The sequence below is a fragment of the Helicobacter macacae MIT 99-5501 genome (assembly GCF_000507845.1).
Classification (GTDB): Bacteria; Campylobacterota; Campylobacteria; order Campylobacterales; family Helicobacteraceae; genus Helicobacter_B; species Helicobacter_B macacae.
On sequence record NZ_KI669454.1, the window covers coordinates 288,357 to 403,699 of the forward strand.

The 115,343-nt window shown below is 39.3% G+C and carries 94 protein-coding genes, 1 tRNA gene and 3 pseudogenes (2 of these 98 cut by a window edge); 43 read left to right on the forward strand and 55 right to left on the reverse strand.

The window, feature by feature from the left end; translation table 11 throughout:
- From HMPREF2086_RS01265 to HMPREF2086_RS01285, 5 genes and pseudogenes are all read right to left on the reverse strand, one after another.
- Positions 1 to 1,228, reverse strand: the 5' portion of a protein-coding gene (locus HMPREF2086_RS01265; protein WP_023926909.1) for a DUF5644 domain-containing protein. The gene continues 461 nt to the left of window position 1, outside the view; 1,228 of the gene's 1,689 nt are visible here — the first part of the coding sequence; it begins with the start codon at positions 1,226 to 1,228; the stop codon falls past the left edge of the window.
- 182 nt (positions 1,229 to 1,410) lie between these two features.
- Positions 1,411 to 2,628 (reverse strand): glycosyltransferase family 9 protein, encoded by a 1,218-nt coding sequence (locus tag HMPREF2086_RS01270; protein WP_023926910.1) that lies wholly within the window; start codon positions 2,626 to 2,628, stop codon positions 1,411 to 1,413.
- 49 nt (positions 2,629 to 2,677) lie between these two features.
- Positions 2,678 to 3,214 carry a hypothetical protein gene (locus tag HMPREF2086_RS10545; RefSeq protein ID WP_023926911.1) on the reverse strand — a complete coding sequence of 179 codons (537 nt, stop codon included), beginning with the start codon at positions 3,212 to 3,214 and terminating at the stop codon, positions 2,678 to 2,680.
- A 211-nt stretch (positions 3,215 to 3,425) separates the two neighbouring features.
- A pseudogene (locus HMPREF2086_RS01280) lies at positions 3,426 to 5,489 on the reverse strand (M3 family oligoendopeptidase); the annotation flags it as partial.
- A gap of 133 nt (positions 5,490 to 5,622) precedes the next feature.
- Positions 5,623 to 6,303 carry a phosphatase PAP2 family protein gene (locus tag HMPREF2086_RS01285; RefSeq protein WP_023926913.1) on the reverse strand — a complete coding sequence of 227 codons (681 nt, stop codon included), beginning with the start codon at positions 6,301 to 6,303 and terminating at the stop codon, positions 5,623 to 5,625.
- A 283-nt stretch (positions 6,304 to 6,586) separates the two neighbouring features.
- On the opposite strand from HMPREF2086_RS01285, the gene HMPREF2086_RS01290 reads away from it, so the two are divergent.
- Positions 6,587 to 7,246, forward strand: coding sequence for a hypothetical protein (locus HMPREF2086_RS01290; RefSeq protein ID WP_023926914.1), 660 nt, complete (start codon positions 6,587 to 6,589; stop codon positions 7,244 to 7,246).
- On the opposite strand, the gene HMPREF2086_RS01295 is transcribed toward HMPREF2086_RS01290, so the two are convergent.
- Positions 7,236 to 8,021 (reverse strand): LysE family translocator, encoded by a 786-nt coding sequence (locus HMPREF2086_RS01295; RefSeq protein ID WP_023926915.1) that lies wholly within the window; start codon positions 8,019 to 8,021, stop codon positions 7,236 to 7,238. The genes HMPREF2086_RS01290 and HMPREF2086_RS01295 overlap by 11 nt on opposite strands.
- Positions 8,022 to 8,278: 257 nt before the next feature.
- On the opposite strand from HMPREF2086_RS01295, the gene pflB reads away from it, so the two are divergent.
- The 4 genes from pflB to HMPREF2086_RS01315 all read left to right on the forward strand — a co-directional run bounded on the left by pflB (position 8,279) and on the right by HMPREF2086_RS01315 (position 13,797).
- The gene (gene pflB, locus HMPREF2086_RS01300) at positions 8,279 to 10,522 is read left to right on the forward strand and encodes a formate C-acetyltransferase (protein ID WP_023926916.1); all 2,244 of its coding nucleotides are present in this window, start codon (positions 8,279 to 8,281) and stop codon (positions 10,520 to 10,522) included.
- A 241-nt stretch (positions 10,523 to 10,763) separates the two neighbouring features.
- Positions 10,764 to 11,825: a DNA adenine methylase gene (locus tag HMPREF2086_RS01305; protein ID WP_023926917.1), complete on the forward strand. Its 1,062-nt coding sequence runs from the start codon at positions 10,764 to 10,766 to the stop codon at positions 11,823 to 11,825.
- 16 nt (positions 11,826 to 11,841) lie between these two features.
- Positions 11,842 to 12,942 carry a hypothetical protein gene (locus HMPREF2086_RS01310; protein WP_023926918.1) on the forward strand — a complete coding sequence of 367 codons (1,101 nt, stop codon included), beginning with the start codon at positions 11,842 to 11,844 and terminating at the stop codon, positions 12,940 to 12,942.
- Positions 12,943 to 13,044: 102 nt separating this feature from the next.
- Positions 13,045 to 13,797 (forward strand): phage Gp37/Gp68 family protein, encoded by a 753-nt coding sequence (locus HMPREF2086_RS01315; RefSeq protein ID WP_023926919.1) that lies wholly within the window; start codon positions 13,045 to 13,047, stop codon positions 13,795 to 13,797.
- A gap of 218 nt (positions 13,798 to 14,015) precedes the next feature.
- Here HMPREF2086_RS01315 and HMPREF2086_RS01320 read toward each other — a convergent pair whose 3' ends face one another.
- Genes HMPREF2086_RS01320 through HMPREF2086_RS01335 form a run of 4 tightly spaced genes read right to left on the reverse strand, consistent with a single transcriptional unit; the run spans position 14,016 to position 21,090 of the window.
- Positions 14,016 to 16,046 (reverse strand): AIPR family protein, encoded by a 2,031-nt coding sequence (locus tag HMPREF2086_RS01320; RefSeq protein ID WP_023926920.1) that lies wholly within the window; start codon positions 16,044 to 16,046, stop codon positions 14,016 to 14,018.
- Positions 16,043 to 16,999 (reverse strand): PD-(D/E)XK motif protein, encoded by a 957-nt coding sequence (locus HMPREF2086_RS01325; RefSeq protein ID WP_187367096.1) that lies wholly within the window; start codon positions 16,997 to 16,999, stop codon positions 16,043 to 16,045. The genes HMPREF2086_RS01320 and HMPREF2086_RS01325 overlap by 4 nt, the downstream gene beginning before the upstream one ends.
- A complete protein-coding gene (locus HMPREF2086_RS01330) occupies positions 16,971 to 19,679 on the reverse strand; it encodes a Z1 domain-containing protein (RefSeq protein WP_023926922.1) in 2,709 nt (902 codons plus the stop codon). Before HMPREF2086_RS01330 ends, HMPREF2086_RS01325 begins: the two co-directional genes overlap by 29 nt.
- Complete coding sequence (locus HMPREF2086_RS01335; RefSeq protein ID WP_023926923.1) at positions 19,672 to 21,090, reverse strand: ATP-binding protein; 1,419 nt, start codon at positions 21,088 to 21,090, stop codon at positions 19,672 to 19,674. The genes HMPREF2086_RS01330 and HMPREF2086_RS01335 overlap by 8 nt, the downstream gene beginning before the upstream one ends.
- Before the next feature lie 180 nt (positions 21,091 to 21,270).
- Between HMPREF2086_RS01335 and HMPREF2086_RS01340 the strand changes: the two genes are divergently transcribed.
- Positions 21,271 to 21,678: a DNA cytosine methyltransferase gene (locus HMPREF2086_RS01340; RefSeq protein ID WP_023926924.1), complete on the forward strand. Its 408-nt coding sequence runs from the start codon at positions 21,271 to 21,273 to the stop codon at positions 21,676 to 21,678.
- Here HMPREF2086_RS01340 and HMPREF2086_RS01345 read toward each other — a convergent pair.
- Entirely contained in the window at positions 21,641 to 22,405 is a 765-nt protein-coding gene (locus HMPREF2086_RS01345; protein WP_023926925.1) for a protein NO VEIN domain-containing protein, read from the reverse strand. The two genes, HMPREF2086_RS01340 and HMPREF2086_RS01345, sit on opposite strands and share 38 nt — an antisense overlap.
- Positions 22,406 to 22,422: 17 nt before the next feature.
- Between HMPREF2086_RS01345 and HMPREF2086_RS01350 the strand changes: the two genes are divergently transcribed.
- On the forward strand, positions 22,423 to 22,620 hold the full coding sequence (locus HMPREF2086_RS01350) for a hypothetical protein (protein WP_023926926.1): 198 nt from the start codon (positions 22,423 to 22,425) through the stop codon (positions 22,618 to 22,620).
- Positions 22,621 to 22,647: 27 nt separating this feature from the next.
- On the opposite strand, the gene HMPREF2086_RS01355 is transcribed toward HMPREF2086_RS01350, so the two are convergent.
- From HMPREF2086_RS01355 to HMPREF2086_RS01365, 3 genes are all read right to left on the reverse strand, one after another.
- Complete coding sequence (locus HMPREF2086_RS01355; RefSeq protein ID WP_023926927.1) at positions 22,648 to 22,872, reverse strand: hypothetical protein; 225 nt, start codon at positions 22,870 to 22,872, stop codon at positions 22,648 to 22,650.
- Positions 22,869 to 23,132, reverse strand: coding sequence for a hypothetical protein (locus tag HMPREF2086_RS01360; protein ID WP_023926928.1), 264 nt, complete (start codon positions 23,130 to 23,132; stop codon positions 22,869 to 22,871). Before HMPREF2086_RS01360 ends, HMPREF2086_RS01355 begins: the two co-directional genes overlap by 4 nt.
- 113 nt (positions 23,133 to 23,245) lie before the next feature.
- Positions 23,246 to 23,833 carry an NAD(P)H-dependent oxidoreductase gene (locus tag HMPREF2086_RS01365; protein WP_034560625.1) on the reverse strand — a complete coding sequence of 196 codons (588 nt, stop codon included), beginning with the start codon at positions 23,831 to 23,833 and terminating at the stop codon, positions 23,246 to 23,248.
- 211 nt (positions 23,834 to 24,044) lie between these two features.
- Between HMPREF2086_RS01365 and HMPREF2086_RS01370 the strand changes: the two genes are divergently transcribed.
- From HMPREF2086_RS01370 to ruvA, 4 genes are all read left to right on the forward strand, one after another.
- Positions 24,045 to 24,686, forward strand: coding sequence for a hypothetical protein (locus tag HMPREF2086_RS01370; RefSeq protein WP_023926930.1), 642 nt, complete (start codon positions 24,045 to 24,047; stop codon positions 24,684 to 24,686).
- 156 nt (positions 24,687 to 24,842) lie between these two features.
- The gene (locus HMPREF2086_RS01375; protein WP_023926931.1) at positions 24,843 to 26,543 is read left to right on the forward strand and encodes a UDP-N-acetylmuramoyl-L-alanyl-D-glutamate--2,6-diaminopimelate ligase; all 1,701 of its coding nucleotides are present in this window, start codon (positions 24,843 to 24,845) and stop codon (positions 26,541 to 26,543) included.
- A 5-nt stretch (positions 26,544 to 26,548) separates the two neighbouring features.
- Complete coding sequence (locus HMPREF2086_RS01380; RefSeq protein ID WP_023926932.1) at positions 26,549 to 28,684, forward strand: FapA family protein; 2,136 nt, start codon at positions 26,549 to 26,551, stop codon at positions 28,682 to 28,684.
- A 9-nt stretch (positions 28,685 to 28,693) separates the two neighbouring features.
- Positions 28,694 to 29,278: a Holliday junction branch migration protein RuvA gene (ruvA, locus tag HMPREF2086_RS01385; RefSeq protein ID WP_023926933.1), complete on the forward strand. Its 585-nt coding sequence runs from the start codon at positions 28,694 to 28,696 to the stop codon at positions 29,276 to 29,278.
- Positions 29,279 to 29,579: 301 nt separating this feature from the next.
- On the opposite strand, the gene HMPREF2086_RS10550 is transcribed toward ruvA, so the two are convergent.
- The 8 genes and pseudogenes from HMPREF2086_RS10550 to rffA all read right to left on the reverse strand — a co-directional run bounded on the left by HMPREF2086_RS10550 (position 29,580) and on the right by rffA (position 39,099).
- Complete coding sequence (locus HMPREF2086_RS10550) at positions 29,580 to 31,415, reverse strand: GDSL-type esterase/lipase family protein (protein ID WP_023926934.1); 1,836 nt, start codon at positions 31,413 to 31,415, stop codon at positions 29,580 to 29,582.
- Between the two features lies 1 nt (position 31,416).
- On the reverse strand, positions 31,417 to 32,994 hold the full coding sequence (locus tag HMPREF2086_RS01395) for an SGNH/GDSL hydrolase family protein (protein WP_023926935.1): 1,578 nt from the start codon (positions 32,992 to 32,994) through the stop codon (positions 31,417 to 31,419).
- Between the two features lie 609 nt (positions 32,995 to 33,603).
- Positions 33,604 to 34,743, reverse strand: a pseudogene (locus HMPREF2086_RS12445) (MBOAT family O-acyltransferase); the annotation flags it as partial.
- Positions 34,744 to 34,893: 150 nt separating this feature from the next.
- Complete coding sequence (gene accA, locus HMPREF2086_RS01405) at positions 34,894 to 35,826, reverse strand: acetyl-CoA carboxylase carboxyl transferase subunit alpha (RefSeq protein ID WP_023926937.1); 933 nt, start codon at positions 35,824 to 35,826, stop codon at positions 34,894 to 34,896.
- Between the two features lie 331 nt (positions 35,827 to 36,157).
- On the reverse strand, positions 36,158 to 37,429 hold the full coding sequence (locus HMPREF2086_RS01410) for an asparagine synthase-related protein (RefSeq protein WP_034560233.1): 1,272 nt from the start codon (positions 37,427 to 37,429) through the stop codon (positions 36,158 to 36,160).
- 33 nt (positions 37,430 to 37,462) lie between these two features.
- Positions 37,463 to 37,708 (reverse strand): annotated as a pseudogene (locus HMPREF2086_RS12495) (hypothetical protein); the annotation flags it as partial.
- Positions 37,672 to 37,896: a hypothetical protein gene (locus HMPREF2086_RS01415; RefSeq protein WP_023926939.1), complete on the reverse strand. Its 225-nt coding sequence runs from the start codon at positions 37,894 to 37,896 to the stop codon at positions 37,672 to 37,674. The pseudogene HMPREF2086_RS12495 and the gene HMPREF2086_RS01415, both read right to left, overlap by 37 nt.
- Before the next feature lie 63 nt (positions 37,897 to 37,959).
- Positions 37,960 to 39,099, reverse strand: a complete 1,140-nt coding sequence (rffA, locus tag HMPREF2086_RS01420; protein ID WP_023926940.1) for a dTDP-4-amino-4,6-dideoxygalactose transaminase — start codon at positions 39,097 to 39,099, stop codon at positions 37,960 to 37,962.
- A gap of 94 nt (positions 39,100 to 39,193) precedes the next feature.
- Between rffA and HMPREF2086_RS01425 the strand changes: the two genes are divergently transcribed.
- Entirely contained in the window at positions 39,194 to 41,728 is a 2,535-nt protein-coding gene (locus HMPREF2086_RS01425) for a P-loop NTPase (RefSeq protein ID WP_034560234.1), read from the forward strand.
- Positions 41,725 to 43,200 (forward strand): DUF2972 domain-containing protein, encoded by a 1,476-nt coding sequence (locus HMPREF2086_RS01430; RefSeq protein ID WP_023926942.1) that lies wholly within the window; start codon positions 41,725 to 41,727, stop codon positions 43,198 to 43,200. Before HMPREF2086_RS01425 ends, HMPREF2086_RS01430 begins: the two co-directional genes overlap by 4 nt.
- A 49-nt stretch (positions 43,201 to 43,249) precedes the next feature.
- On the opposite strand, the gene HMPREF2086_RS01435 is transcribed toward HMPREF2086_RS01430, so the two are convergent.
- From HMPREF2086_RS01435 to HMPREF2086_RS10560, 4 genes are read right to left on the reverse strand one after another with little or no spacing between them, the layout of a single operon-like run.
- Complete coding sequence (locus HMPREF2086_RS01435; protein WP_023926943.1) at positions 43,250 to 44,296, reverse strand: glycosyltransferase family 2 protein; 1,047 nt, start codon at positions 44,294 to 44,296, stop codon at positions 43,250 to 43,252.
- A 25-nt stretch (positions 44,297 to 44,321) separates the two neighbouring features.
- Positions 44,322 to 46,019, reverse strand: a complete 1,698-nt coding sequence (locus HMPREF2086_RS10555) for a TDP-N-acetylfucosamine:lipid II N-acetylfucosaminyltransferase family protein (protein WP_023926944.1) — start codon at positions 46,017 to 46,019, stop codon at positions 44,322 to 44,324.
- Between the two features lie 40 nt (positions 46,020 to 46,059).
- Complete coding sequence (locus HMPREF2086_RS12275) at positions 46,060 to 46,185, reverse strand: hypothetical protein (protein WP_023926945.1); 126 nt, start codon at positions 46,183 to 46,185, stop codon at positions 46,060 to 46,062.
- Positions 46,182 to 47,267, reverse strand: a complete 1,086-nt coding sequence (locus HMPREF2086_RS10560; RefSeq protein WP_148374454.1) for a glycosyltransferase family 2 protein — start codon at positions 47,265 to 47,267, stop codon at positions 46,182 to 46,184. The genes HMPREF2086_RS12275 and HMPREF2086_RS10560 overlap by 4 nt, the downstream gene beginning before the upstream one ends.
- A gap of 121 nt (positions 47,268 to 47,388) precedes the next feature.
- Here HMPREF2086_RS10560 and HMPREF2086_RS01450 point away from each other — a divergent pair, with 121 nt between their 5' ends.
- From HMPREF2086_RS01450 to HMPREF2086_RS01470, 5 genes are all read left to right on the forward strand, one after another.
- Positions 47,389 to 48,606 (forward strand): ATP-grasp fold amidoligase family protein, encoded by a 1,218-nt coding sequence (locus tag HMPREF2086_RS01450; RefSeq protein WP_023926947.1) that lies wholly within the window; start codon positions 47,389 to 47,391, stop codon positions 48,604 to 48,606.
- A complete protein-coding gene (locus HMPREF2086_RS01455; protein WP_023926948.1) occupies positions 48,606 to 49,784 on the forward strand; it encodes a pyridoxal phosphate-dependent aminotransferase in 1,179 nt (392 codons plus the stop codon). The genes HMPREF2086_RS01450 and HMPREF2086_RS01455 overlap by 1 nt, the downstream gene beginning before the upstream one ends.
- Before the next feature lie 59 nt (positions 49,785 to 49,843).
- Positions 49,844 to 50,062, forward strand: coding sequence for a hypothetical protein (locus HMPREF2086_RS01460; protein ID WP_023926949.1), 219 nt, complete (start codon positions 49,844 to 49,846; stop codon positions 50,060 to 50,062).
- Positions 50,053 to 50,253 (forward strand): hypothetical protein, encoded by a 201-nt coding sequence (locus HMPREF2086_RS01465; protein WP_023926950.1) that lies wholly within the window; start codon positions 50,053 to 50,055, stop codon positions 50,251 to 50,253. The genes HMPREF2086_RS01460 and HMPREF2086_RS01465 overlap by 10 nt, the downstream gene beginning before the upstream one ends.
- Before the next feature lie 197 nt (positions 50,254 to 50,450).
- Positions 50,451 to 51,146 (forward strand): HAD-IB family hydrolase, encoded by a 696-nt coding sequence (locus HMPREF2086_RS01470; RefSeq protein WP_023926951.1) that lies wholly within the window; start codon positions 50,451 to 50,453, stop codon positions 51,144 to 51,146.
- 497 nt (positions 51,147 to 51,643) lie between these two features.
- Here HMPREF2086_RS01470 and HMPREF2086_RS01480 read toward each other — a convergent pair whose 3' ends face one another.
- The 4 genes from HMPREF2086_RS01480 to HMPREF2086_RS10565 all read right to left on the reverse strand — a co-directional run bounded on the left by HMPREF2086_RS01480 (position 51,644) and on the right by HMPREF2086_RS10565 (position 56,010).
- Entirely contained in the window at positions 51,644 to 52,915 is a 1,272-nt protein-coding gene (locus tag HMPREF2086_RS01480; protein WP_023926952.1) for a beta-ketoacyl-ACP synthase II, read from the reverse strand.
- Positions 52,916 to 53,337: 422 nt separating this feature from the next.
- Positions 53,338 to 53,571, reverse strand: coding sequence for an acyl carrier protein (gene acpP, locus HMPREF2086_RS01485; RefSeq protein WP_023926953.1), 234 nt, complete (start codon positions 53,569 to 53,571; stop codon positions 53,338 to 53,340).
- Between the two features lie 73 nt (positions 53,572 to 53,644).
- Positions 53,645 to 54,388, reverse strand: coding sequence for a 3-oxoacyl-ACP reductase FabG (fabG, locus tag HMPREF2086_RS01490; protein ID WP_023926954.1), 744 nt, complete (start codon positions 54,386 to 54,388; stop codon positions 53,645 to 53,647).
- 224 nt (positions 54,389 to 54,612) lie between these two features.
- Positions 54,613 to 56,010 carry a hypothetical protein gene (locus HMPREF2086_RS10565; protein WP_023926955.1) on the reverse strand — a complete coding sequence of 466 codons (1,398 nt, stop codon included), beginning with the start codon at positions 56,008 to 56,010 and terminating at the stop codon, positions 54,613 to 54,615.
- Between the two features lie 70 nt (positions 56,011 to 56,080).
- Here HMPREF2086_RS10565 and glyS point away from each other — a divergent pair, with 70 nt between their 5' ends.
- From glyS to HMPREF2086_RS01525, 7 genes are all read left to right on the forward strand, one after another.
- Complete coding sequence (gene glyS, locus HMPREF2086_RS01500) at positions 56,081 to 58,207, forward strand: glycine--tRNA ligase subunit beta (RefSeq protein WP_023926956.1); 2,127 nt, start codon at positions 56,081 to 56,083, stop codon at positions 58,205 to 58,207.
- A gap of 137 nt (positions 58,208 to 58,344) precedes the next feature.
- Positions 58,345 to 60,222, forward strand: a complete 1,878-nt coding sequence (locus HMPREF2086_RS01505) for a hypothetical protein (RefSeq protein ID WP_023926957.1) — start codon at positions 58,345 to 58,347, stop codon at positions 60,220 to 60,222.
- Positions 60,223 to 60,415: 193 nt separating this feature from the next.
- Positions 60,416 to 60,541, forward strand: a complete 126-nt coding sequence (locus tag HMPREF2086_RS12280; RefSeq protein WP_267902062.1) for a hypothetical protein — start codon at positions 60,416 to 60,418, stop codon at positions 60,539 to 60,541.
- A 33-nt stretch (positions 60,542 to 60,574) separates the two neighbouring features.
- On the forward strand, positions 60,575 to 62,209 hold the full coding sequence (locus HMPREF2086_RS01510; protein WP_023926958.1) for a TolC family protein: 1,635 nt from the start codon (positions 60,575 to 60,577) through the stop codon (positions 62,207 to 62,209).
- Positions 62,210 to 62,253: 44 nt separating this feature from the next.
- Complete coding sequence (locus HMPREF2086_RS01515; protein ID WP_023926959.1) at positions 62,254 to 63,750, forward strand: efflux RND transporter periplasmic adaptor subunit; 1,497 nt, start codon at positions 62,254 to 62,256, stop codon at positions 63,748 to 63,750.
- Positions 63,750 to 66,806, forward strand: coding sequence for an efflux RND transporter permease subunit (locus HMPREF2086_RS01520; RefSeq protein ID WP_023926960.1), 3,057 nt, complete (start codon positions 63,750 to 63,752; stop codon positions 66,804 to 66,806). Before HMPREF2086_RS01515 ends, HMPREF2086_RS01520 begins: the two co-directional genes overlap by 1 nt.
- 22 nt (positions 66,807 to 66,828) lie before the next feature.
- Positions 66,829 to 67,116 (forward strand): DUF3240 family protein, encoded by a 288-nt coding sequence (locus tag HMPREF2086_RS01525; protein WP_023926961.1) that lies wholly within the window; start codon positions 66,829 to 66,831, stop codon positions 67,114 to 67,116.
- A 331-nt stretch (positions 67,117 to 67,447) separates the two neighbouring features.
- Here HMPREF2086_RS01525 and HMPREF2086_RS01530 read toward each other — a convergent pair whose 3' ends face one another.
- The gene (locus tag HMPREF2086_RS01530; protein ID WP_023926962.1) at positions 67,448 to 68,236 is read right to left on the reverse strand and encodes a carbonic anhydrase; all 789 of its coding nucleotides are present in this window, start codon (positions 68,234 to 68,236) and stop codon (positions 67,448 to 67,450) included.
- A 331-nt stretch (positions 68,237 to 68,567) separates the two neighbouring features.
- Here HMPREF2086_RS01530 and HMPREF2086_RS01535 point away from each other — a divergent pair, with 331 nt between their 5' ends.
- Together HMPREF2086_RS01535 and HMPREF2086_RS01540 are read left to right on the forward strand one after the other, a co-directional pair.
- Positions 68,568 to 69,479, forward strand: a complete 912-nt coding sequence (locus HMPREF2086_RS01535; protein WP_023926963.1) for a hypothetical protein — start codon at positions 68,568 to 68,570, stop codon at positions 69,477 to 69,479.
- A gap of 11 nt (positions 69,480 to 69,490) precedes the next feature.
- A complete protein-coding gene (locus tag HMPREF2086_RS01540) occupies positions 69,491 to 70,351 on the forward strand; it encodes a hypothetical protein (RefSeq protein ID WP_023926964.1) in 861 nt (286 codons plus the stop codon).
- A 440-nt stretch (positions 70,352 to 70,791) separates the two neighbouring features.
- On the opposite strand, the gene HMPREF2086_RS01550 is transcribed toward HMPREF2086_RS01540, so the two are convergent.
- Together HMPREF2086_RS01550 and rpsU are read right to left on the reverse strand one after the other, a co-directional pair.
- A complete protein-coding gene (locus HMPREF2086_RS01550; RefSeq protein ID WP_023926965.1) occupies positions 70,792 to 71,907 on the reverse strand; it encodes a DctP family TRAP transporter solute-binding subunit in 1,116 nt (371 codons plus the stop codon).
- A gap of 295 nt (positions 71,908 to 72,202) precedes the next feature.
- Positions 72,203 to 72,415, reverse strand: coding sequence for a 30S ribosomal protein S21 (rpsU, locus tag HMPREF2086_RS01555; RefSeq protein ID WP_023926966.1), 213 nt, complete (start codon positions 72,413 to 72,415; stop codon positions 72,203 to 72,205).
- 220 nt (positions 72,416 to 72,635) lie between these two features.
- Between rpsU and HMPREF2086_RS01560 the strand changes: the two genes are divergently transcribed.
- Positions 72,636 to 72,712, forward strand: a tRNA-Arg gene (locus tag HMPREF2086_RS01560).
- Positions 72,713 to 72,808: 96 nt separating this feature from the next.
- On the forward strand, positions 72,809 to 73,669 hold the full coding sequence (locus HMPREF2086_RS01565; RefSeq protein ID WP_023926967.1) for a prephenate dehydrogenase: 861 nt from the start codon (positions 72,809 to 72,811) through the stop codon (positions 73,667 to 73,669).
- Between the two features lie 155 nt (positions 73,670 to 73,824).
- On the opposite strand, the gene HMPREF2086_RS01570 is transcribed toward HMPREF2086_RS01565, so the two are convergent.
- The 6 genes from HMPREF2086_RS01570 to HMPREF2086_RS01595 form a co-directional block, all read right to left on the reverse strand.
- A complete protein-coding gene (locus HMPREF2086_RS01570) occupies positions 73,825 to 75,234 on the reverse strand; it encodes a glycosyltransferase family 2 protein (protein WP_023926968.1) in 1,410 nt (469 codons plus the stop codon).
- A gap of 325 nt (positions 75,235 to 75,559) precedes the next feature.
- Positions 75,560 to 76,873, reverse strand: coding sequence for an MFS transporter (locus HMPREF2086_RS01575; protein ID WP_023926969.1), 1,314 nt, complete (start codon positions 76,871 to 76,873; stop codon positions 75,560 to 75,562).
- Positions 76,874 to 76,977: 104 nt separating this feature from the next.
- On the reverse strand, positions 76,978 to 78,228 hold the full coding sequence (locus tag HMPREF2086_RS01580) for an MFS transporter (protein ID WP_023926970.1): 1,251 nt from the start codon (positions 78,226 to 78,228) through the stop codon (positions 76,978 to 76,980).
- A 75-nt stretch (positions 78,229 to 78,303) separates the two neighbouring features.
- Complete coding sequence (locus HMPREF2086_RS01585) at positions 78,304 to 79,329, reverse strand: LLM class flavin-dependent oxidoreductase (RefSeq protein WP_023926971.1); 1,026 nt, start codon at positions 79,327 to 79,329, stop codon at positions 78,304 to 78,306.
- Positions 79,330 to 79,381: 52 nt separating this feature from the next.
- Positions 79,382 to 80,419 (reverse strand): ATP-grasp domain-containing protein, encoded by a 1,038-nt coding sequence (locus tag HMPREF2086_RS01590; protein WP_023926972.1) that lies wholly within the window; start codon positions 80,417 to 80,419, stop codon positions 79,382 to 79,384.
- Positions 80,409 to 81,860, reverse strand: a complete 1,452-nt coding sequence (locus tag HMPREF2086_RS01595; RefSeq protein WP_023926973.1) for an LLM class flavin-dependent oxidoreductase — start codon at positions 81,858 to 81,860, stop codon at positions 80,409 to 80,411. The genes HMPREF2086_RS01590 and HMPREF2086_RS01595 overlap by 11 nt, the downstream gene beginning before the upstream one ends.
- Before the next feature lie 391 nt (positions 81,861 to 82,251).
- Here HMPREF2086_RS01595 and HMPREF2086_RS01600 point away from each other — a divergent pair, with 391 nt between their 5' ends.
- The 5 genes from HMPREF2086_RS01600 to HMPREF2086_RS10575 all read left to right on the forward strand — a co-directional run bounded on the left by HMPREF2086_RS01600 (position 82,252) and on the right by HMPREF2086_RS10575 (position 90,333).
- Complete coding sequence (locus HMPREF2086_RS01600; protein WP_034560656.1) at positions 82,252 to 83,268, forward strand: cytochrome-c peroxidase; 1,017 nt, start codon at positions 82,252 to 82,254, stop codon at positions 83,266 to 83,268.
- Between the two features lie 330 nt (positions 83,269 to 83,598).
- Positions 83,599 to 84,036, forward strand: a complete 438-nt coding sequence (locus HMPREF2086_RS01605; RefSeq protein WP_023926975.1) for a GatB/YqeY domain-containing protein — start codon at positions 83,599 to 83,601, stop codon at positions 84,034 to 84,036.
- Between the two features lie 53 nt (positions 84,037 to 84,089).
- Positions 84,090 to 85,190, forward strand: a complete 1,101-nt coding sequence (locus HMPREF2086_RS10570; protein WP_023926976.1) for a S1-like domain-containing RNA-binding protein — start codon at positions 84,090 to 84,092, stop codon at positions 85,188 to 85,190.
- Positions 85,191 to 85,487: 297 nt separating this feature from the next.
- Entirely contained in the window at positions 85,488 to 88,841 is a 3,354-nt protein-coding gene (locus tag HMPREF2086_RS01615) for an AAA domain-containing protein (protein WP_023926977.1), read from the forward strand.
- Positions 88,834 to 90,333: a phospholipase D-like domain-containing protein gene (locus HMPREF2086_RS10575; RefSeq protein ID WP_023926978.1), complete on the forward strand. Its 1,500-nt coding sequence runs from the start codon at positions 88,834 to 88,836 to the stop codon at positions 90,331 to 90,333. The genes HMPREF2086_RS01615 and HMPREF2086_RS10575 overlap by 8 nt, the downstream gene beginning before the upstream one ends.
- 300 nt (positions 90,334 to 90,633) lie before the next feature.
- Here the strand turns inward: HMPREF2086_RS10575 and HMPREF2086_RS01625 are convergent, their stop codons facing one another.
- The 14 genes from HMPREF2086_RS01625 to HMPREF2086_RS01690 all read right to left on the reverse strand — a co-directional run bounded on the left by HMPREF2086_RS01625 (position 90,634) and on the right by HMPREF2086_RS01690 (position 103,778).
- On the reverse strand, positions 90,634 to 92,451 hold the full coding sequence (locus tag HMPREF2086_RS01625) for a hypothetical protein (RefSeq protein ID WP_023926979.1): 1,818 nt from the start codon (positions 92,449 to 92,451) through the stop codon (positions 90,634 to 90,636).
- A gap of 190 nt (positions 92,452 to 92,641) precedes the next feature.
- Positions 92,642 to 93,244 carry a hypothetical protein gene (locus tag HMPREF2086_RS01630; RefSeq protein ID WP_023926980.1) on the reverse strand — a complete coding sequence of 201 codons (603 nt, stop codon included), beginning with the start codon at positions 93,242 to 93,244 and terminating at the stop codon, positions 92,642 to 92,644.
- Positions 93,244 to 93,864, reverse strand: a complete 621-nt coding sequence (locus tag HMPREF2086_RS01635) for a hypothetical protein (RefSeq protein WP_034560240.1) — start codon at positions 93,862 to 93,864, stop codon at positions 93,244 to 93,246. The genes HMPREF2086_RS01630 and HMPREF2086_RS01635 overlap by 1 nt, the downstream gene beginning before the upstream one ends.
- Positions 93,815 to 94,201, reverse strand: a complete 387-nt coding sequence (locus HMPREF2086_RS01640) for a type II secretion system protein (protein WP_023926982.1) — start codon at positions 94,199 to 94,201, stop codon at positions 93,815 to 93,817. The genes HMPREF2086_RS01635 and HMPREF2086_RS01640 overlap by 50 nt, the downstream gene beginning before the upstream one ends.
- Positions 94,202 to 94,208: 7 nt before the next feature.
- A complete protein-coding gene (locus tag HMPREF2086_RS01645) occupies positions 94,209 to 95,063 on the reverse strand; it encodes a hypothetical protein (RefSeq protein WP_023926983.1) in 855 nt (284 codons plus the stop codon).
- Positions 95,064 to 95,082: 19 nt separating this feature from the next.
- Complete coding sequence (locus tag HMPREF2086_RS01650; RefSeq protein WP_023926984.1) at positions 95,083 to 96,135, reverse strand: hypothetical protein; 1,053 nt, start codon at positions 96,133 to 96,135, stop codon at positions 95,083 to 95,085.
- 132 nt (positions 96,136 to 96,267) lie between these two features.
- Entirely contained in the window at positions 96,268 to 96,468 is a 201-nt protein-coding gene (locus tag HMPREF2086_RS01655; RefSeq protein WP_023926986.1) for a DUF4006 family protein, read from the reverse strand.
- Between the two features lie 9 nt (positions 96,469 to 96,477).
- A complete protein-coding gene (gene ccoP / locus HMPREF2086_RS01660; protein WP_023926987.1) occupies positions 96,478 to 97,353 on the reverse strand; it encodes a cytochrome-c oxidase, cbb3-type subunit III in 876 nt (291 codons plus the stop codon).
- 3 nt (positions 97,354 to 97,356) lie between these two features.
- Positions 97,357 to 97,566 carry a cytochrome c oxidase, cbb3-type, CcoQ subunit gene (locus tag HMPREF2086_RS01665; RefSeq protein ID WP_023926988.1) on the reverse strand — a complete coding sequence of 70 codons (210 nt, stop codon included), beginning with the start codon at positions 97,564 to 97,566 and terminating at the stop codon, positions 97,357 to 97,359.
- Between the two features lie 10 nt (positions 97,567 to 97,576).
- Positions 97,577 to 98,263, reverse strand: a complete 687-nt coding sequence (gene ccoO, locus HMPREF2086_RS01670; RefSeq protein ID WP_023926989.1) for a cytochrome-c oxidase, cbb3-type subunit II — start codon at positions 98,261 to 98,263, stop codon at positions 97,577 to 97,579.
- 13 nt (positions 98,264 to 98,276) lie between these two features.
- Positions 98,277 to 99,746, reverse strand: coding sequence for a cytochrome-c oxidase, cbb3-type subunit I (gene ccoN / locus HMPREF2086_RS01675; RefSeq protein ID WP_023926990.1), 1,470 nt, complete (start codon positions 99,744 to 99,746; stop codon positions 98,277 to 98,279).
- Positions 99,747 to 99,862: 116 nt separating this feature from the next.
- Positions 99,863 to 102,157 (reverse strand): replication restart helicase PriA, encoded by a 2,295-nt coding sequence (gene priA / locus HMPREF2086_RS01680; RefSeq protein WP_023926991.1) that lies wholly within the window; start codon positions 102,155 to 102,157, stop codon positions 99,863 to 99,865.
- A 1-nt stretch (position 102,158) separates the two neighbouring features.
- Positions 102,159 to 103,445: a hypothetical protein gene (locus tag HMPREF2086_RS01685; RefSeq protein ID WP_023926992.1), complete on the reverse strand. Its 1,287-nt coding sequence runs from the start codon at positions 103,443 to 103,445 to the stop codon at positions 102,159 to 102,161.
- Between the two features lie 75 nt (positions 103,446 to 103,520).
- The gene (locus tag HMPREF2086_RS01690; protein ID WP_023926993.1) at positions 103,521 to 103,778 is read right to left on the reverse strand and encodes a hypothetical protein; all 258 of its coding nucleotides are present in this window, start codon (positions 103,776 to 103,778) and stop codon (positions 103,521 to 103,523) included.
- Positions 103,779 to 103,923: 145 nt separating this feature from the next.
- Here HMPREF2086_RS01690 and HMPREF2086_RS12015 point away from each other — a divergent pair, with 145 nt between their 5' ends.
- The 4 genes from HMPREF2086_RS12015 to uvrB all read left to right on the forward strand — a co-directional run bounded on the left by HMPREF2086_RS12015 (position 103,924) and on the right by uvrB (position 110,592).
- Positions 103,924 to 107,397 carry a type ISP restriction/modification enzyme gene (locus tag HMPREF2086_RS12015; RefSeq protein WP_051397633.1) on the forward strand — a complete coding sequence of 1,158 codons (3,474 nt, stop codon included), beginning with the start codon at positions 103,924 to 103,926 and terminating at the stop codon, positions 107,395 to 107,397.
- Between the two features lie 114 nt (positions 107,398 to 107,511).
- Positions 107,512 to 107,844 (forward strand): hypothetical protein, encoded by a 333-nt coding sequence (locus HMPREF2086_RS01700; RefSeq protein ID WP_023926995.1) that lies wholly within the window; start codon positions 107,512 to 107,514, stop codon positions 107,842 to 107,844.
- Complete coding sequence (locus HMPREF2086_RS11110) at positions 107,807 to 108,478, forward strand: nucleotidyl transferase AbiEii/AbiGii toxin family protein (RefSeq protein WP_023926996.1); 672 nt, start codon at positions 107,807 to 107,809, stop codon at positions 108,476 to 108,478. Before HMPREF2086_RS01700 ends, HMPREF2086_RS11110 begins: the two co-directional genes overlap by 38 nt.
- On the forward strand, positions 108,478 to 110,592 hold the full coding sequence (uvrB, locus tag HMPREF2086_RS01710) for an excinuclease ABC subunit UvrB (protein WP_023926997.1): 2,115 nt from the start codon (positions 108,478 to 108,480) through the stop codon (positions 110,590 to 110,592). Before HMPREF2086_RS11110 ends, uvrB begins: the two co-directional genes overlap by 1 nt.
- Before the next feature lie 153 nt (positions 110,593 to 110,745).
- Here uvrB and HMPREF2086_RS01715 read toward each other — a convergent pair whose 3' ends face one another.
- Positions 110,746 to 111,306: an Rrf2 family transcriptional regulator gene (locus HMPREF2086_RS01715; protein ID WP_023926998.1), complete on the reverse strand. Its 561-nt coding sequence runs from the start codon at positions 111,304 to 111,306 to the stop codon at positions 110,746 to 110,748.
- 9 nt (positions 111,307 to 111,315) lie between these two features.
- On the reverse strand, positions 111,316 to 112,938 hold the full coding sequence (locus HMPREF2086_RS01720) for an MFS transporter (RefSeq protein ID WP_023926999.1): 1,623 nt from the start codon (positions 112,936 to 112,938) through the stop codon (positions 111,316 to 111,318).
- Between the two features lie 276 nt (positions 112,939 to 113,214).
- On the opposite strand from HMPREF2086_RS01720, the gene HMPREF2086_RS01725 reads away from it, so the two are divergent.
- From HMPREF2086_RS01725 to HMPREF2086_RS01740, 5 genes are all read left to right on the forward strand, one after another.
- Positions 113,215 to 113,394: a UvrB/UvrC motif-containing protein gene (locus HMPREF2086_RS01725; protein ID WP_034560245.1), complete on the forward strand. Its 180-nt coding sequence runs from the start codon at positions 113,215 to 113,217 to the stop codon at positions 113,392 to 113,394.
- A gap of 320 nt (positions 113,395 to 113,714) precedes the next feature.
- A complete protein-coding gene (locus HMPREF2086_RS01730; protein ID WP_023927000.1) occupies positions 113,715 to 113,957 on the forward strand; it encodes a hypothetical protein in 243 nt (80 codons plus the stop codon).
- A complete protein-coding gene (locus HMPREF2086_RS11330) occupies positions 113,929 to 114,084 on the forward strand; it encodes a hypothetical protein (protein WP_156921301.1) in 156 nt (51 codons plus the stop codon). Before HMPREF2086_RS01730 ends, HMPREF2086_RS11330 begins: the two co-directional genes overlap by 29 nt.
- 184 nt (positions 114,085 to 114,268) lie before the next feature.
- A complete protein-coding gene (locus tag HMPREF2086_RS01735) occupies positions 114,269 to 114,538 on the forward strand; it encodes a hypothetical protein (protein WP_034560247.1) in 270 nt (89 codons plus the stop codon).
- Positions 114,535 to 115,343, forward strand: the 5' portion of a protein-coding gene (locus tag HMPREF2086_RS01740; protein ID WP_023927001.1) for a type I restriction-modification system subunit M. The gene runs 697 nt beyond the window's last position; only the first 809 of its 1,506 coding nucleotides appear in the window; the start codon lies at positions 114,535 to 114,537; its stop codon lies off the right edge, out of view. The genes HMPREF2086_RS01735 and HMPREF2086_RS01740 overlap by 4 nt, the downstream gene beginning before the upstream one ends.

Consider the following 115,343-nt stretch of genomic DNA (forward strand, 5'->3'; position numbering starts at 1 on the left):
TTAGCAAATCCCCGATATAAGCGATAGGCTCTTTCATAGAATGTATTTTTTCTTTTGTATTTGCCATAAAATCTTTTATCTCATTTTTGGATTTTACTGCTAGCATTTGTAGTGCTAGCCTTGCTTCACAAAAGCTCGCATAGTCGCCAAACAAAAGTGTATAGCCACGCGCATTAGCTTGCAAAATGTTTTCTAAAGTGCATTTGATAAAAAAGTCAAAATCAGTTATGCGAGTGAAATGCCCGCCATTATAGGCAAAGGATATATTTGCTTGTGCGCTTTTGTTAGCAAGCGGGATTTCTAGCTTCTCACATAGTTTTTGGCACGAAGTGATAAGCTCGCTAGATTCTTTGCCACTACTGCTTTCATAGCCGTCAAATAGTATGTAAGTCGTGCCCTTTGTGGAATCCATAGTATTTGTAGAAGCGTTAGATTTTGCCAAATTGCTAGTATCATCAAAATCTTTTTTGGAGTTTTTGACTAGGGTTTGGCTGATTTCTTTTCTTTGTGCTAGAAGTGCGTTTATAAGCCACTCTATATCCCTATCGATTTGTGGATTTGGCTTATAAAGCAGGTTTTGGATACTTGAGTATGAGAGGACACCATTTTTGGTATCGCTTATAGATTCTAGCAAATCATCTAAATGCTCGCTATGCTTTTGTGCAAGCCACTTAACAAAGAGGAAAAATCCATCTCCTAAGTAGTCATCATCTCGCGTGCTGATGAGATTTAGCGGGAGATATTTGCTTAGGGATTTTCTTTCATCTTGCGTTATGAAATGATGTTTGTCAAAAAACTCCTCATACTTGGAGTGCATAGCCTGCAAATCTAGAGTCAAGTCTTTTTTGACATAGAGTGTGCTTAGTGGCTCTATGCGCCACTCATTGCCAAATCTCTCCAAAAGCGCGTCCAAAGTTTCTTTACTTGAAGTTTCTTTGCTTAAAATCTCTTTATGTTCTTTGCTTGCTTTGTAGCTTAGCTCATCGCTTATATTATCGCCTAGTAGGGCTATGCCATTGATTTTTAGCCCTACACTTGTATCCACGCATATATCTAGTGTGCTAGAGATACTTTCTAAGATTTCGCCCAAAGTTTGGCTTGTGCTGATTTGCTCACCACTAGGCTTAGCGTGCGTATAAGAAATCTTGTGTTTTTTGAAGTAAAACTCATAGTCTGCCCTAGGGTCAAAGCAAAAAATTTCTAAGTGTAAAAAGCCTATTTTAGTCATAGTATTGTTCCTTTGCTATGGATTGTGTGGATTTGCTGTGGATTTGTGTCGCGCTTGTATTTTGCGAGATTTTGCAAAGCGATATTTTACCAAAAAATCCTAACGACTTGTTTGCTATGAGCTACTCTAATTTATTTTGGATTTTATAGGATTTGTCGCTGTGATATTTCTACAAAGATTTTTTAAGATTCACTTTGTAGCACTTCTTTTAGTGATTCTACTACTTTATCAATGTAGTGCGCTTCTTCGCTAGGGTGTGCTATTAGATATGATATATTTTGCTCCAAAAGCACATATCGAGCTTTTGTGTAGCTGTGTGCTACTCCCCCCCCCCCTCCTAGAATCCACCTATTTATGTCTGGCTTTCCATAGAGAGCTACGGTAGGAGTCCCTACATTTGCTGCGATATGGGCTACTCCTGTGCTAGGTGTTATCACACAAGATACGCGCTTGCATAATTCTATGAGGTTAAATATATCATCATCATTTGGGAATATGAGTAGGTTTTTTAGCTTTTTTGGGTATTTATCGCAAAGGTGCACAAACTCACTATGCACTTTTGGGTAAGTAGCGATTATGCAGGTGCAATCGCTAAATTTTGCCTCTATGCGCTCTGCTATGTCTAAAAAGGCATTTTTGCTAAGGCTATATAATCCACTAACGCTAAATGGATTTAGTAGTATGAGGTGTTTGCCTAGCTTTTGTTTATGTAGAAATTCTGCTATGCGGGATTTGTGCGCTTGGGTGGTGGCAAGCGCGGTAGGGGCAAAATCTAAGCTAGAGATATTCTCATCATAGATTTTGGGGTTTATCATTCGCACAAAAAGGCACAAAATCTCTTCAAAGGACACTCTTTTGTAAGTATCTTTTTTGGCATAGATGGGCAGGGTTTTGCATTTGGGCGAAAAAAGGCTCGTTAGTTTGGTTGCACACAAGATTTTTTTGGCATTTGTGGATTTGGCTAGGGCGATATTGATAGAGCGAGGGGAGGATACTATGAGGTAGTCTAGGTGGTGGCTATCAAAGGTGTTTATGAGATTTTGGGTGGCGATTTTGTTTGCTTTTTTATCGATTTTTGCGCTATTTTCGCGTGGGGGTTTGGATAGGATTTTGGGCTTTTTTGCGCAGAGTTTTGCTGCGGTTAGTTCTTTGTTTTGGGCTAGGATTTGGGCTTGGTATTGATTTAGGATAAATCCTTGCCTATTGTATGGTAGCACTACTACTTCATCGATGAAGTCTAAGCCTGCACAAAGAGTGCGTGCTATTTTTTCGCCAAATAGCACGCATTTCGCCCCATAGAGTGTTTTGGCGATATAGAGTGCCTTTATGGAAATGATAGTATCGCCCACTCCATTTCCACAAGTGATAAGCCCTACTTTTATGTCCTTTATTTCTCTCATAGATAGCCTTTTAGAGAGTTTTAGTTGCTTTGTAGTTGTTTGGGGGAGTTTATTTTTTTAGTGCGGATTTTAGGCTTTTTAGGAGTTCTCTATTTTCATCGCTAGAGATGATAGCTTTTAGCGAGTCTAACTCATCGTTGTTTAGGTCTTTTATGTCTTCTAGCTGCTCTTCGCCCTTTAGTCTTTCTTTTGTAAAAATCTGCTTAGAATCAAGCCTCATAAACGCTACGATTTCCATATCTTGAGTGTTGTTTGTGCTGATTTGGTAGATTCCGCGAATCTCTACGGTTACTTTGCTTACGACATTATCGCTACCAAACCCCGCTGCGAAATGCACATATCCACCATTATTAAATGGGTGCAACCCGTCATTGAAAATCTCTAAGCTCTCAAATGTATCATAAGCGATAGCAAACTTCACGCCCGAGCCAAATCCCTTTAGGATTTCCTCACTCAAAGGTGGCTCAAAGCTTACGCGCTCTATGTCGCACACGATAGAAAAAAACTGCCTTTTTTGCTTGAAAAACTCAATGATATTGGCACAAAAGGCGTTGTAGATTCCGTCAAATTCTGCAGAAGAATTCATTTTTAGCCTTTAATCAATTTTGCTTTGCGCTAGATTTTGATTTGGTGGGTAGCTTTTTGGGCTTTTTGGTTTTGTTGGTAGGATTTTTTGAGGCTTTTTTAGTGGATTTTGGCTTTGTGCTTAGGGAGCTATTTTTTGGATTTATGGTTTTGGTGGATTTTTTGCGGATATTTACGAGGGAGTATTGCGCGTTTTTGGGGATTTTTATGCCTTGCTCTTTGCAGAGGGTGCAAAACTCCCAAAGCAGTTTTTGCACTTCGTTTATGCCGATATTCCAAAACGCGCTAGATTCTATATCAAAGCCAAATGCACCTACTAGCTCGCTTGGGGATTTGCTCCCGCCTGCTGATAAAAAGTCGGTGTAGATTGAGACGAAATCATCGCATTTGCCACTTTTGTATAGCCCAAATAGTGCAAGCACCAATAGCTGTCCATAGGAGTAAGCGTAGCAATAAAATGGCGAGTGGATAAAGTGGGGGATATAGCTCCACCACCTTGCGTAGTTTTGGGTAAGTTTTAGGCTTTTGCCAAACATTTTTTCGTTTTCATCTTGCCAGATTTTGTCAAAATCCTGCGCCTTTAGCTCGCCCTCTTTGGCGTGGATAGCCCTCTCAAAGTTTGTCATCACGACTTGACGAAATAGGGTGGAGAAAATATCTTCTAGCTTGCCTGCATAGATTTGTAGTAGCTCTTTTTGGGCGTTTTTGTTTTTTAGCTCTCTTTTTAGGTAGTCAAAAAACAGCATTTCGCCAAATACAGAAGCCGTCTCTGCGGTGGTAAGTGGCGTGTCGTGGTTTAGCGTGCCGACATTTTTGCTTAGCTCTTGGTGAATCATATGCCCAAACTCGTGTGCTATGGTAAAGGCATCTCGTCTATTTCCCGTCCAATTTAGTAGCACAAAGGGGTGGGCTTTTGGCGTGGCTCCGTGGCTAAATGCCCCACCTCGTTTGTTTGGCGTGGGGTGGGAGCTAACCCAGCCTTCTTTTATTGCCCTGCGCGTGATTTTGGCAAAGCTAGGAGAAAACTTCTCATAGCTTAAAATCACTTGGTTTAGGGCTTGGGCGTAGGATATTTTGGTGGATTCTTTTTGAGATTTTACTTGAGTGTCCTTTGTGGTTTTGCTTGGGCTAGATTCTGCAAATATAGGTGCGTATCTATCAAAATCTTTTAGATTTATCCCAAGTATGCTTCCCTTTAGCGCGTAGTAGCTGTGGACAAGGTGGAAGTTTGCATTTACGCATTTCATCATCGAATCCACGCTTTTTTGGCTGATTTGGTTGCTGATATGGCGGAAACTTTCTTTGTTTGGGTAGCTTCTTAGTCGCGTTTGTATGCTCAAATCTTTGCGCACCATATTTAGGATATAGCTAAGAAGTGGCGTGGATTCTTGCAGGCTTTTTGTAAAATCCTCTTGGGCTTGTTGCCTTATCTTACGCTTGGGGCTGTGGAGTAGGGATAGGACTTCTTCCTCGCCTTTTTTGTCTGCGCCGATTTTTAGGCTCGCTAGATGCTCATCAAAAAGCCTGCCAAATGCGCTAACTCCCACGCTTGAAGTGGCTATGAGGGCTTTTTCTGCACTTAGGTCTAGTTTGTGAGATTTTTTGACTAGGAGATTTTGTAAGTAGAAAGCGTATTTTTCGCATTGAGCGATAAATTTTGTGATTTTGGCAGAATCTATATCGCAAAACTCTAGCTCAAAAAACACAAGATGTTCGTATATTTCGCTAGATTCTAGCTCATACTTGGCATAAAAATCCCCCTTAGTCGTATCCTCTGCAAATACCAAAAACGCAAATGTCAGCACCCGCTCAATACGCTCGATAAGCCCCTCATATCTAGCAATCACATCACCAAAATCCTGCGGGGAAAGCTCGCTTAGCTTACCTTTGTATGTTGCCTCAAAATCTAGGGCAAGCCTTTTTGTTTGCTTACTAAAAGGAGCTAGCTCATCTTTGCTAGCAAAAAGCGCGGATAGATTCCATTTGTGCTTAATGTCTTTGTGTAGATTTAGCGTGGATTTTGGGAGGTTTTTGGACTTGGGGAGCTTGGGGATAGTGTAGGTTTGCCTTGTTTGTTTTGTCTGTTTTGTAGAGCTTTTGTTCGCAGAGGTTTTGGAAGCTAGGGTGGGTTTTGCAGAAGTCTTTGTGGATTTTACTTTTTTTGTTTTTTGTGCTTTTTGTGTGGAGAGATTTTGCGTAGAAATCTTTGCAGAAGTCTTTTTTGTAGAATCTTTGCGTGTTTTTGATTTGGTAGGGGGGTTGTGTGGTGTGCTCATAAGTGTAAGCCTTTGATTGCAAAAGTCAAAATCTAAAACTGCTATTGTAGCAAATAGCTAGCAAATACTTACTTAAGAAATGAGAGTTTTTCACTAGCCCCAAAATCACTAGCCAAAAGAAAAAGCTATCAAACTACCAAGTGTAAGCCACTTGCAAGCCATACACTCCTTTGCCTGCTATATCTGTGCTGATTTCGGGCGTGATTAGGAGTTTGCGCGGTTTGTATCGGGTAGTAAGCCCCCACGCAACTCCCCAGCCTATCGCACTTCCTACAAGCACTTGCCAAATAGAGTGCTTATGAGCATATACGCGCGAAGCGTCTGTCAAAATCCCAAGCCCGATAAGTGGCAGTGCAGGCTTCCACCCATAGCGATAAAAAACAAATCCAGCCGCGCTAAATGCTCCTCCTGCGTGTCCGCTTGGCATTCCTTTGTAGTCATCACAGCAAGGGCGTTTGGCAAAGGCTATGCTGTGTCCGTTTTTGTGAGCTAGCTCAAAACTTCTTTTGACTACTTCGATGATTCCTTGAGTAAGCAGAGAGCCAGCGGTAAGCTGCAATGCGCCCTCGTAGTCTTTTATCCCAACACTTACGATTAGCACGCCCACAGGGGCTAGCGTCAGCACATCTCCTAGTCGCTCAAAGTCGCTTTTGGCTTTGAGATTTAGCGGTAGGCAAAGTATGAGAAGTATGAGGAGTATCAAGGGAAGTTCGGTGGGATTTGCGCTTAGAATGTATTTTTTAGCTTTGAGAGTTTGTATGATTTTGCGCTTGCTTGGTAGTGGGGGCGTTATTTTGGTTGTCGAGGTTGTCATTGCCTGCCTTGTATTTGCCATTTTTTACTTTGCTTTTTTTGATATTTTGTCCCCCTCATTTTTGGTGTGGTTTTGGGAGTGGTAAAGTCGGGGGTAAAATCTCAAAAAGCCATAATTGTAGCGAAAACTCTAAAATGCTTTATAAAAAATCTTAGATAAAAATTTTTGACATAAAAATAGTCTTGCAATTCACACTTATTTCACAAGTTCGTTTTATAATACCCGCTTTTAAACCCCACAAGCTATCTTGCATAATCCAAGCATATCGCAAAAAGGAGCAATAGTGAAAAGAACCCTAAAAATCGTAAATGTGCGTTTTCTAAGGCGATTTATACGACTAAGAAGGCTGACAAAAAAAACAAAATCCCCCAAAATCCCCAAAAAATTTTGGATAAAGCTACACACTTATTTGAGTTTGTTTTTTCTCCCTCTCGCACTTATCTATGCGATAACGGGTGTAGGATATATCTATGATATTCGTCAAAACTCTGGCGCACAGATAGTAAAAATCCCACTAGAATCTATGCCAAAAAGGGGTAGCGAAAAAGAGCTAATCCTAAAACTCCTAGAGGAAAATAGCCTAGAAATCCCAAAAGATACGGACATAAAGATGTTTCGCGGGAATCCAAGTATGGGCAATGTCTACTATGGCGCGAGTATCATAAAGGAGCGCAATGGAGAAATCATACTGCAAGTAACTAAGCGAAATCTCTATGGCGTGCTTTTGCTTATGCACAAGTCAAATGGAAGTAAGTTTGAGGTAGGGGAGTTTAAGTTTCATTTTTTTGACTTTTTGGCTATGGGGTTTGGCGTATCGCTACTACTTTTTTATCTCTCTGGGCTTATTATGACTTCGTTTTGCAAAAAAGATAGGCTTGTGAGCTTTGGTGTGCTTGGAGTTGGGCTTGTGGCTACAATCTTGGCAGTGTATTTTAGTGTGTGATATTGGCATATACGCAAAAGGCGTGATAAAAAAGCGATAAGGCAAATCCCAAAAACAACACCGCGCTTAGCCTATCTATGTAGAAAAACACCTTGTAGGTAATGTGCTTTCTAAAGTAGCTAGATACCACTACTACGCAGACAAACGCACTTACAAGCGAGGTAAAAAGCACAGCAATGCTAAGGGCTAAATCTTTCCCGATAAATTGCGTAACCACCACGCCAAAAAATAAAATCGCTTTTGGGTTTGAGAGATTTACCACAAGTCCTCGCAAAAATGTATCAGGCTTAGAATCTGTTTGTTTGGAATCTAGGCTAGATTTTGTCGCATTGTCATTTGTCTTTGTGCTAAATGTCGCCAAAGCAGAATCCGCGCTAGACTCATCACGATTTTCATCATAGCGAGTGCGCAAAATATTGATAGCAATATAGCCTAGATACAAGCCTCCTAGCACTCCTAGTGCGATTTGAGAGTAGGCATTTGATAGTAGGTGTGTAAGCCCAAAGTAGATGATACCTAGATAAAAAATCCACCCAAATGCGATTCCGCCTAGCACGATTAGGGCGCGTTTCGCACCAAAGAGTATTGTATTTCTAGCTACAAGTAGCATATCTGGTCCGGGCGTTATCGCGCCGATGAAGCCAACAGCAAAAAGCATTATCATAGCAGCTGACATTTTGTTACCTTTAGATTCTAGGATTTTTGTGGCAAGCACTTTGAAGTGTATTGGTGTATTTTTGCTTGGCATTATAAGCAAAAATGCAAAACTAATCATCACAAAAAATTGTGCTAAATCTTTTTGTTTAGAATTTTGGCAATTCTATAAAAAATCTTAAAACCTGCCAAAAAGTGTGCAATTTTGTAAAAAAATGTCTAAAAATCGTGCATTTTATCTGCAAATAAGGTTTTTTAAAAGAGCGAAAGTGTATAATAAACCTATGCAAAAGATTTTGCATTGTTTATGCAAGATTTTGCGACAAAAAAGCAAAGAGGCACAATCTAAGCGCGAAAAAGTGCGAAAGGAGAGTAGCGATGAGTGAAATACGAGGAATCCAAATTCTTGGAGAATTTGAAGAAGGACTATGGCAAGATGAAATCAATGTGCGTGATTTTATCGTAAAAAATTACACACCTTATGATGGCGATGATAGCTTCCTTTGCGCCCCGACAAGCGCGACAAAGCAGCTTTGGGAGCTAGTGTGTGGGCTTATGAAGCTCGAGAGAGAGCGCAAGGGCGTGTATGATGTCAGCACGGACATTATCTCTACGATTACTTCGCACAAGGCAGGCTACATAGACAAAGACTTGGAAGTCATCGTGGGATTGCAAACTGATGAGCCTCTAAAGCGCGCGATAATGCCTTTTGGTGGGTATCGAATGGTGCTAAACTCGCTTAAGGCTTATGATAAGCAAGAGGACGCGCAGGTAGCAAATGTCTTTAAATATCGCAAGACGCACAATGACGGCGTGTTTGACGCGTATAGTGATGAGATGCTCTTAGCACGCAAGGTAGGAATCATCACAGGACTTCCAGATGCCTATGGGCGCGGGAGAATCATAGGCGATTATCGCAGAGTGGCACTCTATGGCGTAGATAGGCTCATAGAGGAGAAACTCAAAGCAAAGAAAAAGCTCACACCCGATGTGATGAATGAGGAGGTAATCCGCTTGCGCGAGGAGATAAGCGAGCAAATAAAAGCACTAAATGAGCTAAAGCAAATGGCACAAAGCTATGGGTTTGATATTTCTGCGCCTGCCAAAGACATAAAAGAGGCGATTCAGTGGCTTTACTTTGGCTACCTTGCCGCGATAAAGGAGCAAAATGGTGCGGCGATGAGCATAGGGAGAATCTCCACATTTTTGGATATTTTTGCCGAGCGCGATTTGAAGCTAGGCAAATACGATGAGAACCAAATCCAAGAGATGATAGACCATTTTGTGATGAAGCTAAGAATGGTAAGATTTTTGCGCACGCCAGAGTATGATGAGCTTTTCAGCGGGGACCCCACTTGGGTTACGGAGTGTATCGGGGGAATGTGTATGGATGGGCGACATTTGGTAACCAAAATGAGCTATCGCTTCCTCCACACGCTTTATAATCTAGGACCTGCGCCCGAGCCAAATATGACGGTGCTTTGGAATACGCGCTTGCCAAAGAATTTTAAGGAATTTTGCGCTAGGGTTAGTATCGATACTTCATCGATTCAGTATGAAAGCGATGAAATAATGCTAAAAGAATTTGGCGATGATTATGCAATCGCTTGCTGTGTAAGCCCTATGAAAATCGGCAAGCAAATGCAGTTTTTTGGTGCGCGGTGTAATCTCGCAAAGGCAATACTCTATGCGATAAATGGTGGCAAAGATGAGAAGCTAGGAATGCAAGTAGCACCGATGATAGCACCTATCACAAGCGAGTATTTGGACTATGATGAGGTGAAAGCGCGGCTTGATATTGTGCTTGATTGGCTTGCACGGCTCTATATCAACACGCTTAATGTCATTCACTATATGCACGATAAATACTGCTATGAGCGAATCGAAATGGCACTGCATAATGAGGAAGTCGTGCGCACTATGGCAGGAGGAATCGCGGGGCTTAGCGTGATAGCAGACTCGCTAAGTGCGATAAAATACGCACGCGTAAAGCCTGTGAGGAATGAAGCGGGCTTGGCGGTGGATTTTGAGATAGAGGGCGAGTATCCAAAGTATGGCAACGATGATGATAGGGTGGATACTATCGCGGTGGATTTGGTAAAGGGCTTTAGCCAAAAGCTCGCCTTGCACCCCACCTATCGAGAATCTACACCTACGATGAGTGTGCTAACGATTACCTCAAATGTCGTGTATGGCAAGAAAACAGGCTCTACACCTGATGGGCGAAAAGCTGGAGAGCCATTTGCCCCGGGTGCAAATCCTATGCACGGGCGCGATACAAGCGGGTGTGTGGCGAGCTTTTGCTCGGTAGCAAAACTGCCTTTTAAATACTCAAAAGATGGGATTTCAAATACATTCTCCATAATCCCTAGTGCGCTAGGAAGCGAGAGGGCGACACAAGAGCAAAATCTCGTATCCCTAATGGATGGGTATTTCGCCGATGAGGGCTATCATCTCAATGTCAATGTGCTGCAAAAAGAAATGCTAAAAGACGCGATGGAGCACCCTGAAAAATATCCGCAGCTCACAATCCGCGTGAGTGGGTATGCGGTGAATTTCATAAAGCTTACAAAAGAGCAGCAGCTTGATGTCATCTCAAGGACATTCCACGAGAAAATGTAGGGGGATTTGGGGGGTTTAGTCGCCCTTTTAGTCGCCCCCTTAATTGCAAAAAAATAGTCGCGAAAAGAAGTAGTTTCGGAATCTAGATTCTGAAAGTGTTTTGAAAAAACTTTGTATCTTGGCAAGATTTAGCAAGACTTGGTGTAAGGGGTAATATGGTAGGTAATCTATATCCAAAAACGCACACAATAAGATGATAATATTGCTATAATTGCGCAAAATATAACAATTAGGAATCCTAATGTCTGCTAGTTTATTTGGCGATTTTTATCACTTTGCCTTTCCACAACCGCAGTATCTTGGCTCTAAATATAAGCATTTGGATTTTATTAGAGAATGTTTGCCTACTCATATCAAAAGTGTAGCAGATGCCTTTGCTGGCTCTCAATCGGTAGCTTATTTTTTTAAGCAAAATGGCTATCAGGTTTATACCAATGATTTTTTATCTTTTAGCCATAAAATAGGCCAATCGCTGGTAGAAAATAAGCGTTTTAAACTTAGTAGTGATGACATAGAGATATTACTAAGAGAAAATCAAAACCCAAATGATTTTAATTTGATGAGAGAACTATTTACAGATGTTTTTTTCAAAGAGGAGGAATCAGCGTTTTTAGATTCTTTTAGGAGCAACATAGAATCACTCTCCAAAGAAAAGCAACCATTAGCCTTTAGCATTATCAACCGAAGCATAACGCGAAAGGTAACAATGGGACATTTTGCTCATACAAGTGCGCTAAATTATGCAAAGAATGAGGATAGAATCAAGCGAAATCCAAACCTTATCCGCCCAATAAAAGATATATTTTTAAATCTCATACAACCATACAATAATAGTATTTTTGATAATTTGCAGGACAACAAAAGCCACAATTTAGATGCGATTGAGTTTGTGGATTTGATAAAAGATAAGGTAGATTTAATTTATTTTGACCCGCCTTATTGTGGAAGCCACGCTGATTATCAAGCCTTTTATCATCTGCTTGAGACATATACGCAATATTGGAAAGACAAAGAATTTATCAATGGCACTAAGCGTTATTCACCCAAAAAATATAGTGGTTTTGACACAAAAGCGGATATATTGCCCTCATTTGAAAAATTATTTGACACTGCTTTGCAAATACCATATTGGATTATTAGCTACAATGATAGAAGTTTCCCAAGTATTGATATGATGAAAGAGTTGGCAGGAAAATATAAGAATGTAGAGATTAAAGAAAAGTCATATCAAAATAGCGTAGGTGGAAAGGGTAGTGTAAAGGGTAGTAAGGAAATATTACTTGTTTGTAGTCCAAAGAGCTAAATTAAGGAATGCAAAAATGAAAGATTACGAGGAGTGGAGTAAGATTTTTGCTTCACAAGATTTGTATCAATTCAATCTTTGTGAAAGCGGTGTTTTGTGGCTTAAAATCAAATCTTTGATTAGAAATGAGATTTTGGATTTTATGCAGCAAAGATTAGAATTTAAACTGACTTCAAAAACTCAAGCGCAAAAATTCAAAGAAATTTATAATCTTGTCTTAAGCGACAAAATAACACAACAGCAAATAGATTTTGTGTTATCACAATATAGCAAAGATGAAATTAAGGCATTAGAAAAAGATTTCGGGTTTATAGAATCAGAGCTTTATAAAATGGATTATTTTGCTTGGGGCGGAGATTCTAATAATTCGCTAGATAAACAAATCGTTTCCTTTGTAAAAGAGATTTGCAAATATGATGATATTTTGTGCAAACTTGATAATGATATAGCACAAAATGTAAAAAACTACACACTAAGTAGTTGGTATAATAATTGGACAACAATACTTACCGAGCATATTTTTAAGTCCCACCCTAAGGTAATATCAGCAGTTGGCAAAATAAAAAGTGTGGATTTTTTCATTCAAAATATTCCTATTGATTTAAAAATCACTTATTTTCCAAAGGAGTTTTTGAAAACACAAAGAAAGATGAGAGGATTGCAAAATGAACTCACTTTGCTAAAAAATATTGCAAAAATACATTCTTTTGCTTTTGATAAAGAATGCAAAGAGGATATTATTAAATATCAAATCACGCAACAAATTTTTGACTCTAATGATGACTTGGTGATTTCAAAGTTTGATGAACTAAAAAGGCAAAACACAGAAATCATACAAGCAACAATGGCAAATAAACACACGCTAATCAAGTGGCTTTATGAAAATCAAGGCGAGATGAGGTTTGGCTCGGAAAATAGGATTTTTATCGTGTTGATTGATTTAGATGATTTTACACAGGCGTGGAAACTAAAAAGAAATTTTAAGTTAATTAAACCAAAGATTTTAGATTATTTGGATAGTTTTGATAGGACAAAATTTTTGAACAATATTGTTGAGTTTGAATTTAATCAAAAGCAATACAAAACGCTAGCTGACATTATTTTTGTGATTAAGTAGAGGGATTTATAAGAATTGTTGGACTAAAATAAATAGGGCGCACAAAGCATTAAGTTAAATTTATCAATGAGGTATTAGGCAATAAAAAGGTTTAAATTTTAAATGAAACCCACGAAAATCGAATGGACACAAGCAAGCTGGAATCCCACCATAGGCTGCGACAAAGTAAGCAGTGGCTGCAAAAACTGCTATGCCCAAGCTATGGCAAAGCGTTTGCAAGCTATTGGCAATCCCGACTATAAAGATGGCTTTGCATTTAAAATGCTCCCTCAAAGGCTAGATGAGCCCAAGCGCAACAAAAAGCCCACGCTGTATTTTGTAAATTCGATGAGTGATTTGTTTCATCAAAAAATGGATTTTGGCTTTTTGGAGCGTATAATGCAAGTGATAGCCGACACTCCACACCACCAATACCAAATCCTAACCAAGCGTCCGCACACGATGAAAGAGTATTTTTCTAAGCGTGAGATTCCGTCAAATGTCTGGCTAGGCACTACGGTAGAATCTAGCAATGTAAAACCGCGCATAGATTTGATACGCGATTTGAGCGCAAGCGTGAAGTGGCTCTCTTGCGAACCGCTCATAAGCGATTTGGGCGAGATTGATTTGCGCGGTATTGATTGGGTTATCGCAGGGGGTGAGAGCGGGGCTAATGCAAGGGCTATGAAAGAGGAGTGGGTGCTAAATATCAAAAGGCAGTGCGAAGCGCAAAATGTCGCGTTTTTCTTCAAGCAGTGGGGTGCGTGGGGGAGTGATGGAGTGAAGCGAAGCAAAAAAGAAAATGGCGCACTGCTAGGTGGCAAAATCTATCAAGCCTATCCAAAAATCGTGCAAAAAATCCCAAGCCTTTTTTAAGCAAATTTGGCGTTTATTGCCAAAAATATATGCGCAAAAAATTCTAAGACAAAGCAAAATCTCACAAAATTTTTGTCCCCAAAAGTTATTACATTAAATCATTACATTTGCAGAAATGCTTTAATTAGTGTTCGTGCCACAACAAAGACTAGGCTAATATTTAAAATGGCTAATGGATTTTTGAAGTTTGTATAAATTTTATAAATCGCTACAAAATCTCATAGTATTATGTTTTCATCTATGGCTTTGGTGTGCATATCATACAAAACTTTGCATTGCTTTGGGGATGGCAAAGGCAGCATTCCATTGACAAATTTTTCTAAAATATCCACTTGCATTTGCGATAAATCTAAAAAATCATTCTTTTTATAATGCTCTAACAAATTAAGCCATTTTTCTTTTTCTAGCCTAATCACAAATGATTCTATCTCTATACTAGAATCTAGTCGCTTTTCTTTTTTAGAATCGCGCAAAATTTTTCTTTTATCATCATTATCCATAAGCAAATCATCGCTTATATGTAAGATAAAATCCTTGTCCTTTATACTTTTCCAGCAAAGTTCTTTTTTACACCATTGAGTGATATTTGTGTCATCATCAGGTGGATTCATAATGTTTTCATATACATTTTGCGCGATTGTATCTAGTGCTTCTAAAAATTTTTTATCAACACATTGATTTTCCCATATTAAAAGGAAGTTTAAATACTGATTGTTTTTGTTGAGATGATAAGACATGTATGAGAGGGTATAAGCAACGATTTGTGCTCTATATCCTCCGTCATACCATTTGGCGTTTGAAACTAATTTTTCAAGTGCTTTAAAAATAATAATTTTTGCCACAGCTTCTTTGAAATACATTTCTGTTATATGCAGAGCATCTTTTTCAAGTTGGTTTGTTATCTCTTTTGCAAATTCACTAAAACTATCTTGCGCCCCTTTTGATACGATATGTGGCTTTTGTAGCCACACCATTTCACTTTTGGCTAAAAATGTTTTTTCAATAACTTGACTTTTAGGATTTTCAAGCTGAAATTTCTTTTTTTCTGCTTGAGTGAGGTAGGCTTGCTCGTTTAGATACTCTCCCCTTACTCGCTCATAAAACCAATGTGTGCGTCTTTGCACGCCACCGATAGCAGGAGCATACACTCTTTTGGAATAGTCTTTAAATTCTTTGTGGAAAGGACTATTTGAGAAAAAGTCAGATTTATTGACTTTGTTTTGCGTATTTGCATATTCTACGATTTTTGTAACGAAGTTGTCTTGACTTTTGTCATTAAGGACGATAGAAAGTTTCATTTGGACATACACACTAGAAATATCGCTTTTAGCATTTTTATATGCTGCATAGATAGCTGAAGAAGTTTGTCCGCCATTTACGATTTGAAAATTTTGGATTTTTATGATATTGCCTTGTGAATCAATCTCTACACCACTAGCAACCGCTGTAATGCCATTATTATAAGCAAAAAATTTATGCGGTTCGTATTCTATGGTATTTTTTAGTCCTCTATTTACATTGCCACGAAATTGTAAAAATGTCCTAATGTTTCTCTCTAGCAATCTTTGTCCATATTTATCATAAATTTCTACCAAAGTTTTTGCATCCATTACCGCCAAATACGATTCATAATCATCAAAAGAATCCACCTTTAGTGCAGGGATTTTAAGCTCTACTTCAAAGTCTGAAGAGGCATTTTGTGAAGTATAGGTTTTATATAAATATTCTATGTCAATCACTAGATGCTCTATCTCTATATCTTTAAAATGTTCATTTGGAATTTCTTTTAAATTTCTTGTAGCTTTGCCATCGCTTATGAGTAGTAGCCTTATCTTTTTGATTTTATCTTGCTCTAAATAGTGATAAATTTGATATGCCATAGAATAATGCTCAAATCCCTCCTCCATTTCTTTATAAATCTCTTGGCTACATTTATCCAAAAATGTTTTTAGCTGTCTAAACTTTGTGCTAATCTCATCTAAATTTAGCGTTTGCAATGCTTCTTCTTGGAAAAATATTTGCGTAATGAGCGTCAAAACCTCTCTTTCCTCATCATAATCATATCCATATATTTCCATTCCTCTTTTAGTGTATTGGGCTTGTGTATAATTACGCGTAAGTTCTGCGATTTCTACCAAACTCTCACAAATGTTTTCAAAAAAGCTTTTTGAGTGTGTAAGTCCTCTGCTTTGCGTATCTGTGAGAATGCTTTGTAGTAAATTTTGATGAAACTCTTCTAGACTTATCATAGATTCTCCTTTTGTAAGTTGATTTCCTCGATTCTAAACTCTTCACATTGCAAAAGATTAAGCGAATATTTTACTTTTTGTATGGCACTAGCTATATTTAGAGGCGTTATCTTGGGGAATTTTTCATTGATAGAAAAAATCATCACATTATCAACAACAAAACTATATTTTTCATTTTCTGTGCTGTTGATATAGCCATATTCCAATAATTTTTTGTGAAATAGTCTTTTTATCTCGGGCAAATGCTGTAATTGTCTATCTATGTATAAAATCATATCCTCGCAAGTTTGTCCATTGCTTGATATGCTTAATCCATAAGCTATAAGGTAAAATTTACTTTTTTCGCTATAAAGTTGCTCTACTGATGAGATTTCAACGATTGCTCCTTTTGAGCTTGTATAAGATTTTACCTCTAATGCCTCATCATCAAATATAAAATCTTGTTTATGAAAATCCGCACCTACCCAATGTGAGATGGCATTTTCATATCCTATTTGTTTGGCGATTATTTCTTTTAGACAAAGCAACTCGCTAAAAAGCCCCATTTGTTTATTGAGAGAAAATTCCACATTTTTGTAAGCCAAAAGAAACTCCCTCCAATCCTCAAGGCGATTTTGTATAACCTCAAGCAGATTTTCTTGCGTGCATTGCTCATTGTTCGCAGTTTCTACCAAATCATCGCAAAGCCTAGCAAATATACTCCACTCGTCATTATTTTTTAGAGCGATATACAAATCCGTGCCTAAGTGGCTATTTTGATTTTGGACTACCATACCTTTTAGTCGCAATGTCTTTGGATTTTTATACGCAAAATCTGTGTGGATATGAAAGGCATATTTTCCTTGCAAATCCACCATATAAAACATATCATACGCTACATTAGCCACTCTTCTATGCGTGTTGTTTTGCATTTTAGCCCAATGATTATTCATCAGCATCTCCAAAAGATTCATTATCCTCATCATAATGATTTTCTTCTAGTATTTCTTTTTGTTTTACCGAATTTACTACATAATTTATACTTTGGGTTTGATATGAATTGCTATATGGAAAGCACACACCAAACGCTACTATATTATCATAGCATCCCTCTATCTGCCCTCTTAACTCGATAATATGTAGCATTAGCACAGGTTTTGCAAGCTTTTGATGAATCAACCTTTTTTCACGCCCCTTTTGGTAGTCATCGTTTGCTTTTTCACGCCTAATGATTTCTTCCACTTCTTGTAATTCTTCCTCTTTTAGCGCACACCTCTCATCTTGTTCAAATGCTGTATTCCTTGCTTTGCTTATGATAAAATATTTGTCGCTCTCCCCTTGTATCGTCCTTACCGCTCTTTTTATGCTGATTCCACCTACATTGATTTGCGCTCCACCACCTTCAAACATTATGATGTCCCAAGCTGTGTCTTTTTGCTCTATATAGCTTTTTATCAACTCTATTGGCATCTTTGGTGTGTATTTATCTGCTATGTGAAAATCTTTTAAAAAATTTAATATTTCTTCTTTGTCAATATCTCTTGCTATATAGTTGGATTGTTCTTTGACAAATTTTGTAGATAAGCTCTTCACAAAATTATCTAGCAACTTAAAGTTATCTCCTAAAATATCTGTATCTTTATAAATTTTATATACGAATTTTACTAATCCACTGAAATTTATCATACATTGAAATTTTTGGGTATGTCGCATTTTATTTCTAGCAGTGATTTGCAAAAGACTATCTGGGCAATACTTCACTTCTAAGCCAAAATCTTTTGGCGTTTGTTTGATTCTAGCCATTTCTCTAAACTTATCCATAAGCTCATTTGTTGCCTCAATAATTTGTGTAAAATTATCACTCACTTCACTAGGCATATATATTTTGCATAAATCATCATAATTATCTCTATATCCAAACCACCGCCCCATTTGCATTAAAGTATCATAAAAAATCGTATTTCTTATAAAATAGCTCACACTTAGTCCCTCCAAAGTAAAGCCTCTAGATAATGCCATTCCACCCACAGCTATGACATTTGCAGCTATATCACTTCGATATTCCAAGCGATTTTTACTTGCGGAGTGCTCTTCCTTGACATTTATGGTGTCAATTATTTCAGTGATTTTGCAAATAATCTCTCGCACTGAAAAATCCTCTATAAATTTATTTTCAATTAAATGACAAAAATCTCTAATGATTTGACTTTGACTTGCCAAATCATCGAGCTTACCATAAGCCTTAAAATCATCTTTGATTTTTTGGAGATATTCATCGATTTTAAAATAAATCTTATGGTTAGTGGCTACAAAGCGACTTATATGCACAAGCATACTATTATGTCCCATCTGCCCTCTCAAATGCCTTATTGCACAATTTATGCAAAATACATTTATTGCTTCACAGAGGCTTTTTGGTAATTTATCTATGATGAGATATTGTGTATGTTTTAGGGGGATTTTATCTGCATAGTCATCAATTTCTACAATGTATTTTTCTTTATTGTCTATAAAAATCTTTTCCGCACCAAAATAATTGCTTGGAGCATCAAGCGCGTAAATAAAATCGCTTGGGAATAAATCCTTTGATAGTTCATCGTGCCCCAAATACTCATCGTTTATAAATATATTGGCAAACGGTGTAGCTGTATAAGCTACATAAGAGCTTTTTTCAAAGAGATTTAGAAGTGTTCTTATAAGTTTGTTGATTTTAGTTGGGTCGTTTTCATCTTTGGTGTTGATAGAAGCATAGTCTGCCTCATCATCAATGACAAGCATAGGGTTGGCTATTGAATTATTATATTGATTTTTGAGCCACTCAATGACATTTTCCAAAGTCCTGTAATTCTTTTTGATGACTAAAATTATTGGAGTTACAACATTGTCAAAATTGATACCTTGTGAATTTTTCTCTGCATCTTTTTTGTTAAAATCGCTATTTTCAGTTGTGAGAGATATAGGCATTTTGGCTCTATCATTTTTATCACTAATGCCTACTCCTACTACACTATTTCCAACTGCATCTTTGCCAATAAAGTATTCATTGATTCTCTTTTGTGTTTGGTTTCTTAGGTTGTTTTTATCGCCAGCTATCACAACGATAAATTTATATCCTGCATCAGCTGCTTTGCAAATCAGAGAGGAATAATTCATTGTTTTGCCTGATTGCACATGCCCAACTACCATACCAAAAATCTCGAATCTATTATCGTTTGGATTGCCTATATTATTCATTACAGAATCTGTATCATCATCTAGTGTTTTTATAACTTCTGGCGGTAATTTTCTACTGATAAATTCTCTAAATCTTGTCGCATAGTAATTCTTATCCTCTTGTTGTAGTTTTATTTTGATTTTATCCCTCCACCAAGTTGTGTCTCTAGCTTGTTGCTCATCGCCTTGTATGATTACACCTTTATCCATTTTGACATTAAACATAGTCTCAAATTCACTAACCATACGACTATAATCATTATCTGTGAGATTTCCTCTCAATCCATATATTTTGGTAAATGCTTCATTATTAGAAATTAAATTCTGCGTTTCAGAGACTTTTTCGACAATATCTCCTTTTTCTAGGACATTGCCGTTGTTTTTATATTGATTTTCCAAAACACCTCTAATAAAATCCTTAACAATCCCATAATCACTCATCTATCAACCCCTTTCTGTTTTTAAATATTTCAGTTTTAAGCAATCTCTCTATTTCCTCTTGTGGCAATCCTAGTTGTTTAAGTTTGTAGGCTAGCTCTTCAATCTCTGTTGCAGAAAAACTCATTTCTTGTTTGATATTGTGTGGATTGTGCTGTAACTGTGCTTGTATAGCTGATATGGGCAAATATGCTTGCAGTCCTTTTATGTATGAGTCAAATAAAAATTTACACTCATCATCTAATGATTCGCTCAAACGCTCATAAAGTGGGTGTGCTTTATTGATTCCAAAATAAAAGTCTTTGTCATTTGGGATAATATCCCAAAATTTAATGGTATTTTTGTCATTGATTTTTCTACCACGAGTTGTAAATGGCTTAAAACCATCCTTTAGCACATTTTCTAATATGCGCTTTAAATCTTGCTTTAGTGCTGGCAAGGGATTAGCCATTGACTTTTTCACATCAATCCCCCAAAGTTCGTCTTGGTCATTTGATATGTCAATGCGAATCCGAACCAATTTAGAAGCATCACTAGCTTTATAAAGTCCCCACCAAGTCCCATAAATAAGCAGTCTATTTGCCCTATACAAATAAAAACCTTGAGATTTTGTGTATCCCTCATCTGTGGCATATCTTTCCCAATCCTCTTTGGATATTTTTGAGTGGTGTGGCAAAATATATGGAGTGATTTTTATAGAATGTCCAAAAATGGTTATCTTTTCTTGTGCTATTTGGTGGGTAGCACTATGTGTTTCATTAAACGGATTAAATGGAATGAGTTTATCGTTGTTAAGGATAATGTTGATTTTGTCAAATTTACTCTCTAAAAAATGGTGAAATACTAGGCAAAGGTGAGAGCGTAACCTCCCAAGCAATGTAGAAAATGTCTCTTTTTGGTATCTATCAATCTCTTCCCATAGCACCAAAGTGCCACAATCTTGCTTGTTTAGTTTAGCAAACAAAGGATTAGCGCAGTATTGACTTAGACTTGGTGTGCGCAAATACCAATCATCTTTTTGCTCTATATAGTCCAAGTCCCATTGTCTAACATAGATTTTAGAATCTTGCTTCGATATGAGTGTAAGTTTTTTGCATTGCGAAAAAGAAGCTGTTTTAAGCCCTAATCCAAATTTGCCCAAATCTTGCTTATCTCGTTTGTCGTTAGGATTTTTTGTCCCAAGCCTCATAGCTTCTATGAGCTCTTCCTCACTCATTCCATAGCCATTATCTAGGATACAAAAAATCATTTTTGGCTCAACAACGCTATAAATTTCGATTGTCGTTGCCTTTGCTGTAATGCTATTATCAACAATATCTGCCACAGCAACTTCAAAGGTATAGCCAATGTCTCTTAGAGAATGTATAAAATTCTTTAGATTTGGCTTTAGGATGTTTCCCTCATTTTCTCGCATCGCAAACCTTAAATTTCAAATATCTAAGCAAGTATGCCAAAAAAAAAAAAAACGCAATGTAAGGCGCAAGTTTTTTTCTAAAATCTGCTTACACTATTTGCACAAATGCTGCCATTTCAAGCTAGTATTTGTGCTTTGAGAAGGCTTAATAAAGACTAGGATAACACTAGAGGTGGCTTAATGGATTTTGTGGATTTGTTTGCTGGGGTAGGGGGATTTCATCTCGCGCTACGCCGTGCTATGTCGCAATATGTGGTAAAATCTCTGCACGCAAGTGCTGATACTGCCACACTTCCCTTGCACCTGCGGGGGGGGGGGGGGGAACTATCTGCCAAATCCACAAACCACGCCAAAAATGCCAAAATTAGCAAACTTCACGCACGGTGCGTATTTGCTAGCGAAATCGATACAAACGCTAAAGCAACCTATACGCTAAATTTCCCTAGCACTCGACTTTTTGGCGACATTACGCAAGAATCCACACAAAAAGCAATTCCAAGTGATTTTGATATTTTGTGCGCTGGATTCCCCTGCCAAGCATTTAGTGTGGCTATACCGCCAAATTCTCTACCAAATGATATTCTTTGATTTCTTTTTGATATAAAATCTTTTCTGTGAAGCGCAGTGATTCAAGCGGATTTAGAATGCTTTTAAATTTTGGGCTATTTTGCAAATCCATAACCGCCACAAGCAAGTAAGTCTCGCTAAATTCTCGCGCTTTTTCAAATTCATTTTGCGTTAGTCGCAGAGTGCCACTAGATTCGCGGATTCCTTTGATTTCGCACAAAAATTCATTTTGCGTGGTTTCTACAAAGAAATCATAGCCATCGCCATAAAGCCTAGCGTCCGTGATTTTACCATTTTGCAAAATCTCAATCTCATTATAATTATGTAAAAAATATAATTCTGCTTCAAGCCCCGTGCTTTGCATTTTTTTAAACTTAGATTCAAGCAAGGGGCTTACTTTGTGGGCTAATTCAATTTTATACTCTTTTTCTAGCATAAGTTTTACGATATTTGCAAACTCTGCGACATTTTCATCACCAAAAAGTGAATCAATCAAGTGCTTTCTATGGATATACGCATTGCCCTTTTGCCACCAGCCTTTGCGTGGATTATCAGGGAAAAAGTAGTCAAACAAATCCATACGATTTTTTACCACACTTGCAGTTTTGACAATGCTTTTATCTACAAAAAAGTTAAAAAAATCTGTCTTTGTTTTGTAGCCAAACTCTTTGATAAAATCATTATCAAACTTTGCTAATCCATAGCCAAGCAAGTTTAGCAACTCATAATTTTCGTGCTTTTGGCTCATAGCTTAACCCTTGATTTATGAAAAATAATTTTGTGATTTTATCAAAATTAAAATATTTGCGAAATATTTTAAGACTAAAAGAGGGCGAGATTGCTACGCTAGAGAAGCTAGAAAATTTGGGCTTTGATAGCGTGATAGTAGAAAAAGAGAGTGAGGGAATCTACCGCATTGACATAATGCCTCTGCGCTCTTATGAGGATTTTATCCAAGTGTAGTTTGGTCTAGATTCTAGATTTCATTTGCTAGATTCCATTTAGTGGATAAGGACAATACCTGCCCATATCTATACTCTCGTGCCTATCTTTTGGTGGATTATAATACGCCGTTATCACTTCATTTTGCGTTAGCGAGATGACTATGCAGAGATTTTGCCCTCCTTTATCTGTTTGCATCACTTTATCATCTCGCAAGACTAGCCTTTCATCATAGCCTTTCTCTTTGTGAGTGTTATTATACTCCACAATCATATTTGTAATCTTTGCCCCCCCCCCCCTAAACTCGTCCTATAAAGCAAATCATAAATATCTTGCTTTTTGAAGCTGACATTTCTTTGCCTGCATTTCTTGGATAAATGCTTGTCATCAATCGTTGTTTTTGATATATCTAGCTTGCTAAATTTGCTAATCAAAATTTTTAGCCCCCTCTCACTCATCTGGCTTATATGTCGCTTGATTTGAGTGCGCTTGGCTTTTCTTACATTGCCTATATCATTTTCTGCTTTTAGCAAGATTTTCTCCTTTTTTAGATTTTACCCTAGTCATTTTTCCCCTCACTTTTTTGGCTTGATTTTGTAGTATTTTTGTTTATTTATTTGGCTTATCTTGTGGATTATTTGGATAATTACCCAAAATTTTCCACTATATGCGATTTCAAATCCCTCTCCCATTTGGGAAAATTTGGATTTTTATGCACATCATTTGCCATAAAGCTTGGCAAAAACCGCGTGAATCCCAAAAACGCAAAAATCTTATAAATATGCGCAAACACTTCATCTACCCCGCGCCCATCAAAAAACTCTCCCACCTCATTAAACGCATACAAAGGCGCGTTCCAAGTCGTGCTTAGCATCATCGCCTTGCCCGCGCACAGCCCGCCACTACCGTAGCGTTTGTTTATATCACCCCTGCTGCGCCCATCGCTTGCAAAAAGCACCCCTTGCGCATCAGGTCCTATGGCTTCATCGAAGTATTTTTTGACTATCCAAGGCTCGCCCATCCACCAGCCCGGGAACTGCAAAATCACGCAATCAGCCCATTTCCACTTCTCTACCTCTGCTTTTGTGTCATAGCCCTGCGCGATATGGGTTAGCTGCACTTTTTTGCCGAGATTTTCTAGCTCTTTTTGCATTATCTCGCAAAACGCAAGGTTTAGCTTGCCCTTGCTTTCGCCATACTCCATACCGCCATTTAGGATAAGCACATTTTGGATTTTTTGATTAAAGTCGTGTTTCATTTGATTGCTCCTTAAGTAGATTTTTGGCATTTTTTGCAGATTTGCAAAAAGAGCGCATTATAATCTATATGTGCAAAATGTGTAGAAAATTTTGCTAGAATTACGCCAAAATGATTTATTTAGCAGGTGCGTGGCATAAAGGCATAAAGAGTGAGTATGCTAGCACGATGCAACTTAGGGAGAAAATATGCTAGAGTCTATCCCCTCATACACCCCGCAAAAACGCAAACTCATCAAAAAGGGGTTTGACGCGCTAAGTGAAAGACGATATTTGGGTGCTATGAAGTTTTTTAGCGAGGCTTTGAGCCTAGATAGTGGCGATTTGGAAGCCAAAATCGGCGTGCTTATCGCTGATATAGCCACAGATTTTCCAAAAAAAGCAGAAGTGTTTAATGAGCTTTATCATATTTTGCTATCCACCACACCTCGTGCGGGCAGGGTGGATTTGCAAAGGCAAATGCTTGATTTGCTATCCTCCTTTGATGAGGGGCTAAGTGAAATCTCACAAACAATTCAAAAAGAGGAGAACCTTGAGTCTGAAGTCCTAGATGGCGTGGCGTATAAGGACTTTCAAAAAATGTGTGAAACAAAGGGCTTCAAAGAAGTGTTTGAAAATCTTATTTTTAGCACCAAAGTGATTTTTACTTCTAGGGAGGATTTTTATACTTTTCTAAAAGACTTGATTGAAAATGGGTTTGAAAATATCGCGCTATCTTATATCGAGGATATGCCCCAAATCGTGCGCAACAAAGAGATTTTACGCATTATCCAAAACAAAAATGAGCTAGCCCAAAAAATAGCCCACAATCCCAAGAAGCTAAAAAATTAAAAAAAAGCTAAAAAACTAGCAAAAAACTAAGAAGCTAAAAAAACTATGGTGAGCTAAAAATTAGCAAAGCTAGATTCTGCCCACAAAGAAAAAGCCAAAATCTTATATAAACCCAAACTAGCAAATCCACAAAAACAACCACCAAAAGCAAGCCAAATGAAAATCAAAATCCCTGCAAATCTAGCCATTTTATCTAGGCAAAATCCAAAATACGCTAACAAAAAATACATTACCGATGATACAAGAGAGCTAGATAAAGACTCGTTGCTTGTCTGCACTAGGGGCAATGAGGGCTTTATCGACAAACTTTTGGAGGATTCTTGTAGCAATGCTTTGGATAGCTCTTTTTGTGATTCTTTGGCAAAAAGTCCTCTTAGAGATTTGCGAGATTTTATCATCACGCCCAAAGATTTAGCCACTATGTTTGCCCCACTGCCTAGCCTCGTGGCTATCACAGGGACAAATGGCAAAACCACCACCGCAGCGATTATTTATTCGATTTTGCTTGATTTGGGCTATACTTGTGGGCTGCTTGGCACGCGTGGAGCGTATAAAAACGACAAAAAAATCCGCCCAAAAGGACTTACCACACCAAGCCTTTTGGAGCTGTATGAGATTTTGCTAGAATGTAGGGATTGTGATTTTGTGATTATGGAGGTTAGCTCTCACGCCATAGTCCAAGAGCGCGTAGCGGGGCTAGAGTTTGCCTCAAAGGTGCTTACTAATATCACAAGCGACCATTTGGACTACCACAAGACTTTGGAGGAGTATATCCGCGTGAAAAATAGCTTTTTGCTTGATTGTGGCAATCTATCTTGTGGGGGGAGTGTCATCATCAATGCTGATGAGTCAAATGCGTGGCTAAATGAAAATTTTGGGGTGTTAAGCAAAGGCACAGAAAAAGACGCCGTCAAAAATACTCTCAAAAACTCCGTATTGTATTATGCTATTGAGCAGGGTAGGCTAGCAAAAGTAAACCTAAAAGCAGATGCTTATAGCCTAGATAATGGCATAAGTGCGCATATCAGCTTTGAGTGTAAAAGTGTGGGTAGCAAAGGTGGTAGCAGTGAGTGTGGTGGCAAAAGTGGCGAAGACAAAGATAATGACGATAAGAAAGGGCAAAAAAACTTTGAGCAAACACTCATAAATGCACATCTCTATGGCAAACATAATCTATATAATATCCTAGCTGCGATTTTGTGCGTGAAAAGCCTAAAAGAATCAAAAAAATCCGCTTCGCAAATCTCTTTGGAATCTATCAGCGTGGCACTGCAAAATTTTGGCGGTGTAGAGGGGCGTATGGAGGTTGTAAGCCACTCTCCGCTTATCATTGTGGATTTTGCCCATACTCACGATGGTATGGAGCAGATTTTTGAGAGCTTTAGAGGGAGGGAAATCGCAGTTGTCTTTGGCGCGGGCGGGGATAGAGATAGGACAAAGCGACCAAAAATGGGGCTTTGTGCTTATAAATATGCCAAAAAGCTATATATCACAAGCGATAATCCAAGAAGTGAAAATCCACAAAGTATCATAGATGATATTTTAAGCGGGATTCCCAAGCCAAATCACAAGCAAAATCATAGGCGCGTAGTTTGCCAGAGTGATAGGGCAGAGGCAATAGCACAAGCCATAGAGGAGCTAGAATCAAATGAGGTTTTGCTTATACTTGGCAAGGGCGATGAGACTTATCAGATTTTAGGGGAAAGAACTATCGACTTTGATGATAGAGAGGTGGTAAGAGAGGTATTGGCAAAGAAAAATCTGCCACAAAATCTAGCGCAAAATGCCACAAAATCTAGCGCAAAAAATACCACAAAAACACTGCAAGAAGCACCTCCACAAAAAGATAAAAGCTAAAAACGATGAAAGAATATATCGACACGACAAGCCTAGAGCAGCCTAAGCAACACACACTGCAAAGCCAAAGCATACAAAATTCGGGCTTTGAGCTAATCAAGGCTTGCGCAAATGTGTCTAAAGCATTGGCTGAATTTTGTGCCAAAAATCAGCACTACACACTGCAAAATATCGATTTTCGCCTCCAAAACCTACGCTTTTTTTTGAGTGAGGAAAATCCAGCTAGCGAGACTAAACCACTCTTAAGCAACGCGCTAAAGCCAATCCCAAAATTTGCAGATATTTTAGCCCTGCTAGAATCTAGTGATAAAGACTTCGCTTCAAGTGAGGGCACTACCAAAATAGAGCTAAGCCAAGCCCAGCTAGACGCGCTTATATCTTCGCCACTATATGATAGTGCGTATTTTAGCATTAGCCAAGTGTGTGATATGAGGGTGTTTCCTCGCGTGCTAGAGCCACTTTTTGCTTTAGAGATAGATTCTTTCAAGGTGGATATTTGCTTTGATGAAGCGTTTTGCATAGTCGAGGACAAGGGTTTTATCGAGGATTTTTATGAGCAAGTCAAAAGCGCACTTGCGCTTGGTGGTGTGATGCTTACTTGCAAAAATGAAGTAGAGCAAAATCTAGGGCTAATCCTAGAATCTATCGCTAAAAATCCTGCCAAAAAAAAGGAGATATTTTGCTTACTAAAGGCTAAAAAATATGTGCCAAGCAAGCAAGCAAGGTTTAGATTTGTCCCGCAAGAGACTTGGGAAGCTAGCAATGGCAAAGCTCCACAAAATGCGGTATTTGGCGTGAGAGAGGGAGAGCAAATTGCATTTCTTTATAAGCCACTTTTGGGTAATGCTGGGCGAAATCTTTTTGGGGAGTATGAGACTCCAAAAAGTATAGATACACAAAAACTTATCACCACAAGGCAGGAATATATAGATTCTAGCGACACGGTCGAAGCGATTATCTACACTGCTAAAAAAGAGGGATTTATCCGCATAGAAAATGGAGAGTTTAAGTTTTTCCAAATCCCAAGTGGTGCACTAAATACTCGCAACACTCCGCCACTGCTTGGTGGGGGGCATATAGATTTAGAAATATCTTGCTATGACATTGCAGAAGATGCGATAGGTGCGGGCGTGTGGTGTGAGGTGGGAAGCCTAAAAACTCGTGGCTGTATCGCTGAAAACACACGGATAAAAGCCCACACTCTAATCGTGCAAGGCTCTACACACAAAAGTGCGCATATCAAAGCCTACGCAGCCCAAATCCGCACTCACAAGGGCAAGCTAGAGTGCACACACTGCGCAATAGAAAATCTAGATAATGGCGAAGTCATCGCACAAAATGCCAAAATCTTGCGAGCAAATGGCGCAAAAATCGCCACAGACACTGCTACAATCCACGAGCTAAAAAGCAATAATGTCGTGTTTTTTGCCAAGTCTTGCGCGATAGGACAAAACAAAGGCGGGCAAAATGAGATGATTTTTTGTGCCAATGCGGGAGGGGTGTTTGCCAAATGGAGCAAAAAAGCAAGTGCGTATTTTGCCACCCAAAAGGCTAGTATCTCAAAGCTAGCCAAACTTGCAGAAGTGTGGGAAAACAAGCAAGGAAGTGCGACACAATTTTTGCAAAAGATGAGTGGATTTACCGAGTATCAAAAGCAAATCGCACTAAAAGATGAGGCTTATGCCGCTAGATACAAAGAAGCACTTGCCCAAGCAAATGTAAGTCAAATCTTGCAAGGCAAAATCCAATCTTTGCAAAAGCAAGTCCTAGCCACGCGCAATCAAGCAATCACTAGCCTAAAAACTAGGCTAAAAGAGGCAAGCCTAGCCATAAAAGAAGTATGGGGGTATGATAACTATGTGTTTTTGGCAAAGCCAGATTTGAGTGCGCTAGAATCTAGCCAAGCTAGCAAAAAAAATATCCAAGATGGCAATCAAAATGATAGCCAAAATAATGCTCTAGATTCTAGCAAGGATTTAGATTTTGGTAGTGGGTTTTTTGGTAGCAGTGGGCTAGATAGAGATTTTGCAAAGGCATTTACAAAGGTAAATGCACAAAACGCGCTTGATAGCTTGGAGCTAAAAGAGGGGCAAAGCGGGGAAATAATCTTAGATGAGAACTTCAAACTAAAATCCAAATAAGGAGCAAAAATGATTTGTGGGCTAGTGGGAAATGTAGTCGAGCTAGGTGCGATGAGTGCGGAGATAGAGGCAAATGGCGTGGTGTATGAGGTGGCTTTGAGCGTGCAAACGAGTGCTAAGCTAAAGGCAGGGCAAGTCGCTAAGCTACGCACGACACATATCGTGCGTGAGGATGCACAGCTGCTTTTTGGATTTTTAGACAAAGTTGAGCAAAGCACATTTGAGCGATTGCTAAAGATAAATGGTGTGGGACCTAAGGTGGCTTTAGCGATTTTAAGCACATTTAGCCCGCAAAGTTTTGCTTCATTAGTCCAAAGCAAAGATATAAAGCTACTCCAAAAAGTGCCCGGTGTGGGCGCAAAATCTGCAGGCAAAATCTTGCTTGACTTGGCTGGATTTTGCTCTCAAATACTCCAAGAAAGCGCACTAGATTCTAGTGATAAAGCAATGCCTGCAAATGAGACTCAAAAAGCTGAAGCAATCGCTGCTCTTGAGAGTTTAGGCTACAAGCTAAGCGAAATCAAAAAAGTCCTCCCACAAATCAGTGCTAGCGATACCCAAAATATCATCAAAGAGGCATTGCGACTACTTTAGGTGGGCTTCGTTGGGAAGTGGGATTATGTTTGTGCGAGAGGATTCTAAATACGCGCGCTAAAAAGCTAAATAAGCAAAATCAACACACAAGAAAGCTACCGACACAATAAGACTAGCCCTATAATCATCACATAATGAACTATGAGAAGTAAAAATATCTGCTTTTGAGTGTCAAAATGTGTAAAGACATATTGTATTTTTTGTGTTGGTAGTCTCATTTGGCAGGATTGTTTGGTGGCTTTTGTTTGAAAGGGGACTATTTGGGAGCATTTTGGGGCGGAGCAAAATTGCTAGAGAAATCTCACTCTATCTTGCTTTGCCAGATTTCTTGTGGAGCGGAGCTTTCATCAGGTGTGTTTAGCTCGGGTTTTTGCTCACTCTTATTTGTTTTTGTGGCGGGGGCATTTTCTTTTGTATCTTTAGATTCTTTTGCTTCCATAGATTCTTTTATTTCTTTGTTTTGAATATTTAGCACTTTGTGCAGTCCATAAGCTATGCCATCAGCGACAAGAGAATAGCCAAAAGGCGTGAGATGGACATCTTTTTTGGATAGAGATTTTGCTACCCACGCGTCTTTGCCACCGCTATCCTCCATAAACTCGTGCATATCAAAGTATAGCACTCCCTCTTTTTTTGCCACTTTTTTTACGGATTCTCTCACGGCGACAAAGTATGGTGCTATGCGGTAGTTTTTTGCCTTTCTTGGCTTGGTGATGACTTTTGGCGGTCCTACAAGCAAGATAGCCGCACCCTCGTTGCACTTGCGCACTAGGGCGATTAAGGAGCTATAATTTTGCTCAAACGCTTTTGTGTCTAGAGGCATCACAAGTGCGTCATTTGAGCCATAGGACAGCACGATGAAATCATATCTAAACGCGCAAAGTGTGTCGCTAAGTGCTTTTTGATTCCACTTGCGCCATATATCGCTTCGTGCGCCATTTGAGCCGATATGAGCGATTAGGTTGTTGGTATTTTTGGGTAGGTTTGTGAGATTTGCATAAGAGAATTTTTGTGGATTTTGGGATTTTGGTGGATTTTGTGAATCATCTTTGTCTTGGCTAGATTGCTCGCTTGCCTCTTCGCTAGAATCTAGTTCGCTTTCTTTTTGCTCATTTATGGGGAGCTTTTCTAGTTTGCTTAGCCGAGATTTGCTCGTGCGCGAAGTGTCGGCTATGTTTTTGGAATCTTGGTAGATAAAATACCCTCCAAGCGTGGCATTTGGCAGGAGGGATTTTATCTCTATGGGGAATCGCAGGGCAAAATCTTGGGAAATCTCCCATATATTTGCTTCTTTTGCTTGCAGTCGATAGCTCTGCCCACTAGAATCGCTTATGAGAAACGCACCCAAAGTATTATTTGGTGCTTTAAACACTATGCGGATAAGGAAGTCTTGGTGCTCGGGAGGGAATTTTAGCGTGATTTTTACGCTAGCGTTTTCTTTTTTTGCCCTAGCGATGACGCCACCGAAAGGATAGTCATCATAGGCATCAATGCGTGAATTTCGCACTTCAAAGTCTTTGCTAATGGTTTTTACTAATAGATTTTGATGATAGGTGGGGAAAACAGGGTAGATAAATCCAACAGAATTTGGTAACATAATGGTTTTGCGCCATTGGTGTGTGAGGGTATCTCCTGCGATATGCGAGTCGCCAAAGACTAGGATTTTTAGCTCATTTTTGCCCTCTAGTGCGCGCTTTAGCCTTGCTAGATTTGGCTCGCCATAGTTGATTACTTTTGCTTTGCTTGCTATGTCTTGCATTTCTTTTTCATTTGGCAGGGGCTTTGGTGTGTATTTCTTTGCTTTTTGAGATTTTTGAGTGGTTTTGCTTTTTGTGGCGGATTTGGCAGGGGTTTTGGATTTTGTGCTTGGCTTGGCTTTTGTGTTTGTTTTTGCGGGGGTTTTTTGAGGGGATTTGGTGCTTTTTGGTTTTTGGGTGGATTTTGCTTGCGGTGCTTTTGGCTGTGTTTTTGCCTGTGTCTTGGCTTGTGGCTTTGGTGTATCTGGCTTGGCTAGCTCTGCAAAAAGGACAAACAACGCTAGGCAAGCCACACAAAATCGAGCAAGTTTCCCTCTAAATCGCACAAAACCACACCTAAAACACCTAAAATCTCTCACAAAAAAGCATAACTTTTGCATTTTACGCGCCTTTTTTCTTAGGTGTGGAGTTGTTTGATTCTAGTGGATTTTTGTCATTGGCTTTATCGTTGATTTTTTCTGCTCCTTTTTCTGCGCCCTTTTCTATGTGGGAATCTTTTGGCGATTCTAAAGAATCCTTTTTGGAATCTTTTTGTGGTTTTTTTGATTCTTTTGTAGGCTCATCGCTAGACTCTTTTTCATTATTCTCAAAGATATTTTTCCATTTGCGTTTTTGTGGTTTTGGTTCTTCTTGTGGGGTGTCTTTGATTTTTTCTACTACTATTTCTTGGGATTTTTGCTCTTCTTGGGGTTTGTCTTGCTGAGCTTTTTTGTTTTTTCTTTGCTCTCTTTTACTTTCTTTTTTATCTTTGTTTTGGTTTTGTTCTGCTGATTGTTCATCGCTGTATTGCACTAAGTCATTTTTGGCAGAATCTATTGCTTGGATAGATTCTATTTTTGGCTCTTGTGATTCTTGTATTTCTTGCGTTTTTTGCTTGGTGGGGGTTGATTTTGGCTTGTCTGTGTCATAAGTGTATTGGATTTTTTGCGTGCTTGGGGTGTCTAGTGTGGTTTTGGTGGTGCTTTGTGTGCTTTCATCTTGGGATATTTGCTCTTGCACTACTTCTAGTCGCTCTAGTAGTAGTCTGCTTAGAGCCCTTGAGCCCTCCCCGCTGAAGTGAATCCCATCTTCCCCACGCACGCGGATACTTCTGCCCTGCTCATTTTTGACATAAGAAGTGTAGACTCCATCTGGGGCAAGCGCAGAATTTGCGTGCAAAAGTAGCTGTTTTGCGCTATCTACTTGGGATTTATAAAGTGTGTTTAGAAAGATTAGCCTTGTGTTTAGTGGCTCTTTTCGCACATAAGGCGCGTCATACCACACCACCACTGCGTCATTTTCTAGCGAAATATCGATGATTTCTTTGATACGAGATGAGTATGTTTCTATCCATTCATCACTTCCATACTTCATCTTTGGCATAGAGTATGGGTCATTTGCCCCTACCATCATCACTACGATATTTATGTGCGGATTTTTGGCAAATGCCTCCCTTAGAGCCTTGCCCCAATCAAAAAAATGCGTATAAGTAAGTCCTGTGCTTTGCTTAGCGATATTTATCACGCTAAATCCGCGCTTTTTTAGCTCACTAGCTAGCGTAAGCCCCACGCCTTGCATCATCGAATCGCCTATGAAAATAAAAGTCGAATCCTGCTTTAGCACTAGCTTGCCATCTTTGTCTATAAATGGATAGCGCGTTTCCTCTTTTGGTGTGAAAAAAGAATCAAGCGATTCTGTGCCCATAAGCCTTTCCCACACGGATTTTTCTTTTGTGGATTTTTCGCGCTCATCTTGGAGGGATTGGGAAAGTGCTAGCTCCTCTACGCTTGGTAAAAGTAGCTCCCTCAAATCATCAAGCCACGCTTTTGGCTTACCCAAAATCTCCAAAATCGGCTCGTTTGCATCAAAAACATCAAGGTGGTATTTTTGCTCGATATAGGAGTGTATGCTGGCATTCATCATCAATGCCACAAGGATAAAGCTCCCTATGAGTGTTAGGATAAAATCATAGATTCTCATCTGCTTTTTGCTCCGCTCTAAATCTCAAAAGTCGCCATACTAAAATCTGCCCTGCTAGAAATTGGCATAAATGAAGTTTGGAATCCCATCTGGCATAAAGCAAAACGCTACAAGCCAAACAAATGCTAGCACAAGCGGTTTGGCAATGGGTGGGACTTTGTAAAGTGTGTAGATACAGCTTCGCTTGAAGTTTTGTAGCTTGGGGTAGAGTGCAAAGAGTAGCAAGCCACAAAGTGCGATAAGTGTCTCGCTTAGATAAATGGGTTTAGAGAGATTTTCCCAAAACGCGCTTAAAAATCCAAGCGACTCATCTAGCTCCCTAAAGCGGAAAAACACCCACGCTATCGTTACAAAAGTAAAGGTGCAAAATGAGCTTAGAAATACTCCAAAGGCACTAGAGCCAAAAAGATATGGGCTAGGTTGTTTGGGTTGGCTTGCAAGGGAATCTTTGGAAGTAAAATCTTTTGGCGTGGAATCTTTGGAATCTTTTTGGTGGGTTTTTGATTTGGCAGAGGTTTTCGAGGCGGATTTAGTAGAAGTTTTGATAGATTTTTCTTGTTGAGTTAGGTTTGGCGTGGTGCTTTTGTAGGTATTATGGCTAAAGTGCTTTAGTGTGTTTAGCCATACAATCCCAAGTCCGTGTGCTAACCCCCAAATCATAAAATTTATCGTGCTTCCGTGCCAAATGCCTGATAGCACAAACGCCACAAGCAGTGCAAACTGCGTGCGCAAAAATCCACACCTTGAGCCACCAAGCGGGATATAGATAAAATCTCTTATAAAAGTGGATAGGCTGATATGCCACCTAGCCCAAAAGTCTTTGAGATTTCGCGCCATATAGGGCATATTGAAATTTGGTGGCAGGACAAATCCTAGCATCAATGCCACCGCGCTTACTAAATCCACATATCCGCTAAAATCACAATAGATTTCCACACTATACCCACACATAGCAAGTGCTAGCTCTAGGGAGTTGTGGTTGAGTGGGTTTGCTAGTATAGGAGAGGAGTAGCTAGAAGCATAGGTGGCAAAAAGCACCTTTTTGACAATCCCAAAGCAAAGTAGCACGATGATGAGGTGGGCATTTTTGGCTCGCCAAAATCTAGTGGCGTGGAGCTGTGAGAAAAAGAAATCACTGCGGATTATGGGACCTGCTATGATAGTGGGGAAAAATGAGAGATAAATCGCAAGGTTTGGGAGGGATTGTAGCTTTGGGTTTTTTTCTATGACATAATCAGCTACACCGCTAGGGCTAGTTGGCAAAATCTGTGTGGTGGGGTTTATGTTTGAAGCATCAGATGGTGCTTGGTATGAGAGGGTGGCTTTGTCGCGCTTTGCTTCATAGATAGAGCGCAGGTAAGTGATAGAAGCAAATGTGTAAAAGCTAAGTCCTAAAGGCATCAAAATGTCGATATTTGCGATATTTAGATGAAAAAATGTCAAAATGGATTCAAAGCCGTCTTTGAAATTGGCGTAGTATTTAAAAAAGCTAAGATTGCAAATACTAAGGGCTACAAACGCCAAAAATACGGCTTTTGATTCGCTTTTGGCTATGGCGATACTCGCAGCATAGATAAATAGCGTGTAGCAAGCAAGCACTATGGCTACAAAGGCATTGCCAAGTAGGAGCAAAATTGCGTAGTTTGCGGTGAGTAAGACTAGGTTTTGGAGGCGATGATTGGCGCGGCATAGCCAATAAGCGACAAAAAAGGCAAAAAATGCTAGTCCAAATTCTATGCTGAAAAACATAAGTTTGTGTTGTCCTTTTTTAGATTTTGTGTCTCGGCTTGGTTTTGTGGGTTTGCATAGATTTTGCTTATGGATTTTGGTACTGTGCTAGGCGAGATTTTATACTAGATTTGGTGTTTTTAGATTTAAGGTGTTTTGATTATTTTTGCTTTAGTCTTCGCTAAATGCTCCATAGCGCATTATTTTGTCATATCGTTTTTGGAGGTATTGTCTGTCTTTTAGGATTTCTTCTACGCTTTTTAGATAGTAGGACTTTATCATATCTGCCGCACCTTGCAAATCCCTGTGCGCTCCTTTTTGGGGCTCGGGGATAATATCATCAATCAAGCCAGCTTTTTTTAGCTCATCGGGCGTGATTTTCATCGCTTTTGTGGCGGACTCTATCTTGCTTGGGTCATTCCATAGTATCGCAGCGCACCCCTCTGGCGAAATCACACTAAAAATGCTATACTGCATCATCGCTAGTCTATCAGCCACTGCAATCGCTAGCGCACCACCGCTACCTCCCTCGCCTATGACTATCGAAATCGTAGGGACTTTTAGCACGGCAAATTCTTGTAAATTTTTAGCGATAGCTTCGCTCTGTCCGCGCTCTTCTGCGCCGATTCCGGGATAAGCACCGCTTGTATCGACAAGCATAAGGATTGGGATATTAAACTTTTCAGCTAGTTTTGCGGCTTTTAGGGCTTTGCGGTAGCCCTCTGGATTTGGCATACCAAAGTTGCGCGCTATTTTGTTTTTTGTCCCTCTGCCCTTTTCCTCGCCGATAACCATAGTAGGCTGCTCATCAATCTTGCCAAGCATACACACAATCGCCTTATCATCTCTAAAATGCCTATCCCCGCAGACTTCATAAGCGTCTTTTAGCAGTAGCTCCATATAGTCAAGGGCATAGGGGCGGTCTGGGTGTCTAGCAAGCTGGAGCTTTTGGTAGTCGCTCATATTGCCAAAAACTTTTTTTAGCTCTTTTTGGTAGTCTTTTTCTAGGATAGCTTTGGCGGCGTTGTCCCCGCGCATAGACGCCATATCAATGTCATCTTGGATACTTTTTAGCTGCTTTTCAAAGTCCAAACAAGTCGCCATCAATTCTCCTTAAGTTTGGTTGTTTGCTTTGTGTGGATTTAGCTAGGGCGTAATTTTATAATATCAAAGATAATTACGGCTTAACTAAGGCTAATGTTGTAAGCGAATTGCATTCCGCGCTTTTTGTGGTTGATTTTGTTGTTGTTTGCTTGGGGTATGGCGAGTGAAAAAGGGCTTTTGGAGAGCGAGTAAAATGCCTTGCGTGAGTTTTTTGTGGTGGGTGAATAAAGAATTTTTAAGCGTATCGTATCAGTATGGCACTACAAAAATCTCGTAACTTTTGTGCATTTTTGCATATTTTGGTAGGCTTGATATACAATTAACCCCGCTTTTATAAGTAAATTTCTAATTTTTCAAAATACATTTCTACACTTACTAATTTTAGGATTTTATCGGCATAATCGCCTTGTTCTTTATGTATATAAAGGTTTGCAATCTCATTTAGGAATCGTTTGTAAAATGCTGTTTTTGATGAGAGATAATCGTTTATTTGGCTTTTGTATGGCTCTTGTGTTATCCATTTTTCATAGTCTGTGTAGGAAGTGATAACTTTTGGGATAAAGCCTAGTTTTTGGAGCTTTTTATCGATTTTAAATTTGATTTTATCTGCGATATATGTCAAATTTTTGTTTATGTGGAGTGGCATTAGCGAGTTTCGTCCTATGTGTTTGAAAAATTGTGGATAATGCCTTAAAGCTAGGCATTTATAGAATCTATACCCAAACAAATACTCATTTGGCAAAGTGGCGATAAACTCGATGATTTTGTTGTCAAAAAACGGACGACAAGTGATATTGGTTTTATTTGTATCCGAACTCACAGCCATATTGATAAAATTGCTCCCTCTGTTTATCCAGTGAAGCGGCAATGGATTTGCTATGTCATAATACTCATCTTTGTATCCGCTAAATTTGGCAAAACCTCCATAGTAAAACTCTGCAATCTTATCATTTGCCCTTTGATTGTAGAGTTTTTTATCGGGTAGATAGCTATCGCCAAAAACAGCATCGCCTAAATATCCGCTTACGATAAGCCTTGATTCTTGAGGGAATAAATCAAACTCACAGCCGTGCAGGTGCATTAGAGAATGTGCACAATCCATACTATATAAATGCTCTTTTCGCAAATTTAGCCAATCAATATTTTCAAACAAAAATTCATTATTTGTTGTCTCGATGACATCACAGACTTTTTGGGCTAAAATAAAATCTAAGCAGTTTTTCACGCCAAATGTCGCTGTGTAGGGTTTATAATGTGGATAGACTTCACTCATAGCTGCAAGGCAAAGTCTCGAATCAGAGCCACCACTTAGCAAGACAGATGGGTAAAGCTCCAAATCCACTTGTCTTTTTATCGAGTCTTTGAATAGATAATACGCTTTATCTACTGCTTCATCAAAGGATATATTTTCTTGCTTTATTTCCGCAAAAGTCCAATAATACTTTTGGCTTATCTTTTTTGTCGGTAGATGATATTCTACTATACTAGCAGGTGCTAGTCTTTTGATATGCTTAAACCAAGTGTGAGAACCCAAAATATAACCCAAACTCATAAACATTTCAAAGGAATCGCTATCTATACTTTTATCCACAAAATCAAGCAATAATAACGCTTTAAGCTCTCCACAAAAAGCAAAATTGTCATTATGGGTGTAAATATATAGTGGTTTTAAGCCAAATCTATCGTTAGCTATGATGAGTTTTTCATTTCTTGAATCATATAAGACAAGGTTAAAGCAACCATCGGTTTGATTGAGGAGTTCGGCTAGGCGGTTTTGCCTATAAGAGCAGCAGATAATGTCAAAAAAGTTTTTGCAAGAAGTCTTAAAAAGGCTATTTAGTTCATCTAAATTATAGCATTTTCCACATAGGGCAAGGTGGATATTATCCCCCCCCCCCCAATAGAGTTATACACACTATTTTGTGCATCTAAACCACCTAGTGCAAACTCGATTTTATCATCTATAAAGGCATCAGTTATGTTTGGCGATTCGTGCCTACTCATTAGCTTGACACACTTATCTATTTGCGATAGAGTGCTATTTTTTGCATATCCTACAATTCCATTCATCATTGCTCCTTTTAGGTTTGATTTTTCTAAATTTTGCGCTCCATATAGTTGTAACTAAAAAATCTACAATTTCTCAAAAAATCTTTCCACTATACTTTTTATATGCCTCATATCCTCATCGCAAAGTCTATAAAACAACGGCATACGAACCAGCGTATCGGCTACTTGATTTGTGATAGACATATCGCCCATCGTCTTTGCAAACTTTATCCCAGCAGGAGATGAGTGAAGCGGGATATAGTGAAATACAGGGTTTATACCATTTTCTTTGAGAAAAGCTATAAACTCGCTTCGCTTTTGTAGATTTTTGAAAGTGATATAATACATATGTGCGTTGTGTGTGCAATTTGGTGGCACGATAGGACGATTTATCAAGCCCTCTTTTTCATAGTTTTCAAAAAACTGATGATATTCATTCCAAATTTCTAATCTTTTGTTGTTGATTTTATCTATATTTTGTAGTTGTGCGTATAAGAAAGCAGCGATAATGTCAGATGGTAGATATGATGAGCCTACATCAACCCAAGTATATTTATCCACTTCTCCGCGGAAAAATTGCGAACGATTCGTGCCTTTTTCTCTGATGATTTCGGCTCTTTGTATGAATTTATCATTGTTGATGATGATAGCCCCACCCTCACCAGAGATGACATTTTTTGTCTCGTGGAAAGAAAAGCACCCTATATCGCCTATTGTGCCAAGTTTTTGTCCATTATAAGTGCTTGATACACCTTGTGCGGCGTCCTCTATGACGATAAGATTATGTTTGCTAGCTATTTGCATAATCTTATCCATATCGCACGCTACACCTGCGTAATGCACAGGAACGATAGCCTTTGTTTTTTTGGTTATGGCAGACTCTATCAACTCTTCGTTGATATTTTTTGTATCAGGTTTTATATCCACAAAAACAGGCACTCCACCCCTTAGCACAAAGGCATTTGCTGTGGATACAAAAGTATAAGAGGGCATTATGACTTCATCACCCTGCTTTATGTCTGCGAGTATGGCTGCCATCTCAAGTGCCGCAGTGCAAGAGTGTGTAAGCAAACACCTTTTCGCAGGTAAATAGCTCTCTAAAAAGTTATGACATTTTTGAGTATAGATACCATCACCTCTTATGATACTATTTTCTATGGCATCTTGAATATACTCAAATTCTTTGTCTATGGCAAATGGTTTGTTGAATGGTATAGCTTGCATATCGTTATTCTATCTAAAATAATCTTAAATTTATGTAAAACTTGATATAATCGTAAAAGCTTCATTTAATTTGGAGGAGTTACCACAAGTGGATATGCAAAGCGATAAATTAAATTCCGTAATAATGGAAATTTTCAATGGTAATGCTATATTGTTTGTGGGGGCTGGATTTTCAAAAGGCGCAGTTGGTTTTGATGATGATATACCAACAGCAGAGAGACTTGCTGAAATTATTTTAAAACTGATGAATAGAAGCACGGATTCTAAGAATCCAAAAGATTTAGCACATATATCGGATTATTTCATAAATAGTTTTTGTAAACAAAACGAAAGTAAACTTGACGAATTTATAGCAATGATGAAGCGTACATTTAAGGTAACAGAACCTAAGAAGTATCATCTGGATATAGTTTCTGTTCCGTGGAAGTTTATTTATACAACAAATTATGACGATGTAATAGAGCAGTCAGGCAGAGCAATCAAAAAGATGGTAGAACCTCTGGATTTAGAGTGTGAAATACCAAAATATGATAACAAAACAACATATTGCCTCCACATAAATGGAAGAATTGAAAATCTTAAAAAAGACTCACTGGATAATTCATTTAAGCTTACACATTCATCCTATCTATCTAGTGATGGATTTGGCTCTCAGTATCCTGAATGGAAGTCTCACTTTACAAATGATTTGGTGTATAATTCAACGGTGGCTATCTTTATTGGTTATTCTCTTTACGATATAGAAATAGAAAAGATTTTACAGCAAAATAGTAGCATTAAAGATAAGGTAATTTTTATACAACCACAAAAAAGTATAGAGCAAGAAAATGATATAGATGATTATAAATATAAAAAATATGGGCATTTATTTAAAATAGGTGTAGAAGAATTTGTCAATAAACTTATGAAATATAAAAATAGTTTAAATGAGGACACGCAACATTTCATATCAAATAATATAACTTGTTTTAAAAAGTATAACTTAGTTTTTGATAAAAATACAAATATAAACATTGATGATAGAAAAATAAGGAACTTTTTTGTTAGAGGTGCTTTAGAAGACGCCATTTTACAAAAAGAAACTATATCAAATATAAATAATTCTCTGTATTTAGTTAATCGAAAATCATACATTGATGAAGCGTTAAAAATTTTAGAAAATCACAATTTTCTCTTTGTTTTAGGTGATATGGGGAATGGTAAAACAGTATTTTTAAAACAATTGGCGACTATTATAGTTCAAAAAGGATTTAAGGTTTATTTTTTAACAAATAGGCGAAATATATCAACCTATAAAAAAGAGATTGAGACTATTTCTAACAATGTTACAAATACTACATATGTATTTATAGATTCATATACAAACTTTTCAAACTTAATAAGCGACATTCTGCCAAAACAATACAAAAATATAAAATATGTTTTAAGTTCTAGAGAAAGAGAACATCACAAATATATCAACAATTGTAGCATTATAAATAAAATACCAGAATTATTTATTGATAAATTAGATTCCAGCAATATTGAACAGTTCTGCACTATTATAAACAATCTTGCTGCTTGGGATTTAATGGGGAGAGGTAAGCAAATTCAAATAAATCGTATACACAATAGGTGCAAAGGTGAAATATCTAACATCCTTATTGACATATTCGAATCTGAGCAGATGAGTAGTAGAATTAAGGAATCGTTTGCTAATTTTTTACAAAAACCAACAATAAGAAAACATTTGTTTGTGGTGTGCTTACTTAATGTTATGAATATACCCATATCAATAGCGTTAATTGAATATATTTTAGATGACTATGATTTGGAGATATTTAGAGGAGATGTTTTTGATTATCTTGTAAAAATAGATATATTAGATGAAGGTAATGAAATTAAACCAAAATCAGCTGTTTTTTGTCAATTTGTTTTAAAGCATATATTTGGAGCAGATTATGTAATTAAGGAATCTTTACAGCTGTTAAAAAGTCTTAGCAATAAGCGGGATTCTAACATACTATACGGTTCTGATGGATATAAAGTTAAAACCAATTTATTTAAATTTAATTTTATAGAGAGTATTTTACCAGAAAAGGGTAAAAGAGAAAAATTGCGAGAATATTATGAAAATATCAAAATAGATATGCCAAAAATGGTAGATAGGTCGCAATATTGGCTTCAATATGCTATGTGTTTCATTGCATACGATGCAATAGAAGATTTTAAGGAAGCTCAGCGTTATCTTGATGCTGCTTATAATGTTTCCTCAAATAAGGAAGACAATCGTTATGTTTATAAAATAGACAATCAACAAGCGAGACTATATGTCAAGCAATCTGTCAAAGAAAATGATTACAAAAAAGCATTTGATTATTTTAAAAAAGCTGATACAAAACTATCAAGGCAAAAAAATGATAGGTATAAATTTAAAGTTTTAAGAGATTATTTAAATTGCATAGAACAACACAGAGAGTTTTTTGTCAAAGATGAAAGTATGGCTAAAGAAATTTGCTCAATATGCAATAAACACTTAAAACTAATAAATAATGATATAGACATAGATTTTGATAGTTATAGTAGGAGAGGACAAGCAAAAAGTGCTTTGGAAAAGATTATTCATATATTTTCTGGAGACTCAAAATGAACAAAATCATATTTAAATATTGTTCTAAATATCTTTTAATGCAAACAAAAATGTATTGTAAATACATAGTAATACACATTAAGTATAAGATATATAGGATTTTCAAACCTAAATCAGCGAATAAAATTATCAAATATCAAAGACGATGCGATGAAATTCCAAAAAATATTACTATATTAAAAAAGCAACTTAACTTTATTCTTTTGCAAATGAAACAGCAAAGCAAAATTTGGTTTAGCTCAAGAGAATTTAAAGAAAAGTATATCAATGCAAATCATCCTTATCTGCCTTTGCTTAATCCTAATAACCTAGATTATGAATATATCCCTGCAGATTTGGCTTGGGAGTTGAATCTTCCTTTGCCACCAAAATATAATTTAATCATTATTTCAGGTTCTAATATGGGGCATAACGCGCTTTTAGATTTTTTTCAAAAATGTGGAGCAAAGCGTGGGCAAGACCATTTGCCAAAAGATTTGAAGCAAATCTATACAAGTTTTTATGATTTTTTAGTCAATCCAGCCAATGCTGATGATTTTAAAATTTTGCCTTTTGTCCAATACTCTTATTTGGACTATACGCCAGATGAATTCAAGCGATATTGTGAATTTTTTACGAACGAATTGCCTATTTTGGTGCAAGTAAGAGACCCATTTATCAAGCTTTTACTTGTTAATGATTTTAACTTTAAACCAAACAAACCTAGAAATTTTACATTAAACGATAATTTACCAGAAATTTTAGATAGGTTTGAGTATGTGTTTGGTTTGGACTTGGAGGTAGGTTTAAATGAACTTATCACGCCATACAATCTTCGCCAAAGCACTGCCATAAATGGACTTCAAAAGTCAAAAATCGATTTTATAGATACGGACAATGAACTTATGCCAAATAATGCTTACGAGACTATGAAAAAACTTGCCAAAAAATACAAACTCAAAGAGCCACAAGATAGGGCATTTTTTGAGGGTATTATGGAGCAAGACATTTTTGGGTTAGTGCCACTTACTCTCAATCTCTCACGCCAAGATGCTTGTAAATATCTTGGGAGAGAATCAGAAATTGTGAGAGGGAGTAAAGGTGTAAATATCCTTATCACTATATATCAGTTAATGCAAGATATAGGTTATATAGATATAAGCAATGAAATTTGGGGTTCAAATTGGCTTTATAAAGGTAGCGACATACGCCTTTATGTCAAAAAAGGTGAATACGAATTTTTTGATGAGATTATAAAACAAGCAGCGATTAAGTATTTTGAGTATTTTAAAATAGAGTTTATGAAGCGAGTCGAGCTAGAAATACAAAAAAGATTTACCCCAACTGATATTTTAAACTATCTTAAAAAGGACAAAACATTAGCACAAAAGCTTAAAAATCTCTTAGACAAAGAATTGGAGTGTGTCAAACAAATGCGCCCTGATATAGTGGAGTCTTGGGAGTATTATAGGAAGTTTGAGTCTATGTTTTAATCTGTTGTAGTGCGCTAAACACCGCTACTCTACTTATTTTTTGGGCTACTTAGGTAATGCTAGTTGTGTTTACTTTGCGTCTTATTTTTTTGTCAAGATATTTATAAATTTTATATAATAGCTTGTATCGTAAGGATAGTTTTTTAATTTTTAATTCATCTTTATCTAAATAGAGTTTTAGGTTTTTTTCAAATTGCTTAAAGGTTGATATTCTATGTAAAATATGAGTTAGTTCTATAACATCTTTAATATCAGCGTATTGTTTAAGCATTTCTATGTCAATAGCAAATAACCTATTTGTAGCCAAATCAATCCACTCTAAATTTTTTCTCCCAAAATAATCATACATATCAAGATAAGCACGAACTCCTAAATTGATTTGTCTAAGCCTATTGGCACCAAAGTAAAGTCCGTTTGCAACATATCTATATACTCCTACAATTTCATTGACAAAATGAGATTTTCCCATTGTTAAATGAACTCTATTGCGAAAATCATCCTCTCTATACGCAACTTCTTTATATGTATCCCCATTTGCGCATTTGGACTCCAAAAATCGTATAACTTCATCGTTGATATAGTTGTTTCTAAAAATAGAACCTGTCGTGTGTCCTAAGACAGCTTTATCTTTTAGCATATCATCAAAATCACAATCCACAAAGTCCTCTTTTATATTTTCTCTTTTATGTTGTGTATTATCAGCATTTATAATCATTACGCCACTAGCATAAATGCTAAAATCTTTATTGTTATCCAAAAAATCAACTGCTTTTTGCAAAAAATACATATCCGTATAATAATCATCAGGGTCTAAGACGCAAAAGTATTCACAATTCATTTCTTTGTAAGCTTTGATAATATTGGACAACAAGCCTTGATTTTGTTTTGAAGTAAGTAATGTGATTCTATGTGAATGTGCTTTTTGAAATTCTTGCACTATGTCTAATGTCTCATCGGTAGAAGCATCATCTGTGATAATAAGCTGAAAATCAAAATTTGTATTTTGAGTCAAAACAGACTCAATAGCTTCTTTTATGTATGAACCTTTGTTATATGAAGGCATCAGAACGCAAAGTTTATATGCTTTTTTTGTCATTTATTACCCTTTCTGCGATTTATATTCATCTCCCCACCATTATGCTAATCTCTTCATTTATGTCCTCATAGGTCGTTTCTAGTTTTAGCTCTATTGGCTTAAATAGACTTGCATAATCCTCCGCACTTTTATAATGCCAATACTTTTGATTATCTTGCTTTGCGGTATTTTCCACTATGAAGAACAGCGCGTTTTGCTTTGCCACTCGTTTTAGCTCATCTATTGCCATTTTTAGCTGCGACTTATCGACTATACCACCAAGTGCAAGGCTTACAAAAACCAAATCCACGCTATCGCTAGGCAAGGCTATCTTTTCATTTTCGCCAAGCAATAGATATTCCACATTATCTATCTTTGGTGCAAGTTCTATGAGCGTAGATATGGGGTCAGTCGCATAGACTTTGTGTGCTATCTTTGAAAGCATAGGCTCAAATCTCCCCGGTCCGCATCCAAAATCTAAAGCCACTAGCTTCTGCCCCCCCCCATTGTCATCTAAATGCTTTTTAAGCACATTTGAGTAAATCTGTTCTTGATATTTATCGACAGATTCTAGCTCATTTAGTGGGTGTGCCATATTATACACAGAGTGTTTACCGTGCTTTTTAGCACGATTTTGCCAATACTCCAATGAATCATTAAACACTTTCTCAAATAAATTTTTTGCATATTCGTCGCTAAAAAATTTTGATGAATTTTGAATATTGTTTTGCTTCGTCTCTTTATCAATAGCGATAAATTCTGCAAAGCCCATTTGTGCTATTTTGGTGCTGTCAAAGACTTTGTTTCCATTTGAGATGAGATAGTCATAAGTGCTGATTTCAGAGCGGATGTAGAGCTTTGTTCCAAATGCTAGGGCTAGGAAAGAGTTGCCCAAGCCTTGCTGGCGATTTTGATTATACACCAGCACATCGTTTTCGCTGACATATTTAGCATATTCTTGTGGCGATAAAATCGTCTCAATGAATTCAAACTTATCACCAAAGATGGCATTGCCTTTATCAATGATTTGTTCTTTAAATTCAAGTTTGGCATAGGATAAAATCGTTTTTATGATGATATTTTCATCTCTAAATTTTGATAGTATGTCAAGCATTTCTAGGGTAGAGTCATCGCAAGAATTGTTGATTTGGATAATGGTGGCGTTTCGTTTTTTGAGTGAATTTTTGGCTTTATCTATCATATCTAGCGTTACAGGAAAGGTATATGTTGCGTGATAAAATTTTTTATTTTTTCTAGTCGCATAGCGTTTTTCTAATACAGTTCTGTCGCCATCCACATCGGTAATATAGCCCCTAAAATTTTCTCTTACAAAGTCATTTTTCTCATCTCGTGGCGCATTATACAAATCTCCACCCCAAATTTGCCAATAGGCTTTTTCTTTTAAAATATCTTTATGCTTGTAGAGGTATTTTATGGATTCGTGGTCAAATAAAGAGTGAAAAAATACTTTTTCGACCCTTTTAAAATTTAAATATCGAAACATTTTAATTTCTATGACATTCTCTCCTTGCGGGAAAGGAAATTCATCAAACCACCTTTTGCAAAGGACTAAATGCTCTTTTGCGTCAAAATTTCTATTTAAAAAATCCACAAAAGGCTTGCAAAATTTGTCATTAAACATTATGTGGATAAACCTGTATCGCTTTATGATTTTATTTATCCCTTTTGCTTTTCTTTTTTCCTTATATTTTGTTATCAATCGTTGTATAAATTTTACTTCCATTACTATTTCTCCTTAATTATTTCTTCCTATTTGATAGCACTCAAAGTTTTTTATCTTTTGGGAAATTTATATTATCTATATCTATGCAAATTTCATTGCCCATATCCTCTAGACAAGCTCCAGCGACTAGCCTAACATATCTTGCGATGATGACTGCTATATTCATTTGGCTTTCATTTGAAATTTAATCTTTATCCCCAAAATAGTCAAAACTTTGTAGCGTTTATTTGGTGTATTTTTTATTGAAAAAATTTGCTGCACAATGGAAAGATCCAATTTTTCTAAGTCTTTATTGTAAAAGATTGGATTGTTGCTGAGGTAGGTTTGTGAATAGATATAAAAAATCAAATCTTTATTTTTTGTGATTATATGTTCATCGATGTGTCTAAGTTCTTCTATTGCTAAATCATATAATCTTTTAGTTTTTTTTAAGAAAAAGTCTTTGCTTTTAGGAAAAAAGTCAGATAAGGCGATATATAACAAGGCTTGCAACAAGTTTTGTTCAAAAGACTGTAAGCCAGACCAAATTCCACATTTATTGTAGTTATAAACACTCTCTAAATTATTAACAAAATGCGCTTTACCACTACTCAGATGGTATGGAAGCATAAAGGCATCACAACGTAAAGCATATCCATAATCTTGCTTTGTTCCTATCAAAAACGCTTCATTTATTCCATACTTGAAATATATGTTTCTATAAACCATACCACCTGTCTGCATAAGAATACCTTTATCCATTATATAATCATTCCAATCGAAGTCAATAAAGTCTTGGTTAATTCTGTGGTAAGGCATTTTGACATTATTTTTAAGTAATATAACATTTGACATATATATCACATAGTTTTTATGCGATTCCAAAAAAGCCACCGCATCGGCAAATTTTTTGTCATAAATATAATAGTCATCAGCGTCAAGCACACAAAAATAATCAACGCCTTTTAATAGCGAATATCCATTTGTGATGCTTTTTAGCAATTTTAGATTTGTTTCATTGCGCACGATTTCGATTTTGTCTGGATAACGCTTTTTATATTCTTGTGCAATAGCATAAGAATCATCGCTTGAGCAATCATCTAAAATAACGAGCTTATAGGCAAAATCTGCCTTTTGCATCATTACTGATTCTATCGCTTTGGCAAGAGTATCTTGCTTATTGTAAGTTGGCATTAGACAGGCTAATTTGACATTTTCTAAGCTAAACAAAGCAATATCCTTATCTGTGGGGCTACATAAATCAGACACAAAATTTCTTATGGAGGACGCTTTTGTGTCATGCGCAGAAAGTAACGCTATTGTAACATATTTAAATGCATATTTTGGTATAATGCTTAATTTACCTTAAGAAAGGATCTTATGCTAAACAATGCCAAACACACAAGATACACAAACTAAGCCACAAAGTGCGTTTCAAAGATTCAAAGCCCCTATTCGCAAATCTTTAATATATAAGGTCATATTTCACCCTATTCGTTCAATAAAAAATAGAGAAACACTATTTATGACAGATGATGAAAGATTTTTGTATTTAAGGCATAAAGATATATTTGGATATAAAGCTGATTTTAAGAATCCAAAAACTTTTAATGAAAAAATCATTCATCGAATCTTATATGATAGAAATCCTATCTATACTTATTTGGCAGATAAACTAAAAGCTAGAATCTATATAGCAAATAAACTACAAGGATTCACACAGGATAATATAGGCATAAGAGAGAGAGAGAGAGAACAGCGTAACCTAAATTTAGCTGAATCTAAGGATAATTTAAGGGATTCAAAGCAAAATAACAATTCAAATATTTCAGACGATTCAAACAGCTCAAATTCTATTGATTCAAACACACTCCAAACTTTACAACAACCCATTGATTCCCTTTCATCTAAACTCTTTGATACAAATGCTTGTGAATTTCTACCCAAACTTTATGGTATTTGGAAAAGTGTAGATGATATAGACTTTGATAAATTACCCAATTCTTTTGTATTAAAGACAAATCACGATTGTGGTGGCGTGGTGCTAGTGCCAAATAAGCAAGATTTTTTAGCAAATAAAGATAATTTTAATAAAGAAATGCAAAAGCTAAGAAAACATTTAGCTAGAAATTATTATGAATTTGTTAAAGAATACCACTACAAAGACATTGAGCCTAGAGTATTTGCGGAGGAGTTGCTATTGCAAGATAATGCCGACCCTACGACTTATAAATTCCATATTTTTAAGGGCAACGAAGCGCATAATTTTATCCAAGTAACCACCGAGCGATTTAGCGATAACTATCAACGCGCTATTATGGACTATGAGTGGAATCTCACTCCATTTGGACTTGCTTATGATAATAGTAAGGTAAAAAAGATTCCAAGCATTCCCACCACGCTTCAATCAATGATAAACATTGCTCATATTTTGGCGAATCCTTTCAACTATGTTAGGGTGGATTTATATAATATTGATTGTGGCAATGGTGCGTTTGCGCCTTTTGTGGGAGAGCTGACTTGGACGCCTATGGGAGGCGTGGATAAATTTGTCCCCATAGAATACGACAAAATCATTGGCAACTTGTGGCATATAAAGGATTCATAATGCTAACAATACAAGAACGCGAAATAGCGCAAAAAATGCAAACCTTAAAAAACGCTTCTGGCTCACATAGTCCTAGTATTTTTACTATTGCGAAAGAAATACCACAAATTCACATAGATATTGATGCGTGTTTTTTATCAAATCCTTATGCGACAAGTTTGTTTATGGATTATATACAAAAAGAACTTATTGATTCAAAGAAATTGCGTGACATATTAGAATTTTATCCATCGCAAAATGCGATAATATCTCAATATTTATCGCAATCTTTAGATATAGAACAAGATTGTATTTTTGTTTCAAATGGTGCGATAGAAGCGATTCAAGCGATTTTGCATAATTTTGCAAGCAATAAAATTATCGTGAATATCCCCACTTTTTCATCATATTATGAATTTGTAACACCACAAACACAAGTTATTTATTATGATTTACCTAAAGAGAATGATTATAAATTGTGCATTGAATCTTATATTGATTTTGTCAAAAAACATAAGCCACAAAGCGTAATTATTATAAACCCAAATAATCCAAATGGGGATTATTTGCCACTAGATTCTATGCGTGAGATTTTGCGAAATCTAGCGGAGGTTGAAAATGTGATAATTGATGAAAGTTTTATACATTTTGCGTTTGAAAATGCTGATTTTACGCCTATTTCTTATATTGCACTATTTAAGGAATTTCATAATGTGATTTTGCTAAAAAGTATGTCAAAAGATTTTGGCATTGCTGGGATTCGCGCAGGATACGCCATAATGCAAAAATCAAAAATTGACAAATTGCTAAAGAATGGCTATTTGTGGAATTCTAATGGATTAAGTGAGTATTTTTTTAGAATCTATGGAACAAAAGATTTTAGAGATAAATACGAAATTGTGCGTAAAAAATATATAGCTCAAACACAACAATTTTTCAACGATTTGGCAAAGATTCAAGGATTAAAAGTATATCCTTCAAAGGCAAATTTTGCACTTTTAGAGTTGGTGAATGGAGTTAAGAGTAGCGATTTTGTAATCAAAATGCTATTAAAGTATGGAATCTACACTAGAACTTGCAATGATAAAATAGGACTAAATGGTGAATTTGTGCGACTTGCAAGTCGCACAAAAGAGGAAAATAGCGTGATATTAAACTCTTTAAAAGATTTATTTGGAGGGATAAATAAAGCAAGATAAAATTAACTTTTAGCGATTTTATGCTATAAATTCAATATTATCAATAAAGGAGCAACAAAATGGCAAGAGAACTTAACGAGAAAGATATACAGGAATTTTACGATTCATTGTCCGCTGATGAGCTTATCAAAGTCAAAGAGGTAGATGAGCTTTGGGCGAATTTTTTAGATGAAAAACAAGCCAAAGAAGCCTTTGAAAAATGGGATAGCGATGGATGCCCGAGAGGTTATACTATAGAAGAAGCGATAAATAAAATCAAAGCCGCAAGATGCAATTAGAAATCATTGATAATGCTTACAAGCACATAGAAAAAGAGTTTGACGATAAACAAATAGAATTCATCTTTGAGAAGCTAAAATTTTTTGCCGATAATTATGATGAAGTTGTCAAAACCAAACAAGTTGAAAAACTCACTAATTCCCAAGCAAGTAGATTTAAGATAAATATTGGCATTAGAGCGATTTTATAACTTTTTATGAAAATGATGATGGCATGATAATAATCTTAGATGTAGTCAAGAGAGAAAACGCATATACTAATAAGAATATGGCGCAATTTAATAGATTGGCAAAAGAAGCGTTAGACAAAAGAAAAGCTGATTTGTTGCAAGATAAAACAAACTCTAAAAGCAACAATAATAAAACTTAGAGATTCAAAGGATTTAATATGAATAAAAAAACTCTAGCCATTTTTGATTTTTGCGAGACGCTTGTATCCATACAAAGCATTCCGCCGTTTCTATCTCTAGCTCAACAGCACAATCCACACATTGCAAAGCAATATAAAAAACCGCGTGGATTAAAGAAAATATATCATAGATTAGCTAGAAGCGTGTATAAGCGCACAAAATTACCATTTCTTAAAAAATATATGCCAAATGATACTAAACCTGTGCATTTTGAAGCATTAAGAGGATTAGAAGTAGAAGTAGCTGAAAATCTAGCAAAAGATTATGTCCAAAATGAACTTTTAAAGAGAGTAAATCAAAAGATAATAAATAAATTAGAATGGCATAAGGCGCAAGGACATACAATCGCTATCGTCTCTGGCGGACTTGAAATATATATAAAATATTTTGCGGATTATTTTGGGATTCCAAGAGAAAATATCATCGCTATTGAGATTGAATCTAATGGCGGAATCCTAACAGGCAATATGAATGGAATCCACACAATGGAACATAGAAAGCTATATAAGCTAGTAGAGCGAATCAATTTAAGCGAGTTTGATTTGCAAAAAAGCTATTTTTATAGCGATTGTCCTAGTGATATACCGCTACTATCATTTGTGGGCAATCCTGTGGTGGTAGAATGTGGTAAAGATACATTATGGGCAAAAATCTTGGGATATGAGATTATGTGAGGAATAGAAATAGTGGCTAATTTATTAAAAGACAAAACACAAGCAAAAACTCTGCAAACACAATTATTGTAGCAATCTTAGAAAGTCTTTTATACTTTTTATATTTTTTGACATACCTTGTTTCATTTAATGATACTCCCTCAATAAGTTTGAGATAATCCCTAAATTCAAAGCCATATTGTTTATCTACAATATCAAAATTCTTTTTATTGTTTAGAAATTTCATTATGGTGTTATAAACCCATTCTTTGCGTCTATAATATGGCTAGGGTAAGGATATTTGTCCCAAAAAGAAAGATATAGTATTTTCGTAAGACTCTATGTTATACTTTTGAATCTCATCTTTGAAAACTCTTTTTATATATCTTTAATTTTTAAGAAATGATACATAATGGGATAGTAAGAGTTTGTAATCCAAACCATACACCTTTTGGACTAGCCCGATTTGGCTTAGTGCTATGAAATTTTAGAGATTATTTTTCTAGCAAATAGCTAGTTTATACCTTTGCAAAAATCACTACGCCATTTGTCCCACCAAAGCCAAATGAATTGCTCATAACTGCTTGGATTTTTGCTTCTCTTGCGACATTTGGTATATAGTCCAAATCACACTGTGGGTCTTTGTTTTCTTGGTTGATTGTGGGGGGTAGCACTCCCTCATTCATAGCCATTATTGAGATTACTGCTTCTATCGCTCCTGCTCCACCTAGACAATGCCCTATCTGTCCCTTTGTCGAGCTTACAGGTGGCACACTATCTTTTCCGCCAAATACCTTTTTTAGTGCCATTGTCTCATATAAGTCATTATATGCTGTGCTTGTGCCGTGCGCATTTACATAGCCCACCTTGATAGTGTCTGTTCCTCCGTTTGATTGCGCCCAAGTGCTAGCCATAGATAGTGCGGCTTTCATCGCTCTATATGCGCCCTCTCCCTCTGGAGCTGGGGTAGTGATATGATTTGCATCTCCGCTCTCGCCAAATCCTGCTACTTCAGCGTAGATTTTCGCTCCTCTTGCTTTCGCACTTTCGTATTCTTCTAGCACTAGAGCTCCTGCACCCTCTCCCATCACAAAGCCATTTCTATCTCTATCAAATGGACGAGAGGCTTTTTGTGGTTCATCATTGCGCTCGCTAAGTGCTTTCATCGCGGCAAAACCACCAATCCCCACAGGACAAATCGTAGATTCTGCACCGATGACTAGCATCCTATCTGCACCATTTAGCATTATCGTTTTTGTAGCTTCACTTATGGCGTGAGTGCCTGCTGCACAAGCTGTTACACTCGCTAGATTTGGTCCTTTTATCCCAAATTCTATGGAGGTGAAGCCACCTAGCATATTCACAAGTGCAGATGGGATAAAAAACGCGCTAATTCGTCTAGGTCCTTTATCAAAGCAAGCGATAGAATTTTTCTCAATATTTGCAAGTCCGCCAATCCCAGCACCCGAGCTTACACCAAATCGTTCAGCTAGATTCTCATCGACTTTGCCATCGCTATTTAGCAGTCCGCTTTCTCTCATCGCTTCTTTGGAGGCTTTTAGAGCGAGCTGGATAAACCTATCTGCTTTTTTTACTTCTCTAGGGTCTAGGACTTCTTCAGGGTCAAAGCCCTCAATTTCAGCTGCGATTTTGACGGGGAAATCGCTCGCATCAAAGCTTTGAATCAGCCTTACGCCACATCTACCCTCAATGATAGACTTAAAAGATTGCGCCTTATCAAGTCCTACCGCATTTATCATACCAATGCCCGTTACAACTACGCGCCGCATATTGCTCCTTAAATCTCAAATCAAAAAATCTACATTTTCTAAGATTTTCTGTCATTTTTCCAAATCAACACTTGTCTTAAGCCTACTACACAAATCCTAGATAAGAACACATAAGCATAACAAGGGCTAAAAATCACAGAAAATCTCATAGTGCTAGCAACTAGCTTTAATAGCACTGATAACGCAATGCCTCAAATACAATGCAAATCTAAGCCTTAAATTAAAGATTTTGACAGATTTCAGTAGATTTTAGACTTCAAAAGACTAATAGACTTCAATATATTCTGCCAAAATCCAGCTAGGCTTTACTAGAATCTTGCCAATGACATAAACGACATAGTGATAATACAGCAAGATTCTAGCAACACTCCACGCAAAGCCTTATGCTATTTCATCAAAACTTAAATGCCTTTTTTTTTGCGCTATTTTTTGTTTGCTTCGATGAATGCCACAACATCGCCTACTTTTACAATTTTGCCTGCTTCTTCATCAGGGATTTCCACGCCAAATTTTTCTTCCAAAGCCATTATAAGCTCGACAACATCAAGAGAATCTGCGTTTAGGTCTTTGACAAATTCTGCTTCAGCAGTTACTTTGTCAGCCTCGACACTTAGTTCCTTTACGATTGTTTCCTTTACTTCATCAAATAAAGCCATTGTGTGCTCCTTCAAAGTTTGTTAGTGCGCTATTTTAGCAAAATTTTCCTATAAATCAATAAAAAAAGCAAAATTACATATATAAACCACCATTTACCTTTAGCACTTCGCCTGTGATATAGCTTGCACTATCACTTAGCAGAAATGCTACTGCTTCAGCTACTTCGCTGCTTTGCCCAAATCTAGCAAGAGGAATGTTTTTTTTGTAGCCCTCTTTGACTTCCTCACTTAGAGATTCTGTCATATCTGTGGCGATAAACCCCGGAGTTACGCAGTTAAATCGGACATTTCTAGGCGCACCCTCATAGGCAAAGCTCTTGCTCATTGCTATCATTCCGCCCTTGCTAGCGGCGTAGTTTGTCTGTCCAGCATTGCCTCTCTCGCCGATGATAGAAGCGATATTTACCACCGCGCCAAATCTTTGCTTACTCATTATTTTTAGGGCTTCTCTTGAGCCTATGAAGCTAGATTTTAGATTTGCATCAATCACGCTTATAAACTCATCTGTTTTCATTCGCATCGCTAGCTTGTCATTGGTGATTCCAGCGTTATTTACGAGGTAGCTTAGCTCGCCATCGCTTTGAAGTATCGCAGAGATTGCAGCACAAAATGCTTCTTCGTTCGTTACATCAAATTCAATCACTGCTGCCTTGCCACCACTAGATTCTATTTGCGCTTTTAGCTCATCTGCCACTTCGGGCTTGCTTCGGTAGTTTATCCACACTTTTAGTCCATAGCCTGCAAGTGTGCGAGCGATTTGCGCTCCGATACTTCGTGATGCTCCTGTGATAAGCACATTTTTTCCGCTAAATTTCATAGCTTTGCTCCCTTTATGATTTATTTTAAGATTTTGTCAAATCAAGTTTTAAACGCAAAATCCTAGCTAAAAATATACAATAAAATTTTTATTTAGTCATATATTTTTGGTTGCACATTTTTTTCTTGCAAATTTTTACTTTAGGCTTGTTTTAGGATTTTGGTGCTTTGATGAATTATTTGGCATAGCCAAAATCAGCTAAAATTTGTGCAAAAATTAAAAATCTAATTCCCCTCAAAGATGAGATTAAAATCATCAAAAAGTTCATCAAGTTTTTGGATTTTTTGACTTAGTTGGCTTGCGTTATTTTGGCTATTAGATTGATTTGTGCGGTTTTGTAGGCGAGTATTTGCGCTAGTATTTTTGCGAGCATTTGTAGAAGTGCTTGCGTTGGTAGTTGTGTGATTTTTTGCTAGCTTGGTTTTTGGACTTAGCTCATTTATATTTCGTTGTGTTATAGGCAATTCTATGAAATCATCATTATCAAGCCCCTCGTTAAATCTTTGTTTGGGAGCGTCCTTTTTGGGCTCAATAAATGGCTTTATGGGTGGCTTTTTGGGCTGTTTTGTGGTGTCTTTTGTAGATTCTTGTTCTTTTGGTGGGTTGGTTGTTTTGGTGGTTTGTGCAGGTTGAGCTGGTTGTGTTTTTTGGGTTGCAGTAGCTGGAGGGGTTTGGGTAGTTGGGGTGGCACTTATGGCGTTTTGCGTGATGTTTGGCGTAGTATTTGGCTTAGATTCTTGCTTTGGGGGTTGTTTTGATTCTTTTTTTTCGATTTTTTTGGCATTTTGAAGTGTCCTAAATGTCTGTTCTAAGTGTTTGTTTTTGTCTTCTAGCTCGACAAAAAGGCTTTGGTTTTTTACCCTTGAGTAGCGCGGGATATATGTCTCTAGCGCACGCATTTTTTTGCTTACGCTATTGTAGTAGGATTCTGCTAGGGTGTTGTTTTCTTTGTCTTTTTGCCATTTGAAGCCTTTGTTGTAAGATTTTATGGTATTTTTGTGATTGCCTTTGTGGTATTTCTGCCAATACAAAAGCGTATCAAGGGCGATTTGGCTAGCAAAGAGGCGATTATCTATTAGCATTTGTCCCATTACATTGCGCGTGAAAGCGTTGTCCTCGTATTTGGAGTAGTATTTTAGCACCACAGGTATATGGGCGTGATATAGCCCTGCACTTGGGTCAGAAAAATTCATCATATACACGCCCGCACAGCTTTCTTGCCACGCGATAGCTGCGAGTGTGTAGCCCATCCCGTGAGGCGCACCGAAATTGTAAGCATAGATTATGTTATCTCTTTGTGTTTTTGAGAATTTTTTTGGCTCGGTGCATTCATATTGTGGAAATACCGCAGGGTCTGGCTTGGTTTGGTTTGCGCTAAGAGGGCTAATCCCTAGCACAAATAGCCCAAACACAGCAAAAAGTGAGTAAAAAAGCAGTGCTAGGATTTTGGGTTTGGATAGGATTTGGATAAGTGGTTTTTGCTTTGCAAGCAATTTTGCAAATGCTTTATCAAATCCTTTTGCAAAAATATTTGCAAGCAATTTTGCACGAAGATTTGCAGGTGCATTTGTAGATATATTTGCACATAGTTTTGTTTTTTGTAGAATTTGTTTTTTGCTCATAAAGAGAAGCCTTTTTGATTTGATTTGATACAATTACGATTTTATACGCGCTTAGCATAAAAGGAATCAAATGACAAGCACCACCGATACCAAAGAATTGCTCATAGAGATTTTGACAGAGGAGTTGCCCGCATTGCCGTTTCTAAAAGAGTGGCAAAATATCCCTAGCAAATGGAATGCCAAATTAGCAGAATTTGGGCTAAAAGCGCAATGTGAGATTCACTTCACTCCGCGCAGAATCGCTATTTTTAGCCGAGATTTTCCTATTAGGAGTGCTGATGAGATAAAGGAGTTTTTTGGTCCTCCTGTGAGTATTGCCTACACAAATGGCGAGCTAAGCAATGCTGGCATAAGCTTCCTAAAAAAAGCAGATATACAAAAAAACCAAATCCAAACTACCACAAAAGATGGCAAAGAAGTGCTATACGCAAACCGTGTCATAGCAGGGGTAGAATCCAAAAAGATTTTGCCTAAAATCGTGCTAGGATTTTTAGCTAGTCTAAACTTTGGCAAAACAATGCGCTGGGGCGATAGCAAGGTAAATGGTGGAGCTAGTTTTATTCGCCCTATTCACAACATTATGATATTGCTTGGAGGGGAGCGGATAAATCCGCTAGAATCTAGCGATTTTAGCGAGTGTCAAACTCACTACGGAGTAGCCTATCTAGCTGCCACAAAAGTCCATAGAGATAAAGGCTTTGAGTGGGTAGAGATAAAAGGGCTAAGCCATTATTTGGAAGTGCTAGAATCAGGCGGTGTGATTTTAGATGAGAGAGAGCGAGAGAGGAGGATTTTGGCACAGATTGATGAGATTGAAGCAAGGGAGGGTATAGAGGTAAAAAGAGATGATGATTTATTAGGCGAAGTGGTGGCGATTACGGAGTTTCCTACCGCGCTTTTGGGTAGCTTTGAGGAGCGGTTTTTAGCCCTGCCACAGGAGGTAATCCAAACTTCAGCAAGGGAAAATCAGCGGTATTTTGTCGCACACAAAAAAGCTCAAAAACTTCAGCTATGCAATCACTTTGTGTTTGTGGCAAACTCACTTAGCAAGGAGTGTGTGCCTATCATAAAAGGCAATGAAAAGGTGCTAAGAGCGCGACTAAGCGATGCGGAGTTTTTCTACCAAAACGATTTAAAAAAGCATTTTAGCAAGGAGGGAAGCGAAAATCCTCTAGGCAATATCGCCTTTGTCGATGGGCTAGGAAGTATGCTAGATAAAACCCACAGAGAGCAGGCTATCGGTGCGTTTTTGTGCAAGCACTATGGACTAAGCGAGGTGGATTCTCACAATGTAGATGAAGCCCTTAGGCTTAGCAAGGTAGATTTATTAAGCGAAATGGTGGGAGAATTTCCCGAGTTGCAAGGGATTATGGGTGGGTATTATGCGCTAGAGCTAGATTCTAGTATTTCTAAAGCCATAAAAGAGCAGTATCTGCCAAAGGATTTGGCAATGCCTAGTAGCGAGATAAGTGCGGTGGTGGCGATGAGTGGGAAGCTAGATAGCCTTTTTTCGCTCTTTAGTATAGGCAAAATCCCAAGCGGCTCAAAAGACCCATTTGCACTTCGCAGGGCGGCAAATGGCGTGCTAAAAATCGCATTAAGCGATGTGTTTGGCAATAGTGATTTTAGCCTAGATGTGGCGTTTTTGGACGAGATTGCCAAAAGTGTGAAAAATAGTGGTGGCTACAAAGAGTTTGATTTATCACTATTGCAAGACTTTTTTATGGAGCGATTAGAATCAATATTTGAAAAAGACATAAGCACGCAAGTTTTTAGAAGTGTCTTAAAAAGCGAAAACAAGCAAGTCCAAGCGATGAGAGAAAATGCAAAAGCTTTGCAAGAACTGCTAAAAAGAGATGATAGGGAGGAGCTTATAGCGGTGTTTAAGCGCGTGGCAAATATCACAAAAGATATGGATTCTACTCAAGCAAATTTTGATTCTACTCTCTTTAGCGAGAAAGCAGAAAAAGGACTTTATAGCGCGTTTGAAGCGATTTGCAAGCAAAAAGACACATACAAAAATCCAAAAGATTTCCTAGAAGCCCTCTTTAGCCTAAAGTCGCCTTTGGAGGAGTTTTTTGCTTCCGTGCTTGTTAATGATGAAAATCCACAAATTAGGGCAAATCGCAAGGCACTTATTTTTGCAATTTATAGCGCGTTTAAGCAAGTGGGCGACTTAAAAGAGCTAGCTATTTAGGCGATTTAGCTATGTAGTGGGCGGCTTAGATTTTAAGCTACCAAGTATTAAGAGGTGGTTATTAAGGCGAGATTATCGCTTAGGTAGCTATCACTCGTGGTATCGCGTTTTAAGAGTTTGAAATTTTAAGGGGAAATATGCCAAATACACAAAAAGAGGTTGCAAGCCAAAAAGATATTGCAAGCGTTGTCTTTATGCGTTTTGTTGTTTTTTTGGCTAGTTTGGCATTTGTGGTTGGGCTTGGCACAAATGCCAAAGCCACACAAGCTACCCAAGAAAATACCATACAAGCAAGTAGTGCAAAGCAACAAGAATCTAGCTCCAAAAAGTCTAGCTTACAAGAATCTAGCCAGCAAGAATCAAACTCACAAGATTTTTCTTTGCAAGATTCTCAAAATATCTCACAAAATCTATCCCAATCTACCCAAGCACAAGAATCACAAGAAGCGCAAGATGACACGCAATCTAAGCTAAATGCCCACAAAGAATCCAAAAAATCACAAAGCCCAAGCCAACAAAAAGCGTGGAATGTCTTGCATTCTCGCAAAAAAGTGCCAAATAAGCCACAATTTGGCTCTATCCACGCTAGCGAGCAAGCGGAGCAATCTAGTCGCTTTGAATACAAGCCATTTGATTCTGCGCCAGACTATGAGACAAATTTCTATACAGATTCTGCACGCAAAATCCAAACACAGCAAACCCAACCCTACTTTGAGCTAGGCAAGTTTTTGCGACTAGAAAATATCGAAATCTCTTCATTTACCACTTATGCGAGTATCCGCTCTCAAATGCTATCCCCCGTGCTTGGAGATAGGTTTGAGAGTGGGTATAGTGCACTTTTTGCGCGATTTACCTTTGAGACACCAAAGCTAGCAGGAATCTATCTAGGAGGCACGCTATCAGCCCTAGCACACCTAAGCGACATAGGACGCAAAAATGTCGATAGAGGCACACCTGAAATCATCTCGCTTTTTATCAACAATGACGAAGCCAAAGATATTTTTCTCACAAGCGACAAAGCACATATCGCAGGACTATATGTGGGTGTGCTAAACAAAAGTGAGACTTTGGGGGTGCGCATAGGGAGATATGGTGCGAGGTATGAGTGGCTTGGGGACTATTTAGAGGGTGGGGAAATCTATGGGCATATTAGCGGGGTTAGGCTTGCTTTTGGTGGATTTTATCGTCAAAGCTATGCAAACCCTAGTGAAAACTCTGCTTTTGGGCATATCAAGCGACTTTATGAAGCATATCAAGGCTATGATTTGAAGATGAATTTTTATGCTGATGCAAACTATGAGAGTGAAAATCTCCAAGCTAGAATCTATGCAAACTATCTGCATAGTCTTTATGCGGTGGCTGGGTTTAAGCTAGATTTTGCCACAAAGGAGCTAGCAAAAGATACGAATTTTAGCTTTTTGCTGCACGCAAATTTTGTAACCGCAGGGGTGCAAGAGCCTTATAGTGCGCTAAATTATCGCGAGTGTGGGGGTAATAACTTTACCGCGCACCAAGCCGCTGCAAATGCAGGGCTAGTGTGCTATAAAAAAAACAGCTTCAAAAACGGCTTTGGCGAGCTAAATGGCGGTATGCTTCATTTAGAGGGTAGGGCGCATTTTGGGGGGCTCACACTTGCAGCGGGATATGTAGGCAATGACAAAAATGGTGCAACAGACTTACTACCAATATATGCAGATAACAACCCACTAGAATACAATACTTACATTTACGGTGAGGGCGGGCAAAGTGGCTATGTGCGCATAGATTATCGCCGTGCAGGAAAAAAGGCGATAAAAGAGTTTGGTGGATTTATCGGCTATGGTAGAAGTGTGTTTTTCCCCAATGGTAGCCTAGAAAACAGCCACTTTTCCAATCAAGCAGTAGGCGAGCTAGAGCTGTCTCTAGCAAATATACACTTACACCTTACGGTTGCTTACATAGATGAGTGGGCTAAGCCAAACTCTATGCAGTCAAAATCACTTATATCAAAACTATGGCTAGGGTATATGTTTTGATTGTGTGCTCTTATCGGTGGTAATGGCGGTAGCAAGGCGATAATGTTTTTTGGTTGGTATGATTTTTGCGTATGTGTGTGGAGTGCTTGATTTTGGGGCTTTTGGGTAGGCAAAATGCTCGTGAATCTAGCAAGAAGCCACAAGCAAAGTCGTTTAGAATCGGTTTAACCACGATTTGCTAAATGGTTAAGAAATGGTTGTAGAATCTAGCCCAAGTGCGTATTTTGCGCAAAGATTTCTCGCCAAATTTGTAGCGTTGTCAAATCAAAAATCTAAACTAGATTTTGTGCTAGATAAAATCAATAATAAAGCACAATAAGTCTGCCAAAAATCTGTATTAGGAAAATAAAAAGTGAAAAAAGAACAAAGAGACATTGCTTTGATTCCATATCCACAAAGAGCATTTGCTATGAATACTTTTACCAAAAATGTGATTGGTGGATTTTGCTTGTGTGTGTTGCCTTTGCTACTCACGCTAGCACAGGCAAATCCCCAAGCAAATACGGCAAATGCCAAAGAATCAAGTGCCAAAAAAAGCAGCAAAGATTCAAATCTACCAAAACTTGATTTTAAATCTGTGATAAAGTCCTACAAAGACACTTCACAAAATAATTCAAAAGACGGCTCGCAAAACACCCTGCAAGAGCCACTAACAGAACTGACAAAAGAGACATTTTTTGATTCTGTGGAGGCAAGAAATGTTAACCTTATCAAAAGCAAAGCCACTTTTGCAAGCCTGCTAGAATCCCAAAAAGCCTACAACTCTTGGGAAAGCCCCTATGCCGAAGTGGAGGGCGATAGCACCAAAAATGGCTATGGCAGGAGAGAGCTAGAAGTAAGCGCGCTTTTTTTGCTAAAGCCAAAACTCCCTTGGGTGCAGACACTACTACACAAATCCCTAAGCCTGCAAACTTTGCAATACCAAAAAACTTACAATCTTTATAAAAATCTTGCTTTTATTTCGGCTAAGCAGCTCTATCTTACTTATCTTATAACCAAAGAAAAATATCATATTTATATTCACCGTGAGAGCAATTTTTTGTCCCAGCTCCAAATCGCTCAAGCCAAGCTAAATGCGGGTAGTATGTCCAAAAAAGACTACATAAGTTTTAATAACGCGTATTTGGACGCTAGGCTTCTAAAAATGCGCTCCCAAACCCAGCTACTTGATTTGCAAAGACAGCTTCATCAGATTTTGGGTGTGGAGATGGGAGAGATTGTCTTGCCTGATGAGTTTGCAGAATCCGCGTATTCTAGCCAGCTTGGCACGAGTGATAGCGCAAGTGGTGGCGCAGATTTTGGTGCAGATAATGGCACAAGTGAGTATGATGACTATGAGAGAGCGCAAAAAGGGGCAAATCTATCTAGGCACATTGAGGAGCAAATCCTATCACCACGAAGAGATGTCGTGGTAAAGGGGCTAGATTTTGCCTACGCGCAAATATCTTTGCCAAAGGCAAGGGAGAATTTAAACTCATCGCTTTATACCGAGATTTTGGATTTGCAGGCAAAAGACTATAAGACAAATGCCAAAATCTCTAGCCGAGAGAGGTTTGATAGCATAGAGATAGGTGCAGGGGTTGTCCACGCAGAGTCAAGCGATGGTGTGAAATTTCGCGTGAGTGTCCCACTTCCCTTTACGCCCAAAAACACCCACTTAAAGCGCAAGTTTTTAGCCCTACATAGCGGCGCATTGGCAGAATCTCAAATCACTAAGACAAATCTAGCCATAAGCCTAGATTCTTACTATGAGCAATTAAGGAACAAAAAAAGCTATATCGAGCTACAAAAGGAAAATATACAAAACAAGAAAGGGCTAGTAGAAATGGGCAAAATCGCCTATGAAGCGCAAAAAATTAGCCTTTTTGAATACCTCACCTACCAAAACGCGTATATGGATAGCCTTATCACACTTGCTGATGCCAAGCTAGAATACATAGCTATCCAATCAATGCTAGAAGAGACACTAGGGGAAATGCTACAATAGGGCTTACTAGCCAAAAGTAGCAAAAGTCGTATAAGGAGCGATAAATGAGAGAAGATTTTTTACAAAAAATTGAGCTAATCAAAATGAGGGCTAATAAAGTGCTTGCCGATAAAATTTTGTTGCGAAAGATTGCCCTTGTCGCTAGTGCGGTGCTTGTGGTGGTGCTACTTATCGTGTTTATCGCTACAAGTGATATGGCACAAGACAAACAATCAATGGCACACAGTGAGCAATCTCATCAAGCTCAAGATACGCATTCTTCGCAGGATTTTACACAAGAGCAGATGAAAGAACAAAATCTTGTAGAGCAAGATAGTCAGCAAGATTTCTCACAAAGCCCACAAAATCTCCAGCCAAGCCAGCAAGATTTTGCAAGCTCTAGCCAAGTGCCACAAGCCCTGCAAAATCCACAAAGCCCTTTAGATACACCAAAAAGCGTTGGCACAAACGCGCAAAATCCACAAAACTCGCAATACCCCGCGCTAAACACGCAAGAATCTAGAGGAGATACTTCTACCAAATATGAGGAAGTCAAAGTAAGTGCTTCTCAAGCGCAAGGGCTTGGCATAAAAGACATTCCTATACAAAATCCAAGTATCACTAGAGGTGTGCCTTTTAACGCACTTATCGACTTTGATGACAAGGAGTCTGCTACACAAAGCTCGACTTTTGATGTCGTGGTGGTGGGGATTTCTATGCGTGAGGGGGAAGCGATAAATGAGGGCGATGAGATATGTGAGATAAATTCTAATGAGCTAAATAACTCCTACTTCGAGCTAGAAAACGCACGCAATCGCTACCGAGTAGCCCAAGAAGTCGCTCAAAAAGACAAAGGGCTGTATGAATCAGGCGTGATTTCACAAAGAGAATACCAAACAAGCTATCTAGCTAGCCGTGAGCTATACCTAAAACTTAGCCAGCTTGAAAACTCATTTAAGCTATTTGGCATAGACCCAAAAAACCCTAAAGGCAAAAGTGGATTTCGCGTAGTGGCTAGCTCTAGTGGGATTTTGTCAGTCGCGCCAAAAACCACAGGGGAGAAAATCCCCGCATTTACGCCCTATGTGAGAATCTCAAAGAGCAGTGATTTGCTTGCACGCATAAAGATTCCTGCTTCTATATCAGACTATGTAGTCCCGGGCTCTAAAGTATATAGCGAGCAAGGGCAGTATGTGGGGGATATTTCTACCGTATCAGTTGTCATAGATAAGACAAACAACTCCATAACTGCTATTGCCAAACTCCAAAAAGGCGTCTTTCGCGTAGGTGAAGTCGCAGATATTTACATAGAGGGCAAGCAGCCAAAGGGCACTTTTGCGCTCCCCTCCGATGCGATTATCAAAAACGGCAAAGACAATCTAATATTTATCAAAACCCAAGAGGGCTACATACCTCGTGTGGTAAATATCGTAGAGAAGCGAAGTAAGTCTTTTGTGATAGATTCTAGTGGGTTTAAGGGCGATGAGAAAGTCGCTTCAGGCTCGCTAATCGCGCTAAAAGGGCTTATAAACAATGTCGGTATAGGAGGGAGTGGGCACTAATGCTAGCAAAAATCATAGAATTTTCCCTTATCCAGCGAATCATTATCCTCATACTTGGCTTTGGGCTACTTGTATTTGGTGGGTATAGCTTTATTAGTATTCCTATTGATGCCTTTCCAGATGTGTCTTCTACGCAGGTAAGAATCTCTGTCAAAGCTCCCGGAATGGCTCCAGAGGAAGTGGAAAATCGCGTAGTGCGTCCTTTGGAGCTAGAGCTGCAAGGACTTCCTAGCCAAAGACTTTTGCGCTCAAATTCTAAATATGCCATAGCTGATATTGTGCTAGATTTTGAAGATAGCCTAGATATTTATCTAGCAAGGCAAATGACAAATGAGCGACTTGCAAATGCAATAGATGATTTGCCAGATGGCGTAGAAGTGCGTCTAGCACCCATTGTAACGCCTCTTTCTGATATGTTTATGTTTACTATTGAGGGGGATATTAGCGATATGGAGAAGCGCATATTGCTAGATTTTACCATTCGCCCCGAAGTGCGCAAAATCAAAGGTGTAGCTGATGTCAATTCGCTAGGTGGCTTTGCAAAGGCGTTTGTTGTTATGCCAGATTTTAACGATATGGCAAGGCTTGGCATAACAATAACCGAGCTAGAAGAAGTCCTAAAAGCAAGCCTAAAAAATGACGGCGCGGGACGCGTAGATAGAGATGGAGAAAACTTCCTAGTCAAAATCCAAAATGCCGCGCTAAACCCACAGCAAATCGCAGAGCTAGCCATACAGACGAAGTTTGGCTTTGTGAGAATCGGGGACTTTGCCACAGTGCAGACTAGCTCGCTTACACGACTAGGCTTTGTAACCAAAGACGGCGTAGGCGAAGCCACACAAGGAATGGTGCTATCGCTAAAGGGAGCAAATTCTAGAGATACAATCGTAGAGATTTATAAGAAGTTTGATGAGCTAAAGCCACTTTTGCCAGATGGGGTAAGCCTAAATGTATTTTATGATAGAAGTGATTTGACGCAAAAGGCAGTAAATAATGTAACAAAGGTGCTTATTGAAGCTATTGTGCTGATTGTGATTTTGCTATTTTTGTTTTTGGGGGATTTGCGTGCAGCGGTAGCTGTGAGCGTGATATTGCCTTGTGCGCTTAGCGTGGCGTTTATTTGTATGAATCTAAGCGGAATGAGTGCCAATCTAATGAGCTTAGGCGGGCTTGCTATTGCTATTGGGATTTTGGTAGATTCTGCGGTGGTAATGGTAGAAAACGCTTTTGAAAAACTTAGCACAAACACCACCACGACAAAGCTACACGCCCTATATCGTGCGTGCAAAGAGATTTCGCTATCGGTGGTTAGTGGTATCATCATCATCATTGTGTTTTTTGTGCCTATCCTCACACTAGAGGGAATTGAGGGCAAAATGTTTGGTCCACTTGGCAAAAGTATCGTTTTTGCCTTGCTTGGCTCGCTTGTGCTTTCCATAACGGTTATCCCTGTCATCGCTTCTATCGTGCTAAAAAGCAAGGAGCATCACGAGACTTGGCTTATGCGACATATCAACAAAATCTATGAGCCAGCCCTAAACTTCTGCCTTGAAAAATCAAAGCTAGTCATCGCAAGTGCGCTTATATTTTTGGTGCTTGCTTTGAGCCTTTTTCCTTTTATCGGGCGGGCGTTTATGCCTACCCTTGATGAGGGAGATGTCGTGCTAATGGTAGAAACTACGCCATCGATTTCTATCCCACAATCACGCGATTTAATCTTGCGCATAGAAAAAGCTATCAAATCTTCTGTCCCTGAAGTAAAATCCCTAGTTGCTCGCACGGGGACAGATGAGCTGGGGCTTGATTTAGGCGGGATAAACCAAACTGATATGTTTATATCTTTTGTCCCAAAAGAGCAGTGGCAAGTAAAGACAAAAGATGAGGTTATCAAAAAAATCGCCGCTTCTTTAGAGCAGTTTGTAGGGATTAGCTTTACTTTCACGCAACCAATCGATATGCGTATAAGCGAAATGCTAACGGGTGTGCGGGGGGATTTGGCAATAAAAATCTTTGGCGATGATATACCTACGCTAAATGCCCTAAGCAAGCAAATCAAAGAGATTTTGCAAGGTGTGCGAGGGAGTAGCGAGGTATTTACTACGCTAAATGAGGGGGTAAACTATCTTTATATCACGCCAGAGAAGCACATTATGAGTAATGTCGGTGTAAGCACTGATGAGTTTTCAAAGTTTATGAAAAGCTCTCTAGAGGGGATTTTGGTGTCTTATATCCCTATGGGCGTGGCTAGAATCCCTGTGCTTATCCGCCAAGAGCCAGAAATCGCTAGTGATATTACCAAGCTAGAAGCCCTAGAAATGTTTTCATCAAAGGGCTATGTCGTGCCTGTAAGTTCTATCGCAGAGATAAAAGAAGTCGATGGACCTGTAACGATAGTGCGTGAGAATAATCGCCGTATGAGTGTAGTGCGAAGCAATGTAGAAAATCGAGATTTGGGAGGGTTTGTCGATGAGGCAAGAGCAAAAATTACCGCTCAAGTGAAATTGCCAGAAAACTACTTCATCACTTATGGTGGGCAGTTTGAAAATCAGCAGAGGGCAAATGCACGCTTTGCTGTGGTTATCCCTATTAGCATTGTAGTTATATTTTTTATCTTATTTTTTACATTTAAAAGCGTGCCTTTGGCATTGATGATTTTGCTAAATATCCCATTTGCCGTTACGGGTGGGCTTATCTCGCTATTTGCTTCGGGTGAGTATTTCTCTGTGCCTGCGAGTATTGGATTTATCACGCTATTTGGTATAGCAGTGCTAAATGGTGTGGTGATGATAGGGTATTTCAAAGAGCTTATTCATCAAGGATATAGTGTCGATGAAGCGGTTGTGCGTGGGGCAAAAAGACGCTTGCGCCCGATACTTATGACGGCGTTTATCGCAGCATTTGGGCTTATCCCTATGCTACTTTCAAGCGGAGTGGGGAGCGAGGTGCAAAAACCACTTGCTATTGTCGTGCTAGGCGGGCTTGTAACCTCTAGTGCTTTGACACTTTTGCTACTTCCTGCTATGTTTAGAATCATCGCCAAAAAGATAAGAATCTAGCAAATCAATAAAAGGCGTGAAAATGTGTGTGTTTGAAATCTATGCGGATATAAGGCTAAAAGATGCTATCGTGGATATGCTTTTGGAGCGTAGGCTAAATGACTTTTTTTATTTCGTCTGTGATAAATACGCTTCACGCACGCTTTTGCAGACTTCGCGCGAGCAAGTAAGTGGCAGGAAAGAATACGGCGTGTTTAGGCTTTTTGTGGATTATGATAGTGCAGATGAGCTATCGCGTGCGATATATGAGGAGTATGAGCGAGAGGGTGTGAGGTGCTATATGCTTGAGGGTGTGAAAGAAGTGCCATAAGGATTTTGCTTGAAATGTTTTTATTTAAGGGGATTTGCCTAAAGATTTTGCAACGCTAGGGGATTAAAGAGCCTTAACAGGATTATAAATTAGGCTTTAAGCAGAATGCAAAGAGAATAATAGAAAAAAGTTATAAGAAGCAAGAATCATAAAAAAAGCAACTTCAAAACTAATTAAAATCCTCTCATCATAGACTTCTCTATGATGAGCTATGATGAGAGAATATAAGCGGTAAGCTGGCAACCACTGCACTTAGCTAAGAGTGTATAAGCGCAAATCGCAACCCCTCGCACCACTGACTTTGTCTAAGTGGTGCGATTTTGGGCTTGTCTTAGTCGCCTGTTTCTATGATTACGCGGTTATTTGGAGACTGAAGTGGGCGATTGTTTTGTCCAAACACTTTTGTAAATGCCGCAACTTGTGCTTTGGAAGCCTCTAAAGGCATAGTATTTACTATCCAAATGACACCCTCTGTGCAAGGAGGAGTAGTAAGAGAGCCATTAAGTCTTATATAAGAGTCTAGCCCTTTAGTGAGCGTGCTCATATCAAGTTTCGCAAGGTTTGCTTTCTCTCCCTCTTTTTGAGGCATTACTTTTTGGATTTCTGCGATTGCTGGGTGTTCTAGCCCTGCATTAAACAATATAGCGATGACAAGTAGCTGTCCGTTTTTTGCTTTGTGGACTAGGTGAGCTTCCATTTGGAAAGATTTGCCCGCGACTTTGTGCTCTGCTGGAGTGTGGAAATGTAGCTGGACAAGGTCGTATTGCGTCTTATCAAGTGTGATAGAGCTACCTGCTTTGAAATCCACTTGGATAGTATGTCCGTTGTTTACGACATTTTGGACATCGCCTTTGTAGCTAAACTTGATAGGGCTAGCAGTGTTTGCTTGGAAAACATTTTCCATTTTTATATCAATAGGGGATTGATATACGCCCTTTTTGCACGCGCTATATTCTGGAGATAAATCGCCCCATTTCGCAGGTGCGTTTGTCCCTTTGTAGCTCCAAGCTGCGCCACTATGTGCGTTTGCGTTTGCATTTTTTGCTGGTGCGGCACTCAAAGCACCTACTAAACTTGCGCAAGATAGTGCGCCTACTACACAAAGTGCTGAAAATCTCATAATAAACTCCTGTTTGATGGATTATTGTCGCGCTTCTTGTGATTTGCTTCATTTACGAAGTGGCTTATAAGTCGCACTAGCAAAGATAAAACAAAGCACAACAAACACAAACAATGTAACAAAATCCTATCATATTTAGGTTAAAATCTAGCCAAATTCTTATTTTTTGTTGTTTTTTGCGTATTTTTGTTTGCATAAAAATTTGCGTGTATTTTTTGCTCATTTTTTGCAAAAATATTGACAAAACCATTTTTTTTTTTTTGTAGAATTTGGCTTTATAAATTGTCGTAAAAACAAAAGCGACAACTAAAAAGATTTAGGGAGCTAAGATATGTCAAGCATAAAACTACGAAACATACAAAAGCTAGTGCTAGGTTTGGTGGCTTTTGTAGCTTGTGTGTGGGGGCTGGCAGGCGTGCTTGCTAGCACAGCAAACGCACAAAAAACGCTAGAGAGCGGAGCGCGCACGGGGTTTATCGGGCGTGTAGGCATAGGAGGCGAGTATCTAAACCACAAAGCAGGAGCAAGTAGGCTAGATGGACTGATAATGTCGATAAATGGCACGCTAGGGTGGAATTGGCGTGATGTAGGCAAGCTAGAATTTAGTGGGAGATTTGGCACTGGGACAAACAATATCTATGGAGCATACCCCATAGGAGCGACACAGATAGGAGCACAACCTCTAAGTAGTCTAAAGTTTAGGACAGCTGTAGTTATGCATCTGGCTTATGGTGTAAAAGGCGGGTTTAATCCCCTCTCTATCGCCAAAATCTATCAGTATCCATTGTTTATAAACATAGGATTAGAGGGTAACACGCTAGATCAGGTCGCAACATATTCGCCTTATTACACTGTATTGGGGGGAAATATGTATTTTTTAGAGCTAGATGGGGGGATTGTGCTAAATCAAAAGTGGGGGCTAGAATATCTAGGTAGGTTTTATATAGGTGATGGGGGGGCAAATATCGGATATTTGTCTCAAGGGACAAAAACGCTTTCATCATCGACAAATGTCTATGGGCTAAAGTTTGCATTAGGCTTTACTTACAAATTGGGTAAAAATGCGTATTTTTTTGGCAGGTTTAACTTTGACTATCAAAAAATGAGTGCGGGCAAAACTCATAGCTTTGGCATAGCAAATGATGCGAGTGGAAATGGGCTAAACCCCGGGGCTAGTGCAAATGTGCGCTACCCTGCTAGTGATACAATATTTAGTGGCGTCCAATTTGGATTTGGCATATAAGGAGGTGTAATATGAGTAGAAAACTATTTGTTTTGCCATTTGCAAAGATTTTGGTGGTTTTTTTATTTTTGGGGTTAGCACAAGCACATCCTAGCCTCATAAAAGAGGGGCTTTATAAATCACTAGGAATAGGCACGGGATATTATTACTACGGCGAGGTAGGACAGCTAGGAGAGCATCTTATGCACTTAGATTTTATGCTGTTTAATGTCAATGGAAACATAGGCTATATAGCAGATAGTGGGGGTAGGGTGGATTTTAGCGCAGATGCAAATATCGCATTTGGAGTATACACAGGTCGCGTGCTAGATACTTCCAATGCAGAAGAAAACGGCAAATTTTTGCAAAGCATAGATGGCAATAGCTTCTATCACCTTGAGCTAAAAGGTGGGTTTGATATACTTAGGGCGTTTGGAGCGTTTGGAGAATCGCGAAGTGCTAGTCTGTATGCGCTAGGAGGTTTGGGGTATTATTTCAACAACAACAATTTTAACTCAACCTATCGATTGCAGGGGTATTTGTATCTGCCTTTGGGCTTGGAGGGTGAGATTGGGCTAGGGGAGAGGTTTGCACTAAATTATGCAGGGTTTTTTCACTTGTTTATTTTGGGGAATCACTTCAGTTCTAGAGGGCATTTTAGCAAGGATTTAGATGTGCTGCAAAGTGAAGGATTGGGCGCAAAAGCCTATATCGGCGCGACTTACAAAACAAAGCACGATAGAGTAAACTCTTTTAGGCTTGTGTATGAGTATTGGAGTTTGGCTGGCTCGCCTGCTGTGGCTATGACAGACTACACAGGGAAGCAAATCGCACTTTATGAGCCCAAAAACAGCTCACACATACTTACTCTACAATATTTGTGGAATTTTTAGCTTTTGTTAAACGCTTTGATTTTAAGCCTTGATTTTTAAGGGGCTTATGCTTGCATTTTTGCGAGTTTGATTTTTGTAGATTGTTTGTGGCGGAGTGTTTGCGATTGTTAGGCAAATGATAATGCCAAAAAGAGTAATCTAAAAAGCGACAAAAAGTAAGAAAATGCAAGGCAAGAATGCAATAAAGCAGAATGTAATAAGCAAGGCTAGATTTTGTTTTGTAAGATGAGCGGGGTTTAGGTTTTAAATGTAGCGAAATGTAGCCTTGATAAGTGTTGGCAAGCTGGTGGTGTGCGCAAGAATCCAAGCGAAAGATTCCCAAGAAATAATCCAAAACACAAAATCCAAAGCCAAAATCAAGGTAAGCTAAAATCTTAGCTTACCTTGAAAGAGGCAATATAGACAGAAGTGATTATTTTGCCTGCTTAGCCGTATTTGGACTACTTGGTATCAAGTGTCTTTTTGATAAGCTCTTCGCCCACTAAGTCATAAAACTTAGGATAAATCCCTACCATAAGTTCTTGCCATTGCTTCTTTTGGGCTTCATCAAGCGTGTAGATAGTCAGCTTGCTTGGATTTTTGCTAGCGTAGTCTTTGAGGTTTTGGAGTAGCACTGCTTCATCGCGCTCACTTTCTTCGCGCTCAAAAAGTGTCGCCTCTCTCATTGCTTGTTGCACCACTTCTTTTAGCTCATTTGGCAGCTCTTGCCAAAACTTCTCGCTTGCGATGACAAGGTATCCCAAGTAGCCGTGATTGCTCATTGTTACGCTTTTTTGCACTTCATAAAATCTAGAGTTGTAGAGGTTTGAGAGTGGATTTTCAGCAGCATCGACTACGCCTGTTTGTAGTGCGCTATACACTTCGCCGAAGTTTATATTTTGTGGATTTGCTCCCATTGCCTTGACTTGTTCTTCTAGGACTTTGGAGCTCATTATGCGCATCTTTTGTCCTTTTGCGTCTTCGGGAATGATGATAGGCTTTTTGTTTGTGCTAAATTGCTTAAAGCCAGAGTCCCAATAATCAAGTGCTATGAAACCTTTTTTGGCGATTGCTTGCTTTAGAATCTCGCCTACTTCGCCGTCCATTACTGCGTGTAAGTGGGAATTATCACGGAATATAAAAGGCACATCCCATAGATTAAACTCTTTTGCTATGGGCGTAAATTTGGAAAATGCAGGGGCTGCTAGCTGAATGTTGTTGCGCTTTAGCTCTTGGAATACTTTGTCATCATCGACAAGCTGTGCGCTAGGGAAAACCTCTACCTTTAGCCTGCCATTGCTTAGCTCGCCTGCTCTCTTGGCAAACAAGTCTGCGGCTTTGCCTTTGGGCGTGCCACTACTCACTACGTGGGCAAATTTGATAGTGTAGGTTTTGTTTGGGTCGTCTTGGGCTTTGTCCCCGCACGCTACAAAAAAGCTAGCTGTGGCGATAAGTGCGCCGCCTAGCAGGCTTGTGCGAAATGCTTTGTAGATTTTGCGAGAGAAGCCATTTGAAAAGCTACTTGATAGGCTTTGGGCTGTTTTTGCCCTCTGATTACTCTGTGCTGTTTTGTCCATTTTTGCTCCTTAATTTAGATTTGTAGGACTTTTGTGAAAAAGCACTAGATTCTAGCTTAAAATCCTAAATTACTAGATATTTTTGCTTACCTTTGTGGAATCTTTCAATGAATGGTAACTTTATGAAACAAAAAACTAAAAAATATTTGGGAGGAAATATGGGGGGAATTTTGTAGGGAGAAAGGAAATCAACAAAAGCTATTATAAAAATGCCCCAAGAAGTGCGTCAAAAGAGCTACAAAACTAGAATCAAATCTAGCCTTGTAGCTATAAAGTAGCCGTTGGGAGAAAAAGCCTAGAGTCTAGACTCATATCGCCGTAGCATATAAAGTCGTTTTAGCATTTTTTTCTTAGCGTTGATTTTTTGCTTTTTGCGTTTTTCTGTCTTACTTTCAAAAAACCTGCGTGCCCTGCATTCTGTAACGACTAGATTTCTATCGGTTTGCTTTTTGAATTTGCGATAGGCTTCATCAAAAGATTCGCCTTCTTTTACTCTGATACCGGGCATATTCCTCACCACCTTTCTGTTTTAGATTTTGGATTTTTAAGCTATCTCTAAGCCAAAACACAATAAATCCAAAAAACACTTTAAGTGCGGGATTTTAGCAAAAATCGCATAAATTTCAACTAAATTTTACGCAATCTTAGATACAATTTGCGTTTTGCGATTTTCTACAAAATCTAGCAAAATTTATCAGAATGGCTGCCTAAGAAGCAAATAACCAAATGTGCTCGTAGCTCAGCTGAATAGAGCAACAGGTTGCGGTCCTGTAGGTCGGGGGTTTGAATCCCTCCGAGCACACCATTTCTAAATCTATCTTAATAATCGCTTTCTGCCCAAACCCCTACAAATAAAACAAAAATCCAAATAATACCAAAATCAATCCCAAAAGGCACAAAAATGCAAGAGAGAAAATCCGTAGGAATCATCGGCTTAGGGCTTATCGGTGGCTCTATGGGGCTAGCCCTGCGTGAGGCTGGCGAGTCAAAAACTTCGCCGATTGTCTTTAGTCGTATTTTTGGCTATGATACCAATCCTTTGCACTCACAGCAGGCTTTGTCTTTGGGGCTTGTCGATGAGTGCGTGGAGTTTGGTGAGATTGAAAAATGCGATGTGATATTTTTGGCTACGCCACTTGATGCTATCATCGACACTCTAGGGAAGCTAAAAAACATAAAGCAAGATTGCACTATCATTGATTTGGGTGGGGCTAAGCAAAAAATCATCGCTTCTATCTCCCCGCAAATCCGCAAAAACTTTGTCGCAGCTCACCCGATGAGCGGGACAGAAAACTCTGGTCCAAATGCCGCGATAAAAGGGCTTTTTTACAACAAAATCGTAATCATCACAGATGAAGAGCACAGTGGGCAATCCCAAGTCGCCCTAGCCAAGCAAATCTTTATCTCCATAGGTATGCGACTAATCAAAATGAGTGCCACAGAGCACGATAAACACACCGCGTATATTTCTCATTTGCCTCATATCATTTCTTTTGCGCTTGCAAATACCGTGCTAGCCCAAGAAGAGCCACAAAATATCCTAGCCCTAATAGGTGGTGGGTTTAAAGATATGAGCAGAATCGCAAAAAGCTCGCCTATAATGTGGCGCGATGTGTTTGCCCAAAACAAAGAAAATCTGCTAGAATCCATAGAATCCTTTGGCAAAGAAATGCTATATGCAGAAAGCCTCATCAAAAATGAAAAGTGGGAAGAGTTAATAGAATGGATGAGCAAGGCAAATTCGTTGCATAAGTTTATGTGAGGGAGTTTTTTTGGTATTTTTAAAGATTTTGGGCCGGGCGTGTGGATTTTGGCGTGGGCTTGTTCTGCTTGATGTTTTTTGCTAGATTTTTAGATTTGCTGTGGTATTTTTTGTTTGTTTTTTTTATGCTTTTTGTGCGTATATTGTTGTGTGGATTATCTGCCAAAATAGCTCATATTTGCGATATGCAGGAGTTTTTTGGGCTGGCGATGCAAGTCTTTGATGAAGTGCCACCACACTAGGGGCTTTTTGAAACGGATTTGCTTTAGCATCGTTTTTAGCCCCATAGGGTCTTTATCTAGCGGGATTTTAAACACTTTCATTACATAGCCTAGCGTGATATTGCCAAAAAAGCTCTCATACTCCTTACAAAGACCGCCACAAAATCCGCCCTTTGCAAGACTTGCGCTTCTTGCGCGTTCTCTAAGCTGTTTAAAATGTGCAAAATCCTCGCCTTGATTTTCTAGCGACTTCTCTAGCGTAGCTTCATAAAACTCCCACAGCCTAAACCCCACCACTACAAAGCAATATGCCTTAAAATACGCTCGCATTTCTTTATAGCTATCAAAATCTCCTCTCAAAGGCTCTAAAAAGCTAGGGAGTTTAGGAGGCATAGCGACATCTCTTTGATTATTCATTATCGAGCCTGCTCGCCTCCTATACACATAAAGTGCCTCATTACTATATGCACTCCTTTTTGCTAGGGCAAAAAGCAATGTCCCAAAGTCGTGGTCTTCGTGGTAGATTCCCTCTGTGTAGCGCAGGGAGTAGCGATTGAGGATACTTGCTCTAAAAAGTCCTTGCCACGCAAAAAAGAAATTATAGATTTTATTGTGAGAGAGGAGCTCTAAGCCACTCTCATAGCTATTTTTTTTAAGGTTGCCCATATATGCACCCTTGCTAAGTGTCTTTGTCGCTTCATCAAAATCACTCCAATTATGCACAAAAATATCTAAATCTTTTTCACACAAGTTTTGCACACATATCTCTATGCAGTGTGGCTCTATATAATCATCACTATCTATGAAGTGGATAAGTGCGTCTTGGGGGAGCTCTTGGGTGATAAAGTCATTTATCCTCTCTAAATCGCTTTTGATAAAGTTTGGCTGGATTTTTTTGAAGTGGGTTTGCACTTCTTGAATGCTAAGGGATTTGTAGGCTTTGGCAAAGGAGTGGGTTTGTGAGAGGCTTTGAATGTGGGATACTTCGCTTCGCTCAGTATGACAATTAGAGGTTGTATGATAGGTTGCTTGTGATTCATAAGAATCTTGCCTTTCAAAAAACTCTCGTAATGCACTGCCTTTGATAAACTCAAATCCTGTGTTGCGTGCCGAGCTAAGTCCTCCATTTGGCTTAGAGATGACAAAGATTCGCTTATCTTTTTTAGCAAACTCTAGTGCAATCTCTAAACTCTCATCACTACTTCCATCATCAACTAAGATAATATCTAGATTCTCATAGCTTTGGGTAAGCACACTTTGGATACACTCGCTTAAATACGGCGCAACATTGTAAATGGGGATAATGATAGATACTAGGGGGTGGGGTTGGCTAAAATACTGCATCTGTGTCCTTAGAGCTATGAAAGTGAAAATTTGTCAATGTAATACTTCTGTTTCAATCTCAAAAATTTCTTATAAAAACTTGTGGCAAGATAATTTAATAGCTAGCAATCCCACCAAAAATCTAATAAGTTAGGATTATAAAAGTGGATTATATCAAAAATTACTTTGCAAAGATTATTTTTAGCATAGTTAGGATTCATTAGGCAAGAAATCCTAACTATGCTTCTACCAAGTCAACCAAGCCTGCCAAAACCTACCAAATCTGCCCTTGCCAATCTTGCCAAATCTCACTAAGCCCCACCAAAATCAACAAAAATCAACAAAATCAATCTAACTCGCGCTTTTTGGGGATAAGCACCACGCAGATTATCGCTACTGCCATTAGCACCCCAAAGTATACAAAAAACCCCTCCTCTATCCCGCTAGCCTTAAACTGCAATGCCACATAGTTGGCACTTCCACCAAATGCTGCTGCGCCAATGGTGTAGCTTATCCCCGTGCCAAGTGCCCTCACTTGCGGTGGGAACAAAGTCGTTTTAAATATCCCAGCTACCGCGCTATAAAATCCAAGCATAAAGCACATAAAGCCTACGATTGCAAACAAAATAAGCGGGTCGCTTACTCCCTTCATCAGCCAAAACAGCGGATACACGCCAAAAAAGGCAAACACGCAGAATATGAGAAGCGAGACTTTTAAGCCGATTTTATCACTTAGTGCACCCATAAATGGCACGACAACAAATAGCACACAAAGCGCACCTAGCATAATGTTGTTTGCTATGTGCGCGTCTATGCCGTTGTTTATCATATAGACTTTGGAATACACCGTGATGATATAATACGCAGGCGAGCACCCAGCGGTGATTCCAAGCACGAGGGCGACACTTTTCCACGATTTTCGCAACGCTTTGAAGCTACCTCTATCCTCGTATTTTTTTAGCTTCTCGCTAGAATCATCACTCATAAATGTCCTAACAAGTAGGCTTAGAAGTGCTAGCACACCACCACTAAAAAACAAAATCCGCCAGCCAAAATCCTGCATTTGGGATTCCTCCAAAAACAAAAACAAAAAGCTAATGCTAGCCACTGCTAAAAGTTGTCCGCCGATTAGGGTTAGGTATTGAAATGATGAGTAAAATCCCCTCTTGCCTTTGGGGGCGACTTCGCTAAGATAAGCTGCAGCTATGCCATACTCCCCACCCACGGCCACACCTTGCAAAAGTCTAGCTAGCAGAAGTAGCAAAATCGCCACATCACCGATAGTGTGTTTATCAGGCAAAAAGGCAATGCTAAAAGAGCCCAGTGCCATAAACACGATAGAAACTACCATAGAGCTTTTTCGCCCGACTTTATCGGCAATCGAGCCAAATATCACGCTCCCCACAGGCAGCATCAAAAATCCCGCTGCAAACACGCCAAATACCGAGATTTGCTGAATGAGTGGCGAGGTGGCGTTTGAGAAATTGTGCGCGAAATACACCGCAGCAAAGCCATAAATGTAGAAGTCAAACCACTCTACGAGATTGCCACTGCTTGCGGCGATAACGCTTGAGATTCGCTTAGAATCGCTTAAGTTTGCGTTTATCTCGTTTTTGTCGTGCTCGTGTTTGTGATGTTTGCTATTCTTTTTTGAGTGCATTACTGCTCCTTATTTAGATTTTTATAGATTCTTTTGCGTAGAATCATTTTAAGGTTTTAGGGCTATCTAGCTTAGCTTGTTGATTTTGGCACTGATTTAGGGGGCTAGTCTAGCTCACGCTTTTTGGGGATAAGTGCGACACATACAAGCGATATAAACGCAAACACCCCAAAATACACAAAAAATCCTTGCTCGATTCCGTGTGATTTGAACTGCAAAGCGACATAGTTCACACTTCCGCCAAAAATCCCCACACTTATCATCGCGCCTAGCCCTGCACCAAGTGCGCGGATATGTGGTGGGAAAAGCGCGGTTTTAGAAATGCCAGCCACTGCTGTGTAAAAGCTAAGCATAAAGCACATAAAGCTAGCTATGCCAAATAGCACCAAATAGTCTTTGGTGCTTCCAAGCAGCAAAAATAGCGGGTAGATTCCCACTATGCAAAATCCTAGATAAATGCTAAGCGAGGTTTTAAACCCGATTTTGTCGCTTATGTAGCCCACAAGCGGTATCGCCACGCATAGCACGCAAAGCGCGCCTAGCATAATGTTGTTTGCCACAAAAGCGTCTATGCCGTTATTTATCATAAAGATTTTGGGATATACCGTTATGGTATAAAATCCTATCGTGCATCCAGCAGTAGTGCCAACTACTAGGGCTAAGCCTTTCCACGATTTAAAAAGTGCGCTTAGGCTACCTCTATCGCTATATGTCCCCAAAACCTTGTGAGAATCATCGCGCATAAATCCACGAAAGATAAGGCTACCTAGTGCTAGCACGCCACCAGCTAAAAACAAAATCCGCCAGCCAAAATCTTGCATTTGGGATTCCTCCAAAAACAAAAACAAAAAGCTAATGCTAGCCACTGCTAGAAGCTGCCCACCGATTATGGTGGCGTATTGGAATGATGAGTAAAAACTGCGCTTGCCACTAGGGGCTATCTCGCTAAGATATGCTGCCACTATGCCAAACTCCCCACCCACAGCTACGCCTTGAATAAGCCTAGCAAGCAGAAGCAATATGATAGCTGTGTCGCCTATGGAGGATTTATCGGGCAATAGCGCAATAGCAAATGAGCCAAATGCCATACACAAGATAGATACTATCATCGCTTTTTTGCGAGAATCTCTATCGGCTATGCGCCCAAAGATGATACTCCCCACAGGTAGCATCAAAAACCCCGCCGCAAACACGCCAAAGACTTCGATTTGTGCTAGCAAGGGCGAGGTGGCGTTTGAGAAATTGTGCGCGAAATACACCGCAGCAAAGCCATAAATGTAGAAATCAAACCATTCAATGAGATTTCCACTGCTTGCTGCTACTATGCTTGGGATATGGATAGATTTTGTTTGCATTGTGATTCCTTAAATGACACGATGAATAAATGCAAACTTTTCCAAAATCCATAAGACTAAATGCGTAAAACTCAACTAAACCAAAGGAAACACTTTTTTGGCAATCATTTCTAGCTCTTCTCTCACATTAGCACATTGCACGATTAGGAGGTTTAGCCCTGCTTTGTGGTATTCGCGGATTTTCTCTGCTACTTGCTCGGGCGTGCCGATGAGATTGGAGCGAAGTCCGCGATTTGATACGCTGTATTCTTGCTTGGTGATTTCTAAGTCAAGCTGTGAATTGCCCGTAAAATCGCTATATGAGCTTGCATAATCCTCATAATTTTTGATTGTGGTTATGCGCTTTAGCTCATCTTGGGCTTCTTTCTCTGTGTCGCGCACGATGATATAAGTCGCCATTCCAAACGCGCTAAAAGGTGGTTTGCCAGCCTTTGCTCTGCGCTCTTTCATATCGTTGATTTTTTCCCACACTTCTTCTACCGTGCCCCCGTGCATTAGATACCTATCGGCAAATTGTGCTATGGTAGCTCGCCCTACATCGCTCTCTCCTCCCGCATACACAAGTGGCATTTTGGTAGGTTTTGGCTCGTTGTATGAGTTTTCAAAGTTGTAATACTTGCCTTTGTGTGTGAAAGGTGTCTCACTCCAAAATCCGCGCAAAACATCGGTGTATTCTTTGACAAGAGCATATCTGTCATCGTGCCCATCGAAGTTTATGCCATACTGCCTTGCTTCCTCTTCCCACCACGCACTTACCATATTTACACTGAAGCGATTCCCGCTTATTTGTGCGATAGTGGCGATTTGCTTAGCGGTTAGTGCGACTTGGTGGTATTGTGGGCGAAGTGCTGCTAGGACTTCGATTTTTTTGGTTATAGCAGCTAGCCCATTTGCTATCGCCCACGCATCAAGCACAGGGGCTTTTTCGCCTTTTATGTCATTTAGGTAGAGTTCAGGCACGAGCGTTAGCACATAGCCTAGCTCCTCTGCGTTTAGTGCCAAGTCTTTTATGTATTCCCAACTGCACTTTGTAGTGTCATCATCGACATTTCGTAGCCAGCTTCCCCATACAGGTGTCCAATATCCAAACTTCATTTTCATTTTGTCTCCTTTTTTTGGTTTTTGTGTTTTTAGATTTTGCTTTTTGCGAGATTTAAGCTGTTTGCTTAGAGCTGATTTTTTGTAGTTGCTCGCTCAAAAATTCTACGATTCTATCGCTTGCAGCTTGTTTGCCCTGCGCTCTAAGCGTTTCCTCTACGGCTTTATTGTAGTTGGTGTTGGTATTTATGTCATACACCACTACTTCGCCCTCGCCTCTCTCATTTTCTTGTGTTTCTATGAATTCCACACCTGCGACTTCGATTTTGTGTAGCTTTAGGAACTCTTCTAGCTGCTTTACAAGTGGCGTATCCTCGCTAATGTCTTTGCGCAGGCTAAATTTGCTCGCACCACCACCGCTTATATCACACGCTGCGCCTGCTAGCTCTGGGACAACCTCGCTTGTGGATTTTGCGTCCTCTATCGCACACGCATCAGCTGGGCATAGCTTAAACGCTCCTCCACTTGTATCTACGCGTACTGCATAGTGAAATCTACCACCGATAAACTCAAGCCTAGTGATAAATAGCTCCTTAGAGCGGACATACTCTTGCAGTAGCGTAACGCCATCGATTGGTGCTTCAAACTCGCTAGATTGAACATAGTCGGCAAACTCCTCATAGCTATCAAATCGCCGAACTCCTAGCCCTTTGCCACCTTGATTGTGCTTGGTGATAAAGGGGGCTTTTAGGCTCTTGGCTTGCTCTAGCAAAGTAGCTTTGCCAAATACAGCTATGGTCTTTGGCGTGCGAAATCCTGCTTGAGATAGTGAGAGGTATTGTCGCACTTTGCTTACTTCTAGCTCTAGCACGGAGCTAGGGTTTATCACACGGCGATTGTGAGACTCTAGCCACGAAAGAATAGAGCGTCCGTATTCTTTAGAAAAAGCATTATCACGCGTATGGCTTGAAGCACTAATCCTACTCCAAAACACACCTTGTGGTGGCTCTCTATCTATATCTATGCTTCCTTGTGTGAGGATAATCTCGCCAAAGTCTACCCCTGCACGATTAAAAGCCTCTCTAAATGGCGGAATCCACTCGGGATTTTCGTGCAAGATATAAATCCCTTTTTGTAAGTCATTATATGACATAATCTACCTCCTTTTTTGCCTTACTTCTACCTGTGCCCGTGTAGTCATCTATGCTAGATTTTGGTCCTCCTACGCGGTATTGCGAAGCGATATGACTAGAATCTAGTCTATCTCCCTTGCCAAAAAGCTTGTGCCTTAGACTTCCTTGAGTGTATTCTTGCTTGTATGCACCTCTTTTTTGTAGCTCGGGCACGACAAATTCTACTACATCTTGGATAGTTCCGGGGGTAGTGGCATAGGCGAGATTGAATCCATCTGCATCGCTATAAGCGATAAATTCTTGCAAAATATCAGCGACTTTTTGTGGGCTACCGATGATTTTTGGTCCTTGGCAGCCTATGCCTGTTAGCTTGATTAAATCACGCAAAGTCCAAGTTTTGCCCTCATCTGTGGTGGAGTTTGAGAGAGCTTCGACTTGAGCGACTATGGCATTTGATTTGATATTGCTTAGTGGGTCATCTAGCTCATACCTACTCAAATCCACTCCTAGCCAACCAGAATTGATTACCAAAGAGCCCTCTGTGCTTGCGTATTTTAGCAAGTCTTTGTATTTAGCTTGGGCTAACTCTTCGGTTTTGTCTGTGATTACGGTTGCTAGTAGGTAGATTTTGGCACTATATGGGTCGCGTCCTGCTTGGATAAGCGCGTCTCGCACTTGCTTAACGGCGATTTTTGCGTATTCTTTTGTCGGTGGCGCGATAAATATACCCTCTGCGTGCGTGGCTGCAAACTTGCGTCCTCTAGGGGAGTTGCCCGCTTGGAATAGCACAGGTGTGCGCTGAATGCTAGGCTCACAGATATGAATACCCGGGACATTGAAATATTTGCCGTGATGTCCTATGTGGTGGATTTTGCTAGGATTGGCAAAATCGCCCGTCTCTCTATCTAAAATCACCGCATCATCTTCCCAGCTTCCCTCTAGTAGCTTATAAATCACTTCCATATACTCATCAGCTACTTCATATCGCTCATCGTGAGGTAGCTCGCTCTCTCCCATATTTTTGTTTGCACTTGGGAGGTAGCCTGTTACGATATTCCAGCCTACGCGTCCTTTTGTGAGGTGGTCTAGTGTGCTAAGCCTCCTAGCAAAAGGAAATGGATGCTCAAAAGGCACACCAGAAGTGATGCCAAAGCCTATATGCTTGGTAGCTGCTGCACTTACTGCGGCTAGCTGCACAGGGTCATTTACAGGCACTTGCAGAGCCGTTTTTAGCGCACCAAAATCATTGCCACCATAGATGTCATACACACCGATAACATCAGCGATAAACACCGCGTCAAAGAGCCCTTTTTCGGCGTTTTGAGCGATAGTCTGCCAATACTCTATATCTTTGTAGCGTAGGGCTTGGTCGTTTGGATACCGCCAAAGCCCGGGGCTAAGATGAGAGATACAATTCATTTCAAACGCATTGAAACTGATTTGTTTGGGTGTCTTACTCATTGTTGCTCCTTTTAGATTTTGCCAAATGTGATTTTGGCATCGTTTGGTTTTTGGTTTTGTCAGGTTTTGGCAAAACCTAGAAGCGCATTCTATCGTAAAAAATGTAAAAACACAATATGTGTTTGCAAAAAAATAGCAAAATTTTTGATTTTTTGTAAAAAACACAATATGTGTTTGTGATTTTGCAGATTTTGGAGAGATTTGGACTTTATCAAATAAAAAAGTCTAAATAATAAAAATTATCCACTTATTATTTCTTTTTAGGTAGCATTTGCGCTTCAAATCTTAAGCAAATCTAAATTTGCGCAAAAGATTTGCAAAACAACTTACAACAACTAAAGGAGAACAAATGGCAACAATACTAGCAGGACAAATGCTAAAAAAAGGTTTTATGATGTTTGGTGTGATTGTGGCGAGTGCGCTTATGTGCTCTAGCTTTGCAAGTGATTTGCAAAAGCAGGCAAAAGACTTAGGATTAGCACCACTACCCAAAAACCAAAAAGAAGTAGATGCTATCTTGCAACAAAATGGCATAAAATCTAGCCCATTTAGCAAAGCAAAAGCAGAGCTAGGCAAAAAGCTATATTTCGAGCCACGACTAAGCAAAAGCGGGCTTATCTCGTGCAACACCTGCCACAATCTAGGCACAGCAGGGATAGACGGCGTAGAAGCAGCGATAGGACACAAATGGAGCTCAAATCCTCATCATCTAAATTCCCCCACCGTGTATAACTCCGTGCTAAATGCCACGCAGTTTTGGGATGGGAGGGCAAAAGACCTAAAAGAGCAAGCAAAAGGACCTATCCAAGACAATGCAGAAATGGCACTTCCCCAAAAGCTAGCCGTTCAAAAAATCGCTTCCATAGATGAATATGTCAATGAGTTTAAAAAAATCTATGCCGATGGCGTAACATTTGATAATATCGCTGATGCGATTGCAAACTTTGAGCGAACTTTGCTTACGCCATCTCGTTTTGATGAGTTTTTGCGCGGCAAAAGCAGTGCGCTAAATGCGCAAGAAAAAGAGGGCTTAAAGCTGTTTATGGATTTGGGCTGTGCTTCTTGCCACAATGGAGTAAATCTAGGTGGCTCTATGCAGGCTTTTGAAGTGGTAGAAAAGTATAAACACCGCTTAGTTGGGGATTTTAGGGGCGATAAAGACGGGCTAGTAAAAGCTCCTACTTTGCGAAATGTAGAGCAGACTGCGCCGTATTTCCACAATGGTGCGATTTGGAGTTTGCAAGAAGCGATAAAAGAGATGGGCAAAATCCAGCTTGGCGTGTCAATAGATGATAAGCAAGCCAAAGATATAGAAGCGTTTTTGCGCACTCTTACGGGCAAAAAACCTGTGATAATCTACCCACAACTACCCGATTCTACACCAAAGACACCCAAACCACAAGTGTAGATAGATTTCATTTTGTTTCATAGCCTTACTCACGCCTTGCCTTGCATAAAATTTACATAAAGATTTTGTGTGAATGCAAGGCGGGCGCGTATCGTGGTGTCGATTTTTGCGCAAAACCTCTAGCAAAATCAACAAGACTTGCAATTTTGCATAATCTCGCAAAATCTAACTTATCTAACTTGCCCAGCCTCCCAAACTTCTTTTATAAAACTTCATAGCAATCTTTTTAAGTCTTTTTTCATAACTCCCTTTTCTTAGTTTTTGGCATTGTTTTGATATAATGCGCTTTTTTATTTTGGCTAAATGCTAAACCAAATACGGAGAGTCCAAATGCAAAATCTAAAAGAGAAACTAAACAATGACTTAAAAGAAGCAATGAAGTCAGGGGATACATTTTTGCGTGATACTTTGCGACTGCTAAATGCAGACATAAAGCGCGTAGAAGTAGACACTAGGGCAAGCCTAGATGATAGTGCGATTAGCGACATAATAAAAAAAGCTGCCAAACAGCGACAAGACGCCATAGATGCTTACAAAAAAGGCGGGCGAGATGACTTGCTAGCAAAGGAGCAAAAAGAGCTAGACATCATCACTTCTTATTTGCCTGCACAGCTTAGCGATAGTGAGCTACAATCCAAGCTAGAATCCATAATCAAAGAAGTGGGTGCAACTAGCCCAAAAGATATGGGCAAAGTAATGGCTAGTGCAAAATCCCTAAACGCCGATGGGCGTAGAATCTCACAAATGGTAAAGACACTTTTGGGCTAGATTTAAGGTAAATTTAGCTAGCAATTTTTAAGCAAAATCTACATATAGCCTAAATGCAGCTTGGCAAAATCCAAACACTTACTATCACGCGCTTTAGCCCAAATGGTGCGTATTTGGGCAAAAGCGCGACAAATACAAAATCCACAAATACACAAAAAAGCAAAATATATAAGCAAAAATCTACACAAATCCCCTCACAAACTCTTGCCCAAATCCCCATAAACGAAGTGCTATTGCCAAATAAATTTTGCCCTAGCGGTGCAAAGGTGGGCGATGAAGTGCAAGTCTTTATCTACACGGATTCGCAAGATAGATTTATCGCCACCACACAATCCCCGCTAGCCACACTAGGACAAATCGCGTTTTTGCGCGTGGTAAGCGTGGGACAAAACGGCGTGTTTTTGGACTTGGGGCTTGATAAAGATATATTTATGCCTAGCAAAAATCCCAAATCCTACGCGCTAGACTCGCTCGTAGCAGTGAAAATCTGCGCTGATAAGTCCCACCGACTTATCGCAAAAAAGGGCATAAAAGACACGCTTAAGCCCTACAAAGCAAAACATAGAGGCACGAAGGTAGAGATTTTGCCTTTTGAGATAAGTCCTCTTGGTGTGGGCTGTGTGGTGGAGGGCAAATACTATGGATTGCTATATACTTCGCAAAGTAGCCCTAAAGCAAAATCTACTCACAGGGATTTTGCTAGCAAAGATTCTACTCGCAAAGACTTTTATTACACGGATTTTCCCACAAAATCTAGCCAAAATCCTCTCAATATAGATTCTAGCGAGCTGCTAAAAAAGCTAGGGCTAAGTCTAGGGGCAAAATCAAGTGCTTTTATACAAAATGTGCGCCCTGATGGCAAGCTGGACTTGACCCTACAAAGTAAGGCAAACACCAAAGATGAAGCACAAAAAGTGCTAGAGATTTTGCACTCACTGCAAAAGGCTAATGAAGTGCTAGAGTTTCACTACGATAGTCCTCCACAGATTTTGGATAAAACCTTTGGCATAAGCAAAAAGGCTTTCAAGCGCGTGCTTTCTCATCTAATAGCCACTTCTTGTATAGAATTGAAAGAGGGCAAAATCGCCCTGCTAGATTCTGTGCAAAGCCCACATAAAAGCACCAAAAATCCTAGATTTAGCCAAAAGCCTTAGCAAATACCATAAAGCCTTTTTATCCACGATTCAAACTTTCATAAAAGACTCCAAAAGATTCTTAAAAATCCGCTAAAACACGCTTAAAAACCACTACTTACATTTGTCTAATATTCAAGTTGCTAAATCCGCGATTTACCAAGCAAGAGCACCAAGCAGCCACATTGACAAAAAAAAAAAAAACGGCTAAGATTCCCCCTCTACTTCTTTGCTAATAAGTGATAAAAAGCCTAAGATTTTTGCTTTTTATCGCTTGACTTCCAAGCCAAACAAAATCTAAATAAAGGGGAATAAGCTATGAAAATTTTAGGCAAGTATGAAATCATAGAGCAGTTTTCAAGCGATGAGTTTAGAGCGCGAGATTTGCACAAAAACTATTTCATAAAGCGCGTTAGAAAAGAGGGCTTAGATGAGACTATGCACTCCCATCTAGCCCAAAATCTCCAAGACTTTCGGCACAAAAATCTTATCAATATCAGCATTGATGAAGATGATGAGTTTTTCTATGCCATTAGAGAGGACTTTGAGAGGGAGGAGTATCGCCCCTTAAGCCCAGAAATATTTAAAAATAGCGATGAGGTGGATTATACGCGCTTATTAGAGTGCTATTTGCAGATTTTTGATGCGATTAGCTATATCCACTCAAAAGGGCTATATCACGGCAACATAAGCACAAATAAGATTTTGGTTACTAGGGATAATCGCGTGTTTTTGCTAGACTTTGGCAAAAGCTATTTTTATGCCTTACTAGGCGATGATGAGAAGCACTTCAAAGCCCCCGAGCAGCTAGCAGAGATAAAGGCTGACATTGACATAATGGCGGATATTTTTTCATTTGGGCTATGTATGCTAAACCTACTGCTTGGGACATTTGAGGATTTTGAATTCAACAAAAATTACAAAAACCCAAGCGATTTGGAAAATATCTATGAAAAAATCCAAAATGACTATGATTTAGAATCTAGTGAGAATGAAATCTTTTTGCTTATCCGCAAAATGACGGCACTAAACCCACAGGATAGAATTTCACTTGATGATTTGGGTAAAGAATTAAGGGCGATTTTAAGGCAAAATAAGCAAACCTACAAATTTGAGCTAAATCTATCTAATAGTGTAGAGGAAAAATACCGCGAGATACACGAGCTTAGCGTCTATGAGCTAAAAGAGCATATCCAAAGCAGAATTGAGGGCAAAAAATCTTTTTGGGAGTTTGGGCTAGATAAAAATAAAGACCGTGAGGAAATCAAAATCGCTTGCGGGGATTTAATCTTTTGCTGTTCAGCTAAGGACTCAAGCTATCTTTTTTGCTTCTCTATCTTAGAAAATCAAAAAATGTTAGAAAATCTCTATGCAAATGGCTTGGAGTTTGATAATGACTTTATCATCACCACAGGACATAATCATAGCTATGAATGCGACAATATACAAAATATAAAGGACGAGCTAAAACGCGACTTTGAAATGCAAAAGCTCCGCAACAGAGGGCTTGAAACAGATAGAAAAGCAATCGCCACAGAGGAGGAGCTACTTCGTGCTGAAAAAGAAACTATCGACTTAAAGAAAAATGTAATCCTAGCGCAATTTAAAAGCGTAAATAAAGGCAAAGATACGATGACATTTGAGCGAATCGAGATTGATAAATGTAGCCAAAAGGATAGAGAAAAATTTACCGAGATTTTAAAAACAGCACAAAATAATCAATTTACCAAAACTAAAAAAGGCAAAAAGCCAAGAGATTTAACCAAAGTGCGCGATTTTCAAAGCACAGATAAAGTCATCATTCAATCCATTGAGCCTGACTTATCAGTAGAGCTAAAAGGCGAAGTATCCTCTCTAAATCTAGCCAAAAAAGAAATCATCGTGCAACTTGACAAGTATAAAGATGTCAATCAAAACACATTGCAAAACGCAATCCTTACTATCGCTTATGATTATCAAATGGAAGAAATTTTGTGGAGCAAAAAAGATAAGGCGTTAAGCGATTTAAAAGAAGCCAAAACGCAAATCCCCAATCTTTTGCGCAAGATAAATGAGCCAAAGGAGCTAAGAGAAAATGTCCTTGTAGAGATTCCTAGCTTTTTTGATGAAAATTTAGATGAAAATCAACAAGAGGCGGTGATAAAAACGCTTAGTTTAGATAGTGATAGTGAAATACTGCTTATCCAAGGACCTCCGGGCACAGGCAAAACAACGACTATCACAGAGATGATTCGCCAAATTCAAAAGCGACATAGACACGCCAAGATTTTGGTAGCCTCTCAAAGCAATCAAGCTGTGGATAATGTGCTAGAAAAAATCTGCATAAATGAGGATAAAATCTTGCGCATAGGCAATGATGAATCCAAGATGAGTGATATAGCAAAACAATTTATCCCAAATAAAGTGCTAGATAGGCTTATCAAAGACAATAGAGCGCGAATCAAAGCAAATCCTATCAGCGATGAAAATCCAAGTATAGAAACTAAGCTACAAGAGCTACAAGGCGACTTTGACAAAGCCTTGCAAACAATCACGGCAAAAATGAGCGCAAAAACAGGCGAAAAATCAAAAGAAAGCGAACTAGCCACACTTTTTCTAAAAAATATCCGCGTTATTTTTGGGACATTGCTAGGCATATCCTCGCGGAAAGATTTTAGAGATATTGTCTTTGATTTTGCTATTGTCGATGAGGCAGGGAGAGCTACGCTTAGTGAGCTATGTGTGCCTTGCATCAAAGCTAGGCATATCGTGCTAGTAGGCGACCACAAGCAGTTAGCCCCTGTCATCGATGATGAAATCGCTAGCAATTTAAATAGCAATTTCCCCAAAAAAGAGGTGGGGACTTCGTTTTTTGAGCGGTATTTCGAGCGACTTAGTGAGAAAAAAGCAGAAGTGCCATATTTAGAAAATTTCCGCCATAGGCTTATCTACAACTACCGCGCCGAGCATAAAATCTGCGAGCTTTACAATCAGCCATTTTATGAGGGTGAGCTAAAAGAAGCACTAGCAATAAAAGGCAAAAGAGAGCATAATCTCTCTCCACTCTTTAAATCCAGCGCGGTGTGGATAGATACGAGCAAAAGAGATGATAGAGAGGACACCCAAGCAGGCACAGGCAAAATAAACCACTGCAATGCCTCTATCATCTCATCTACTCTAAAAATTTTGCTAGATAAATCAAAAGAGCAAAATCTAAGCCACAGCATAGGAATCATCACACCTTATAGAGCGCAGACAAATTTGCTAAAAGATAAGCTAAAAGGCATAAAAGCTGAATTTAAAGAGCTTTATGCAGATAAGGCAAGTAATGATAAAGACTTGCGCAATGGCTTTGACATAGGCACAGTCGATAGCTTCCAAGGGAGTGATAGGGATATAATCATCTATGATTGTGTCCGCTCATCAAAGGCAAAAAATAGCAAAGAGGATAGAGAAAAAAGAAGCGGTGGCAAAATCGACTTTATCGCTGATGAAAAGCGACTTAATGTTTCATTATCTCGTGCAAAAAAGCTACTTATCATCGTAGGCGATATGGAGTTTTTGTATAGGGCGAGTGTAAGCGAGGGGATAAATCCGTTTTATAAAATCATAGACTTTATCCACAAGCATAAAGAAGACTATCACATAATCCCCGCACCACAAACACAAAATAAAGGAGGCAAAAATGGCTAAGAAAAAAGTAGCACCACAAACTAACGAGCATACCAAATCTGCGGAGTCTATCTATGATAAATTTGATATGCACTTACTCACGCACAAATACAGCGACTACTACATAAGCAAAAAAGAGAGCGATGAAAATTTGGCGCAAATGGGGCTAGTAAAGGAGGGCGATGAGAATGATGAAGGCGATTTTGTATGGTATGACACTAGGGAAGTTTTTTATCCTGTATATAAAACTATCATAGACTATCAAATCACAACAATTCAGCCTATCCACCCTATCATCATAGCGATTTTGAAATCTGTGAAATACTTAGAAACGCTAAAAAATGCCAATATTGCCCAAAAGCTAAAATCTATCACACAGCTTGATGATGAAATCTATGGCAGTATAATTGCCGAACTCATAACCAAAGGACTGCTAAATAATGAAAATGATAAAATACGACTAAGCAATAAAGGCAAAGACGCGCTAAAAAAGGAAAAAGAAAAGATTGTCAATGATGAAAGCGCGGTAGTAGCGATTGATGGTATATATAATGAAGTGCTAGAAGTCGTTAAAAGTGTCAAAGAGATGAATCTGCCACATAAGCCAAGTAAAGATTCTATCGAGCTAAAGCCTTTATTTAAAGCGCGTCCTAGGAGTGAAAGTCTCTATGAGGAATTTAGCGAGAACAAAACACTATATCAAGTCCTAGTCGAAGCACTGCAAGGGCTAGATAGTGTAGATAAGTATAGTATAGATGATGCAGGACAAAGCGAAAGACAAAGCACGGAAGTAAGCAATATCCTAGCCGTGCGTGATGTGAGAAAATTTTACAAAAAATACATTTGCTTATTTTACAAAAACGCGCACGATGAAGAAAAAATCCTAGTCGTTGATGAGAGATATGAGATAAACGCAGAAATCACAAAGCTATTTGATAGGCTAATAAGTGAGCAAAATCTAACCCCAAGCAATGCTAACTCTAACGCGTGGAAAGACAAAGAGGATAAACGCGAAAGACTTAGCAAAGAAGTGATAGAATCTAGGCTTAAATCTGCTCTAGATTTGAGCGAGGGGGCGATGCTTGAAGTGGGCGAGCATAAGCGGTATTTTATCTATGTGCTTAAAAACGCTAAAAAGCATATCTACATACAAAGCCCTTGGGTGCGCCACAATGTGCTAGAAATCTATAAAGAGTATATACAATCCGCGCTAGAAAAAGGCGTAAAAATAACTATCAAATACGGAATGCAAAAGCGAGGTGAGAAAGACAAACAAGAGATTGATGAAAAAGCACTAGCTTATCTTAACGAGCTAAAAGCAAAGTATGGCAATTTCAGCCTAAAGCACGGCAGTGATGACCACTCTAAAATCATCATTTGTGATGATGAGTTTATGATAGTGGGGAGTTTTAATTGGCTAAGTTTCGCTCCTAGAGATGATAAGCGAAGCGAAACTTCCACCATAAACAAAAACAAAGAATCAATCAAAAAGCAAATCGCCAAATTTGACTAAGTGAGATTTAAAATTTCTGCTAAAACACGCAAACATAACGCGCAAGATTTGGCGCAATAAAGTAACAACAAAAGTTAGAGGATACACAAAAAGTTATTTATAGATTTTATAAAGGGCTCTAGTGGCTAAAAAGTTATAAATTTTTATAAATTCGTCAAATGCAAAAAGTATTTTGCACTTTCATCTTTGCTATCTAATGTATGTTTCATCACACAAGATTTGCCACGGAGGATTTTTGCTAATGCTTTGCGTTTGGTGCAAAAACATTAGCGGGCTAAAAGTGAGATTTCTTAGATTGCTCTAAAATCTCAAAATATCTATCGGTTGTAAAATCTGCTCTTGTGGGGCTGGTGTGGGCTCGGCTTTTTGTGGCTCGAGATTGGATTCTTTTTTTTCTGTGCTGCTTGGACTTAGGGCGTCTAGGTTTGCGTTTATCTCATCTTTGAAGTGGCTTTTATCAATTAGCTCTTTATATTTTGTCTTATATTCGCCACCCAATCCTTTTTTTGGTGAGTTGTTATTCCACACTACTCCACACTTTTTGCCGATGATTTTGCAACCTGTTTGAAACTTGGCATTGCAAGTTTCTTCTATCGGTTCGCATTTGCTATAAAACTCCTCCCCACCCACAATCCTCAAGTCCGCCGTCTCGATACTTTCATAAATAGGAGTTAGTTTTTCTTTTTTGATAAATGCCAAAATCTGCTCCTCTGTGTCGATTCTAGGCTCTTGATAGGATTGGAGGATTTTTGCGTATTCTTTTTTGGTTTCTTCTTCTAGTTTTTGTTTGTAGGCTAGGATTTTGTTGTTCCACTCTTGTGAGATTCTCATCATTTCGGCTAGCTGCTTTTGCTGTTTTTCTTCTTTTTGCTGATATGCTTTTGCCATTTTTAGTGTTTTTTCATCTGGGGCTTTTGTCGTCCTTTTTGCGTTGTAGTCTTGGACTTCTTGGTAAGCCTGCCAATCCTCATCTATGACTTTTTCTAGCGTATTTTGTGCGATATTATCTGGGTTAAACCCACTTAATGCCTGCTCTTTGAATTTCTCTAAATCTTTTTCTGCCTTGCTTGGAGTGGGTGGCTTTATCCTTTGGCTTGCTTTTTGATAGGCTTTGGTGTATAGCTCTTTGTTTTGTCCTATGCTGTTGAATCTTTGCTCATCTATGTATTTTGTTATGGCGTATTTTCGCACGATGAGTGCTCCACCACTTGATGAATAGTGAGATATGATTATGTTGTCTTTTTCCTCTTTATTTTTGAGTTTTTCTTTTGAGATTTCCTTTGTTATCCCACTTCTAAATAGCCCGCCCGCGCAACTATACACTTGAGATAGTTTGTCTTTTGGGTTTAGAGTGGTGGTGTAGCTACCATTTGGGCATCCACCTCTTAGGGAATTGTTTATCATTACCCCTCTACCGCTGTAATAATTCTCTATATCTGTGATAATGCTAGCAAATGGTGCGAATTTGGAATTTATATTTGTCCCTTGTGTGGAGGTGCTAAAACTTATTAGCTCTACGCTTTTGTCATTATAAGCTCTAGGTGTGTAACCGACATCTACTTTGTCATAGCTAGCTTTGTCGCCACCATCAAACACAACACTAATACCCCTAATAGAGCACAAACCCCTACTCATCGCTTGTGCGTCAAATGTCATATTTATCTTTGAAAGTCGCTTGGCAAATTCCCCAAAATCTGCTTTTAGTTTCTCATCTTTTAGCTTATTATAAAGGCATTGTGCGCTTTCTGCGTAGCTGCGGGCATCACAGCCCATATTTATGCTTCTTAGCCTTTTTATTGTCGCTTCATATCCGCTTGAATCCACGCTTGGAAAAGGGGTAGAGCCTTTTTCTAGGAGATGAGCCATTTTTAGGTTTAATAGATTATTTTTGATATTTAGCCTCACTTCATCAAGGAGTGATTTTTTGCCACACACTCCTAGCTCTTTTGATTTTTTTGACTCTTGGGCTTTTTTGTCGTTTTCATCTAAGGCTTGTAGATTTTCTATCGCAAGTGCGCTTTGGGTAAAGACTCCCACGCAAGCTAGCTTAAAAGCTAGATTTTTGATTTTTTTGAAAGTTTTAGAGTTTTTTGCTCTATTTTGTTGTGTGATTTTCATATCAAGTCCTCTTTTGTGGATTTAGTTAAATTGCTAAGATTATAAAGGCTACATTATATCTTAGATTTTTGGGTATAAAGAAAAAATTTTGGTTATTTGAAAATATTATTTTTGTTTATTATTTATATGATTTTGCCTAAAACAAATGATTTATTTACAAGTTTGTCTTTTTGTGAAAAAAACTTAAATATTATGGATTTTCCTTGTTTGGTGGCTGACTAGGTGGTGGATTTTGATTGTTTGGCTCATTTTGTGGCAAGTAGATTTCTTTTGTAGCTCGCAGGATTTGTCCTGTGCGCAAGTTTTTGCCCTCGACATATAGATATGCCTTTGTCATAGAATCTTGGCTATGCAGTGAAAATCCACCGATATATCCGTCACCAAAGTCAAATCGTCCTTGCGTAAAATCAGGCTTGTTTGCGCAAAGTCGCGCTATATCCTCTAGGCTGCGTAGGTAGAGGGCTGATTGGAAGTGTATGTGAGAGTTGGTAATCCTATCTAGGCTAAGAGAAGTGCTAAGACGCGCATTTGCCAAAAATAGCCCAACTATGGCTAAAAATATCGCAGCATATATAAGCCCAAATGCTTTTTTTGTATTACTTGATTTGATTTTTGTAGATTTTTTTGAGTTTGCGGGAGACGTGGCTTTTGCAGGTTTTGCGGGGTTTGTGTTGTTTGTAGTATTTGTGTGATTTGAAAATCTGCTTTTTGTGAGTGCGGATTTTGCAAAAGACTTGGAAAAAGACTTGATAAGAGGTTTTGCAAGGTTTGCTAGTTTGGTAGGATTTCGCATTACAATCTTGTATTTTTTGGAGATGAAGTTTGGTTTTTATCTGTGTAGGGGGGTTGGATTGTGGAGAGAAATCCCGCTTTTGAAATGCAGGATTGTTTGGCTTGGCTTGTGGCGTAGCATAGTGAGATACTAAAGCCACTTTGCCCTTGAGGAGTGATAGAAAATTTAAAAACATTGTGCAATATCGGGCTATTGTCCAAAAGTAGCGTGTGAGAGTCTAGCCAAATGGTGTGATTATCTAGCTTTAGCCTATCGTGGCTAAAATCTATGCTAGATTGCTTTTCAAGGAGATTTCGCACGATGTCAATGGCGTTGCTAGCTTCTAATCCTTTTAGGTGCTGGGTGGATTTGGCAAGGTTTTGTCGCTGAAAGTGCAAACTAGCTTGCATAAGAGCGATAATGATAAGAGATAAAATAGTCATAGCAAGCACAAAATCAAGCAGGATAAAGGCATTTTTTGCATTTCTTTGAAGTGCTTTGGTGTGTTTATGTCGTTTTTGCATTAGATTTTTTGGTGGATTTGTATTTTTGTGTGGTTTTTGTGGGTGGAAATTATGATGATTTTGTGGCTTATTGCTCACAGTTTTGTGGCTTAAAAAGTTTAAAAGCGGATTTTTCAAACATTTTTCCCTCACAAAATTCGCCATTTGTGCCAATGATTTTGTGGGATTTGGGCGAGAGCTGGGACTCTAACTCTGCTATGATTTTTTCTTCTTGTTGTTGTATTTGCTCTAGATTTTGTGTGATATTTTGGGCTTCTTGGCTTTGTGCCCTTGTGTGATAAAATCTAGCCAAAATCCCAAATGCCACGCCCAAAATCAGCACCGCAAAGACAACTTCTAGCAGGGCAAATGCTCTGTGTGTGCTACTATTTTTACACGCTTTTTTGTATTGGCTTTTGCTTGGCTTATGACTTTTAAGCGATTTTGTCGCGTCTGTTTTGTGTGGATTTTTCATTTTGTTATTATTGCAAAGTTCCACTATCTGTATTTGTGCTTTGATTTGGCAGGGCAAAAAACTCTTTTTCAAGCACGACTATATCGCTTTTTGTGTTTTTGTCATCACTTTGGTTTATTTGCAAAGACACTATCCAGCGTCCCTCTAGCTCAAGCATAAAAAACGGGCTAGCATAGATTGCTTCTTTGTTAGAATCTTTGGATTGTGTGTTCTCTTGCAAAACTAGCTCGCCAATAGGGATTTGCTCTCCTTTTTTGGGTGGCTTGATAGATGAGTAGGAGCTATCTTTGGGATTGTAGATGAAAATCTCTTGGGCTTCTAGATTGCCTATTTTTTGGATAAATGCTTGGAGGCGTAGATTTTGAGGTTTGTTAGATTTATTAAGGACGCGCAAAAAAATCGTATTTAGGGATTTTGTATGCAAAGCGGGGGAGGTGTTTTGAGTGGCTTTGTCTCGGTGTGGTGGGCGCATATAGGGTGAGTATGGGCGCAGTGCCTCATCATTTGTGGGCGTAGCATTTGCATTGATAAAAAAATCAAAATCATTCTGCAAGGCTTTGGTAGACTCTAGCAAGTCATTTATCGCCGAATCCATATCATCGTGCTTGATAAAAAAGGGCACATCATCGACAACGGGGTGCTTCACAGAAATGCGGATAGAAATGCTAATAAGCACTACGCCTAGCAAAATCACTAGCAAAATGCCGTAGGGCCAAAAATTGCGCTTGGGCTTTGTTGCTTGCATAGAATCTGCACTAGGCAAATCACTATGCAAATCACTAGATAAATTGTTTTTATCTAAATCTTGGCTTGAATATTGCGTAGAATGCTTGTTATTTGTGCTAATCGGTGTTTTTGGCATAAATTAGTCCTTAAAGATTCTAGCTTTTGCTTCTTTTTGGCAGATACGCAAACGCAAAAAGCCCCAAAAGAATAAAAAGCATAACATACAATATAAACTTCACATAATTCCTCACACCCTCTTCATCGCGCGGGAAGTTGTTTTCTAGCGTGAAGTGATATGTATCGGCAATTCTATCAGCAATTTCTGCATAGCCGTTTAATATCACACCAGAAATGCGGTTTGGCGTCAAATCCTCCTCTTTGTGCGGCAAAAGCGGTGCCATATAGTCAAAGTATATAGAATCTAGTTTTTTGGGGCTAAGAAATTCTTTTTTTGCTTCTGTTGTGTTTGTAGTGTCTTGTGTAGGTTTTTGGTTGGTGGATTTTGGGCTAGCTATGTAGTGCAAATCTTGGCTTGAGAGAATCTCTATCTTGTGTTCTTGGACAAAAAGAAAAATGATGACAAAAGGTGCGTTTAGCTTGCTTATGACTTGATTTTGGTAGATTTTGCGACTTTGCTTTGTGGGGTAGCAGGAGGGAAATGATACTTCATCAATAACATCGACAAAGAGTTTTATCCCACTTTTTGTAAAGATTTCGCTTGCAAGAGCGGAGATAAATTCTTTAGATTTAGGCACGATGATATTTTTTGTATTGCCAAAAATATAGGTGGATTGGGGCGAGATAGAGTGAGGGAATACAAAATCACTATTTGCGTCTTTTTCTTTAGCAGAGGTTGTGTAATCAATGCCTTTAGAATCCATAGATTTTGTAGAATCTGCTTCAGGGTTACTAGGAAAGCAGGTGGGGGATTTATGATTTTGGTGGGATTTAGAATCTGTGGAATCCGCAAATGATAAACTTACCACACAAAAAAACACAAAAAATAAAAAAAACTTTTTTGAGAATCTATGATTGGGGTTGAGAGAGAATAAGCCGTGTAAAATCTGCTTGCATTGTCGAATGCCTTTGTGATGATTTTTACAAGGGCTTTGGGCTATAGCATAGCCTGCATATTTGGCATCTGCCATACCCAAAGTCGATTTGTGCGAAGAGTCATCAATCAAGTAGCAAGCAAGAGCGCACGACATTTACACAATATTGCAGAGCTACACGAGGTGCAAGAATCCATCAGGGATAAACACAATAGCTATTGAAGCCAAAGCCAAGATGACTATCATAAGTCCTAGTAGTTTTTCTAGCGTTGTTAGCATTTTGCCTCCTTATTTTGCATCTTCAAAGTGGTCTTTGTTATCCACACTTTGCGCTTCGATATGTGCGCTATCTTTGATGATGTAGTAGTTTGTAGAGTTTTCGCTTTGGATACTCGCTGCTAGCATACCAAACCCGATTGCTAGCACCACTACAAGCACGACCGCCACAAGAAAACCAAAAAGTCCATTGATACCAAACAAACCATTCATAGTCTCTCCTTAGTCTCGCACTTTGAGCGAGTTGATATATGCAGCAAGTGCTTGGATTTGAATGTCATTGAAGTTTGCATAGCTAAAAGATGGCATTTTGCCTATAAAGCCCTTTTTGCCATCGGTCAAAATATGCTTCACAAACTTGTAATCGCCATATTCTGTCAAATCCGCAGCAAAGCCCTCAATTTCAGAGCCATTGCCCTTGCCGTCTTCACCGTGGCAAGTTACACAAATCATATCAAATACAGCTTTTCCCGCCTCTACATCAGCTTGAGAATACTTAGTAGACTGCGCAGGGGAAAAAGTCTGCATCACATAGGCAGCTACTTGTCGCTTTTCTGTCTCATCTTCTAGCAAGCCCGGTGTCATCTCGCCACCAGCGTAGTTTAGTCCTTTGCTACCCTCTGTGATGACTTTGATGATACCCTCTTCTTTGCCCCAAGAGCGCAAATCCTGTGCTTTGCCATCCATTCCTTCAGCATTGATTCCGTGGCATTGGGAGCATTGCACCAAGAAAAGCCCCTCACCCATAGCGATTTTTTCGCTTTGGCTTAGTCCCTTCCATTTTTGCTCAAACACCTCGTTATTTCTGCTGACTTCCTCGTTGTATTGCCCGATTTGGGAGAATTGCCCTAGTGGATAGCCTACAAAAATATACCAAAGCCCCCACACAATAAGCCCCATAAAAATCAGCACCCAGCCGACAGGAATGTCGTTTTTAAATTCGCCGATTCCGTCCCAATAGTGCTCTGTAAGCTCGCCATCTGCTTTGGCGTCTTTCATTTTTTTGAAGTAAAAGCCAACTACATAAATCGTAATCAATAGGATTACTACTGCACCCAAGAGGGTGATTTTAATCACATCGTCATTTGACCAATTCATTACCTACTCCTTTTTTGATGTTGTGCGAGGCTCGACTAGCTCATCACTTAAGCTATCATTGACAGCCAAATCGCCGTATTTCTCATAGTCGCGCAAACCCTTTCTTTGCCTGCGCCACATAGAAATCGCATACGAATACAAAAACACAATCAAAAGTATGGTAACGACAAAATACGCACCAACTCTTATGTATTCAATATTTTGGGCTGCCATATCTTACCCCTTATTTTGTCCGTCTGCTTTGCCCTAAACTATTTAGATAGGCTATCAAAGCTACGATTTCTTTGACTTCGCCTTTTTCTAAATAGTCTTTAATGTCTTGGCTTTTCATATCCTCGACAAGTGCTTTTGCTTCTTCCATATAGATGTCTTTTGCTTCCTCTATGCTTGTGCCGATAGACACGCCACCTTGAGTATTGTAAGGCACGCTAAAGACTTCCATTTGTGTGATAGCTTCTGCATACGCAGTTTCAAAATCAACATTTTTATCATAGAGATGCTTATACGCAGGCATAATGGACGCAGGAACAACACTTTTTGGGTCAAACATATGATTTTCGTGCCAATCTGTGGAGCGAGAATCCCCTATCCTATGTAAGTCTGGTCCTGTGCGCTTAGAGCCCCACAAAAATGGTCTATCATAGGCGTATTCACCACTTATACTTGCCATACCATATCTGTCTGTTTCAGACTGAAATGGACGGATAAGTTGTGAATGGCAATTATAGCAACCCTCTTTCATATAGACTTGCCTGCCCGCAGTCTCTAGCAAACTATATGGCTTAAGCCCATCAATAGGGCGAGAGGACTTAGAAAAGTCAGGTAGAATCTCTACAAGCCCCGCGATAGAAAACACCACCAAAAACGCTACTGTGAAAAAGAAAGGATTTTTTTCTAGCCAACTAAACATTGCTCACCTCCTTTTAAGAAGCCATAGGTGAGGCAGATTTTGGCTCACTCTCTAGCTCTCTTGCTGCTGTGATTGTCATTATGACATTGTAGATAAACATTATAAAGCCTACCAAATACAATGCCCCACCAATCGCACGGATAAGATAGTATGGGAATAGCACGCTAACTGTATCAATAAACTGATATGCTAGGTTGCCGTATTGGTCCATATCTCTCCACATCATACCTTGTGTGATACCTGCAATCCACATACTAGAGAAATAAAACACAATCCCTATCGTCATAATCCAGAATTGTATGTCCATAATCTTTCTAGAGTAGATTTCGCGCTTAAACATTCTAGGAAGCATATGATAGCAAGCTGCGATAAGTGTAAATCCTACCCAGCCTAGAACACCATCGTGGACATGCCCGACAATCCAATCTGTGAAGTGCGCTAGAGCATTGACAGACTTGATAGACTGAATCGGTCCTTCTAAAGTAGATAGCATATAGAATGTAGAAGCAAGGATTAGGAATTTGATAAGTGGAGATTCTTTTAGCTGATGCCATTGCCCGCGCATAGTAAGAAGCATATTTACCGCAGTTCCCCAAGAAGGCAAAATCAAAATCACAGAAAAGACTGAACCAAGAGTTTGCACCCAATCAGGCACGGTAGAGTAAATGACGTGGTGTCCGCCAGCCCAAATGTATATAAACATCAAACTCCAAAACGAAAAGAGTGTGAGTTTGTAAGAAAATACGCTTTGCCCAGATTCTTTTGGCAAGAAGTAATAAATCACGCCGATAACGCCAGAAGTGAAAACAAATGCCACCGCATTGTGTCCCCACCACCATTGGATAAGTGCGTCATTGCTACCTGCGTAGAGTGAGATAGAGTGCAATACACTTCCTGTGCCAGCGACAAGGTAAGTAGGAATAGCAAGGTTGTTAAAGATATATAGCACGGCGATAGCTGTAAAAGTCGCCATAAAATACCATAGCGAAATATAAATCACATTTTCGCGTCTAACACCCATAGAGCCAAACATACTTGCGCCCCATAGCACCCACACTACTACCACTACCAAGTCCAAAATCCAAGGAAGTTCAGCGTATTCTTTTGATTGTGTAAAGCCCGCAAAAAGTAAAATCACAGCTGCAAGCATAAGCACGATATAAACCCAAAAATGTGCTAAACCGATGAATTTTAGAAGCGGGTGTTGGTGGTAAGTGATTTTTAGCACTCTTTGTCCTAGATAATACCACGCAGCCCAAATCCCACTAAGAGTGAAACCATAGATGATTCCATTTGTGTGAAGTGGTCGAAGTCGCCCAAAGATTCCATATTCGCCAGCGATATAGTTCAAATCAGGGAACGCTAGCTGAAACGCCAAAACAACGCCGATAAGCATACCGATAAACCCGAATGCAAGCGTTGAGAACAAAAACAATTTTGCGATAGAATAGTCGTATTCTAAAGTTGCTACATTGTCTTGCATTTACTCTCCTTTTCTCCGAAAATTAAATCACAGCTATTCTAACCTTTTTTTACCTTTTGTATCCTTAAATTTTTTAGTTTTTTTCAAAATCATCTGCTTTTTGCTAATAGATTTTCTCACAAAGTATCTAAGCAATCAATATCAACATCAAGCCTTTTGCCGAAATGTAGGGATTTTTGAGAATGAGAGTTTTGCTTATGTGATGATGAGCTATGATTTTGTGTAGATTCTACCCATTTTTGCAAGCTAGAATTTGCGTGCGATTTTGGGCAAGAGTTTGGGTTAGATTTTGAGTTAGGCTTTGAGTGTGATTTTGTGTGCAAATCTGCACTAGATTTTGCGACCGATTCTAGCTCGCTTTTCACTGCATTTAGTGCTTCTAATATATCGCTAATCTTTTCTCCATTTAGCAAAATATGAAATCGCCATTTGTTTGCTATTCGCTCTATGGCGTTGCTTCCGTGCCCTATGATATGGATATTTTTTTGTCGCTTTAGTATGGGGAGAATCTCCTCCATTTGCTCTTTTGCCCTCTCTTGTCGCAGGTGTGAGCAATGAATCATCACAAGTTTTCTAAAAGGTGGATAATTATCACTTCTGCGCTTTTCTTCCCACGCCAAAAACTCCTCATAATCACCCAAAAATCCTCTAAGAAACTCGGCTTGTGGGCTTTGGATAAATACCTTGCCAATGTGTTTGCGCCCGCTTCTCCCCGCGATTTGATGAAGCAGGGCTATCCCTCGCTCAAAGCTGCGAAAATCCCCTCCATTTAGCACATACTCGATTCCCAAAATCACGGCTAGTTCGACATTGTGATAATCGTGCCCTTTTGAGAGCATTTGCGTGCCGACAAGTATGTCTATCTCGCCATCTCTAAATGCTCTCAATGCTTCATTTAGCTTGCCGCTTGTAGTGATATGGTCTTTGTCAAAAATCCCTATTTTTGCCTCGCTAAAAGATTGCTTTAGCTCATCTGCGATTTGCTGTGTGCCTACGCGCTTTGTGGTTAGATTTTGGCTATCGCATTCTAGGCAGGATTTTGGCGTGATTTGAGAGTAACCACAATAATGGCAAACAAGGCGGTTTTGCTTGATATGCAAGCTCATATTGACACTGCAAAATGGGCAGGCAAACCCATATCCGCACTCTTGGCATAGCAATGCCTTAAAATTCGCCCTAGTTGGCACAAAAATGATAGCTTGTTTTTTTGCTTGTAGTGTAGATTTTATGTGTGAGAGAAGTAGCGGGGTTAGGCTTGTGGGGGAGTTTTCTAAGATATATTGTTTTTTTGCCTCCTCAAAAAACGCACCCTTTAGGCGATAAAGATAGCCACCCTTTTTTGCAAGATAGTAGCTTGTGAGGCTTGGAGTTGCCGAGCCTAGCACCACTTGTAAGCCACATTTTTTGGACAGATATAGAGCGCAATCACGCGCATTATAGCGTGGATTTTGGAAAGATTTATACGCATCATCGTGCTCTTCATCGATAATGATAATCCCTAGATTTTGGATTGGCAAAAAGAGGGCAGAGCGAGCTCCTGCGATGATTTTTAGCTCGTTTGATTCAAGTTTTTGTAAAATCTCTTTTTTTTGTTTTTGGCTTACTTTGGAGTGCCAGATTCCTACCTGCTCGCCAAATGCGTTTTTTAGCCTTGATTCTATCTGTGGTGTGAGTGAGATTTCAGGCATTAGAAAGAGCGCGGACTTTCCCTGTGTGAGCGCGGAGGCGATGAGGTGGAAGTAGATTTCGCTTTTGCCACTGCCCGTATCGCCAAAAAGCAGGCTTATAGGCTTAGCAAGCACAAAATCTAGTGCGCGTTTTTGCGCTTGACTAAGTGGGTGTAGCTGTGTATGGGTGATATGAGGGTTTGTGCTTGCCTCGTGGGAATCCACACTAGACTTTGACTTCTCTAAGGCAACTTTAGTTGCTAAAGTTCTTTCCATAGTTAAATACGGATTTTTACCTGCGATAACGGAATTAGATTTTTTTTCTACAATTTTAGCATTTGCGGTGGTGCTTGTGGAGCTTTTTGTAGATTTTGGGGGTGAGCTAGCCTGTATCGCCTGCGAACCCCCAAAATCTACAAAATCTACGCAATGATTACCCAAAGACGAATTGCCAAAGCCATAATGTGGTTGCATTAGATTGTATGCTTCACTTAGCGTGCAAAAATAATAATACGCCACAAACTCCGCTAATAATACCTGCCTACTATCAAAACACCCCTTTTGCTCGCCTATCTCTTTGCACTCAAAGCTAGGCTTTTGCACGCTACCTAGCACCACGCCTAGCACGACTTTTTCGCGCAGTGGAATCTCTACAAGCGTGCCTTTTTCATAAGTAGTGTGTGATTTGTAGGTAAAAGGTGGGGATTTTGCACCAAATGGAGCGACAAGGTAGTAAAGCGACATTTTAAGGGTTTTTAAAAAATTTTGTGATACGACTAAGGGTGGATTTGGGCTTTGGCTCTAGCGAGGGAGAATCACTCATAAAGTCAAAAGAGTTGTTTCCACGATTTGCAAAAGTGCTATGTGCCTGCCCTGCGTGAGATAGCTCACTCTCTTTATTGCCCTCACTAAAATTCTCTTTAGATTCCACCTTAGATTTTGCTTCTAAATCCACCTCCAAATCAGCTTTAGAATCTACCAAATCTGTGTGAATGTCCGCTTTAGAAGCTACTTCTAAACCCTCTTTTGAGTGTGCTTTAGAATCACTTGCTTTAGATTCTATATCTAAATTTTGTGCTTCTTTTTTGTCGCGATTTGGCTTAGAAAAATCTGCAAAGTCAAATCGTGCTTGGTCAAACTTCGCTTGAGGTGTTTTTGGTGCTTGAGGTGCTTGGTTTGTAAGGCTTTGTGAGTGATTTTCTTGTGATTGATTTTGTGGCTGATTTTCTAGGGAATCTTTATTCTGCGTAGTTTCATAGTTAGGTTTTTTGTCGGTGCGCTCTTTTTGTGCTTGCTGTGCTTGAGTGTAGTTATTTGCTTGCTTTACCTGCTCATCTTTTTGCTCTTTTTTTGTCGCTTCTATTGTTTCTACCGCTTTTGTAGATTCGTTTGCTTCTGCTATCTCATATTCTTTATCTTGCGCTTCTTGGTTTTGCACTTTTTGATTTTGTGATTCTTGCTCTTTTTGTGCTATTATCTCATCTAGCTCCTCCTCGCTTGGCTCTATCTCACTTTTGCTATGTATGCCAAGCCCACCTAGCATATTAAATTCGCCAAATGCCCCATACACTTCCCCACTATGCCCAAACTCCTCCCCAAATCCCCCAAAATCATCTCCAAATCCCTCCGCCAAATCCTCATCAAGCTCGCTATATTGCGCCAAATCCTCCTCATCTAGCTCACTATCTACCTCATCATCTGCTTGCCCATCTTGTGCTTCATCAAAATCTTTTGTTATAAAGACTTGTGGTAGCTTTTGGACTATCTTTTGAGTGATATGGGCTACTTGGGATTCTAGCTCGCATCTAGAGTGGACAGAGTTTAGATACGCACGCATAAGGTCTAGCAAATCCACGCTTTGCGTCTCAAGTAGCTCTTTTATCTCCACTATCGCATTTGGCTCAAAGCCTTTGAGCGATATGCTAAACTTACGCCCAGAAATGTTGATTTCTAGCTGCTCATCAATGCCTAGAGATTCTACTTCGCTAGATTCTAGCTTCTCATCGATAGATTTATGCCTAGTTTGGGGCATCACAAAATCCTTTGCAAAATCCTTTATGGTGGCACATATTTTCCCTTAAATAAATACTTATCCCAAGTGGATTGCTTAAGTAGATTCTTGCTTTGATTCTTTTATTATTTCATTTTCTTTAAACGCACTAGATATTTTGCCATATAGCGATTCTACGGCTTTGTCTCTTTGGGCTATTTCCTCATAGAGAGATGAGATTTGCAAGTCTTTTTCTTTGTTGCTCGCTTCTAGGTTTTTTACTTTGTTTTTTAGTGCGTTTATCTCTGCTACTTTTTGCTCATAGCTTTGCAAGATAGAATCTATTTTTGCCTCCAGATTCTGTATCAAAGACATTGTTGTTCCTTAAAAGAGTTTGATTGTAATTGTATCGCAAAAATTTGCACAAAAATTTGTAAATGTATAAGAATGTGCAAAAGTGTGGGTAGGAATATATTTGAGCAAATCTTTATAGCGAAATCTTTGAGGAGTGTTTATGAATATTTTAAGCGAGTATTTGAGTGCCATTAGTGGTATTAAGCAGAGCGACAAAGAGCATACACATAGAAGCGCGTTACAAAGGCTACTAGAGAGCATTAAAAATGAGTTAGCCACCACGCACAAGGACTTTGCCAACCTTAGCATTATCCACGAGCCAAATAACGATAAAAGCGAAAACAAAGCAGGTGCGCCAGATTTTCAAGTAAATTGCGGATTTTCTCCTGCGGGGGGGGGGGGTAATCTCACTTTAGGATACATTGAAAATAAACGCGTAAATGCGGATTTAGCCGAACTCATCAATAAATCCAACACGAATCCACGAGAGCAAATCGCCAAATACCTAACTTTGAGCGACAATCTTATCCTTACAGATTATTTGCGCTTTTTAAGGCTAAGCAAAGCACCAAATGGCAAAATCCAAATCACCCAAGAAATCACACTTTGCGCCTTAGACCAAATCCACTCCACGCTAAAATCCAAATCCACCCTACAATCCAAGCAAAGCGAGTTGCTCGAATTTTTCACACTCTTTTTTAGCTCTGCTCCAAAGTCTATCAATTCCGCGCAAGATTTCGCACTCTGCCTAGCACAGCGCACAAAGCTAGTCAAAGACACGCTTATCGACAATCCGCAAAATCCCCAAATCACAACACTCTATCAAAGTTTCAAAGACATTTTATATAAGGATTTGGATTTTGAAGCCTTTTGCGATAGCTTCGCCCAAACGCTTACCTACGCGCTCTTTTTGGCTAGGCTAAATGACGAGAGAGGCGAGATTATCGATTTATATAATGTCAAAAAGTTTATCCCAAAATCTTTCCCACTTATCCGCGCTATGAGCGGATTTTTGGATAATTTAGATGAGCTAGATAGCCTAAAGTGGCTTATCAAAGAGATTTTAAGCATTATAAATCACATTAGCCCCGCAGAGATTACCAAAGAGCTAAACAAAATCGCGCAAAAAGACTTGCTAGGCAACTACCTACACAAAGACCCATATTTGCATTTCTATGAGACATTTTTGAGCCAATACGACCCGAAATTACGCGAATCTCGTGGTGTATATTACACACCATTCCCCATAGTTAAGTTTATTATTGACTCCATAGATTTGGTGTTAAAGGACGATTTCAAGCAGACTAAAGGCTTAGGTAGCGCACTTGACAATGACAATATCACATTATTAGATTTTGCCACAGGCACGGGGACATTTTTGCTTGAAGCCTTTCGCAAGGCACTAGATTCCACCCCGTCAAATTCTTTGCATTACAAGCCCAAAAATCTACTCTCAAAATTTAGTGGCTTTGAGTTTCTAATCGCCCCTTACACCATAGCGCATTTGAAAATCTCCCAAAGTTTCAAAGAGGAATTTAATGCCCCGCTAGATGATAACGAAAAGCTCAACATTTTGCTTACAAATACCATATACACCAAATCCGCCAAAGATGAGCAAAATCAAAAAAGCTCTCTTTTTGCGGGTATGTATGAACTCGCCCAAGAATTTTTGCAATCCCAAAAGCTAAAAAACGAGCAAATCCTAATCATCACGGGCAATCCGCCCTATTCAGGCGCGAGTGCAAATAAGGGGCTTTTTGAGGACGAGGTAAAAATCGCTTACGGGCTAGAGCCAAGCAAACAAAATCTATCTACACAAGCACAGCGAATCATAAAAGCCTACTTTGCAAACCCAGATGAAAAATCCAAACAAAGAGAATTCAAAAATCTCTTTGAATCGCGCCGTTTGCAAAACGAGAAAAACCCCAAATGGCTTTTAGATGATTATGTGAAATTTATCCGCTTTGCCGAGTCTAAAGTCGAATCCCAAGATAGCGGTATCATCGCCATTATCAGCAATCACGGCTTTATAGATAACCCCACATTTCGCGGTATGCGCTACCACTTGCTAAACACATTTGACAAAATCTACATTTTAGATTTGCACGGCAATGTAAAGAAAAAGGAAAAATCCCCCGATGGTAGCAAAGATGACAATGTCTTTGACATTCAGCAAGGCGTGTGTATAAGTGTGTTTGTGAAAAGTTGCGCGAAATCAACCCACCCCCTAGCCCCCTCCGCAAGGGAGGGGGAACAAAAAAGTAGCCCACACACAAATGAAAAGGAAACAAAAAGTCCCTCCCCTTGCGTTAGCAATTCTAACAAAAGCCCCCTTCCTTGTAGAGATGAATTTCAAATAAGCCCCCTCCCTTGCGGAGGGGGTTTGGGGGTGGGTAATGCTAATCTCGCTCAAGTCTATCACTACGATTTATACGGCAAACGCAAGGACAAATACGACTTTTTGCAAAGCAATGGTTTGGATTCTATCGCTTGGAGTGCGATTGCACCCAAAGCACCATTTTATCTCTTTATCCCACAAAACGAATCCTTACGCGCTGAATATGACAAAGGCATAAGCATAAAGGATATTTTCACTCTCTCAAGTGTGGGAATCGTAACGGGCAAAGATTCGATATTGATTGCATCAAATGAACAGATTCTCGAATCGCGAATCAAAGAGCATTATGGCGAATTTGATAAACGATTCGTGCGAGATATTGCCTATCGCCCTTTTGATATTCAAAAAGTCTATTATGATTTAACAAAAATAGGACGCGCACGATATGAAGTTATGCAACATTTTTTAGATGACAAAATAAGCCCCCTCCCTTGCGGAGGGGGTTTGGGGGTGGGTAAATCCACTCACAAATCAAAAAACCCTCCCCCTTTGTCCCCCTCCGCAAGGGAGGGGGAAATAAAGATTAGCCCACGCGTAAGGAATATGGAATCTTTGGATTCTTACAATGTGGGGTTAGTGTGTGATAGAGGTTGCAAACTACAAGCGATAGATAATATTTTTGTGGCAAATAATATTATTGACTTGCATTTGGTGGGTAGCGGAAGCTATATTTTCCCGCTTTATTTAATCGAATCCGATTCGTTAGTAGAAAATCTAACCCCGCAATTTCGCGCATTTATCGATGCAAAATATAGCGAGAGATTCGCGCCAAAAGTGATTTTGGGCTACATTTATGCGGTGCTTTTCCACAAAGACTACCGCGAGAAATTCTTAGATTTTCTAAAGATTGATTTCCCGCGCATTCCGTTTGTAGAATCAAAAGAGCAGTTTTTAGCCCTTAGTGCATTGGGAGAGCAAATCATCGACTTACACCTAATGCGTGGCACACTAGAATCCATAACCGAGCCGCTTTTTAGCAACCCACAAAATCGCAATGAGAAGATAGAGAAAATCGCCTACAATGCGGAGCAAAAAAGGCTCTATATCAATGAAAGCCTTTACTTTAGCGATGTCAGCGAGGAAGTGTGGGGATACAAAATCGGTGGCTATGCCGTGTGTGAAAAATATCTCAAATCCCACAAAGGCGAAGTGCTAGAGCACGCGCATTTCGAGCGCATTATAACCACCTTGCACGAATCTTTAAGAGTAGAAGCCCAAATCGCCAAAATCGCGTTGGAGTAGGGCTAGTGATTTTAGCGCGAAATGACTTTTGAGAGATTTGCTTCAAAAATGCGCTTAAAAAAATCGCACACAAAAATGCTATAATTGCGCCTAAAAATTCTTTGGGAGCATAAAATGACAAAGGAACAAAAACTAGAAATCGCTAGCGAGATTTTGCAGACTTGCTATTGGGGTAATGTCTCATTTAGCCCACAAGATATTGTGGATTGTTGCGAAAATAAGAGCGATGCTAAACTTATCTTTAGTGCGATTTTTCAAAACTCAAATGATATGTTTAAGCATTTAAGCCTTATTGATACCGAGTGGGTAAAAGAGATGATTATCTCACAAAATCAGCGACTAGGATACCACAAACGCGACTTTTTAGAAGCACGATTAGATGAGCTAATAGCACGCTATGGGATAAAAAATGCAGGAAAAAGACGAGAAATATATCGCGTTGTATAAAACCCAAGATAAGATTTTAGAGATTGTCGCAAGAGAAAATCTAGGGCTTTATCTCACAGGTGGGACAGCATTGCAACGATTTCACTTTGATACTTATAGATATAGTGATGATTTGGATTTCTTTTTGCTAAATAATGGTGATAGCAACGCTAATGCAAAAGAATTTGGCACATTTGCACAATCACTAAAAAACAATGCCATAGATTTTAAAATCACTACACAATCGCCCTACTTTATGCAAGTCATCATAAATGAAAACAATCTTAAAGTGGATTTGGTAAATGATGTCGTATTCCACGAAGATGACTTCGTAAAGCTAGATAATGGCTTGATAATTGATAGCATTCAAAATATATTTGCCAATAAATTAGAGACTTCCATATCGCGCAATGAAGCTAGAGATTTATTTGATATTTATACTATGCTAAAATACACAAGCGTAAGCGTTTGTAAAGGATTTGAATTGCTTGGCAAAAAAACTAATATTATTCCAAACGATGTGATTAACAATATCAAACAAATAGAGCTAACCAAAATGGCGACTTTCAAAAATGTAACATTCAAAAACGATTCAATCCGTGATGATTTTGTGGCAAACTTCAAAGATTTGATAAATAAAAGGCTAACACTATAATGCAAACTAAACAAAGCAAAAAAAACACCACAAAAAACGCTGACTTAGGCAAGAAGTCGCTAGATTTACGCACTTCACCCACCAACTCAAACGATAAGCCACAACCCGCGCAAAATTTTACGCTAGAATCTTCCTACTCCCCCGCAGGAGACCAGCCACAAGCCATAGATAAAATCACGCGTAGCTTCAAAAGTGGCGCGAGATACGCCACACTGCTAGGCGTAACGGGCAGTGGCAAAACTTTCACTATGGCAAATATCATCGCTACGCTAAATATGCCAACACTCATAATGACGCACAACAAAACCCTTGCAGCACAGCTTTATAGCGAGTTTAAGGGCTTTTTCCCGCGCAACCGCGTGGAGTATTTCATAAGCCACTTTGATTACTATCAGCCCGAAGCCTACATTCCGCGCAGGGATTTGTTTATTGAAAAGGATTCAAGCATAAATGATGACTTGGAGCGACTGCGCCTAAGCGCGACTACTTCGCTTCTAGCTTATGATGATGTCATCGTGGTGGCAAGTGTAAGCGCAAACTACGGGCTAGGCAATCCTGCTGAATATCTCACAATGATTGAAAAAATACAAGTGGGCGAGTCGCGCAATCAAAAGGAGTTTTTAATCAAACTTGTGGATATGGGCTATACGCGCAATGACACGGCGTTTGAGCGGGGGGAATTTCGCGTAAGCGGGGAGGTGGTGGATATTTTCCCTGCGTATAATGAGAGTGAGTTTATCCGCATAGAGTTTTTTGGCGATGAGGTGGAGCAAATCGCGGTATATGAGGCACTCGAGCACACCAAGCTAAAAAGCCTTGATTCTTTTGTGCTGTATGCAGCAAATCAATTTATCGTGGGGGCAAATCGCTTGAGTGAGGCAATCGATGGCATTGAAAAAGAGCTAGATTTGCGTTTGTCAGAATTTAAAGCACAAGGCAAAGAGGTGGAGTATCAGCGACTAAAGGGTAGAACGGAGTTTGACTTAGAAATGATACGCGAATCGGGGATTTGTAAGGGGATTGAGAACTACGCGCGACACTTGACAGGCAAGAAGGCGGGGGAGACGCCTTATTGTTTGCTTGATTATTTTGAGCAAAAGAGAAAGCCCTACCTTGTCATAGTCGATGAGTCCCACGCGAGCCTGCCACAATTTGGAGGAATGTATGCGGGGGATAGAAGTCGCAAGGAAGTGCTTGTGGAGTATGGATTTCGCCTCCCTAGTGCGCTAGATAATCGCCCGCTAATGTTTGAGGAATTTATCGCTAAAGCCCCGCATTTTCTTTTCGTTTCTGCGACACCTGCCAAGCTAGAGATAGAGCTTAGCACGGAGCATATCGCCGAGCAGATTATCCGCCCCACAGGGCTACTTGACCCGCTTTATGAAGTGCGCGATAGTGGCAACCAAGTGCTTGATTTGCTCGATGAAATCAAAGCGCGTGTAGAGAAAAAGCAGCGCGTGCTTATCACCACGCTTACCAAAAAAATGGCAGAGGAGCTTACCAAATACTACACCGAGCTAGGCATAAAGACGCGCTATATGCACAGCGACATAGATGCTATCGAGCGTAATCATTTGATTCGCTCACTGCGACTTGGGGAGTTTGATGTGCTAGTGGGGATAAATCTTTTGCGCGAGGGGCTAGACTTGCCCGAAGTGAGCTTGATAGCGATTTTGGACGCGGATAAAGAGGGCTTTTTGCGTAGTGAAACAAGCCTAATCCAAACTATGGGGCGTGCCGCACGCAATATCGAGGGCAAAGTAATACTCTACTCTGCCAAAGATAAAAACGGCGAGCTTACTATCACGGGCTCGATGAAGCGGGCGTTTGAAATCACGGACTATCGCAGGGCAAAGCAAGAGACGTTTAATAAGGCGCACAATATCGTGCCAAAAAGCGTCTCGCGCAATGTCGAGCAAGAGCTAAAAATCGAGTCAAGCGGGCTATCACAGCTCTATGAAAGCGGGCGCAAAAAGGGCGCAAAAATCCCAAAAAGCGAGCGAGAATCCATAATAAAAGAGCTAAAAAAGCAAATGCTTGCAGCGGCAAAAAATCTAGAATTTGAAGAAGCAGCAAGAGTGCGCGATGAAATCGCCAGAATAAAGGCTATGTAAAAAGGCTATGTAAAAAAGCCAATGTGAGAAGCAGTGTAAAAAAGCTATGTGATTTTTGTAAAATCGAGCAAAAGGCTATGTGTGGGAGGGCGCGAGAGCGATACAAAATACTTTTTATAAACCCAAAAATTGAATTAAAAAACTTCAGTTTTGTTAGTCTATCTTGTCATCGAGTTCGCTTATGAGCTCGCTTAGAAGCACGGTTGAGAGGTAGGACTCTAGCACGGATTGCGCTTGTAAAAATCGTATATCCAAAATCCCGTGAATATGCTTGCCAAGCGGGCATAGTTCGTTTGGATTGGTATGAAATCTAAAGAGCTGATTTTGGCTTGCTTGAGATTTTTTAGCCTTGCTAGATTTTGTGGCCGTTTTGGCACTGCTATTTATCGCACTTGCTTGGGCTTGGCTAGATTTTGTGGATTGCACGGCGTTAAAAATATCTAGTAGGCTTATCTTGCTAGGGCTTTTGGCAAGCCTTGCTCCACTGCCTCCGCGCCTAGTTTCTATGAGATTCGCGCTTTTTAGCTGGGCTAGGATATTGCGGATTATCACGCTATGTGCGCCCACAGATTCTGCCAGAGCCTCGCCTGTCATAGGTTTGCAATGCCTTTTTTTGCTTGGTGGCTTTTTGGCATTTGACTCTGAATGCGCATCAAAAAACTCCAAACACATACAGATATGGATAGCGATACTAAAGCGCGATGGGATTTGCATTTTGCCCCTTTAATTTTTGGGTGCATTATACCGCAAAAACTTCCACACAAGCAAACTCAAAACCACACAAAAAACGCCCAAAATCCATAGTGTGTAAGAAAACGCGTTGATGAGATTTTGGCTAGCAAAATCTAGGCTAGATTGCGCTTGAGAGAGAAATAACGCCATTAGTGCGCCATATATGGCTACTCCTACTGCTTCGCTTCCTAGACGAAATCCATTTAGCACGCCTGCGGCAAAGCCACTTTTGGCTGACTCTACGCTACTAAGTGCGAGATTGTCAATCGCTCCTGCGTGCAAACCCATACCCACTCCTATGACAAGAAGCACGCAAGCCAAAGCCACAAAAAGTGCCACTCCACTTGCATATCGCAAAACTACAATGAGCACAAATAGCCCTAAGCTCATCATTAGCGACATTGCAAGGCTTAGGAGTTTTGGCGTGTTCGCGCTTTTTGAGCTTGCTAGAATTTTGCCTGCGATAATGGGGCAAAAGAGCATAGGAGCGGTAAGGAAAAGCATAAAAAGTCCAGAATGTGCAGCGGATAAATCAAATGTGCGCTGCAAGAAAGAGGGGAAATAAGTCAAAAGCACTACGAAGCTAAACCCAGCAATCACGCACACAAGCATATATCCTACAAATCTTGCATTGCTTAGCACGCTAAAATCTAGCAAGGGGAATTTGCCTTGCGCGTGCAAATATCGCTGCTGTGCTCCAAAGATAATGCCAATGATAACGCTAAAGGCTAAAATCCATAGTGTAGTAGGGCTTGAAATCTCGCTAATGCGCGTAATAAAAAGCATAAAGCTAAACAAAAAGCCTATAAACAAAATCGCACCAAGTGCGTCAAACGCAGGCTTTATCGCTTGCTCATCTTGCGTGGCTTTTTTATCTTTGGGTAGCACGGGGCTTAGAAGTAGCACCACAAAAAGCACGATAAAGTGAAAGGTAAAAATACTGCGCCAAGAAATATCAAACGAAATATCAAAAAAAGCGATAGAAACGCCACTAAAAAGCTCAATCAAAAGCCCTGAAATAGTGGGGCTAAGCGTGATACCAAGCCCTGCGGTAGTGCCAAAAAGCGCGAATGCTTTGGCTCGGTGCTTTTCATCAAAGGTTTTGACTAAGATAGACGCACCGCACGCAAACACGCTCGCCCCACCAAGCCCTGCAATCCCACGCGCAATATCAAGGAGGAGCAAGTTTAAGCTAAGCACAGAGAGAGCAGAGCCTATGAGGTAGAGAAAAACGCCTAAAATAAGGCATTTCCTCGCACCAAATCTATCGGCAAAAGCACCCCAAATAAGCGTGAAAGTCGCAAAGCAGAGATTGAAGTTATTGACTACCCACTGCAAAAGTGCGCTAAAGGTGGCTTGACTTTGGGAGGTATCGCGTGTGGGGATAAGTGTGCTTTGGGCGATAGCGTGGGTAGAATGCGTAATGTCGCTAAAACTTTGCGCGACAAACTCTAGCGCAATGGCTGTGCCAGAAATCGAGCTAGGCACGACAAACACGGCAAGCAAAATGGTAAGCAAGATAAGATTTTGCTTTGTGTGATTGGCTTGCGGGGACTGCTTATTTTGCTGATTTTGCGGGCTTTGTGGATTTTGTGGTTGGGTTGTGTTACTCATTGAGGTCTCCTTTGGTTTAAGATTGGAATATTTTTAGGGCGGTGCAATATGACACCATTATCCCATTGAATTGGGGTTGTTTTATCAAGTGTGATATTTGGCAATTGGGTAACTAATTCTTGCAATATAAGTTGTAATTCCAACATAGCTAAATGTTTCCCCATACAACTATGTTTGCCAGTTTAATTTCCTTTTTATTTAGTTTTATTGTAATGTGTTATATTATAATAAAACTAAAAAGTCAATAGTTTTTTTGCAGTATAACAATCAATATTAGTGAGCTTACTATCACAGCTCTATGAAAGCGAGCGCAAAAAGGGCGCGAAAATCCCAAAAAGCGAGCGAGAATCCATAATAAAAGAGCTAAAAAAGCAAATGCTTGCAGCGGCAAAAAATCTAGAATTTGAAGAAGCAACAAGAGTGCGCGATGAAATCGCTAGAATAAAGGCTATGTAAAAAGGCGAAGTTAAGAGCGCAAGAGCGATATAAAACGCGTTAGCGCAAAACACACAAAGCACAAAACCTAGCACAAACAAAATCCACAATCCAAAATTTTAAAGCAAGTTTTTTTATCTCTCTTTTTGCCCTAGCCACACGCTTTTAAGCGACTTTTTGTAAAACTTCTCCCAACCCTTTGCGACAAAAATTGCAACAAAAAATCTTGCAAAATATTCCTACGCATTTAAGATTCACTTTAGTTTCACATAGACAAGCCATAATTCTCTCACGCTAAAAGGCAAAGGACTTTTAGCGAATTTATTTCTAAGGAGCTTCAGATGAAGAGAAAAGTTGTCGTTGCACTAAGTGCTGTTTTGGTTGGCTCAAGTCTATATGCAGATAGTTGGCTAAAGGGAAGTGTCATCGAAGTAAAAGATGAGCAAAAAACCATAGTGGTTGATACTATCTATTCAGGTCCTATTGAGGTAAAAATTTTGCCTGATACAAAGAAAAAACTTGATGATTGTGGTTGGTTTAAAGAGAGAGAAGTTTGTGGATATAAAAATCGGCACATTTGTTAAGGTTGATGGGAATTATGCAAGCTATGCTATTCCTGCTGCCCAATCTAGCTCTCAAAGTGCTGTGCCACAAAATATGGCTATCGCTACAAAAGTCAAGGTAAAATGCAACCCGACTAAGGCTTACTAAAACTTTCAAGGGCGATTTGTCGCTATCTAAGGCAACGGCAAATCGCTTAGAGATTTTCTTTGGCAAGCACTACTAGCTTTGTAAGTGTCGTATTAAGGGGCATTGCAAAAATATTTAGCAGTGTTTAGCCATAAAAATGGTAGAGCGTTTGTGATAGTGATTTATCTAAACGCCCACACATTTTATGATTACACTTTACACCTCCACACTTTATGTCCATATACTTTGCCATAGAGTAAAATCCAAATACACTAACCTCGCTAGATTTTCTTGCAACCCCCTCATCACTTCACTTAAGCAAAACAAACTCATCAACGCTCTAAAAGCTATCGAGTGCAAAAATGAGATTTTTCGCTCACTCATTTTGCAAAATCAAGCCTTTTCAAAGGCGATTTTGGATACATTTACCACCGATGAAAAGTTTGCAAATTCTACACATAAGGACACACTATGAAAACCACCAAAGACACCATAAACACGATTGTTTGGAAAGCCTGTGATAGCTTTCGTGGCTCTATGGATAATAGCGACTACAAAGACTATATCCTTACAATGCTTTTTGTAAAATACCTTAGCGACTTTCACAAAGAAAAGCTAGAAATCTTACAAAAGCAATATAATGGCAACGCCGAGCGCATAGAATCAAAGCTCAAAAAAGAGCGATTTTGTCTTGATGAGAGTTGCACATTTGATTATCTACTAGCCCACAAAGAGTCATCAAATCTAGGCGAAATCATCAACACCGCGCTAGAAAAGATAGAGCGGGATAACGCCCAAAATTTAGAGGGGATTTTCCGTAGCATAGATTTTAATAACAAAAACAAGCTAGGCGATACCAAAGAGCGCAATGCCCTGCTAAAAAATCTACTAGAAGATTTTAGCGATTCGCGCCTTGACTTGCGTCCATCACACTTGGAGGACAATGACTGCTTAGGCGATGCTTACGAATACCTTATCGCGCACTTTGCCGAGAGTGCTGGGAAAAAGGGCGGTGAGTTTTACACGCCAAGCGCGGTTTCTACCCTACTAGCCGAGCTTATAGAGCCAAAGGACGGCATAAGCGTGTATGACCCTGCTTGTGGCTCTGGCTCACTACTTATCAAAGTCGCCAAAACTTTGAGCCACAAATACGGCGCACAAGGCAAAAATTTCAGGCTCTATGGGCAGGAGAAAAATGGACAAACTCACGCCCTTTGCAAGATGAATATGTTTTTGCACGAGATAAACGACTCCAAAATCGAGTGGGGCGATACGATTCG

Coding starts and splice junctions, on each gene's coding strand:
- HMPREF2086_RS01270 (WP_023926910.1), bottom strand. CDS start 2,628: ATGAGAGAAATAAAGGACATAAAAGTAGGGCTTATCACTTGTGGAAAT.
- HMPREF2086_RS10545 (WP_023926911.1), bottom strand. CDS start 3,214: ATGAATTCTTCTGCAGAATTTGACGGAATCTACAACGCCTTTTGTGCC.
- HMPREF2086_RS01285 (WP_023926913.1), bottom strand. CDS start 6,303: ATGACAACCTCGACAACCAAAATAACGCCCCCACTACCAAGCAAGCGC.
- HMPREF2086_RS01295 (WP_023926915.1), bottom strand. CDS start 8,021: ATGATTAGTTTTGCATTTTTGCTTATAATGCCAAGCAAAAATACACCA.
- pflB (WP_023926916.1), top strand. CDS start 8,279: ATGAGTGAAATACGAGGAATCCAAATTCTTGGAGAATTTGAAGAAGGA.
- HMPREF2086_RS01305 (WP_023926917.1), top strand. CDS start 10,764: ATGTCTGCTAGTTTATTTGGCGATTTTTATCACTTTGCCTTTCCACAA.
- HMPREF2086_RS01310 (WP_023926918.1), top strand. CDS start 11,842: ATGAAAGATTACGAGGAGTGGAGTAAGATTTTTGCTTCACAAGATTTG.
- HMPREF2086_RS01315 (WP_023926919.1), top strand. CDS start 13,045: ATGAAACCCACGAAAATCGAATGGACACAAGCAAGCTGGAATCCCACC.
- HMPREF2086_RS01320 (WP_023926920.1), bottom strand. CDS start 16,046: ATGATAAGTCTAGAAGAGTTTCATCAAAATTTACTACAAAGCATTCTC.
- HMPREF2086_RS01325 (WP_187367096.1), bottom strand. CDS start 16,999: ATGAATCTTTTGGAGATGCTGATGAATAATCATTGGGCTAAAATGCAA.
- HMPREF2086_RS01330 (WP_023926922.1), bottom strand. CDS start 19,679: ATGAGTGATTATGGGATTGTTAAGGATTTTATTAGAGGTGTTTTGGAA.
- HMPREF2086_RS01335 (WP_023926923.1), bottom strand. CDS start 21,090: ATGCGAGAAAATGAGGGAAACATCCTAAAGCCAAATCTAAAGAATTTT.
- HMPREF2086_RS01340 (WP_023926924.1), top strand. CDS start 21,271: ATGGATTTTGTGGATTTGTTTGCTGGGGTAGGGGGATTTCATCTCGCG.
- HMPREF2086_RS01345 (WP_023926925.1), bottom strand. CDS start 22,405: ATGAGCCAAAAGCACGAAAATTATGAGTTGCTAAACTTGCTTGGCTAT.
- HMPREF2086_RS01350 (WP_023926926.1), top strand. CDS start 22,423: ATGAAAAATAATTTTGTGATTTTATCAAAATTAAAATATTTGCGAAAT.
- HMPREF2086_RS01355 (WP_023926927.1), bottom strand. CDS start 22,872: ATGATTGTGGAGTATAATAACACTCACAAAGAGAAAGGCTATGATGAA.
- HMPREF2086_RS01370 (WP_023926930.1), top strand. CDS start 24,045: ATGCTAGAGTCTATCCCCTCATACACCCCGCAAAAACGCAAACTCATC.
- HMPREF2086_RS01375 (WP_023926931.1), top strand. CDS start 24,843: ATGAAAATCAAAATCCCTGCAAATCTAGCCATTTTATCTAGGCAAAAT.
- HMPREF2086_RS01380 (WP_023926932.1), top strand. CDS start 26,549: ATGAAAGAATATATCGACACGACAAGCCTAGAGCAGCCTAAGCAACAC.
- ruvA (WP_023926933.1), top strand. CDS start 28,694: ATGATTTGTGGGCTAGTGGGAAATGTAGTCGAGCTAGGTGCGATGAGT.
- HMPREF2086_RS10550 (WP_023926934.1), bottom strand. CDS start 31,415: ATGCAAAAGTTATGCTTTTTTGTGAGAGATTTTAGGTGTTTTAGGTGT.
- HMPREF2086_RS01395 (WP_023926935.1), bottom strand. CDS start 32,994: ATGAGAATCTATGATTTTATCCTAACACTCATAGGGAGCTTTATCCTT.
- accA (WP_023926937.1), bottom strand. CDS start 35,826: ATGGCGACTTGTTTGGACTTTGAAAAGCAGCTAAAAAGTATCCAAGAT.
- HMPREF2086_RS01415 (WP_023926939.1), bottom strand. CDS start 37,896: ATGAATGGAATTGTAGGATATGCAAAAAATAGCACTCTATCGCAAATA.
- rffA (WP_023926940.1), bottom strand. CDS start 39,099: ATGCAAGCTATACCATTCAACAAACCATTTGCCATAGACAAAGAATTT.
- HMPREF2086_RS01425 (WP_034560234.1), top strand. CDS start 39,194: ATGCAAAGCGATAAATTAAATTCCGTAATAATGGAAATTTTCAATGGT.
- HMPREF2086_RS01430 (WP_023926942.1), top strand. CDS start 41,725: ATGAACAAAATCATATTTAAATATTGTTCTAAATATCTTTTAATGCAA.
- HMPREF2086_RS01435 (WP_023926943.1), bottom strand. CDS start 44,296: ATGACAAAAAAAGCATATAAACTTTGCGTTCTGATGCCTTCATATAAC.
- HMPREF2086_RS10555 (WP_023926944.1), bottom strand. CDS start 46,019: ATGGAAGTAAAATTTATACAACGATTGATAACAAAATATAAGGAAAAA.
- HMPREF2086_RS12275 (WP_023926945.1), bottom strand. CDS start 46,185: ATGAATATAGCAGTCATCATCGCAAGATATGTTAGGCTAGTCGCTGGA.
- HMPREF2086_RS01450 (WP_023926947.1), top strand. CDS start 47,389: ATGCCAAACACACAAGATACACAAACTAAGCCACAAAGTGCGTTTCAA.
- HMPREF2086_RS01455 (WP_023926948.1), top strand. CDS start 48,606: ATGCTAACAATACAAGAACGCGAAATAGCGCAAAAAATGCAAACCTTA.
- HMPREF2086_RS01460 (WP_023926949.1), top strand. CDS start 49,844: ATGGCAAGAGAACTTAACGAGAAAGATATACAGGAATTTTACGATTCA.
- HMPREF2086_RS01465 (WP_023926950.1), top strand. CDS start 50,053: ATGCAATTAGAAATCATTGATAATGCTTACAAGCACATAGAAAAAGAG.
- HMPREF2086_RS01470 (WP_023926951.1), top strand. CDS start 50,451: ATGAATAAAAAAACTCTAGCCATTTTTGATTTTTGCGAGACGCTTGTA.
- HMPREF2086_RS01480 (WP_023926952.1), bottom strand. CDS start 52,915: ATGCGGCGCGTAGTTGTAACGGGCATTGGTATGATAAATGCGGTAGGA.
- acpP (WP_023926953.1), bottom strand. CDS start 53,571: ATGGCTTTATTTGATGAAGTAAAGGAAACAATCGTAAAGGAACTAAGT.
- fabG (WP_023926954.1), bottom strand. CDS start 54,388: ATGAAATTTAGCGGAAAAAATGTGCTTATCACAGGAGCATCACGAAGT.
- HMPREF2086_RS10565 (WP_023926955.1), bottom strand. CDS start 56,010: ATGAGCAAAAAACAAATTCTACAAAAAACAAAACTATGTGCAAATATA.
- glyS (WP_023926956.1), top strand. CDS start 56,081: ATGACAAGCACCACCGATACCAAAGAATTGCTCATAGAGATTTTGACA.
- HMPREF2086_RS01505 (WP_023926957.1), top strand. CDS start 58,345: ATGCCAAATACACAAAAAGAGGTTGCAAGCCAAAAAGATATTGCAAGC.
- HMPREF2086_RS12280 (WP_267902062.1), top strand. CDS start 60,416: ATGGTTGTAGAATCTAGCCCAAGTGCGTATTTTGCGCAAAGATTTCTC.
- HMPREF2086_RS01515 (WP_023926959.1), top strand. CDS start 62,254: ATGAGAGAAGATTTTTTACAAAAAATTGAGCTAATCAAAATGAGGGCT.
- HMPREF2086_RS01520 (WP_023926960.1), top strand. CDS start 63,750: ATGCTAGCAAAAATCATAGAATTTTCCCTTATCCAGCGAATCATTATC.
- HMPREF2086_RS01525 (WP_023926961.1), top strand. CDS start 66,829: ATGTGTGTGTTTGAAATCTATGCGGATATAAGGCTAAAAGATGCTATC.
- HMPREF2086_RS01530 (WP_023926962.1), bottom strand. CDS start 68,236: ATGAGATTTTCAGCACTTTGTGTAGTAGGCGCACTATCTTGCGCAAGT.
- HMPREF2086_RS01535 (WP_023926963.1), top strand. CDS start 68,568: ATGTCAAGCATAAAACTACGAAACATACAAAAGCTAGTGCTAGGTTTG.
- HMPREF2086_RS01540 (WP_023926964.1), top strand. CDS start 69,491: ATGAGTAGAAAACTATTTGTTTTGCCATTTGCAAAGATTTTGGTGGTT.
- HMPREF2086_RS01550 (WP_023926965.1), bottom strand. CDS start 71,907: ATGGACAAAACAGCACAGAGTAATCAGAGGGCAAAAACAGCCCAAAGC.
- rpsU (WP_023926966.1), bottom strand. CDS start 72,415: ATGCCCGGTATCAGAGTAAAAGAAGGCGAATCTTTTGATGAAGCCTAT.
- HMPREF2086_RS01565 (WP_023926967.1), top strand. CDS start 72,809: ATGCAAGAGAGAAAATCCGTAGGAATCATCGGCTTAGGGCTTATCGGT.
- HMPREF2086_RS01570 (WP_023926968.1), bottom strand. CDS start 75,234: ATGCAGTATTTTAGCCAACCCCACCCCCTAGTATCTATCATTATCCCC.
- HMPREF2086_RS01575 (WP_023926969.1), bottom strand. CDS start 76,873: ATGCACTCAAAAAAGAATAGCAAACATCACAAACACGAGCACGACAAA.
- HMPREF2086_RS01580 (WP_023926970.1), bottom strand. CDS start 78,228: ATGCAAACAAAATCTATCCATATCCCAAGCATAGTAGCAGCAAGCAGT.
- HMPREF2086_RS01585 (WP_023926971.1), bottom strand. CDS start 79,329: ATGAAAATGAAGTTTGGATATTGGACACCTGTATGGGGAAGCTGGCTA.
- HMPREF2086_RS01590 (WP_023926972.1), bottom strand. CDS start 80,419: ATGTCATATAATGACTTACAAAAAGGGATTTATATCTTGCACGAAAAT.
- HMPREF2086_RS01595 (WP_023926973.1), bottom strand. CDS start 81,860: ATGAGTAAGACACCCAAACAAATCAGTTTCAATGCGTTTGAAATGAAT.
- HMPREF2086_RS01600 (WP_034560656.1), top strand. CDS start 82,252: ATGATGTTTGGTGTGATTGTGGCGAGTGCGCTTATGTGCTCTAGCTTT.
- HMPREF2086_RS01605 (WP_023926975.1), top strand. CDS start 83,599: ATGCAAAATCTAAAAGAGAAACTAAACAATGACTTAAAAGAAGCAATG.
- HMPREF2086_RS10570 (WP_023926976.1), top strand. CDS start 84,090: ATGCAGCTTGGCAAAATCCAAACACTTACTATCACGCGCTTTAGCCCA.
- HMPREF2086_RS01615 (WP_023926977.1), top strand. CDS start 85,488: ATGAAAATTTTAGGCAAGTATGAAATCATAGAGCAGTTTTCAAGCGAT.
- HMPREF2086_RS10575 (WP_023926978.1), top strand. CDS start 88,834: ATGGCTAAGAAAAAAGTAGCACCACAAACTAACGAGCATACCAAATCT.
- HMPREF2086_RS01625 (WP_023926979.1), bottom strand. CDS start 92,451: ATGAAAATCACACAACAAAATAGAGCAAAAAACTCTAAAACTTTCAAA.
- HMPREF2086_RS01630 (WP_023926980.1), bottom strand. CDS start 93,244: ATGCGAAATCCTACCAAACTAGCAAACCTTGCAAAACCTCTTATCAAG.
- HMPREF2086_RS01640 (WP_023926982.1), bottom strand. CDS start 94,201: ATGAAAAATCCACACAAAACAGACGCGACAAAATCGCTTAAAAGTCAT.
- HMPREF2086_RS01645 (WP_023926983.1), bottom strand. CDS start 95,063: ATGCCAAAAACACCGATTAGCACAAATAACAAGCATTCTACGCAATAT.
- HMPREF2086_RS01650 (WP_023926984.1), bottom strand. CDS start 96,135: ATGTCGTGCGCTCTTGCTTGCTACTTGATTGATGACTCTTCGCACAAA.
- HMPREF2086_RS01655 (WP_023926986.1), bottom strand. CDS start 96,468: ATGAATGGTTTGTTTGGTATCAATGGACTTTTTGGTTTTCTTGTGGCG.
- ccoP (WP_023926987.1), bottom strand. CDS start 97,353: ATGAATTGGTCAAATGACGATGTGATTAAAATCACCCTCTTGGGTGCA.
- HMPREF2086_RS01665 (WP_023926988.1), bottom strand. CDS start 97,566: ATGGCAGCCCAAAATATTGAATACATAAGAGTTGGTGCGTATTTTGTC.
- ccoO (WP_023926989.1), bottom strand. CDS start 98,263: ATGTTTAGTTGGCTAGAAAAAAATCCTTTCTTTTTCACAGTAGCGTTT.
- ccoN (WP_023926990.1), bottom strand. CDS start 99,746: ATGCAAGACAATGTAGCAACTTTAGAATACGACTATTCTATCGCAAAA.
- priA (WP_023926991.1), bottom strand. CDS start 102,157: ATGTCGCTTTACTACCTTGTCGCTCCATTTGGTGCAAAATCCCCACCT.
- HMPREF2086_RS01685 (WP_023926992.1), bottom strand. CDS start 103,445: ATGCCCCAAACTAGGCATAAATCTATCGATGAGAAGCTAGAATCTAGC.
- HMPREF2086_RS01690 (WP_023926993.1), bottom strand. CDS start 103,778: ATGTCTTTGATACAGAATCTGGAGGCAAAAATAGATTCTATCTTGCAA.
- HMPREF2086_RS01700 (WP_023926995.1), top strand. CDS start 107,512: ATGACAAAGGAACAAAAACTAGAAATCGCTAGCGAGATTTTGCAGACT.
- HMPREF2086_RS11110 (WP_023926996.1), top strand. CDS start 107,807: ATGCAGGAAAAAGACGAGAAATATATCGCGTTGTATAAAACCCAAGAT.
- uvrB (WP_023926997.1), top strand. CDS start 108,478: ATGCAAACTAAACAAAGCAAAAAAAACACCACAAAAAACGCTGACTTA.
- HMPREF2086_RS01715 (WP_023926998.1), bottom strand. CDS start 111,306: ATGCAAATCCCATCGCGCTTTAGTATCGCTATCCATATCTGTATGTGT.
- HMPREF2086_RS01720 (WP_023926999.1), bottom strand. CDS start 112,938: ATGAGTAACACAACCCAACCACAAAATCCACAAAGCCCGCAAAATCAG.
- HMPREF2086_RS01730 (WP_023927000.1), top strand. CDS start 113,715: ATGAAGAGAAAAGTTGTCGTTGCACTAAGTGCTGTTTTGGTTGGCTCA.
- HMPREF2086_RS01735 (WP_034560247.1), top strand. CDS start 114,269: ATGATTACACTTTACACCTCCACACTTTATGTCCATATACTTTGCCAT.